This is a genomic window from Shouchella tritolerans (assembly GCF_025770735.1).
Taxonomy (GTDB): domain Bacteria; phylum Bacillota; class Bacilli; order Bacillales; family Bacillaceae_D; genus Shouchella; species Shouchella tritolerans.
In genome coordinates, this window is the sequence record NZ_JAODPB010000005.1 from 1 (window position 1) to 112,845 (window position 112,845).

The window sequence follows — 112,845 nt, forward strand, 5'->3', positions numbered from 1 at the left end:
AATTGATACCCCAGGTATCCTTCTACATATTCTTTAATGATTTTCAGTTTAAATTCGTCACTATATTTTGCCACAGAAAAACACCCCAAATGCTAGATTTTTACTCTAACATTTGGGGTGCAGCACCCCATGGCAAGGGGTTAAAAGATGACCCGTACTGGGCTCGAACCAGTGACCTCTACCCTGTCAAGGTAGCGCTCTCCCAACTGAGCTAACGGATCCAATCAGTATGTATAAGCAATGCATCTCTTGGACATTTATAACTATAACCGATTTTTTCATAGAAGTCAACTGTTAAATTACTTGCCGAAGAGCGTGCAAGTAGGTGACGTTCATGCTAAAATATGAAAAAAAGCATAAAGAGAGAGATGGTGACCACTGGTGGACAGTGAAAGTCGTTTTGAAACCCCTCGCTTGGTTTTGCGTAAACTTTTAGAAGGTGATGCAGAAGCGTTGTTTCCTTATTGGTCTGACGTGCGCGTGACAAGGTATATGAAAATTGACACACTCCGGACGATCGATGAAGCGCGTTCGCTGATCCGCACGATTGTTAAAGAAATGGCAGAAGGAAAAGCTTCGCGGTACGTAATCAAACTAAAGGACACGGGTCACATTATTGGCACATGCGGGTTTGAAACCTTTCAAACAGAACACCATAGTGCGAAAATTAGCTATGAACTTGGGAAACCTTATTGGGGCAAAGGCTATGCGTCCGAAGCATTGCGTTGTATTTTAGCGGATGGCTTTCGGACACGCCGTCTACATCGAGTTGAGGCTTATATCGAACCGGATAATGACCGTTCCATTCATGCTTTACATAAACTTGGATTCATGCAGGAAGGCAGGTTGCGCGGAGCGTTATATAAAAGCAACCGATACGTTGACCAACTCGTCTTTTCTCTCCTTCGGGAGGAAATGGAATAAAAAAACCGCAGCTTGTCCGCTGCGGTTTTTTTTCGCCTTCGGGAGCGGACGGCCAACCTAATTGACCTCGTACCCCTGGTCTTTGATTTCTGCCTTGATTTTGTCCTCAGCAATCGCTGTTTCATCGTAAGAAACGGCTACTTCATTTTTGTCGAGAGATACATTGACTTCTTTTACGCCGTTTAGTTCGCCAACCGCTGTTTGGATCGCTGTTACACAATGGTTGCACGACATTCCTGACACAGAAAGGGTTATTGATGCCATCCTACTCACTCCTTTTCGTTGTTCTATTAGCATACCATAATACCCCCGTTAGGTATATAGGGTACACAAAAAATCAGCTGCTTATTTTGAAAAGCGGCTGATGATATCCATTAACTCTGAAATGGCTTCGTCGCCGTCGCCCTTTTTTATTGCATCTGCCACGCAATGTTTTGAATGGTCTTCAAGCATATGCATGCTTACTTTTTTAAGTGCGGCTTGGATTGCGGAAAGTTGCACAAGGACATCGACGCAATAGCGGTCTTCTTCAATCATCTTTTGAACGCCGCGCACTTGGCCTTCAATCCGTTTTAAGCGGTTTTGCAATTTTGCTTTATCTGTTGTATGGCGATGTCTCGTCCGCTCTGTGACTTGCTCTTCCAACCTTTTCACCTCATACCCGTTTTCTTGTTAGTATACATGCCTTGAGGGCAGAAGTAAAAAGTTATCGATCCGTCTGCTCATCAATTTCAATTGTTTCAATTCGCTTTACCGTATTTGTATTGACATACGTTCCTTGGATATTAACCCAACCTGTTTGTTGTTTTGTCCATTCGCTAATTTTCAAATTGGGGTTTTCTTCAAAGCGCCACTCATCCATCGTCCCGTCAATAAAACTGAGCACGACTTTGTAAGCTGGCATACGAATCACTCCTTTTATTATCATCTTACCCGCCAGCGGCGGCCATTAATCCCCTGTATCACATTTGACAGTCAAAAATGAGTAATGTATTGTTTTCATTGACAGAGTGAAGGAGGAATCGATCGGATGGAGAGAGCAACTATTTTTTTTGATATTGACGGTACGTTGCTAGACGAAGAGAAGCGACTACCGCAATCAACAAAGCAAGCGATAGCTGCTTTAAAAGAAAAAGGACATGATGTGGCGATTGCCACAGGGCGCGCTCCTTACTTTTTTAAGGAATTGCGCGAAGAACTAGAGATCGATTCGTATATTTGCTTTAACGGTCAATACGTCGTCTTTAAAGGGGAATTGATTTACGAAAATACGCTTGATATGGACGCATTTACAGAGATGGAGCGTTATGCCTCTTCACAGGAGCACCCTCTTGTGTTTATGGGTTCAGAAAAGTTTACCTCTAATCGTGAAGACCACCCCTACGTGGTTAAAAGCATCAAGACATTGAAAATTGACTTGCCCCAATACAATCCTGATTTATATAACGAGCAACCACTCCACCAAGCGTTGCTCTTTTGTGAGGAAGGCGAAGAAAAAGACTATCAAACTCGCTTTCCAGCGCTTCGCTTCGTCCGCTGGCATCCACTGTCTGTAGATGTACTGCCTCGCGAAGGCTCAAAAGCAAATGGCATTGCCAAATTTATTGAGCGTGCAAACATAGACCTGGCTAATGTTTATGCTTTCGGCGATCAATTAAATGACCTAGAAATGCTTTCATTTGTCGAGCATGGAGTAGCAATGGGCAATGCGCCTGAAAAAGTAAAAGCGCAAGCCCGCTATGTAACAAAGCCTGTGCACGAAAACGGCATTGATTATGGCTTGAGAATGGTTGGATTACTCTAAATAGATTATGCCCATTCAAAAGGGAGAATGGGCTTTTTGTTTGCTTTGGTGGCGTCGGTTTGCAAAATAAAAAACACATCGACGATGTGTTTTTTAACAGACGCGCCTAGCAGGATTCGAACCCACAACGCGAGAACCGGAATCTCGTGTGATATCCCATTTCACCATAGGCGCCTATAAGTATTTTAACGACATGTATAAGTATACTTGATTGAGAGGGAGCTGTCAACAATCCATTTCTCCCTCTTTTTTATTATGACGACTTGGCCGCTTCTTCTCCTTCGGCGAACATTTGCTGGAAACGTTCATTAATATCTTCTTCTGTATAGCCAGCTTCGCCTAGTCGTACGCCAAAATTTTTCGCATAGAGCTGCAAGCGCTGGGACATTTTGCTGTATTTTTTTGCTTCTGTTCCCTTTGTTTCTTTAGCGCGCCCGTCAGCATTGGAAATAATATTTTCAACGACAAATAGCGCTTTCCACAATGTTGCCTCGTCCATTCCTTGGTGGATTTTGCTTAATTCATTGATCACTTCTTTGTAGAAGTCTTGGAATTCTTTAAATGAAATTTCCTCATCCATATTTAAATATTGTTGGATTCGTTCATACTGTGCTTGCACTAGAAACACCCCTTTACACTTTGCCATTATAGCATATGCACTGCCTGCTTGCCATCTTAAGTTCATATTCGCCAAGCGTCATTTGAAGCGTGGCACAACAGCAAAAATAGTGGCCTTCCCTAGTAAGGAAAGGCCATATGCACGCCATTACAGCGTACTCGCTTATGACTTCTGAATAAGCGTTTTTGCTCGATGTCTGACTATGCCAGAACGGCTTATTTGCAGTACGTGTCGACCGCCTGTTCTAGCTTCTGCACGACTTTAATTGGCTCATGTCCTTCAATTTCATGGCGCTCCACCATTGTTTGGATTTGGCCGTCTTTTAGCAATGCAAATGAAGGCGAAGATGGGCCATATCCTGTAAAGAACTCACGCGCCCGTGCCGTCGCTTCTTTATCTTGGCCAGCAAATACGGTTACAAAACGATCGGGTTGTGTTTCGTAATTTTTCATATAAGCTGCCGCTGGGCGAGCAATGCCGCCTGCGCACCCGCATACGGAATTGACCATCACGAGCGTTGTTCCTTTTTGCGATAATACCTCGTCGACTTCTTCAGCGGTTTTTAGCTCCGTATAGCCAGCGTGAACCATATCATTGCGCGCCTCTTGGACGACGTCATTCATGAAAAAATTAAACTGCTGCATGTTTCGCCCTCCTTTGTGTTCTGACCTTATTGTAAGCTGCTCGCTTTTAAATCACAAGCAATGAGTTTGCGTGATCGCGATTTTGTTGACTCAAGCGAAAGCAGGAACAGAGGCTCTGCTAGATTAATAAATCGATGTCGAATCCTCGTTCATTTGTTCTAACCGACGTTTCAGCGATGTTAAGAACCGGCCGCAAATGAGGCCGTCTAACACACGGTGGTCCAGCGACAAGCACAGGTTGACCATATGGCGAATCGCAATGACGTCGCCTTCTTCCGTTTCACGCACGACGGGGCGCTTGACAATCGATTCGACTGAAAGGATTGCTGCTTGGGGGCTGTTTACAATTGGCTGTGACAAGATTGAACCAAACGAACCTGTATTGTTGATCGTAAACGTCCCTCCTTGCATGTCGGCTCCAGTCAGTTTTCCAGTACGTGCTTTTTTCGCCAATTCATCGGCTTTTTTGGCCAACCCTTTTATTGTTAACTCATCGGCCTGATGGATAACAGGAACGTACAAAGCATCATCCGTTGCCACCGCTAAAGAGAGATTGATGTCTTTTTTGCGGACAATGGTTGTGCCGTTCCATTGGGAATTGATTTCCGGAAATTCTTTTAGCGTTTCGATGCATGCTTTCATGAAAAAGGGCAAATACGTTAGCGAAATCCCCTCTTGTTCTTTAAATGCAGCCTTTTTCTTATCACGGAGCTTGACAAGATTGGTCACGTCCACTTCAACCATTGTCCAAGCATGAGGCACTTCCGTTTTACTTCTAACCATGTTTTCAGCAATCGCTTTGCGTACACCTGCGACTGGGATTTCTTGGTCGTCGGCAGCTATTGCCTGAGAAGGTGTACTGCGAACTGGTTCCTGTTGCTTTGCCTGCGCTGGGGGTTGTTGCGGCTCCGGTTTATGGTTGCCAGCGACATAGGTTTCAACGTCTTTCCTTGTAATGCGTCCGCCTCTGCCACTTCCGGGAATGGTTGTAAGATCGAGCCCATGTTCTTGCGCCAATCGGACAACAGCTGGTGAATAACGGCTTTTTTGGCTAGGTTCCGCTTTTGTTTGCTCTTTTGTAGCGGGATTAGGCTTTTGTTCCGTTTTGATTTCTTCGTTGCTTTCCTTGGCCTCGCTGCCCCCTTCTTCTACAATGGTGCAAATGTCAGCGCCGACAGCAACCGTTTCATTTTCGTCAACAAGCAACTGTTCAATCGTACCTGTATAGGAGGAAGGAATTTCTGCGCTCACTTTATCCGTTAACACTTCAGCGATCGGCTCATACTTTTGGACAGTGTCGCCTGGTCCAACTAGCCACCTGCTGATTGTCCCTTCCGTCACGCTTTCGCCTAATTGGGGCATCGTCATTTTTGTCGCCACGGTTCTACCTCCTTAAAACTCAGCGAGTTTGCGGATCGCACGCTCCACTTTATCAGGGTTAATCATAAATTCTTTTTCTAGCGTAGGCGCATAAGGCATGGCTGGGATGTCAGGCCCGGCCAGACGCTCGATTGGCGCATCTAAATCAAATAGGCAATGTTCCGCAATAATAGCGGCTACTTCACTAAGGACACTGCCTTCTTTATTGTCTTCTGTAACAAGCAAGACTTTCCCCGTTTTGCTTGCTGCTTCTTTAATCGCTTCCTGATCAAGAGGATAAACGGTGCGCAAATCGAGAATATGCGTCGAAATTCCTTCTTTCTCTAGTCTCTCGGCTGCTTGCAAGGCGAAATGGACAGCCAATCCATAGGTTATGACCGTCACATCGTCCCCTTCCCGTTTTACGTCAGCTTTGCCAATTGGCAATGTGTACTCCTCTTCAGGCACTTCGCCTTTAATTAATCGATACGCCCGTTTATGCTCTAAAAACAATACTGGATCATCGAGTTGAATCGATGCTTTCAACAGGCCTTTGACATCGTAAGGAGTCGAAGGCATCACCACTTTCAGCCCTGGTGTACTTGAAAACAGCGCTTCAATGCTTTGCGAATGGTAAAGGGCGCCGTGAATGCCGCCACCATAAGGAGCACGAATTGTCACCGGACATGACCAATCATTGTTGGAGCGGTAACGAATTTTAGCTGCTTCAGAAATAATTTGGTTAAAGGCTGGCATAATAAAATCAGCAAACTGCATTTCCGCGACTGGACGCATGCCGTACATGGCTGCGCCAATTGCCACACCAGCGATCGCTGATTCCGCAAGGGGCGTGTCAATGACGCGTTCTTCGCCGAAGCGTTCGTATAACCCTTTCGTCGCCCGGAAAACGCCGCCGCGTTTGCCGACATCTTCCCCAAGGACGAATACCCGTTTATCTTTTTCCATTTCCTCTTCAAGCGCTCTTGTGACAGCTTCTATATAGGACATTACGGCCATTAGTTTGCCTCCTCGCTATACACATGCAAATAAGCGGTTTCTGGGGCAGCATAGGCAGCCTTTTCCGCATCATCAGTTGCTTCGTCGACGATTTGTTTTACTTCCTCTTCTAACAATTCCATTGCATGGTCATCGATTGTTCCTGACTCTAGTAAATAGGCTGCATACGTGGCAATCGGGTCTTTTTCTTTTGCTTTTGCTACTTCTTCCCGTGAGCGGTAAGCGCGGTCATCATCATCGCTTGAATGAGGTGTCAAGCGATAAGAAACGGTTTCAATCAAAGAAGGGCCTTCACCACGCCGTGCCCTGTCCGCTGCTGCTTTTACTGCTTCATATACGGCAAGAGGGTCGTTGCCGTCCACCGTTACCCCTGGCATCCCGTAGCCTACTGCCCGGTCTGCGACATGCTCGCATGCTAATTGCTTTTCAATTGGGACGCTAATGGCGTATTTGTTGTTTTCACACATGAAAATGACGGGAAGCTTATGGACGCCGGCAAAGTTGGCCCCTTCATGAAAGTCACCTTGGTTAGACGAACCTTCGCCAAACGTTGTTAATGTGACGAAATTTTTGCCCTCAAGCCTGCCTGCAAGTGAAATCCCGACCGCATGGGGGACTTGTGTGGTCACTGGAGAAGAACCCGTAACGATCCGGTTTTTCTTTTGACCGAAATGCCCTGGCATTTGCCGGCCGCCGGAACTCGGATCTTCCGCTTTCGCAAAGCCTGAAAGCATTAAATCTCTCGCTGACATGCCAAAAGCCAGCACAACGCCCATGTCTCGGTAGTATGGGAGAACGTAATCAACATCACGGTTTAGGGCAAAGGCTGCGCCGACTTGGGCAGCTTCTTGGCCTTGGCAGGAAATGACGAATGGAATTTTACCGGCCCTGTTTAAAAGCCACATCCGCTCATCAATTCGTCTTGCAAGCAACATCGTCTTATACATTTCCACTACTTCAGCATCGCTTAATCCAAGCGTTTCATGTTTTTTGTTCGTCATCTTCCCATCCCCTCTACTTATGGATTGCATGCCCATCAACTGCGAGTGCCGCTTCACCGATCGCTTCTGCTAATGTCGGGTGCGGGTGTATCGTTTCTGCTAGCTCAAAATCAGCTGCATCAAGGAATTTTGCAAGCGCCGCTTCACTAATTAAATCTGTTGCGTGCGTGCCAATGATATGGACGCCTAATAAGTCGCTTGTGTCTTTATCGGCAATCACTTTGACAAAACCGCCTGCCTCGCCATGAATAAGGGCTTTGCCGTTCATCGCAAACGGAAATGTGCCGACTTTCACAGCATGGCCTGCTTCTTTCGCCTGTATTTCTGTCATCCCCACTTGTGCAACTTCTGGGAAACTGTACACACATGAAGGAACAGCAAGTGGATCAACTGGTTCAGCCTGTTTTCCAATTATATGGGAGACAGCAACAATGCCTTCATGAGCAGCGACATGGGCAAGCTGCAAACCGCCGACACAGTCGCCAACGGCATAAATGTGTGATTCCTTTGTTTGCCCATATTCATTTACAGCAATGCAGCCATGGGCCAAGGCGATGTCCGTATTGTCAATGCCAATGTCAGAGACATTGGCGATACGGCCAATGGCGACGAGCATTTTTTCTGCTTCAAGGATATGTTCTTCTTGATTTTGGCGCACTGTCGCCTTTATGCCTGAACTCGTCGTGGCCACCGTTTGTTCGTCTAATTGGGCGTTCGTATAAAACACGACTCCTCGCGCTTTCAGCTGTTTTTCCATTTCCGCCGCTACTGCTTGGTCTGCTGTTGGCAAGATCGTTTCACTTGCTTCAACAACGGTTACGCTGACGCCAAAGTCAACAAGCATCGAAGCCCATTCAATCCCAATAACACCGCCGCCGACAATCATCATCGACGCAGGCAGCTCTTTTAGCTGCAAAACGTCGTCTGAGCTTAAAATTTGTTTTCCATCAAAGGGTGTATGCGCAAGTGGTCTTGGTACCGACCCTGTTGCCAAAATGACATTTTTGCCAATAAGCATTTGATTGTCGCCATCAGCCAAATCAACCGATATTGTGCCTGGGTTCGGCGAAAAAATCGATGGTCCGAGCATGCGCCCTCTTCCTTCGTAAACATCGATTTTCCCTTTTGTCATTAACGCCTTTACGCCTTGAGCCAAACGATCAACAATCTCTTGTTTCCGTTTTTGCGCACCCTCAAAATCAAATGCGACTGGTCCAGTTGCGACGCCAAACACGCTTGCTTCTTTGGCGGTGCGCAGCACTTCCGCGCTTCTTAGCAAGGCTTTACTTGGAATGCAACCTTTATGCAGGCATGTGCCTCCTAGCAATGCTTGTTCAACGAGCGCTGTTTTTAACCCTTCTTGGGCGGCGCGAATTGCGCTTACATAGCCGCCAATGCCGCCGCCGACAATGACAAGGTCGTAGTTTTCCGCCATTTAGCCCACCTCTTCCTGCTTACTTTTTCCTCGAAAGGATGTGATGCTCATTTTGCAAAAACGTCCCTCTTGCATAACGGACCCGCTCAATCCGCTGCTCGGCCATACGGTCAGCTGCTTGAAACGTAGGGATATTTTCCTCCTTGGCAATTTCAAACACACGGGCGACGTTATCATAAATGCCCTCGACTTTTTTAAATGCCCTGTCACGGTTATAGCCGTTTAACTCATCCGCTACATTGATGACGCCACCAGCATTAATAACGTAATCAGGAGCATATACGATCCCCATTTCTTGCAGGCGAACACCATGCTTTTCTTCTTTAAGCTGGTTGTTAGCAGCACCGGCAATGACCGATGCCTTCAACTTGGCAAGAGAATCATCGTTAATCACGCCTCCAAGGGCACATGGCGCGAAAATATCGCATTTGATGCTGTAAATTTCAGCTGGATCAACGGCGGTAGCGCCAAAATCGGCAACAGCTCTATCCACAGACGGTTTATGAATATCGGTTACAATCAGCTCAGCTCCGTCTTTATGGAGGTATTTGCAAAGATTGTAAGCAACATTGCCTACCCCTTGGACCGCTATCGTTTTCCCAGCTAAGTCCTCAGAACCAAACCCTTCTTTCGCCGCGGCTTTCATCCCCACATAAACGCCATAAGCGGTCACTGGAGAAGGATTGCCCGAAGCGCCAAATGCCGGCGAAATCCCGGTCACGTAGTCTGTTTCCTGGTGGATGATATCCATATCTTCAACGGTCGTACCCACATCCTCAGCCGTAATATAACGGCCATTAAGTCCTTGGATATAACGGCCAAACGCCCGGAACATTTCCTCGTTTTTATCTAGGCGCGAATCGCCAATGATAACGGCCTTTCCTCCGCCCAAATTCAGACCAGCGGCAGCGTTTTTATACGTCATCCCTCTGGCCAGACGGAGCACATCTTCAATCGCTTCCTCTTCCGTGTCGTAGTTCCACATTCTTGTTCCCCCTAACGCAGGCCCAAGTGTGGTGTCATGAATCGCAATGATTGCTTTTAATCCTGACGTTTTATCTTGGCACACGACTACTTGTTCGTAGTCGCGCTCTACCATCTTTGCAAATAATTCCATGTTGTTGCGCCCCCTTAACTCAAGCTATGGCTCTATTGCCGCTTGTTCCGTAAACAAACATGCAAAAGATATGCCAATCCTTTAGGCATAAAAACGCCTAACATTGGCTGCTATTTCCTGCATGTTTTTGCAGGCGTGCATATTTTTGCAGGCAAAATTATGCGAGGTTGTATTTTTCAAGCTTGTAATAGAGCGAGCGAATAGAGATCCCAAGTAGTTTCGCCGCTTCTGTCTTTACACCATCTACTTCAGCAAGCGTCCGTTGCAAATGTTCCTTCTCTTTTTCAGCTAAAAACGCCTGAAGTTGTTTTGGAGCAGCAGCATCGCTTTTTTCCCTTTTGCCTAACTGGCCAAATTCCTGGGGCAACGAGACGTCTGTTAATTCTGTTGCGCCAAGGTCCATGTAAATCATCGAACGGGCGAGGACATTTTCAAGTTCGCGAACATTCCCCGGCCAATAATACCCTTCAAAACGGGAAAGAACAAGTTTTGAAATCGACTGGATGTTATGGCCATAATCTAAATTTAACTTTCTAAGAAGATGGTCAATTAACGCAGGCAAATCACTTAGCCGCTCACGCAAGGGCGGGATGCGGATTGGCAATTTATTCAGCCGGTAATACAAATCTTCTCGAAATCGTCTTTCACGAATTGCTCCCTCTAAATCGACATTTGTTGCAGCGATGACGCGGACATGGATGGGAATTGGCTTTGTGCCACCGACCCGGACGATTTCCTGTTCTTGTAAAACACGCAGCAGTTTGGCTTGTGTATTAGGAGACATTTCTCCAATTTCGTCTAAAAAAATACTGCCATGCTCTGCTTCTTCAAACAACCCTTTCTTCCCAGACTTTAATGCTCCTGAGAAAGCACCTTGTTCATAGCCAAACAGCTCTGATTCAAGCAGCGTCTCAGTCAATGCTGCACAATTTACGCGGACAAATGGCTGCCCTTTCCGTTCGCTTTCGTTATGTATAGCATGGGCAAACAATTCTTTCCCTGTACCTGTTTCCCCTAACAGCAAAATGGGAAACGACGTTTTTGCGCCGCGCTTTGCTTGTTCGATCGCAAATGCCATTTCTTTCGAAGTGCCGACAATTTCGGAAAAGGAATAGGTCGCCTCCAGTGTTGCCAGCCGTTTTTGTGCATGCTGTAGCTGAGACGAAAGCCGATTCAATTCGGACACATCATGGATGACACCGACGCTTCCTTTCAGTTCGCCATCAACAACTACAGGGGCAACATTAACAATGACATCTTTTTTATGGGGCCCTAATTTCAATCGTGCCCCACGGACAGGTTTTTTCGTCCGCAACACTTGCATATGGATGCTTTCTCCTTCAGAAATGTCAGCTGTTGCCGGTTGACCGATTATTTGATCGCTGTCAAGCCCAGTTAGCTTCGTATAAGCAGGATTGACCATTAAGCCTGTCCCGTTCTCATCAACGACTGAAATCGCATCGTTGGATGAATTTATGATTGCTTCGAGCATCGTTTGAATGCTACGCAAGTCCGTGACTTGTTCGGCCAATTGCGTCGCTTCCGTCACATCTTTAAAAACTGCAATTGCGCCGCTGCACGCGCCGCCAAAAATGAGTGGGACACGGGTCGTAACAATAACCGTGCCATTATCAAATTCATGCAATTGATTATACTCCGGTTGTTGTGTTTCGATCACCCGCGGCAAGCCGCTCGAAGGCAATAGTGTTTGAATCGGCTTGCCAATTGCTCTGGCAAGTTCAACACCAGCCATATGTGCTGCGGCTTCATTCATAAATTGAACTTGGGCAAAGCGATTGACGACAATCATCCCATCTTGAATCGCATGAATTGCCTTTTTCATCAGCAAGTCGTCTTTAATAGCTTCCAGCACTTTTTTCCACGCCATTTGGAACGTCCATCTTTTCAAACAGAATGAATCCCAGCGCGGGTCATCGCTAATAGCTACGTCGGCTGTTTGTATCCCTTCTTGTTCATCAGGGTAACAAGGCAGTCGATGCTTTTTGGCTAGCGTTTGAATCGGGGCGTCGTTTGATATTACTGCGATTGACGTAAACAATTCTAATTGCAAAAGCACGGCTAGTAACTGTTTTGATTCATGGCCAGAGCCTACAAAAATTGCGCTGTTCACTCTATCACCCCAAAATTAGGACTTGGTCATATGCGCTGCTATTAGTTCTTTAAGTATCGTACAATTGCGCCCAGGATGCAACTAATACATGTACTTTTTTGGCAAACTCCTTTACAATAGAGAAAGAATACTCCAGAAATAAAGCGACTTTTTGAAAGTTGGGATATCATGGGTAGAGTGATCGCTTTATGCATATTGCTTATTCCGATTATCGGTGCTGGCTATGGAATCAAGCTAATGCGCGACGCCTTTTTCTTTATTCAACAACATCCTTATCCGGCCATTTGGGTTCAGTTTTTAGCAGGATTGCTCTTTTTTGCATTAGGCATGTGGTTTTTGGCCGGTTTCATTTTTCACCGTGATAAAAAACGAGGAAAAGTCACTCGTTCATTTACACGAAAAAAAGCATAGCGGGCCCGTTATGCTTTTTATTCATGCTTGTTTATTCCTAATTCGCCAATCCAGCGAAGAACGCCTATTCCACTAGGCGATCGCACCAACCGCATATAGGCCAAAAACACGGCCACGCCTAAACAAGCAAATTGCAGCGTCAAAGAATGTGTAGATATGGCCCAAATCGCCGCCAAGCTCCCGAGCAATAACGCCCCGCTTGTACCGAAACAAGCTTCACGTTCTCCCTCCAATACAAAAGCAATATAAAACACCGTGACAACGTATAATACGTCGGCAAATTGAGGCGTCTCAATGACGAAGAAGACCACAACAAGAAAACAAAAGCTGGCTTTCCATAAAAATAGTGGATATTTGTTGATCTTTTGTCCAGTGTAAGGAAGCATCAACAACAAAGCGATCGCGATGAGCCAATGCCAGAAGCTAGCAGTGCTCGTCATCTGCCAAGCGAACAACATAGCAGCTAAAACTCCAATGAGAATAAGCGGATCATTCCAAGCGAAAACGTTTCTCGTGACATCGGTGCTCCTGCGCCAATCAAAATAAAAACCAATTGCCCAAACAAGCGTGGCGTACGCTAACGGCAAATAAGAAAAAAAGGCAACCGATCCCGCAAATTGGCCGCATAAAGCTGCATAGCTGTATAATATAAAAGCCCCTAGGCTAAATGGCATTTTCCTTTTGCCACCGTTCTCTGATAATGCCCATCCAGCATCAGTAAAGCCGACATTAAGAGCAATGGAAATGAGCGGCAGCAATAAAAACAATGTAATCATCTAGGATCGACACGCTTTAACGGACGAACTTCTCCAACACACAACCATTGATTGCCCGATAAAACAGCTGGGCCTGCCTGTGTCCTGAATAAGTTCTTTCTAGTTGTCCTTCCCGACAAAGGAGGAAAGAACATTTTCCTTCTTGTAAGTGCCATAGCCACCACCTCTTGTTTAGTATGGGCCCATTGTTTCTTTTTACGCAAAAAAACCAAGACACTTTGACGTAAGCGCTTGGTTTCTTGCCTATTCGAGTTTCAGCTGACCTTATGTTCAATCCGGAGCTTGTCAGCGACCATTGCAATAAATTCAGAGTTGGTTGGTTTTGCTTTTGACTGGCTCACTGTATAGCCAAATAAATTTGAAATGGAGTCAATGTTTCCTCTGCTCCAGGCGACTTCAATTGCATGACGAATTGCCCGTTCGACCCGGCTCGCCGTCGTGTTGAATTTCTTTGCGATGTCCGGATAAAGCACTTTTGTGATCGAGCCGAGAAGTTCAATGTCTTTATAAACCATCGTAATTGCTTCGCGCAAATACATATACCCTTTTATATGCGCTGGGACGCCAATTTCATGAATGATACTTGTAATGCTCGCATCCAAGTTGACTTGCCTGTCTTCTGGGCGCGGAGCAGTATGAAAAGCTAAAGAGGATGTTCTTGTACGCTTCGCTTTTTTGCTGCCGCCTATCTCTCTGATCTTCTCCATTAACGCATCCATATCAAACGGTTTTAATACATAATAGGAAGCGCCAAAATCGACGGCTCTTTTCGTTACATCTTCCTGGCCAAAAGCTGTCAACATGATAATTTGTGGCTTTTTCTCTCGTTGACTTAATCGTTCCAGCACAGCAAGCCCATCCAAATGGGGCATAATGATGTCAAGCAGTAGCACATCTGGCATTTTTTCTTCTACAACCGTTAAACATTCTTGCCCGTTAAAGGCTGTTCCGATTACTTCCATATCTGGTTGAGCACCTACATATTCACTCAATAAATGGACTAATTCGCGGTTATCATCTGCAATGCAGACTGTTACGTTGCTCATCTCGTTTTCCCCCAATTCCTTTTGGTGTATGTAATCGATTCGACAAGGATGGCTGCAATCCTTTAAATAATTTAAAATAGACCGTATTCTCCTAAAATCCCATTTGTTCGACATAAATTGTCCAGTTCCATTGTATCAAAGAATGGCGCACAAAAAATAGGAATAAAAGGATTTTACACGAAAGAAGCTAAAACGAGTGATTAACTCGCTTTAGCTTCAAGCAATCCTGTGTGGATGCCGGCTTCTTCAAGCATCCAACCAATATGGCAGCCATAACCGCTTGTTGGGTCATTGACAAATACATGCGTCACTGCACCAATCAATTTGCCATCTTGTATAATCGGGCTACCGCTCATCCCTTGGACGATGCCGCCTGTCTCTTGCAACAATTTTTTATCAGTCACTTTAATGACCATTCCTTTTGTGGCAGGCCCATTTTGGGCAACGCTGCTGACTATTTCAACGTCAAACTGTTCGACTTCTTCACCTTCGAGAACGGTTAGGATTTTCGCAGGCCCTTCTTTCACTTCATCCGCTGTTGTAATCGCCATCGGTTCGTCATACAAGCCATTTTTCATATTCGCTTTTTGGTCCAGTTGCCCAAATACGCCAAAAGAACTGTTTTTGCTAATGGAGCCAAGAATGTCTTGGTCTTTCGCAATGCTTGCCAACTTTTCACCAGGTTCCCCATGTAGCCCTTTTGAAATCGATGTTACAGAAGAGCGCATGATTTGCCCATCGTGAACAGAAATCGGCTTACGAGTGTCTACATCAGAAATAACATGGCCAAGCGCCCCATATTTCATGCTCTGTGGTTCATAAAAGGTCATTGTACCAACACCCGCTGCAGAATCACGAATGTAGAGGCCTAAACGGTACAAATGGTCGCCTTTTGCTCTTTCTGGTTTTAGAACCGTTTTGATTGGTTTTTCATTGCGAAGTACTTCTATTGTCAGTTCCTTGTTTGCTTCCCCAGCATCTTGAACAAGCTTAGCCACTTCATTCATTGAGTGCATTTTGATGCCGTTGATTTTTGTGATCCGGTCGCCAACTTCAATTCCAGCAAATTCCCCAGGTGATTTTTGTCCCTTTGCCGTTTCAATCAAATGGTGGCCAACGACTAAGACGCCTTCCGTATTCAATTTGACGCCAATCGACTGACCGCCAGGAATGACTTTTATGCTAGGTAAAACAGAAACGTCAATCGCTTTGACTGGCCAAGGACCAGCTTTAACAAGAACTTCTTCGCTGCCAGGCGATTTGCCATGCAAATAAGTGCGGTTATCTCGTTCCTTAATAACAACATGGCCTTTAGCAGTTGTGTCGGCCATTTCAATAACAGCATTGCTTCCTTCAAATATGGTCAGGTCAACAGGCGTATTGACAAATTGTCTTACTTGTGGTGAAAAACCTAGCCCTACCACACATAAAAAAAGCAAGACGCCAATTACATATCGTACACCCTCTTTTCTCAAACGTTTCACTCCTCGCTCCCAACCCACACCTCCATGCTGGCTGTACTATTAATGTTGCCTCCTGCGGCCATATTTATAACCGTGCTAAAGAGAAAAAAGCCACCCAAAATGGGTAGCTTTTCTACATTTTTTTTGTTTGTGCAAGCGCGAGCAATTCTTCGGCATTTTTCCTGGTCAAATCTGTCACTTCGACGCCAGAAAGCATCCGTGCCAGTTCGTCCACTTTTTCGTTTTCATCTAAAACCTTGACGCTCGTGAACACACGGTTATCTGTTTCAGTTTTGGAGATATACAAATGGTGGTCAGCTAATGCCGCCACTTGTGGTAAATGAGAAATACAGAGTACTTGTGAGCCTGCTGATATTCGTTGGATTTTTTCACCTATCGCCTGGGCGACTCTGCCGCTCACGCCTGTATCAACTTCATCAAAGATGACTGAGGTGATTCCTTCTTTTGCAGAGAAAACGGACTTTAGCGCAAGCATGATCCGCGACAATTCCCCGCCAGAAGCAACTTTCGCAAGGGGTTTCAACGGTTCTCCGGGATTAGCTGAAATCATAAATTCGATTCTGTCTTGGCCTAACCGTTTTAAACTCGAGAGATCTCCTTTATTTGAATAAGGCTCGATTGCTACTTGAAACTGCGCTTTTTCCATATACAGGTCCTGCAACTGTTTCTCAATTGCTTCCATTAATTCCGCCGCTGCCGCCTTGCGCAAATCAGTCAAAGCTTCCGCTTCAAGAAGCAAGTCTTCTACAAGGGCGTCGTGTTTTTCTGTTAAAGTCGCTAACCGGTCATCCTTATGTTCAATCGCTTCCAGCTCTTCTTCTATTGTGGCTGCATATTCCAATATCGCTTCAACTGAGTCACCATATTTGCGTTTCAACTTGTCGATTTCAGCAAGCCTCGTTTCAATAAACGCGAGCGTTTCCGGGTCAAAATCAATCGCCTCAATCGCTTCCCGAATCGCATAGGTCCCTTCTTCAAGCATATAGTAGCTCGATGACATTTGTTCATATAAAGGGGCTAATTCCTCGTCAATGGAGGCAGCGGTCTCTAAGTGGGAAAGCATGCCGCTAATGTAATCAAGGCCTCGTTCTTCACTGTACATATGTTCATAACTACGGGTCAAAGCCTCATAAAGCTTCTCACTATTGGCCAGTTTATGCCGTTTTGCCAGTAACTGTTCGTCTTCCCCTGGCGTTAGCTTCGCTTGTTCGATTTCTTGTAGTTGATAAGCATACAAATCGGCTTTCCTTGCCATTTCTTGCGAATTTTGGTTTAAATTGTTGATTCGGTCCGTTATTTTTTGGACTTCATTAAACAACCTTGTATATTCAGCACGCGTTTTTTTTAAGGCCTCGCCGCCGAAACTATCTAATAGTTCCACATGTTCTTCTATGCGCATTAATGACTGGTGCTCATGCTGGCCGTGCATGTCAATTAATGTCTGTCCAACTTCCCGCAACATGCCAATCGTTGTCAACTTGCCATTTATCCGGCAAACACTTTTTCCAGCATCTGTAATATCACGCCGAAGAATGAGCATGCCTTCTTCGCATTCAACACCGACTGGCTCGAGTTTTTTTAGGGCAGGATGGCCCTCGCCAATCGCAAACAAGCCTTCAATTTCTGCTCGTTTTTCGCCAAAACGGACAAACTCGGCTGACCCTCTCCCGCCTAACAATAATGCGATTGCATCGATGATAATGGACTTGCCTGCGCCCGTTTCCCCAGTCAACACGGTCAACCCTTTTTCAAAAGGGACTGTTAAAGAGCGGATAATGGCAAAATTTTTTATCGACAGTTCCATTAACATCCTCTCGCCACCTTCCTCAAAGCATATTCAAGAACCGTTCTGTTACAACTTGTCCATCTAGCTCGGTACGGCAAATAATTAAAATCGTGTCGTCTCCGCAAATCGTCCCCATCAATTCTTTCCAATCAAGGTTATCAATCAGAACAGCGATGGCGTTCGCATTACCTGGCATCGCCTTCATGACGACAAGATTGCCTGTTCGATCAATACTAATAAAACTGTCGGTTAATATTCGCTTCAGCTTTTGCTGTGGGTTAAATTTTTGGTCTGCAGGCAGGCTATATTTGTAGCGCCCGTCTTGCAACGGCACTTTTACTAAATGAAGCTCTTTGATATCACGAGAAACCGTTGCTTGCGTGACGTTGTAGCCATCGCTTTTTAGCCGATCCACTAAATCGTCCTGTGTTTCAATTTCATAATTGGTAATAATTTCCCGTATTTTAATATGGCGTTGCCCCTTATTCATGCCATCACCTTACCTCAAATTAAATTCAATTTTTGCAACGAACAACGTCTTTTTTATATTATCTACGGTTTGCCCGCTTTCGGCAAGATTGATACACTGCCTGCCTACAAAAAAAGAAGGCCGCATGCCCGCTGCCTTCTTCCAAGATATCCAGCAATGGCGGCCGGTTGGCAAGCTTGCCCGTTTTGCTGCCTGCTTGGCTTTCCTTTGTTTTTTAATGGTTTTTTAAACGTTGGGATGATTCGACAACTTGGCGAATGACGTCCTCTTGTATATGCATGCGCCCACCGCCTTTTTGCAAATGGATTAAAAATTCAATATTGCCTTCACCGCCAGTAATCGGCGAATAGCTTAAATCGACAACATCAAATCCAATCGAACAGCTAAAAGCGGCAATGCTTTCAATCACTTGTTCATGAATAGCCGGGTCGCGAACAATCCCTTTTTTTCCAACTTGGTCCTTTCCTGCCTCAAACTGCGGCTTAATAAGCGCGCATACATCACCATCCGTAGCGAGGATTGCAAAAAGTGGTGGCAACATTAAGCGCAAAGAAATAAAGGACACATCGATTGTCGCAAACTGGGGAATGCCATTGGCAAAATCACCAGGTACAGCGTGGCGGAAATTCATCCTTTCCATCACCGTCACACGTTCATCCTGGCGAATTTTCCAAGCAAGCTGGTTATAGCCAACATCAACGGCATACATATGCTTCGCCCCATGCTGCAAGGCGCAGTCGGTAAAGCCGCCAGTGGACGCGCCAATGTCAAGGCCAATTTTCCCAGCAATCGGAAAATCGAACGTCTGCAACGCTTTTTCCAGCTTTAACCCGCCTCGGCTCACGTAAGGCATTTGTTCTCCTTTAATACGCAACGGCAAATCAACGGCTACTTTCATGCCGGGCTTGTCAAGCCTCTCAGAGTCACTATAGACAAGCCCGGCCATGATCGTTCGTTTTGCTTTTTCCCTTGTCTCACACAGTCCCCTTTCAACGAGGAGAACATCAAGGCGTTCTTTTACTGTCATCCGCTTAGGCCCTCTTCCGCTTCTGCGGCAACATGCTGATAAGCGTGTCGGCAATCCGTTCTGGCGTTAAGCCAACTTCTTGATAGAGCTCGTTTACGCTCCCATGCTCAACAAAATAATCAGGAATGCCCATACGCTTCAATTCCACGTGCATGCCTTTTTCATTGTAAAACTCAAGGACAGCACTGCCAAACCCGCCTTGAAGGACAGATTCCTCAATGGTCAGCAGCGGCAACTCCTCTTCAGCAAGCGCTTCAAGCAATTCCTCGTCAAGCGGTTTAACGGAGTTCGCATTAATGAGACGAATGCTATAGCCAGCTTGTTTCAATTGCGCCAGCGCTTTTTCTGCCACTGGAATCATCGTGCCGAAAGTGAGAATAGCCGCATCTGTGCCTTCCTGGAGTACATTCCATTTGCCAATTGGTAGCCTTGAAAGGGCGGCGTCCATTTTCACGCCTGTGCCATTCCCCCGGGGATAGCGGATCGCAATTGGGCCGTCGTCGTAGCAAATGCCTGTATAGAGCATATGCTGGAACTCGTTTTCATCTTTTGGGTTTAAAATCGTTATATTTGGCAACGACCGTAAAAACGCAATATCGAATACACCTTGGTGCGTTTCCCCGTCAGCGCCAACAAGGCCAGCGCGGTCAATCGCAATAAGCACGTTTAAGTTTTGCCGGCATATATCATGGACGACTTGGTCATATCCACGTTGCAAAAAGGTTGAGTACACAGCATAAACAGGCTTCATTCCTTGTGTCGCAAGGCCAGCTGACATCGTGGCTGCATGTTGCTCAGCAATGCCGACATCAAACATGCGATCAGGAAACTCCTCAGCAAACAAGTCGAGCTTTGAGCCTCCTGGCATGGCTGGTGTAATCGCTACAACCCGATCATCTTCGCGAGCAATTCGCTTTAACGTGTTTGCAAAAACGCTTGGGTAGCTTGGCGGTCCCGGTTTTTTCACCATTTCACCGCTCTCAATCTTGTACGGCCCTGTCCCGTGCCAAGCTCCTGTCGCATCTTCTTCTGCTGGTTTATAGCCTTTGCCTTTTTTCGTCAGGACGTGTACCAATACTGGTCCTGATGTTTTTTTCGCATAGCTTAGCTGATGTTTTAAGTCGTCTAAATCATGCCCGTCTACAGGTCCTAAATAAGTGAATCCCATTTCCTCAAAAAACATGCCAGATACCATTAAGTACTTTAAGCTGTCCTTTAATCGTTCTGCTGTATCTGCAAGTTTCCCACCAAAGGCTGGGATTTTGCGGATAATCGTTTCAACGTCCTCTTTTGCTTTTTGGTATTTCCCAGCCGTACGTAAGCGGCCAAGAATGCTGTGCAAAGCGCCGACATTGGGTGCAATTGACATTTCATTGTCATTCAAGACGACAATTAAATGTTTCTGTTCATGACCAATATGGTTCAATGCTTCCAAGGCCATGCCCCCTGTAAGCGCACCATCGCCTATAATCGCCACAATGTTTTCATTGGTCCCTTTTAAATCCCTGGCTGTTGCCATTCCCATTGCCCCTGACAAAGAAGTGGAGCTATGTCCCGTCTCCCAGACATCATGCTCACTCTCCGTACGCTTTGGAAATCCGCATAAACCTTTGTATTGACGGAGTGTGTCGAATTGAGGTGCGCGCCCAGTCAATATTTTATGCACATATGCTTGGTGGCCCACGTCCCATAGCAATTTATCTTTCGGGCTATCAAAGAGCTGGTGGAGCACAAGTGTCAACTCGACCACTCCTAAGTTCGGGCCAATATGGCCGCCTGTCGCCGAAAGCTTTTCGATCAAAAAACGACGTATGTCCGCGGCAATCTCTTCCAATTGTTTATTCGAATAGTTCTTTAAAAAGCTCGGGTCTTGGATTTCTTCAAGGTTCATCGCTGAAACCCCCATTTTCTGTTCTGCTTCTCTCCTGCAAATCAATCGCTGTTACCGGAGAATTAGTCTTGTCTTTGTTTAGGCAATTATAACAAAAAGATGGACGGAAAGAACAGCAATAACCTACCGTCGCTGTTCATAAAAAAAACCAACCGGCTCCAGGTTGGTTCAGACTGCAGACAAACGCTCCCATACGTCGTCGTTTGTCTCGTTTTATAGGCCGTTCTTTCCCCATCTTCCCTCCGGTTTTATCTCTTCGCCTGACAAACCGTTTGATCTAGTCTGTTTGGTGTTTAATGGTCACGCGTAACGATGTAATTCGCCAAGTCCTCGAGCAACGTCCCTCGCAATTGAAGCTCATCGAGCACTTGTAAAGCCCGGTCATAATGAGTGTTTAGCATCTTTTTCGCTCCATCAAGGCCAAGAAGTCCTGGATAGGTGCTTTTATTATTGACAGCGTCGCTACCGACAGGCTTTCCGATTGCGATTGAATCGCCTTCTACATCAAGAATGTCGTCCTTGATTTGGAATAATAGCCCAATCTCCTGCCCGAATTCGCTCAGTTTGCTCCGTTCCTCGTTTGACACCCCGGCAATAAGGGCTCCTGCCTCGATTGAAAAAGCCAACAATTCGCCCGTTTTGCGCTTATGAACGTTGGCAAGCTGTTCCACTGTAAGCTGTTTTCCTTCCGCAAACATGTCAGCAAGCTGACCGCCTACCATGCCGGAGGCGCCAGCAGCTTTGGAGAGGGCGGTAATGATCGCTACTTTTGTTTCTGCCGAAAGAGGGGCGTCAGCATTAGCAATCAAGGCAAAACTTTGTGTCAACAGGGCATCGCCAGCGAGAATCGCTGTTGCTTCACCGAATACTTTATGATTCGTTGGTTGACCCCGGCGCAAGTCATCGTCATCCATCGCTGGCAAATCGTCGTGAACGAGAGAATACGTGTGGACCATTTCAATTGCGCACGCTGCATCAAGGCCGTGTAAAATCGGTTGGTCATATGCCTCCAACACAGCCAACAACAACACGGGGCGTACCCGTTTGCCGCCTGCTTCGAGTGAGTAAAGCATTGCTTCCTTTAAGCGGTGTTCAGCCTCTAACTCCCGCACGTATTCAGGCAACTTTTTGTCCACAAGCTGCCTAGCCTCTTCTAAAAACGTATGAAACCATGCACTCACTCGTTTGCCTCCTCTTCTAAATTCGCTTCAACCAATTCCCCGTCTTCATGCATAATTTGGTCAAGCTGTTTCTCCACTTTCAGTAATTTTTCATGACAGCTTTGCGATAAGTCCATTCCTTCCTTAAACATGTCAATTGCTTGTTCGAGAGGGACATTGCCTTCCTCTAGTTTTTCCACGAGCCATTCCAACTGCCTCATGGCCTCCTCAAACGGCAAATCCTTTGTTTCAGCCATTTGATTCACCTCCACTTTTTATTTCTCGTTTCCCCACTACATGGCATTGTACGTTTCCGTCTGCCAGTTTCACTACGATATCATCATCTATGTCCACGTCTTTTGCCGTTTTTACTAACGCATCTTCTTTATAAACGAGCGAATAGCCCCTGTCCATTACTGCTAGCGGGCTTAAGAGCTGAAGTTGTTGGATTAAGGCAGACAGGCTTTGCCGCTTCCTTTGCGTTTCTGCCGCCATAGCTCGAACGAGACGTTCATGGTTTTGCCGTCGTTCTTTTTGTAATTGACTAATCCGGGTAGCTGGATGCTGACGGAGAATGGCTTGGTGCATATGTTTAAACGCCAGTGTCTTTTGCTCGAATTTTATTTGCATAGCCCGGTTCAACCGTTCCATTAGCCCGTCAAGTTGCTGTTCCTTTTGGTGGACGAGCTGGACAGGGTAACGAAACGCATAGGAGCGTTTCAACCGCTCTAGCTCTGTCCGTCTTGTTTTCACTTGCTCTAAAAGCGAACGCTCTAGCCGCTTTTTCAAATGGCCGATATGCTCCATTAGTTCACGGGCATCGGGCACAGCAAATTCTGCCGCCGCCGTAGGAGTCGGAGCCCGTCTGTCGGCTGCAAAATCGCTGATCGTAAAGTCTGTTTCATGGCCAACGGCCGAAATGACAGGAACAGCGGACTCTGCAATCGCCCGTGCTACCACTTCTTCGTTGAAAGCCCATAACTCTTCAATCGAGCCGCCGCCCCTTGCGACAATGACGACATCAAAAATATTGGCCATGCTTGCCTGTTCCAGCGCGCGGCTAATGGAAAGCGGTGCTCCTTCTCCTTGGACGAGTACAGGAAAAAGCGTTACGCGTATTTGCGGATAGCGCCGTTTTAATGTCGTCATCATATCACGGATCACAGCACCTGTTGGCGACGTAATAATCCCAATATGTGTTGGAAAACGGGGAATCGGACGCTTACGTTCCTCGGCAAATAGCCCTTCCGCCTCAAGCGCTTTCTTTAAGCGCTCATACTCGGCAAACAAACTGCCAATGCCGTCAGGCTGCATTTCTTTTGCGTAAAATTGGTACTGCCCATATGGCTCGTACACATTAATTTCGCCGCGAATGAGCACATTCATGCCATTCTCAGGCTTAAAGCGGAGGAAGCGGTTATAGCCAGCAAACATGACAGCTTGCATCCTCGATCCTTCATCCTTGATTGTAAAATACATATGGCCCCGCGTATGCTGTTTAAAATTGGAAAGTTCACCGCGGATCCATATTTCAGGCAAATGGGGATCGTCTTCTAACAATTGCTTAATATAACGTGTCGCTTCGCTTACTGTCCAAGCTTCAGCGACACCAGCATTTCCAGCCATCCCACAAGCCTCCTAATTTATTTGTTTTTCATTGCCGTGTCATATGAATTCGACAATACCCCATTGATAAAACGACCTGCATCAGTTCCGCCAAATGCTTTCGCAAGCTCGATTGATTCATTCAACGTTACATTTACAGGGATATCGTCTAAATACAGCATTTCATACAGCCCCATGCGTGCGATTGCCCGGTCCACGTGGCCCAGTCGGTCAAGCGTGTACCCTTTTAAATTTTCGCTTAAATACCCGTCAATTTCAGCTTGGTGTTCAAGCGTTCCATAGACAAGCGTTTTGTAAAATTCGCTCGGTTCTTCTTCATCATTTAGCGTATTTTCGATCGCTTTGTCCACGCTGATATCAATTAAAGTCAGCTGGTAGAGCGTTTGCACAGCTCGCAGCCTTGCTATACGTCGGTTCATAATTAACTCCTTTAAGATTTGTCTTGTTTAGTATAGCGCAAATCAGCGGCGACGTAAAAACAGAAAAAACCGGCAGTAGCCGGTTTTTTCAGACTGTAGACAAACGCTCACATACGTCATCGTTTGATAAGCGTTTTCTCTCAGCCTGATCAGGTTTTCGAATCCAGACAGTTTCTTTTAAGACGCTTATTCGTAGTCGCTATCCACTGAGTTTTGTGCTTCTGGGGACTCGAAGTAAACGCCAACGACATGGACATTGATTTCATTTAAGCGAATAGCCGTCATCGTTTCCAGCGCTTGTTGAATATTAAGCTGGATTAATTTGGCCACTTCCGGCACAGCCGCGCCATAGGAAATAATAATGGAAACGTCGACAATAATGCCTTCTTCCGTTAGTTCAACTTTAACGCCTTTTCCGTGGTTCTTCCTCCCGAGGCGTTCAGCTACATCAGCAGCAAAGTTGCCTCTTAGTGCAGCCACACCTTCCACTTCCTGTGTCGCGATTCCGGCAATTACTTCAATGACTTCTGGAGAGATTTCAACTTTCCCAAGCCCGCCTTTTTGCTCGTCAAGTTCTAACAGTTGGTGGTCTTCCATGTTTAAACGCCCCTTTGCTTATTTTTTTACTGGCATCACATCATGTTCTTCAACAAACTTCGTATTAAAATCGCCAGAAACAAACACATCATGGTTTAAAAGCTGGAGGTGGAACGGAATCGTTGTATCAACGCCGCTAATTTCAAATTCAGACAACGCCCGTCTCATCCGGGCAATCGCCTCCTCCCGTGTAGCGCCATGCACAATCACTTTAGCGATCATCGAGTCATAAAACGGCGAGATGACGCAGCCTGGATAAGCAGCTGAATCGACACGGACGCCAAGCCCACCAGGAGCAAGATAGTCAACGATTTTTCCTGCAGAGGGCATAAAGTTCTTTTCTGGATTTTCAGCGTTAATGCGGCATTCGATTGACCACCCGCTAAACGTGACATCTTCTTGCGTTAACGACAGCTTTTCATTGTCTGCGATGCGGATTTGTTCTTTAATCAAATCAACACCAGTGACCATCTCCGTCACAGGGTGCTCAACTTGGATGCGCGTATTCATTTCCATGAAATAGAAATCGCCAGTATTGTGGTCATAAATAAATTCAACTGTACCAGCTCCAGAGTAATGAACGGCTCTCGCTGCTTCTACCGCCGCACGCCCCATTTCTTGACGCTTTTCCTCTGTAATAGCAGGAGAAGGGCTTTCTTCAAGCAATTTTTGCAAACGGCGCTGAATCGAACAATCTCGCTCGCCTAAATGGATGACATTGCCGTGGTTATCGGCCAGCACTTGGATTTCAACATGCCTGAAATCCTCAATATACTTTTCTAAATAAACGCCAGGATTGCCAAACGCCGTCTCCGCTTCTTGCTGCGTCACTTTAATGCCCGATTCTAATTCTTTCTCATTGCGGGCGACACGGATCCCTTTACCGCCACCGCCGGCCGTTGCTTTAATAATAACAGGGTATCCAATATCGCGGGCAATATGTTTTGCATCTTCAATTGTTTCTACAATTCCGTTTGAACCAGGAACGATTGGTACACCGGCTTTCGCCATTGTTTCCCTGGCAACATCTTTCGTCCCCATCCGGCTTATTGCTGTCGGGCTTGGGCCAATAAAGGTAATGTTACAGTCCGCGCAAATTTCCGCGAAGTCGGCGTTTTCTGCTAGAAAGCCATAACCAGGATGAATCGCGTCCGTTTCCGTTAATGTCGCCACACTCATTAAGTTTGTGAAATTCAAGTAGCTTTTGGCAGATTCCGTTGGCCCAATGCAAAATGCTTGGTCTGCAAGTTGGACGTGTAATGAATCGGCATCTGCTTCAGAATAAACGGCCACTGTTTCAATGCCGAGCTCCTTACACGCACGAATGACTCGAACGGCAATTTCGCCGCGGTTGGCTATTAAAATTCGTTTGATCATCGTTATCGCCCCTACTTATTCCGTTCAACAACCATCAACGGCTGTCCGTACTCAACAAGTTCACCGTTTTCTGCCACAATCTCAACAATTTTCCCTTTTGTATCAGCTACAATCGGGTTCATTAGTTTCATTGCTTCAACAATGCAGACAACCGTGTCTTCCTCAACGCTATCGCCTGTGCGCACATACGGATCGGCATCAGGCGATGGCGCTGCATAAAACGTCCCTACCATCGGCGACGTAACCGTAAACAAATCGCGGCCATCAGCATTAGCCTCTGGCTCCTTGCTTTCAACTTTTTCCTCCGGTTGCGCCGCTGGTGCTGGCGCGGCAGCAGGCGCTTTTTGTACAGCGACTGTCGGCTGCTCTAACGGCACTGCGACCTGGCCATTGTTTTTCTTTAATACAAGTTTGCCATTTTCTTGTTCCAGTTCAAGTTCCTCAAGAGAAGAGGAATCAAGTGCTTCTATTAGACTTTTAATTTCTTCAACGTTAAACATCATGTAACAGCTCCTTTTCAATTGCTTCGTCTAGTGGTCATACCACTTCAGCGCCACCCGTCCCATAGATCATGTACTAACGTTCGGGGTTGGCGAGGAAAAATCCTTTATTATGTAATAAAATTGCAGGCGTAAGAGGGAGTGCTCCCCCTTACTCTTGTTCTTCTGTCGTCTGTGCGTCTTTTTTATATTGCCGAAACACAGGAAATTCCGAGAGGTTGTCCGGTATTTTGCCATTTTCCAGCAAAATGATTTTAACAATATTTTTATTGCGTGCCATATGGTATTTTTCCCCATATTCATTTTCCTGGGTATAACGCTTTAAGTTTTCATAGTCTTCCTCTTGGATCGACACGCTTACACGGTCGCCATCTTCATCTTCGATTTCCTCAGAAAAGCCAACTTCAAATTCGACGATTTGAATATGGTCATTTTTTATATTGCGTGTCTGCTCGAGGACAGCTTTCGCTCCCTCCGTTAAATCAGACCATTCCATCTGCAATCTCTCCTTACTTCATTATACATTGCTGTATTATACCATGTGTAGAAGAGGAATGCATGCCGCAAAAAAAGCGGCTTGAGCGAAGGCTGCATCAAGCCGCTTAAAAACCGGTATTATTCTGCTATTTGGTCCAAGTGGACAGAAATGTCTGCTGTTGTTTGCAAATGCTCTTTGGCAAGCTGCATAATTGAGTTGGCTTCTGCTTTTGAAAGACTTTCAGCTTGGACCATGATTTGTACGCTGTCTGCTTCAGACATGACGAGCGCATCGTTATACCCCTCTGCACGCAAGAGCGATTCGAGCATTTGCTCGTTGTCCCCTACGGCAAGAATTTCAATCGATTTGTCGTTCGCAGCTACTGCGTCCTCAGCTGAGCTATCTTCAGCAGACGCTTCGCGCGTATACTGTTCTGCTTCTTTATGGCGCGCTTCATTCAATTTCATACGCGCCTCCGTGTAATTGTCGTTACCAGAGAGGCTTGCGATCATCTCATCATCAACCGTTCCGTCTTCATTCACTTCGACTTCCACCCCTGCTTCTTCTGAAGCAATTGGGTCTGTGCCTTCATCCCCAGCGTTTTGATTACCTGGATAGGCATAGTACACGCCAAGAACCAACATTAAACTTAACATTGTCAATAGCCAAACCGTTTGCTTTTTAAGAACCATTTTTATTCCTCCTTCATTTTCTTCGGCATAACAGAAACGCGATGGGGCGCTACATCTAACACACGGCTCACCGCTTCTACCACCCAAGCCTTTACTTGTACATTTTCGACTCCTTCCGCAACAACAAGCACACCTGCTACCGCTGGTTTTTCTTTTGAGCTGACAAGCGGCTCTTCTTGATCGCCGTTGCGGGTAATCACGACATTTTCTTCTTCCTGAGTATCTTCTACTTTTCTGCTGCCGCCTTCACGGTCTGTCTCATTTGTCTCTTGACGCCCGCGTTTTACATTTTTCTCATAGACCTGCTTTTCACTTTCCGCGAGATTGACAACGATTGAGACATTATTGACACCGACTATCTCTTGCAGCGCCTCACGCAATTGATTTTCATAGCGCATTTCATAGTCAGCCATTGAATTTTCTTCGACTTTTCGACCAAACACAGGGGCTGTGTCCTCCCCGCCGTCTTCATTCGAGTCTGCCTCATTTGTAGCTGGCATCGCGTCATCATTGTCCGGTTGCAAAAATTGACTCAAAAGCATCAGCACTACACCGAGACAGCCTAGCAGTAAGATGTATTTGGGCGAAAAGCTGCGTTTTTTTTTATCTGGCTGTTTTGGCAGCCACTTTTTAAACCAATCGTCAGCTTTTTCTTTGTCATTCATTCACCCACCCCTCCTTCTCTTACCAATGTGATTGCGGACTCTGGAACACTCCATTCGTCGGCCAAAAACAGAGCAAGCTCGTCATTGTTTTCAACCGGCTTTTGCTGGCTAGGCTCGGCGGTTGTGTCGATTTCGATGGAAACAGGTTCGATTGGCTTCCCTGCACTTAAGCTGGATTCTGCTTTTTCCGACGAACCTACATGGACTTCAATCGCCACTCCAGGTTCCTCTGCTGTCTCCGCCACGGCGATGTGCGTAATGGACATTTGATGACGACTCGCCAACTCTTCCTCAACTTGGTCTTTTAGTTGGACAGCCACTTGTTCAGATGTATATGCATCAAAGAACTGATCTATCTCTTTTTTTTGTGAATTTATTTTTTCCTCAATGTCAATGGCTTGTTCTTGTTGAGATGCCTGCTCTACCAGGCTGGAGAGCCATTTTTCAGGGTCTTGGTGAAACAGGGAAAGCACAGGTTGGAGCATCATGACAAGCAGCATCAAACTAACAACCAGTTTGACATAGTTTTTTAACGCTGTATTTGGCAAAAGCAACTCAAGGACGACCGCGAGCAAAATCAACAGCACAATTGACGTTACCCACCCATTAATAAATTCGATTTTGCACGCCTCCTCACCTCATCAAAAAAGCGATGTTGCTGGCCGCAACCATTAATGTGATTGCTAAAAAAAACATGAAGCCGACGAGTGCAAGCGCCGCAAACACATATAGGACGGCTTTGCCGATGATTCCTAAACAATCAATGATCGCCCCGTCGCCAAGTGGCTGGAGAACAGCAGCCGAAACCTGAAAAATAAACGCAATCGACAACACTTTAATCGCAGGAAATGCGCATATGGCCAAGAGAATGACAAGCCCACTCATCCCTATCGTATTTTTTAAAAGCAATGAAGCGCTCGCAACGGTATCCGTTGCATCTGTAAACATTCGCCCTACTACTGGAACAAAATTGCTCGCAATAAACTTTGCGGTCCGCAACGTTAATCCGTCGACAGCGGCAGTCGTCGTTCCTTGGACTGAAACGACCCCTAGGAAAACAGTCATACAAATGCCAAGCAGCCCAACTGCTCCAGTTCGGAATAAATTCGCTAGTCGTGTCACTTTATAATGGTCACTGAATGTACTGACTATGCCAAGTACAGCCGAAATGAACAAAAGCGGCAAAACGACAGCATTGACAAGCAATCCACTCGTATGGACTAAAAAAATAATAATTGGATGAAACAATGCTGAAGTCGATGCGCCGCCAATGGAAGCCATCATTGCCAACAACAGCGGCAGCAACGCAATCGTAAAGTGAACCATCGAATTGATCGCTTCTGTCGCATATGTAATGGCTGTATGAAAACCATTCATTGCAATCATCGCTAATACTAACAACGTGACCGCATAAGCTGTTTTGCTTACTGTCTGGTGTTCGAACGCGGTTTGAAACGATTGAAGGATATAAGAAAAAATCGTCAACAACAGCAGCATTCCCATTAATTTCCCATTAACGATCAATTCGTGGAACAAGTATTTCACGAGGCCGACGCCCCACTCCTTTAAATCAAACTGCTTGTCTCCTTTTAAAAAATCGGTTAAATTCCCCTTTTGGCTTTCAGGAAGATAGCCCCCATACTCTTCTGAGACAGACTCCCAGTAGTCTTGGATTTCATCAAGCTTTAATAAGTTTAACTGCTCGCTTACGAGCTCTTCGGCTGGCGGTTGGACGTTATCTTCTTCTGCAAGCGCGCTCTCGCTTTGAACGCAAAAGCACCAAATGATGCAGAAAAGCAAGGAAACGGCGATTTTTTTGCTTCCCATTACGCTTGTCCTCCTTATCCCGACATGGGCAAAAGCGACAAAATCATTTCAATGACAGCCTTGATGATAGGGATTGCCAGCACAAGAATAAAAATTTTTCCTGCCAGTTCAATTTTTGAAGCGATTGAGCTTTGACCGGCATCCTTGGCAATTTGCGCGCCAAATTCCGTAATATAAGCAATGCCAATGATTTTTAAAATCGTTTGCAAATAAACCATATGGATGTTTGCACTTTCGGCAAGCTGGCTGATCATCTCAATCATGACGGCAATTTCGTCAATCAAAAATAGAAAAATAAAGGCGCCAACGAACATTGTCAGCAAAAAAGCAAATGCCGGTTTCTGCTCTTTTACGACAAGTGCTAGAAATGTTGCAATCAGCCCTAATCCAACTAGTTGGACGATTTCAATCGCAGCTCACCTCCTTGGCTACGCCTGGAACAAAAACACGCTGCGGATTTTCTGGAACAAGTCGTCAATGATTGTGGCAACCATATATAAAACAACGACAAAGCCGATTAGCGTTACCCAGTGGGCCCAATCTTCCTTGCCCATTTGCTTAAGCACGGTATGCATCATCGCAACGATAATGCCAATTCCGGCAATTTGGAATATCGTATTCACATCATATGCCACCTGCTCATCCTCCCTGCTTTCGCTTTTTATACAAATAAAATGACGAGTAACAGCCCTGCAAGCACGCCTAGCGTTTTCGCCATTTTTTCATAGCGAAGCTGTGTCTCTTTCGCTTCAAGCTCCTCCCGCTCCAAATGGGTTTGGGCGAGCTTTAGCTGCTTTTGTTGCTGGCTGCGGTCCATCGTTCCAAGCGTAGCGCCAAATTGATGCAACACTTCTCGTTCTCCGCTTTTTAATGCCGTTTCCTCCCACACGGCTTCAAGCGCTTCCCTCCAGGCGTCCATTGCCGTTTGCTTACGCTCACGAAGCTTCGCAGCGAAACAGGCAAACATGTCTCCGACTGCGCCTTCTAGTTGCTTGGCAATGTTTTCGCTAGCTTGGGCGAGAGGCGTTTGCCCGTAGAGCATTTCTGCTTCAAGCGCCTGTAATGCCACACGAAGCTGACGAATTTGCTGGGGCCTATCTCTTAGCTTTTTCGCCTGCTCTAGCCCGTAAAGAGTGGAGCATAAAAGAATGAGCGCAGCACCGAGCCATTTCATCGCCTTATCCTCGTTTGCTGCGGGCGTCTTACTCGCTTAATGCTGCCAGGGCGCGGGCTTTTCCCTAACTCGATGACACAAGTGAACACCTCTTGTTCAAACAGTCCTTTAAAAACGGGGCGCTTTGCTACTTCTTCAAATGTATGGCCGTGGGCGGTGGCAATAAGGCTAACGCCTGCATGGCGTGCTTCTAGAATCGCTTTGGCATCTTCTTCTCTGCCAATTTCATCAACGATTAGGACATCAGGAGACATGGAGCGGATTAACATCATCATTCCTTCTGCCTTTGGACAGCCGTCGAGAACATCGACTCGTACCCCAAGTTCATGCTGTGGCACGCCAGCCACACAGCCAGCAATTTCTGAACGTTCATCGACAATGCCGACTTTGCAAGAGGGGATGTGGTCTTTTTTGCTTCCTGAACTAACGATCCGGGCTACATCGCGCAACACGGTTGTTTTCCCAGTTTGCGGCGGTCCAATGAGCAAAGCATTCTGCCAACTACTTGTTTGTCGATCATAAAGTTTGTCAATTACCTTTTCCGCAGCGCCTATTTTTTGGCGGGCAATCCGGACATTAAAAGAGCTGACCGGACGAATGGTTTGGACCGAGCCGTTTTCCAAAACGGTTTTCCCAGCAAGGCCGACTCGGTGCCCGCCAGCCACGGTGATATACCCTTTTTGCAGTTCTTCTTCAAACGCGTAGAGCGAATATTGGCTAAGCTGGTTTAAAACATAGCTAGCGTCAGCAACGGAAAATCGGTATAGTGGATTGGTCGAATAAACGGAACGGGAGGCAAACAAACATTCAACCGGTTGGCCTACCCTTAACCGGATTTCTTCAAGCTCCTCCAATTCTGCCGTGCGAAAGCCTTCTATAAAGGATTGAACCGGCTGAGGAAACAGCCGTAGTAAGTCACGAAGCATAAGCGATCCTCCTATTTGCGGATGCCAATTAAAATGAGGGCAACGCCTGTGGCGATAAACAATAACTTGCTTGGCGACAGTTTGTCAGCAATGCTGATCAAGCCAATGGCAATCGATAATAAAAAAATCGAAGGACCGACGATGGCAAGGACAGCATTGATCGCTACGGCTCGTTCAATGCTGTTGTATTTGAGCATTAGCAACGCAGCGCTAATTTCTATCAAGCCAGAGAGCAGCCTCAACCCCACCATGACAAGAAGCGCCCATTTAATGGCAACAAACATATTCAATTTGCCGGTCACCCCATTTCGATCTTTTCGAAAGACAAGCTACTTTGTACACTCTATGAATGGCAAGGACCGTTTTAGAACAGGATAAAACGATAAAAAACGTCAACAAAATGAATCGGACAGATAGAAAACGCTTGTGAGACGAGGAGTGCAGGTGAGAGGAGGTGCGAATAGAACGGGGGGTTCATGAGCACGGTTTTCTTGCGCATGAAACGAAAGTTTAAAAAGCATATAACCGAGGCATACGACGACGTATGCGAGCGTTTGTCTACAGTCTTAAAAGCAGCTTCCTGTAATGAATTAGGAAGCTGCTTTGATCGATTTTCCCTTTCGAAAATGGGTTGCCAGCGTTCGTAGCTTTTTCTCTACTTTTCGATTGAATCGTAATTCCCTATTCGCATTTATATGCAAAAGTTCATCTGGAAAATTAATTCCGTATAATGTAAATGCTTCTTCAAAGAAAGGGCGGATTCCCGAAGCGATGATAGCCTGATGGGCTTCGTCTCCTTCCGTGGTCAGGCAGATGACGTGTTTAATAGCAGGTATAACGAACACAATAGTGGCGTCGTTTGCCACATGTATGGGCGTCTCACTAACGTTTTCGTTTATGTCCAAGCGTGTAATTTCTCCAAAAAGAGTCGCTTCTACCACTGTAGCGAGAGCAGCCGCTTTTACTGAATTGCCGACAACAAGAACGGTTTGAGCCATATTCCCCCTCCTAAAACACATTAATTCCATCGGATTAATAAAATTTTAACGGATGTTCTCCTTATATGCAAGCCTATCATGCCGTTTTCGAATAACTGGCACAAACCTTCCCCACGCTGTTGTTTTTTTGCTATACTAAAAGCAAATTGATTGTAAAAGAGAGTGCCATTCTATGAGAACAGAAGTGCCTTTAATTGAAAAAAACATCGTTTTAGTCGGGTTTATGGGCGTCGGCAAAACAAGTATCGGTCAAGCGCTGGCCAAAAAAATGTACCGTGATTTTATCGATATTGACGCCGAGATCGAAGCAAAGTTAAACATGAGCATTCCAACGATTTTTGAAAAACACGGGGAAGCTTTTTTTCGTCAACATGAAAAAGAAGCCGTTTTTTCTGCTTGCAAGGAAAAATTGAAAATTATTTCCCTTGGCGGTGGCGCCTTTACACAGGAAGCAATCCGCCAGCGCTGCCTTGCCGACTGCATTGTCATTCATTTGGATCTTTCATTTGAGTCTTGGAAAGATCGTGTCCACATGCTGATTGACAACCGCCCCATTCTCCAAGGAAAATCGATGCCTGAATTAAAACAACTTTACACGGTAAGACGCAAGGCTTATGAAAATTATCACTCCCGCTTTTCGACAGATGCATTCAATGTCGATGAAGCGGCGGAGTATTTAAAAGAATCACTCCACCTCGCTTATGAAATCGAAGGCTAAGCCCATTCGTAAAAAAAGCGGCTTCTCCTTGCTAGTCAAGGAAAAGCCGCTTTCATTATGCTCTTGATACGTAAGAAGCCGATCTTGTGTCAATCACAAGCTTATCGCCCTGGTTTACGAAAAAAGGCACCTGAACAGTCAAACCTGTTTCTAGTGTTGCTGGCTTCGTACCGCCTGATGCTGTATCGCCTTTAATTCCAGGCTCGGTTTCTACCACTTCTAATATGACCGTATTCGGCACTTCTACGCCCAGTGTTTCGCTTTCATACGAAATCACATGCACTTCCATGTTCTCTTTTAAAAATTTTAGCTCGTACTCAATTTGCGCAGTTTGCAGTTCAAGCTGTTCATACGTTTCGTTATCCATAAATGTGTGTGTGTCGCCGCTTGCATACAAGTATTGCATACGACGATTTTCAATATGCGCTTTTGCGACTTTCTCGCCAGCGCGAAACGTTTTCTCTTGAATCGCGCCTGTCCTCAAGTTACGCAGTTTTGAACGGACAAACGCTGCTCCTTTTCCTGGTTTAACATGTTGGAACTCCATCACTTGCCAAATGCCATTATCGACTTCAATGGTTAAGCCCGTTTTAAAATCATTCACTGAGATCATTTCGTTTCCTCCATTTGCACGATTTGCCTTGTTTACTATACCACAGCTTTCGCTCTGTGTCTTTATACACCGACATGAATGAGCGTCCGCGGCGAATGAGTCAGCGTTGAGTTTCCGTCTTCTGTAATGACAACGTCGTCTTCAATACGCGTACCACCTACGCCAGGTATATAAACACCAGGCTCAACCGTCACGACCATTCCTGGCTGCAAAACAATGTCCGATTTTGTTGATAAACTTGGTCCTTCATGTACTTCCATGCCAAGCCCATGACCTGTTGAATGGCCAAAGTATTGGCCGTATCCTTTTTCGGCAATGTAATCCCGTGCAAGGGCATCGCCTTCCTTGCCAGTTATGCCTGCTTTAATGCCCTCAACAGCTTGCTTTTGAGCAACCCGTACCGTTTCATAAATAGCTAGCAGTTCATCCGATACATCACCTACTGCCAGCGTCCGCGTGATGTCTGAACAATACCCGTTATAATAAGCGCCATAATCGAGCGTGACCAATTCACCATGCTCAATCGTTTTTTCTGAAGCAACCCCATGAGGCAAGGCAGAACGAACGCCAGAAGCGACAATAATATCAAATGAAGAAGATACCGCTCCTTTTTTGCGCATAAAAAACTCAAGTTCATTGGAAACGTCTATTTCTCTTACGCCAGGTTTAATATATCCTTGAATATGGGCAAACGCTTCATCTGCAATGGCTGCCGCTTTTTGCATAATCGCGATCTCTTCCTGTGTTTTAATGAGACGAAGCGATTCAACCACTTGCGAAACGGGGATCAATTTTGTATTGTCCAGCAAGTGCTGGTATGTTTCAAATTCTGCATATGTAAGCTGTGTTTTCTCAAAACCAAGGCGCTTTATGTGGAGTCGTTCCACTTGCGCGGCAACTTCCTGTGGAAGCGTGCCTTTTTGTTCAATTACAGAACAATCAATGACTTGTTTCATTGCTTGTTCGGTATAACGAAAATCTGTCAGAAACAGTGCGTCTGTTTCAGTAAGTAAAACAGCGCCAGCCGTTCCGGTAAACCCACTGACATAGCGGCGGTTAATGTTGCTGGAAATGAGCAAACCGTCCAATTCATAATCGCTTAGCTTTGCTTGCAATGTTTTTACAATCGACATGGCTATCCCTCGCTTCTTCCTCGAATAAGCAAATTGTAGCACAATTTTTGCCACTGGGAAACGGGGCTCTAATTAATGGCGAGCTTCGTTTTGTTCTGCATACTCATAAGCAATCGAATAGCCGATAAACAGACCGTAAAGGATAAATAGGCATAATGTTGTTACCAGTGTATTGACTGTGTACGATTGAACTGGTTTTAATTGTGGGATAAAAGGATTAAGAATGTAAAAAACAATCACCCATGTCAATACGCCAAAACCGACTCCAGGCCAGATGCTATTCACTTTTTGCAGCATCCACTTGTACAAAAACGCAATCCCAATCGAGCAAATCGCAATCACGCCAACGCCAACAACCTGGCCGATGTGGCCGGTTTTCCACTCTCCTAAAGCCCATGGTAACAAGACAAAGGAAGGCCCTACTTGTGTAAAATTGAAATAATAAGAGAAATAGCCAATCAACGACCAAATAAGCCCGCCAAAAAAGCCGATCAACGCCGTTTTAGTAGCAAAGCTCATTTGTTTTTCTTCTTGTATTTGCCGATGCAACTCTTTTCTTCTTGACATGCTTGCACACCTCCATTTGCTAGCATGCCCTAAATAAAAAAAAACTTGTACGCTTGTTCGTTTTTGCTAAAAAAAGGTATAAACAAGGATTTGCCGTACATACTTTTAAAAACCAATCTTCGTCAATTTGCCTTGCCCGCTGTTCATAGACGTTTTATACTTTACTTATAAATGAATGAACGATAAAATCAGGACTTCGTTTTCCCCGTCTTGCATGTTCACGATCTTGTGCATGTGTCTTCCTCATTTGGCCGAATGTCCATGGAACCGCTTTAGACGATGGACGCTATTTTTGCGAACGTGTTTACGCAAGCTTAAGCTTTTATTTAGAAAGGGGACATGGACGTGAATAACCCAATGAAAACCATTTTTGTTGTCTTGTTCGCACTAGCAGCAATTGGTATTTTCAGCAACATTGGCAGCTTCTTTTCAATGATTGGCAAAGCAGTGATCGCCATTGCTGCCATTTACTTTATCTACCGGCTCGTAATCGCAAAACGGTATGGCACGAGCATTTTTCCAAAACGCAAAGACGGGCCGACCCGTGCCCAGATAAAAAAAGCGCAGCGAACAAGCTCTGCAAACAAGCAGGAACAAAAACGAGGATTTAAACAAAACGCAGCCAAACCAGCTGCAAAGGCAAAAAGCACATTAAAAAAAGGAGCAAAGCGCCGGTCAGGGCCGCAGTTGACTGTCATTGAGGGCAAAGGGGCGAAACCAAAACGGAAGAAAAAAGCGTAATCCGACTCAATCGGTGTGTGATTTGGAACGGGTAAACTACAAGAATACGAGCGCAGGAGGCTCTTTGACGAAAGAGCCTCCTGTTTTTAAGGTGTCCATGTCGATAGAAATGCAGTTGTTTTTTCACGACCGAGTTGAACCATATGCTGTTTTTCTTCTTCCGTTAGCGAAAAGTCGGTTGATTTGATGTCCTCGACAGGGATAAAGACGACATTTTTCGCATGCTTTTCACTAATATAGCGAACATCATGGGCGCTTGTCATCGTTTCGAACAGCGCTTTGTACATGTCAACAGCATTGTTGATCACCGCTGGCGGCCGCTCGTCAATCCGTGGCGCTAATTGAAAGCCAATCACCGGGCGCCTCCAACCTCCTTGGCTGCCGTCTTTAAAAAGCCACATCGGAAAATTGCTTAGCAACCCACCATCGACCATATAAAACGGCTTTTTTTTCACGGATCGGTCATTTAGCTTTACCGGCTCAAAAAAAAACGGAATGCTGCAGCTCATGCGAATAGCCTTTGCTACACTAAAGAGGCCGGGGTCATATTTATATTTAGGCAAATCATCTGGGAGCACAACCATCCGTCCTTGTGTAATGTCGGAAACAATAACCCGCAATGAGCCGCTCGGAAGGTCAGCAAAACGCCGGATTCCTTTTTCCGCCAAAACGTCTTTAAGCCATGCTTCCAACTGATCGCCTTTATATAAACCGAGGCGAAAGTAAAGATTGATCCACTTGGCAACAGGTAAAGGCAAAAACGACATCCGTTCATCTTTCATTTTCACGACATCAAGCTCATCTAACAGCCGATGCAGCTCTTTACTCGTATAGCCAGCCACAAGCAGCGCTGCTATAATCGCGCCTGCGCTTGTACCGGCAATCCGTGTAAAGGAAAGCTTGCGTTCTTCCGCTGCTTCAACTGCGCCTACAAAGGCAAACGCTTTAACGCCGCCTCCCGCAAACACGGCATCTACATTCACTTTCGTCACCCCCTTATCACCTATATGTGAAAAAAGAAGGATGGTTTCCTTCTTTTTACGGGGGTGCTATAAATCCATCTATAAATCGTGACCGTTACTCGTCTTCGGGAAAGTCGTTGCGCTTTTGAATTTCCCGCAACTCGGCGATTCTCGTTTGGTTTTCTTGGAAGTATTGGACAAGGTCGCCAATCCGGTCGATCGCATCCCAGCTGATATGATGTTCTATCCCTTCGACATCTTTATAAATATGGGTATCGTCCACGCCAATGATCTTCATAAAATCCTCGAGCAATTCGTGGCGATAAACGAGCCTTTTGCCGATTTTATTGCCCTTTGCCGTCAAAACCAAACCCCTATAACGCTCATACACCAAATACTCGCTCTTATCCAGTTTTTGAACCATTTTCGTCACCGACGATGGATGGACTTCAAGCGCTTCGGCAATGTCCGATACCCTTGCATATCCCTTTTCTTCAATTAACATATAAATCCGCTCTAAATAATCTTCCATGCTTGGTGTTGGCATGAAATCCCTCCAATCAAACAGGCGAAAGCCGTCACTTCTTATCTTACTATAAAATGGAGATAAGAGACAGGGGGATCACGTAAAGTACTCGATTTTTGCACTCGGAAAGTATTTGTCAATATAGCCAGTAAGGGTGTCGCGCAACTCGGCCGCCCGTTCATCTTTGTAAACATACTTCCCACGCCCATAACGGCCCCATTTGTATTTACGCTCCTTTTCCTCCATTTCCAACTTTGATTTCGGATAACGCTTGTTTATGACTCGTTTCGCCGTTTGGGTAAAACGGTGCTGGATCATTTCAAATGTCAAGTCTTTCTTCGCATAGGAAGGCAAACTTGCCTCTAAACGTTCAAACAATTCAAGATAACCTTCTTCCCAGCCTTCATGCCAAATAATCGGTGCAATGACAAAGCCGAGTGGGTAGTCCGCTTTAGCAACTTTTTCAGCAGCTTCGATCCGCTCTAAAAAGTTTGACGTTCCCGGCTCAAAATACTTAATAACATGTGCTGCATTCACACTAAAACGGAAACGCGTGTTGCCGTTATGTTTGGCATCAAGGAGATGATCAACATGATGGTACTTTGTGACAAAGCGAAGCCGGCCATGTTCACGCTCCCCGATAAATTCAATTGCTTTCTTTAATGAATGCGTTAAATGATCGATGCCGACAATATCGGATGTACACGCCGCTTCAAAACGGGTTATTTCTGGCGCACGCTCTTTTATATAATCATCGGCTGCCGAAAAAATATCATCGAGGTTTACATACGTTCGGATGTACGGTTTATCTCCAAGCGTTGTTTGCAAATAGCAGTAGTGGCAATGGCCCATACATCCCGTAGCCAATGGAATAGCGTACTCTGCCGATGGCTTGGACGTGTCGAATTTTAATGTTTTTCGGACACCGACTACCAATGTCGATTTGGCATTTCGGTATTTTTGATTTTCATTACTCCCTGGGATGTTTCGTACCTGGTTGTGTGACGTTGTCTCCCGAATTTCTACATCTGCGTTTTTAAACTTCTCGTATAATTCCTTCCCAAGTGGATAATCAAGCGCTTGTGGTTCAAAGTACACAAGTTGGGGGTAAAATGGCCTCATCAAAACTCTCCTTTTTATTTTCCTATAGAATGCGTATCTAGAGCGAATTTCATTACTCCCATTGACAAACAAGCGTTCTTTTTGGAAAATAGAAGAGACGTCAAGAAGAAAATATAGGAAACGAGGGCTAGAAATGAACCATATTATCGTGAATGACTCCATCGTCCCTGAAACAGAGGCCCATGTTTCATACAATGACCGCGGGTACCATTTCGGAGATGGCATTTATGAAGTTGTACGCATTTATGAAGGAAGTTATTTTGCGCTCGATGCTCATTTAGACCGGTTGTATGCCAGCGCAGAAAAAGTCGACATGCGCATCCCTTATCAAAAAGAAACGTTGGCAACCCGCCTAATCGATTACAAGAACACCGAAAAAATCGAAAACGGCTCTGTTTACGTCCAACTTACAAGGGGGGCAGGCGCTCGCAACCATTTGTATACCCGTGAAGAAACGCCTGTTTTAACTGGCTTTGCACTCCCTGATAAGCCGATGCACACAAGCAAGGAAAAGGGTGTTTCCGTTTATGTAACGCCTGATATCCGTTGGCTCCGCTGCGACATAAAAAGCATCAACTTGCTAGGCAATGTCCTCGCCAAACGAAAAGCAAGCGACCACGATTGTGCAGAGGCGGTGCTATACCGGGAAGATGCGGTCACAGAAGGGTCTTCATCTAACCTATTTCTTGTCAACAATGAGACTTTATACACACACCCGGCAAACAATCTGATTTTAAATGGGATTACTCGCCAAGAAATCGTCTCGATTGCTAAGAACTTGGGGATCGATGTTGTCGAAGAGCCATTTCCAAAAGAAGTGCTTGCCCATGCGGAAGAAGCGTTCATTACTAGCACATCGATTGAAATTACGCCTATCCATACGTTCAAAGGCGATGTAACTGCTACTTTGTCCGTCGGCCCCGTAACAAGAAAACTGCAACAAGCACTTGCAGAGCATATTAAAACCCAAACAAGCGCCTCCGTTTAGCGCTTGTTTGGGTTTGTCGACTATGTCGACAAACCCTTCAGACTGGTAGAAAACGCTTGTCAGACGAGGAGTGCAGGCGAGGGAAGATGTGAATAGAACAAGCGTTCATGAACATATGACCGAGACAATCGACGACGTATGCGAGCGTTTGTCTACAGGCTGAAACAAGCGCCTCCGTTTAGGAGAGCGCTTGTTTTTCTTCATAGAGGTGGGACGGGATTGGCTTCAGCCATGGTGACCATTCTCCCGCGGCAAAGACGGTTAAGTGGTCCATCGCCCGCGTGCATGCTGTGTAAAGGTGGTACCGTTCTTGGGAAGTGGCATAATGGCTTGCAGACGCATCAAATACGCCGACTGCATCAAATTCAATCCCTTTCGCCAAGTAAACAGGCAAAACGACTGCCCCCTCTTTGTATTCATGATGGTCTTTGGCCACGAGCTGAATGTCGAGCCATTCACTCAGTTGGGCATGGACATCGGTTGCTTCTTTCGCCGTTTTGACGATTACAGCAACCGACCTATAGCCTTTCTCCCCCATTTGTTCCACCCATTCTTTAACAGGCTTTATTAAAGCTTGGCGGCTTGTTCCCTTCACCAAGACAGGAACATCACCAGGCCGTTCAAATGGGATAATCTCTTCTGGATTCGGCAGCATCTCCCGAGCAAACCGAATAATGGCTTCAGTAGAACGGTAGCTTTTATAGAACGCCATGTATTTGACATTAGCCTCATCGCCACCGATTAAGCCCGTTTCGCTCGGCCCGTGGAAATAAAGGGTCTGGCTGATGTCGCCGACAATTGTAAAATGGGCGGCTGGATAGAGCATTTGCATATAGACGAGCTGAAAATGAGTGTAATCCTGTGCTTCATCAATGAAAACATGTTTAATGGACCGGTCTACCTGCAACCCTTTAATACGGTCCTGTAAATAGAGAAACGGCGTTGCGTCTTCATAAGGCATCCGCTTTTTACTAATTTCGCTGCTAGACCATAAGGCAACCGCAGCAAACCCTTCCGTATCCCGATGGCAATCATCAAACAAAAACTGTTCGTATAGCGTTTCAACATCAATAAAAGCCAGCGCTTTTATCCGCTTTTTCAACGGTTGAAACGCGTCGCGCGCCAGTTGTTTAGCAAGGAGTTGTTCCTGCCTTTCCTGGGCACCGAACCCATCTTCGTTCGCATTGGTCTTTTCTACTTCCCAGTGCGTTCGCAGCAGTGTTTCATTGTCTAACAGCTCGCGGGCTTTTTCGACCCATGCTTCAGAACGTTCTTTCCCTTCTTGTTTAGCGATCTCTTTTAACAGCCATTCCCCCGTGAGCCTAAGCCGATTTTGCAAAGGAATGCCATGGTCCAAGCAATAGAAATACGTTTCAATATCTTCTTTTGATATCAGTATCTTTTTGCGAAAACGGATGTCTTTAAAACATAGTCCGCCTTCTTTCAACTTTTCAATAAAAGCATCCAGCTTTTCTTTAAATGCACGTCCTGATTTAACAGCGATGCTTCTCATCCGCGTTCGGTATAACTCGCCTTTATTTGCGCCCAATACATATTCAAGCTGGGCAAATCCATCTTCCACTTCATACACACGCCCAAGTCGCTTATAAAGGTAACCGCGAAACGTCAATTGCTTCATATTTTCTTCGCCTAACTCAGGAAGAACAGTCGACACATAGCTGGAAAACAACTCATTCGGCGAAAACAAAACGAGTTGGCTTGCTTCGATGTGAGAACGATGGCGGAAAAGCAAATAAGCAGCACGCTGCATCGCTACAGACGTTTTTCCGCTTCCTGCTACTCCTTGTATAACCAAATAACGGCTTTTTTCATCACGTATGGCTTGGTTTTGTTCTTTTTGAATCGTGGACACAATCGTTTTCATATAACGAGAAGCGCCTTCGCCAAGAGATTCCTTTAAACGTTCATCGCCAATCGCAAGCGATGTATCAAACATGGCTTTTAACTCGCCACGGCGAAACACATATTGCCGTTTGTTCTCTAATACCCCTTTGACCGTACCGGCTGGCGCCATATACATAACAGGGCCAATTTCCGAGTCATAATAAACGCTGGAAATCGGGGCACGCCAGTCATAAATGAGAAAATCGCTATCGTTTTCATCCATTAATGAGGCGATGCCAATATAAATCGGTTCCGCCTGGTCTTCTCCCTCGATCTTTAAATCAATTCGGCCAAAGTAAGGTGAATCAGCTAAGCGCCGCAACGTCCGCATTTGTTTTTTAATTAGTGCGCCACTACGTTCCCGTTCATTTAAAAGTTCTGCTTGTTGTTTAATGCTGGAGATCGTCTCTTGAATCTCGTGGCTATTGGAAAAGTTGACGGTAACATGATCCCAAAACGTTTCCTTCAATTCCATTTCATCGCCCGCTACGCCTTCCAATTGTTCACGGAGCATTGCTTGTTTTGTCCTTATAAATGCGTGTATATAAGCGGCGCGTTCTTTTTCGTATTGCAAAGCAACACGTCCTTTCCACCAGGCTTTCAAAAGAGTCAACGTTTATCTTAGCATAGCCCAATTCGGCCATTCAAGTAGCGAACTAACGGCGGAAGTTCCATTCATCGCTCTCATAACGGCTTTTCGCTAACGATTGGACTTCCTTTTCTTCCGATTCACTTAACTGATAAGGGACCAATTGAATGCCTAGTCCTTTCTCGAACCCTTGTTTAAACGCCCGGCTTGCTTCGTCTAATGTGACAGGCTCTTTTCTAAGGGCATTAATCGCAACGGCTTTTTGCGAAAAAGCGCGCTGCATCCGCTCCCTCAACCGGTCGCTTCGATACTGGAATAAATCAAACAATTTATCTTCGTCTATATCTAGAAGAATCGAGCCATGCTGCAAAATCACGCCTTTTTGCCGCGTTTGCGCACTCCCGGCTATTTTTTTCCCCTCCACGACTAATTCATAATAGGATGGGGCGTCAAAACAAACCGCAGACCTTGGCTTCTTTAATGCCTCCCTCTCTTTTTCGCTGTCAGGAACAGCAAAGTAAGCATTGAGACCCAATGCTTTAAATCCTTCAAGCAACCCTGTAGAAATGACGCGGTATGCTTCCGTAACCGTTTTTGGCATAGCAGGGTGGGCTTCTGACACAATCACGCTATACGTTAATTCATGTTCATGCAACACGCCGCGCCCTCCCGTAGGGCGACGGACAAAGCCGAGCTGTTTTTCTCTAACAGCTTCCATTCGAATTTCTTTGGCGACACGCTGAAAATAACCAATTGACAGCGTTGCTGGCTCCCAGCCATAAAAACGAATAGTCGGGGGGATTTTTCCTTTGCTGTGCCAATTCAGCAGCGCCTCGTCAAGGGCCATATTATAAGCGGGCCCTTGTTTTTTTGAATCGATAAAGCGCCATATTTCACTCATAGAATCGCTTCCTTTTCCTAGTGTCTTCTACATTCCTCTATTAGTTTACCAAACTGAGGATTTCTCTGTAAGCGTCAAAGCCATTTCTGCTACTGCTACAATCATTGAAAAAAATGAGGCCCACGCTTATAATAATAATAGTTGATATTGCAAAAGGAGAATCTAGCCTCATATTATGGATGCACAAACAATCATTCTTATTGTCCTCACAGTTGTGCTCATCGTTTTTATTGCATCTCGCTTTTACAAACCGAAGTATTTGAAGACATTGAGCCAAGATGAATTTATTAAAGGCTACCGCAAAGCGCAGCTAATTGACGTACGAGAAACACGTGAATATGAGGGTGGCCATATTTTAGGAGCGCGTAATATTCCGCTTTCACAAATACGCCAGCGGTTAAACGAAATCCGCCAAGACCAGCCTGTCTATCTGTATTGCCAATCGGGCACACGAAGCAAACAAGCGGCAAAATTGCTGCGGAAAAAGCGGGGCGTCCAAGACATTTCTTATTTAAAAGGCGGCTTCCGCAACTGGACAGGCAAAGTCAAAAAGAAATAATTGAAAAAAGCAGCCGGGCGCCTTGCGCCTCGGCTGCTTTCTCATTTTAGACCGTTTCTTTTTTCTTTTCATAACGCAAAATCGGTTTGCGCGCTGCAAGTGTTTCATCTAAGCGCTTAATGACCGTATGGTGTGGCGCTTCTTGGACAATTTCCGGCGATTCCTCTGCCTCTTTGGCAATTTGGATCATCGCTTCAATGAACTCATCCAGCGTCTCTTTTGATTCCGTTTCAGTCGGCTCAATCATCATACATTCTTCGACGTTAATCGGAAAATAGATGGTAGGCGGATGGTAGCCAAAATCAAGAAGTCGTTTCGCTATATCAAGCGTCCGTACACCAAGTTTTTTCTGGCGTTTGCCCGATAGGACAAATTCATGCTTACAATGTTGCGTATACGGCAAATCATAATAGGGCTCTAGCCGGCGCATCATGTAGTTGGCATTTAACACAGCATTTTCAGAGACTTGCCGCAATCCGTCTGGACCCATTGTGCGAATATACGTGTAGGCGCGCAAGTTAATGCCATAATTCCCATAATACGGTTTTACGCGGCCAATCGATTGTGGTCGATCGGCATCGAAGCGGAAAAAGCCGCCGTCGTTGACTAACACTGGCTTAGGCAAAAAGGGAACCAGTTCTTTTTTGACGCCGACTGGTCCTGAGCCTGGACCACCGCCGCCATGTGGGCCTGTAAATGTCTTATGCAAATTCAAATGAACTACATCAAAACCCATATCCCCTGGTCTAGCGATGCCTAGTATCGCATTGGAGTTGGCGCCATCATAATATAGTTTTCCTCCCGCACGATGAATGATATCGGCCATTTCCTGTATGTCTGCTTCAAATAAACCGAGCGTATTCGGATTGGTCAGCATAAGAGCGGCCGTTTCCTCATTGACTACTTCACGTAAATGGTCTAAATCGACAAGTCCCGCTTCATTGGTACGCACTGTCACTGATTCAAAACCAGCCACAGTCGCCGAAGCTGGGTTCGTCCCATGAGCTGAATCGGGAACGACCACTTTCGTACGCTTCTTATCGCCATTCGCCTCATGATAAGCGCGGATCATCATTAACCCTGTCCATTCACCATGGGCTCCTGCAGCGGGCTGCAATGTCACTTCATCCATGCCTGTAATTTCCGCAAGTGCTGTTTGCAACGAATACAGCATGCTTAGCGACCCTTGTACTTGCTCTTCCGGCTGGTAAGGATGGACATGCACCAAACCAGGCAAGCGGGCAATGTCTTCATTAATTTTCGGATTGTACTTCATTGTGCACGAACCAAGTGGGTAAAAACCAGAGTCAACCCCATGGTTCCGTTTTGATAAAGCGGTGTAATGGCGCATAATTTGCAACTCCGACACTTCCGGGAGCTCAGGCTCTTCCTCACGTACATAAGCTTCAGGAAGCAGTGATTCAAGCGGCTGCTCTTCAATATCCAAGTCAGGCAAACTATGGCCAACGCGTCCTTGTTTGCTTAATTCAAAAATCAATGCAACGTCTTTTGCTTGTGTCATAGAAGCGCCCCCATTTCGTTCGCGAAGAGATCCAACTCTTCTTTTGTGCGCAGTTCTGTCACGCAAACGAGCATTTGCCCGTTCCGTTCTGGCTCGACACTGCCGAGATCAAAACCACCGATCATGCCTTTTTCCAGCAATTTGCGATTTACGTCTTTGACAGGCTGTCCGCAGTTGATGACAAATTCATTAAATGTTGGCCCGTCACCGACTACGTCAACGCCTGCAAGAGCAAGCTGCTTTTTTAAATAAGCGCTTTTTTGGATATTTTGTTTTGCCATTTCTTTGACACCTTGCTTGCCAAGGGCAGTCATCGCAACAGATGCAGCCAATGCATTAAGCGCCTGGTTCGAACAAATATTAGAGGTTGCTTTCTCACGGCGAATATGCTGTTCACGCGCTTGTAACGTCAGAACAAAACCTCTCCGCCCTTCTTCGTCGACGGTTTGCCCTACGAGCCTTCCAGGGATTTTACGCATTAATTTTTTCGTTGTCGCAAAATAGCCGCAATGAGGTCCCCCAAACTGAACCGGAATCCCAAACGGTTGTGCATCGCCAACCACGATGTCCGCCCCAAAGTCGCCAGGAGGCTTTAGGACGCCAAGGGCAAGCGGGTTGCTGGAAACAACAAATTGAGCTTTGCCTTGGTGGACAATTTCCTCGATTTCAGCAAGAGGTTCAAGGCTGCCATAAAAGTTAGGGTGTTGGACAATGACACAAGCAACCTCTTCATTGTAAGCCGCCTTTAATGACTCGATATCAGTCACATTCGCATCAGCGTCAATTTCAATGACATTCAAACGTTGCCCGTACGCATTCGTTTGCAAAACCGCACGTGCCTCTGGATGGACAGCTTTTGAAACAAGAATCGTCTTCTTTTTTGTATGCCCACACGATAACATCGCTGCTTCAGCAAGCGCAGTAGGCCCATCGTACATGGAAGAGTTGGCAATATCCATGCCTGTTAGTTCGCAAATCATTGTTTGAAATTCAAAAATGGCTTGCAACTCACCTTGGGAAATTTCCGGTTGATACGGCGTATATGCTGTGTAAAATTCAGACCTAGAAATCACATGGTCAACAATTGACGGGACATAATGCTCGTAAACTCCTGCCCCTAAAAAGGAAGTGTACGCTTTAATCGATTGGTTTTCATCAGCAAGCTTTTGAAAATGAGCGATTAATTCTGGCTCTTTCAACGCTGCCTCTATAGCAAGTTTGCCTTTAAAACGGGTCGACTCTGGAATATCGGCAAACAACGCCTCAATCGAATCAACGCCGATTGTAGCAAGCATTTCTTTTTTATCTTCCTCTGTCATCGGCAAATAGCGGTGTGTATTCACAGTTCCCCCTCCTAATTCGTACGCTTGTAAAACGGCGTTTTTACGACTCGAGCACGGAGGCGTTTGCCTCGTACTTCTACTTCAAGTTCAGTATCAATAGCCGCTGCATCGGCTTTGGCAAGTACGAGGCCGACATTTTTGCCAAGCGTTGGCGATTGCGTACCGCTCGTGACAAAGCCGACGTCCTGCCCTTGATAAAAGACACGGTAACCAGTCCTTGGAATTCCCCGATCCACCATTTCAATTCCGACTAGCTTGCGGCTCGGCCCTTGTTCTTTTTGCTTTTTAAGCGCTTGTTGGCCAATGAAAGCAGCCTGTTTATCAGTCTTAACGGCGAAACCGATGCCAGCCTCAATTGGGCTAATGTCTTTTGTCAGCTCCTGCCCGTATAATGGCAACCGCGCTTCAAATCGCAACGTATCACGGGCTCCTAACCCACATGGCAGAAGGCCAAACGGTTCGCCGGCTGCTAAAATCGCGCGCCAAAGTTCAGCCGCATCGTCTGCCTTTACGTAAAGCTCGAAGCCATCTTCGCCTGTGTAGCCTGTCCTGGAAGCTAACACAGGTATCGATGCGAACATAACGTTCTCTTTAAAGCGAAACGGGCGTATCTCAGACAGAGGCTCATCCGTCAACGTCTGCAAAACCGCTATTGCTTTCGGGCCTTGGACCGCTAGCAAAGCCGTTTCATTTGAAATGTCGGTAAGGGTCACTTGCTCCGAGACATGGGCGCGAATCCATTCAATATCTGATTGAATGTTGGCAGCATTGAGCACAAGCAAATACGCATTTTGATTGCGGCGGTAAACAATTAAATCATCAACTGTTCCCCCTGATTCCGTGCACATTGCATTGTATTGGGCTTGGTTATCTTGCAATTTCGACAAGTCGTTCGTTACTAGTGCTTGCAAACTGTTTAACGCATCAGGCCCTTCCACAAGCAATTCTCCCATATGGGAAACATCAAAAAGCCCAGCAGCGTTCCGGACGGCGTGATGCTCTTTTTTAATTCCTGAAAAGGAAACGGGCAATTCCCAGCCTCCAAAATCAACCGTTTTGGCTCCTGCCTGATCGTAAAGTTCATAAAGCGGTGTTCGCAACAGCTTATTCTCCATAAAGAACCCTCCTCGATTTTTAATCCATGCCATTGAGTCTCGCCATATAAGGGTACGTTTGTTGCTGGCAGTTCTCAGACTGTAGACAGTCGCTCGCAAACGTGTCGTTGGCTTCTGACATATTATTCGAAACGATGTTTCACGGGCCGCTGCTCATGAACGACTCTCTCCCTCGCCTGACAAGCGTGTAAGTCCCCTCAATGGACGAAAAAAGGACACGGCAAACACAAACTGTGTATGCCCTGTCCTTGAACCAGAAAGTTTCCCTCGGCCAAAAGCCGAATTGTCTTCGTAGGTGGCTTATAAAAAGCGCTCTCCAGAGATGCGTCAAGTAAAAGTCTTCTTTGCCTGAGAGATTCGCAAAATGCTTGCTCCTTCGGCGCTGGGCGTTAATGCCCAGTCTCTCCCTTTACCATCATCCGCTTTATTCAGTTGCGTTTGCCGAATCAAATGATTGGAATATGTACATACTAAACAGACGACATGTTCACTTCTTATCCTATCAACGGATCGTCCGTTTCGCAACAGATTTTTTGAAAAATACAGCGGCAATTTCCAAGAAATAAAGGATGTGACCGACTTGGATATTAACATTAACTTCGACGACAGTTGGAATATTCGGTTCTTACAACGTTTGGCCGACGACGGGCCATGGTCTAACTTTGAAACGTTCAAACTCGCATATGAAGCAGAGCAACACGAGCAAATCCCTGACTTTCAAGGATTGCTTGCGCCCCGTTATTTGCCTGCTTTACAACCTTATGAGCACCAGCTTGAAGCCGCGCAAACCGTGATCGAAAAAATGAATGGCAAAGCGATTCTCGCAGACGAAGTCGGATTAGGGAAAACGATTGAAGCTGGTCTTATTTTAAAAGAGTATATGATTCGCGGCCTTGTCAAAAAAGCGCTTATTTTAGTTCCAGCTTCACTCGTGTCACAATGGGCGATCGAGCTAAACAGCAAATTTTACATTCCTGCGATTCCGCAAAAAAAAGCATATGTATGGGAGCAATGTGATGTTGTTGTCGCCTCGATTGACACAGCAAAACGCCAGCCGCACCGTGAAATTGTGCTCGCCCAGCCATATGATATGGTCATTATCGACGAAGCCCATAAACTAAAAAACCCAAAAACAAAAAACTACGAGTTTATCCGTTTGTTGAAAAAGAAGTTTTGCCTGCTGTTAACAGCAACGCCTGTGCAAAACAAGCTTGAGGAAATTTTTAATTTAGTGTCTTTACTAAAGCCCGGCCACCTTGGCAATATCGAGAGCTTTAAACAGCAATACCGCGCCAATAACCGTTCCGCTAAAAATGATGAACAGCTCCGTGCACTCATGCAAAAAGTAATGGTTCGCAACCGCCGGGAGGAAACAGGGATTGAATGGACCAAACGAGTGGTTAATACGGTGCCGATTACATTTAGCCAAAGTGAACGGAACTTTTATGAAAAGCTTGAATCGTTAAACGGCACGATCAACCATTTTACATTGCTGACGTTAAAGCGAGAGTTGTGCTCTAGCCGCGAAGCTGTATTTGTTACGCTGAAAAACATGATCGACAAATACGAACAAGATGGGAAAGAGACAGGGGCACTTGTCGAACTGCTCAACGAAGCGACAGCGGTTGAAGGCCACGCCAAGGCCGAAAAAGCACTCGAATTGATTCAAACAATCGATGACAAAGTCATCATATTTACCGAATACCGCGCCACCCAACTGTACTTGCAATGGTTTCTAAAACAACACGGCATTACAAGCGTGCCCTTTCGCGGTGGGTTCAAACGTGGCAAAAAAGACTGGATGCGGGAGCTATTCCAAAAACATGCTCAAGTGCTGATCGCTACTGAGGCAGGGGGAGAAGGAATCAACCTTCAATTTTGCCACCATATTATCAACTATGACTTGCCTTGGAATCCTATGCGTGTCGAACAACGGATCGGCCGCTTGCATCGCCTAGGTCAAGAGCATGATGTACGCATTTACAATTTTGCTGTCCAACATACAGTTGAACAACATATTCTTGAACTTCTCTACGAAAAAATCCATTTGTTTGAATCCGTGATCGGTGAATTAGATGACATTTTAGCAAGAATTGATCTACCTGAAATAGAAGAGTACGTTCAATCCGTCATGGCTCAGTCTACTTCAGACGGTGAAATGAAAATTAAATTTGATCACTTAGCTGCCATTATGACGGATGCACAAGCCGAAATCCGCGCTGAAAAAGGAAAGGAGGACGACGACCATGAGACCGCCTGATATCCATCAATACTTGCGCCGCTACTTTCTTGCAAATGACAGTCCGATTCTAGAAGAATCACCAAGTCACCTGAAAGTCCAGCTCTCAGTTGAGCTGGATAAAGAGCTGATGAACCGTCCTTTTTACTGGCATTATTTAGAAAAGACAGGTGGCGTACCAAATCCGATGACGTTAACGCTCATTACCGACAACAACCGCTGTCCAGAAGGCATTAAAGGCGAACCGGTTCATTTTGGTTCAGTCCGGTTAGCACAAATTTTCCAGTCGGCCAAAAAACTTGGTGCATTCGTCCGTATGTATGAACAAAAACAGCCTGTAGGACAAAGCTCCCATCCTTTGCATCCGTGGCTTTGCATGAATGCCAACGTGGCGTTTCAATGCGACCGCAAAAAAGATGTCTTGCTTTCGCTTGGCTTAAACCTCATCCATGGACAAATTGTGCCACAGTTTTTTGAAAGGCTTGAGTCTTTAGCGCTCACGCCCAAGATCCCAGATTATTGTTTTACATTGTCACCAATGATTCGCGTCGAGTCAGGAATGAAGCGCCTGCAAAAAATGATTCGTACGTTTGCTGAGCAAGAACCAAAAGATTGGGCGAAATCGGCAATGGAGCGTTGGGAAAGCGATGATGCATTGCTTGAAGCTTTTTATGAGCAAGAGGAAGACAAACCTGAAAGTTATGCCGCTGAGAAACAAGCATTAAAAGAACTATATGAACCGAGAATCAACGTTTCTCTCGTCAATGGCGGCATTTTTTATTTACATCAACAAATGTTCCATTAATCACGTCCATGCTAGAAGCCCATTTCCGAATAGGACGGAAATGGGCTTCTGTTTTGTACGTTCTTATTCGAGAGGTACGCCAGTGCCTTGAAAAATAATCGCGTACAATGTTGCAATTGAAAAAAATCCAAATACGATAACAGCCACGCCACTAAAGCCAGCAGCAAAGAAATTTTTCCTTTTTACGCTCACAATTCCGCCAAAGACAGACAGAATGGCGATTAAGAGAAACAAGATGGCTAAAACCATAGCGAAAGCCTCCATTTACTAGTATGTATGGTCGTTTTTATTGTACCCGTTTTCATGCCATTTGTCGAGTCGCCTTCCTTGCAGAATCACGTTTTTACCATGTATCGTAGAACCATAAAGAAAATGCTAGGAGGCAGACATGTATACACAAATTCCCCTTGGCCCTTTACAAACAAATGCCTATGTCCTCTACAACGAAGAGAAAGAGGCCGTTCTGTTTGACCCAGGCGGCGACGGAGCTGCATTCGTCAACTGGTTACGTGAACAAAAGTTAACACCACAGGCGATTTTGCTTACACATGCCCATTTTGACCACATTGGCGCACTAGAAGAAGTCAGACAAGCATTTGCCTGTCCTGTCTATCTTCATGAAGCAGAAAAGCAATGGCTTTTAGATCCTGTGAAAAATGGTTCAGCACGAATGGGAAGGGTACCCATTAAAACAACGCCTGCGGATCACCTGCTCAAGAACGACGGCGCTCTGGAAGTCGGCTCTTTTTCTTTCAAGCTTTTTCATACGCCTGGCCATTCTCCAGGGAGCGTGTCTTACTATTTTGCCGATGAAAAGATTGTCTTTTCTGGCGATGCCCTCTTTCAACAAGGAATTGGCCGAACCGACCTTTACGGCGGCGACCACGAATTATTATTGCAAAGCATACACAACAAACTGCTGACACTTCCAGAAGAAACCATCGTCGCTTCTGGACATGGGCCGCTGACAACGATTGGGCAAGAAATGGACCACAACCCGTTTCTGAACGGCTATTAAAAACAGCTGCTTTACAATTGTAAAGCAGCTGTTTTTGCATATGTAGGTTAATGTCCGAAACTTGGAACAAGGATAAACACGGAATAATACGTAAAACCAACAAAAAACAACGTGCAATAGCCTGCAAAAATATAAACATACACCCTCTCAGACAGCCCTAAATAGCCTAGCGCAATCAAAATGACGGTTTGCGCAAAAAACAGCAAAGCCATTTCATTCATATGCCCAATATAAAATAATACCGCGAATATGCCCGTCCAAAATCCTAAAACCCGAAACATGCGATCCATGCTCTTTGCCCTCCTTCTTTAAGCAATCATCTCTTTCATTATATACGCTAAGCCGATTTTTTGTAAATGCTTTCTTAGAAGGAAGCACGCTAACCGCGCCTCAGACTGTAGACAAACGCTCGCATCCTTCGTTGCTCCCCTCGTTCAGATGCTCATGAACCTTTATTCTATTCGCATCGTCACTCAGTTTCGCGCCTCGGCTGACAAGCGTTTTCTATCAGTCTGAGAGTGATTTTTGTCAACTTTGTCGACAACCTCAGGCGCTAACCGCGCCTCCCTTCTTTCAAACGACGCCTAGCGATTGAAACGGCCATCGGCAAGACACCAAATGCCCAATTAGAAAGCGGTTGTTTTTCCGCCTTTCGTTTGCTGCGCTCTTCTTGCCGTATGGCTTTCGGCTTTTCCATTCGCTTCACCGCTTCCTGTGTCGCATACTTCAACAAATCCTGGAATGTCACCTTGCTTCACCTCACTCTTAGTGTAACCAGTTTGCACGTCATTCAGACAAATTTAAAACCCTTCTTCATATGCAACCATTTCCCTATCAGCATTGACAGCCAAACGCGCTTTTCTTGAAGCGCCGTTCTTCAAAGTGGCTTCAAGATCGTAAACGTTCTTGTCCTCCATAGCCTGCTGCCCAACCGACACCGTCCCCATCGGATAGTGCTTGTCTCCTGTTTCATTCCCCTCGCTTGCAAGAATATCCAAAACCGCCAATTGCAGTGCATTTTCCAATTCCAGCAAATGGAGCTGTTGTTCATAAAAGAGCCGCTCCCGTTCATAATGGAACAATTGATAAGAAAAATAACCGCCAAGTGCAAGCAATGTCAACAATGTTAGTGGCAAAATAGCGCCTCGCTCATTTTTGATGAAAATAGAAAGCCACATCCTTTGCCGTCCAAAACGAACGTGTAATCATTTTCCCATTTTCAAAAGTAATCGAACAGCTTAAGCCATAGCCGGCTTTCTCGCAATCAAACCGTTCAACTGCTTCTGCCATAATGACCACTCCCTTGCCATCTCGAAACCGTTGTATTCGTTTTTGTTGCCGCCACTCATAACTCACAGCTGCCCCATCCTTATAAATATATAAGGCGTCGTCCTTCCAAGTGATTTGTTCAGCTTCTTTGGCTTCTTTAGCCACATGGTTTAAAAAAGGCTGTGCATCAAACGGTTCACCGGAATCGCTGTAACCAGCTAGCTGCAATAGCGATGGCAAGCAGAATACAACAACCGACAGCACAAGCAAGCCAATTAAATGCTCGATAATCGTAAAACCGCCCTCATTTTTTAAGCGCATATACACACAGCTGGCCGTTTGCCTTCACCACACTTTCCTCACAATACACCAAAATATCGTCATAGGCCGTACCTTGCCAGTCTTGGCTACCCTTTTGGAAATAGTAAGCATGGCGCTTTTCCTCAAGAGCGGTGAGCATCGTCATCTCATCAGCTAAATCTTTTCGTGCATCGTAGATCCACGCATAAAGAGGCACCAAAAACGCAGTGGCCGTTGCCAATAACCCTAAGCCAATTAACGATTCCATTAACACAAAGCCCTTACAATTCCCGATAAGACACACGCCCCTTTCCGATCTGAAGGCTGAACCTAGCTGTAACATTTGAAGTCGCTACATTCCAAGAACCCGACCTTTGCGGATGGCCATTTTCCAAGAAAACGACGTCGTTAATAGACATTGTCACCGCTTCTATTTCAAGCACTAGTGGATAATGGAACGTGCTATGCTCTTTTTGGCCAGCAAATACCACTAACTGGTCTTCTTCAAATGATACTGTTACTTTTTTTCCTTCCGTCATCGCAATATGCTGAGCGAGAACAAGGTCTTCCCGGAGTTTAGCCATGGCTGCTTTTTCTTCATTGATCGGTTGGTTTTGGGAAATATAAAACGTAGGTAGGAGAAGCAATACAGAGAGAAGCAATACAGTGAGGAGTAATTCAATAAACGTAAAGCCATCATCAGCCCGAAACGATAATAACATTTTTTCCTTCTAAGCGGAGTGTTTTTCCTGAGGCACAAGTTACTTGGTCAACATACCCTTCTTGAACAAGAGTATCAAGGGAGCGAGGCAATTGCCCATGTTCGACTTCATAAGCTGACACTTGTGTCTGGACGAGTTTTCGTGTAGCATCACAGCTTTTGTCGCCAGCCAAGTCGGTATTTTTTGTCATATTCGGCAAGGCAATTAAAAGGAGTACAGATATAATCATCAACACAACAAGCATTTCAATCAGCGTAAACCCTTTTTCATCTTTAAGCCTTTTTATCATCACTCACACCTCTCCATTAGGAATTTGCCAATAAACGCGCCCCTCCTTTCGCTTCCAGTTATCGATACAATTAGACACATTCAGTAAAAATCCTGCATCACGAAACGACTAAATTTTTGTCCACTGCCAATCGCTGTTTCTGCCCACTATTTTTTGCTATACTTTAAGTATATAGAATGAAAGGAAGTTACAAATGCGCAAGCTCCTCATTCAAATCATCCGTCTGTATCAACGGTTTATTTCACCGCTTACCCCGCCATCCTGCCGCTTCTATCCAACTTGCTCTGCCTATGGAATTGAAGCAATCGAAACACACGGGGCCATTAAAGGGAGCTACCTTGCCATTAAACGAATTTTGAAATGCCATCCTTTTCATCCAGGTGGCGTTGATCCCGTCCCTGAGTGTCAACATGCTAAACATAAAAAAACGCCTTAAGTAGATACTTAAGGCGTTTTTGAAATGCGGGTGAAGGGACTTGAACCCCCACGTCCGTTAAGACACTAGAGCCTGATTCTAGCGCGTCTGCCAATTCCGCCACACCCGCAATATCAAAGCTCAATTGTAGTATAAATGGCGGAGAAGGAGGGATTTGAACCCTCGCGCCGCTTACGCGACCTACTCCCTTAGCAGGGGAGCCCCTTCAGCCACTTGGGTACTTCTCCTATTGAAAGCGCCCAACCCATTTCCGTAAGGTGATGGGCCTGAGTGGACTTGAACCACCGACCTCACGCTTATCAGGCGTGCGCTCTAACCAGCTGAGCTACAGGCCCTTACTAAACAGGAAAAGCGGGTGATGAGAATCGAACTCACATCATCAGCTTGGAAGGCTGAGGTTTTACCACTAAACTACACCCGCATATTTACTAATTACTATCCTCATTTTTGGAGCACCGAACAACATGCCTCTTCCTCTGCTTGCTTATTCAGCGATGTTGATGCGTCGAGGCAACTCGGAGATTACTCACGGATGTTTCGCTCGTGGCTGAGGTTTTACCACTAAACTACACCCGCATATTTACTAATTACTATCCTCATTTTTGGAGCACCGAACAACATGCCTCTTCCTCTGCTTGCTTATTCAGCGATGTTGATGCGTCGAGGCAACTTTGGAGATTACTCACGGATGTTTCGCTCGTGGCTGAGGTTTTACCACTAAACTACACCCGCATATCATTTCTTTTCCAATAAAAAAAGCGGAAGACGGGATTCGAACCCGCGACCCCCACCTTGGCAAGGTGATGTTCTACCACTGAACTACTTCCGCATATGGCTGGGCTACCTGGATTCGAACCAGGGAATCACGGAATCAAAATCCGTTGCCTTACCGCTTGGCTATAGCCCATTATTTGGTTGCGGGGGACGGATTTGAACCGCCGACCTTCGGGTTATGAGCCCGACGAGCTACCAGACTGCTCCACCCCGCGTCGCTACTAATAAATATGGGATTTACTGTGCTATTGTTTGAAAGAGATTAACTGTCTCTTCCTCTGCTTGCCTATTCGGGGATGATTGTTTGCGTCGAGACAACTCGCTGCGCTCGTTGCTCCACCCCGCGTCGCTACTAATAAATATGGGATTTACTGTGCTATTGTTTGAAAGAGATTAACTGTCTCTTCCTCTGCTAGCATATTCAAAACAACATAACTTTTAATGGCGGAGGAAGAGGGATTCGAACCCCCGCGCGGTGTGACCCGCCTGTCGGTTTTCAAGACCGATCCCTTCAGCCGGACTTGGGTATTCCTCCGTAAAAGTGGAGCCTAGCGGGATCGAACCGCTGACCTCCTGCGTGCAAAGCAGGCGCTCTCCCAGCTGAGCTAAGGCCCCGAAAATGAAAGAGTATGTAATGCCGCTTGTCTATCACCTCAGCGACATTTAATAATATACCATAGGAGCAGATATTGCGCAAGGACTTTTTTAAAAAAAGTTTTTCCAAATCGTTTTTTTGCTTGTTCTTTTTCTATATTACCGATTCTCATAGGGATAGGTCAAGTCTTACTCAAGCGAACCGATCATTTCAAACATCGGCAACATGACTACTAAAAACAGACCAAATACAAACGCGCCAATTGCCAATAGCAATACCGGCTGCAACCAAACAACGCCTTTTTGCAAGCGATCATCCATTTCTTGATAAAGCCATTCACTGTATTGCTGCAAATCACTAGCTATTGTGCCGGTACGCATGCCGTTTTCGACAACAGCAGCTAGTTCATCTAAATAATAAGGCTTTTGCTTAATGTAAGCAATAAATGACTCCCCTCTTTCTAGCTCATTGTTCATCCACCGCGCTTCTTCTTTAAAAAAACGCAAATAATCTTGTCCTTCAAACACGGTTAGCGCTTGTTGCAACGACATTCCCGTTTCGAGGAGCCTTCCTAGTTGCAAAGAGAAGTAATAGGAAATCGCTTGTTGGGCGGTTGCTTTTATTGGCTTTATTTTTAGAAAGAGCACTATTTGGTCGTGTGGAGAGCGTTTTTTGTACTGCTTCCATATGAGCATACTTGTTACAAACCCAACAATAACAAGCCCAATTAGTATATAGGGGATATAAGTAAGGAACTGGAAAAAGAACTGTGTTAGCCATGGAGGCGATGTTTCCATTGTCGCATACAACGATTTAAAGTGTGGAACAACAAATTGGTTTAATACGATTAGAACAACAGCAGCGCCCCAAAGTAAAAAAACAGGGTAACGCAGCAGCTTTTGCAGCTGTTTTTTCGTATAAGCTCTTTTTTCAGCTAACTGAGCAGCAGACACGAGCCCTTCTGCAAGCTCACCTTGCTCTTCAAAGAAATAGACAAATGATTGTGCTTCTCCAGGTAAAGAGAATGGCTCGATGCTTTGCCACAATGTCTTACCTTCCCTTAAATCTTTTTTTAAACCTGTAATTTTCACCTGCAACTCCCTTGAGGCGTGGACAGCCAAGAACGACAATGCTTGGTCGATTTCGTACCCTCTATTCAACAATTCACCGAGACGCTTCAAAAATTGTACTTGTTCCGCTTTTTGCTTTTCACTAACGGTACCCACTTTCCACCTCCGTCATCCCTTTGTCTGTTAGCAAGTTAAATGTGTGCCGATCAATCGCTCCAATTGCCCACGCCTTGCGAATCGCTCTAAGCGCTTCTGTTTCACCTGATAGGTCATGAACATCATCTTCTTTTGATAGCGAATCCTTTAGCAACCATTCAAAAAAAGCCACACGTTTGTTTTTGCTTACGACTTTCGCTAATTTTTGGTGAATGACTGCCCGGACGCATTCAACACGTACATTCACGCCTAACTCCGTTAGACGGGCAAAGGCAAGGGAAGCACTCGCAGCGTGTAAGCTGGCGATTACAAGATGGCCCGTTGTCGCTGCCTGCATAGCAAGTTCCGCTGTGTGGCGATCACGGATTTCCCCAATGACAATCACGTCAGGATCGTGGCGCAACACGGCTTTTAAAGCTGTTGTAAAAGTGATGCCTGCTTTTTCATTTGTTTCAATTTGAACCATGCCGTCAATCGGCCTTTCAATCGGGTCTTCAATTGTTACAATCATTTTTGTGCTCGATTGCTGTACGTAATCAAGCAATGCATAAACGCTCGTCGTTTTGCCCGACCCTGTCGCTCCTGTAAAGAGGACAAGACCGTTCTGGCAATGGGCAAGCTGCGTGAACTTTCGCGTATCAGAAGCAAATAAGGAAAGAGATTGGAGTGTGTAAGGAGTCGTGCTTGGGGAAATGCGTATAGCCAAACTTTCACTCGGTTTGGCAGGCAATGTCGAGAAGCGAAGTGTGTAACCATTGCCTTGCCAGTCGTAGGAGATCGCTTTGCTTTGTGGTTTTCTTCGTTCGCCAATATCCATACCGCAAGCGTACTTAAAATAGCTTACGATTCTGAAGCCGTCCTCAGCCTTTAACGTTTCCCCAGCATGAATTTCGCCAAGTGCCCGGTAATGAACCCGATACCCATCTGAAGTAGGAAGAAAATGAATGTCGCTCGCTTCAGACTGAAAAGCTTCATAAAGGATGGCCGTGCTTTTTGCTTCAATGTCAGCCATTTGTTACCTCCTTTACGTTTTCTAGTTTTTTCGCCACATATCAGCAATTCCCTGCATCTTTTTTGTTTTTTCATGTAGTATTTTGTTATGAGCTTTACTCTAAACGAATAATCAATCAATTGCGTGACTGCTGTTCCTTTTGATACGATAACGGTTGCACCCGAAAGGAGTTAGTATGAACACGGCACTTTATTTAAATGAACCTTTGTATTTGCCAGAACTTGATCGTGGGGAATGGCACAAATTTTACCGGCTTAGCAAAAAAGGGCTGCTCCATTGCATTCACTGCGGCGCCCCTTTATCCATGTCCTTCTCCATCCACCAAATGCCCTCATTTGTTCACCCTCCTAGCGACGCCAACCGTTGCAGGGAGCAAGTAGAAGCTTTTGAACAAGCAAGGCAAGCAGAAGGACAAACAGCTGCTACGACCGTACATGGGTTTCGTTTGCCTCAACGAAGAGCGGTTTTAAAAACCATCTCAGAATGGAAAGCGCCTCTTGTCTTGTCAAACGTTGCGCCGTTTACAGAACCAGCCTCTGCTAAACAATTGGCCCTTGAAGGCTACCGCCAACAACTGACAAAAGCAGGCCTCATACTCAACAATGCGCAATGGAAAGCTGTCAAGCATATCGATGGACCGCTGCTCCTTTTAGCTGGCGCAGGTTGTGGAAAAACACGTGTCCTTACAGCACGGGCTGCCTATATGATAAGCGAAGCAAACATTCATCCTAACAAGATGGCGCTCGTTACATTTACAGCAAAAGCTGCGCGGGAAATGCGGGATCGAATGGCTGAATACCCGGGGATTGAGCCAACGTTCGCCCAGTCGTTGCTGATTCGCACATTCCACAGTTTGTTCTATACGATGCTTGTCCATGCTGATCCTAGTAAATGGCATGGGTCAAAATTAATAAAATCAGGGCAAGAACTATTAAAAATACAAGGCAGAGCGCTAGATTTAGATGAGAGCGAGTTTCCTTATGATCAAGCGGCGACGCAAATTAGCTGGTGGAAAAACCATATGATTGCGCCTGAACACGTGAAGGCAACAGATCCGTTTGAAGAGAAAGCGGCACTTCTTTACAAACACTATGAAAAAGGCTTACGGGAAACAGGGCGTTTTGATTTCGACGACATGCAGCTCGGCTGCCTATACCTGCTTCAGGAGAACGGCCAGCTTTTGCAGCGCTATCAAGAACGATTTGCCTACTTGTTAATCGATGAATTCCAGGACATTAACCCTGTGCAATTTGAAATTGTCAAATTGTTAGCAATGCCTCAGCGCAATATATGTGTTGTTGGCGATGATGACCAATCGATTTATCGGTTTAGGGGGAGCGACCCTCGTTTCATTCGCAGTTTTGCCTCTCACTATCCAGAAGCGAAAAAGATTCATTTAGTCGAAAATTATCGTTCATCACACCCGATTATTGCCAGTGCCAATCGAGTGATTGCAGAAAATCGGACGAGACTGGAAAAAACGCTCGTCGCCCAGCACACATCTGATCAATTGCCTTATGTGTTCTTTCCCTACAACGAGGAGGAGGAAGCAACGATGATTGTGGAAGAAATCAAGAGGCTAATCGGAAAGGGCACTTGTCCAAGCGAAATCGCTGTGCTTTACCGTACGTCTACAAGCGCGAGAGCCCTCGTGGACCGTTTGATGGATACGACGCTCCCATTCTCGCTTGAACAAGGATTTGCCTGTTTCTACGAACGGCCATTTGTACGCCGTGCTCTCTCCTTTTTGCGGATTGGCAGGAACGAAGAAAGTCAGTTTGTAATGGCAGAACTGTTAAAAGCTTTATTTATAAAGCAAGAGCATCTCGATCAGTTGCTACGCATCCAGAAAACGGAACGGTGCAGCCTTCTTGAAGCCATCCCTTTTTTAACAGAGTTGCCCGCCTTTCAAGCAAAAAAACTAAAAACATTACCTGCTGATTGCCGCCGCATGCAAAAGATGAATCCATCCGAAGCGCTTGCTTTTGCCGAAGCACGTTTAGGATTTAATGAAACGATCAAAAAACAAGGTCAGGAAGGGAATAAATTCGAAAAAGGCAGCGACGACTTCAATCAACTTAAAGTGGCAGCCACACAATTTGATACGGTCGAAGCGTTTTTGACCCATATCGACCATGTAATAGCCAAACAACAGGAGTGCCATTCGCTTCAGACTCGCCAGCCAAAAAGCGTTCAATTATTGACGGTTCATCGTTCAAAAGGGCTCGAATTTAGCCATGTCTTTATTGCAGGAGCAGTCGAGGGCAGCCTCCCCCATGACTATGCGCTTGACGCTTGGCGAGAAGGCGATGATGGCCCCTTGCAAGAGGAAAGGCGACTGATGTATGTGGCGATGACACGTGCCAAAAAGGAATTGGCGATTTCGGCCCCTGTGCATTATCGGGGAAAACGAGCCCACCCAACCCGATTTGTCCGCGGCTTAATGAACAGCAGCCAAAACTAGGACGAATCCCCCTCTTCCCTCATCCATTTCATAGGCATCCATTTCGCCCATTACGCCGGAAATGGATGCCGCGATCTCGGTGGTAGCTCCTGTTTACTCATCAATTAGCCTGTCATTGAGGAATATAACAGTTGGAATTGACGTAAAACAACAGGCAGCATACTCTCCACTTTTTCGCGATTTTCCCTTTCACACCAACCACAGCCAATTTCAATTCATGTTTTTGTTTTGCTTTCATACATTTAAAATAAGCGATTATTAAGCTGAAAGGACTGATGAGAGTGAATCGATCTCCAATGCGTCTAACAGCTGCCCAACTGCATCAACGCTTAATCCACGCCCAAGCAGAAGCGGCTAAATTGAGAATAGAGCTGAAACGCTATAAAAATGATTATCATTACAACATGATCGACCAACTACAGGCGGAGAACAAACAACTGCAGGAACAGCTTGAGCAGGCGCTAAATGAGAAACACAAATTATCAGAAGAACTGGTGGAAGCAAAAGCCCAGTCTTCTGACAACCCACCGCCACCAAAAGAAGCTGTCCCTCCCGCTAAGCATGAGGAAGAGGTACAAGAAGAAGAGCACTCGTCTCAAAAAGAGAAATTACACGAGTCCACTTTTTACGTATCTCATCGTACAAGTAAACATGAAACGAATAGCGAAATGTCGCCAAACTGGTTCTCTCGCAACCTTTTAGATCGAGATCGGTCAAAGAAAGAATAACTACAAAACACAATAGACAAACAGCGAAAACAAAATACCAAAAAAAGCTGCCAAACTTGACAGCTTTCCATGTGGATTATAGAATATCCAATTCGACGATAATGGCCAAGAGAATCGCGATTTGGATTTGAATGTTGACCGCCACTTGCGTATCCGTCGTTGACACTTGAACATTTCTGGAATTGTCGACAATCGTTTTTTGGCGAGTGATTTGCTTTGTCTTTGAGGCCTGAAGAATTTCTTGTGTAATGTCTTCGACATTGTCGTTTCCAGCTAAAGAGATGCGGATAATCAAGGCAATGGCAGCTTGAATGGCTACTTGTATACCAATTGCTGCTTTCGTGTCGGTCGATTCTATCTCTACGTCGCAAGAATCTTTAACATAAATGAGCTCTTCAGAAACTTGGATCTCTTTCTTTACCTGCGCTGCATCTTGCTCTATATCGCCAAAACCCATTGGATGGCACGCGTCTGGGTCTAATGCAGACCACTTTTTGTGGTCGTCTTTTTTGTCTGAATGACAATGTTTATCAGAATGACAGTTTGAATCGTGTCCACCATGTGAACAGCTGTGGCAAGAACAGCTATCGCATGAAGATGAATGATGGCGCGGTTTATCTAAAAACCGTGTAAATTCTTCACTCATGATTTCCCCTCCAATTTAGAATCTAATTTAAACTATGCTCATTCGACTATTTTGCCTGTGCGTATGTCCCTGATACAGTTGCCTAATTTCAGCTAAGGCCCTTGTTACTCTGTTTTTTTCCGCTTTTCCGCTTTCCGTTTTAGGATTTCACTAAACGGATCGCTTTTCCCCTGCGATTCATTGCCTTTATCGTTCTTTGCTTCCTCATTTGTTTTGGTTTGTTTTTCTTTCAAAAACTCTTCCACTTGTTGCTGTAAACCTAAAGCCGTGTTGCGGATTTTTTCTTTTTCTTCATCTGACAAATTTTTTGCCGGCGAGACGTTATGCTTTTTTAAGATTTGGCGAACAAGGACTTCCATCAACTGCTGATATTGGTTATGCATGCATAAACCTCCTCATCGTTTTTTATTGGACACTAATACCATATGAGTTTGGCTCGTCTTAAGTGAGTGATACGCGCGGAAAAATCAGCTCATTTACCGGCTAAATCCGCCCATTTCATTTATTTAAGCGGGTTTCCTTAGCATTTCTTTGCTGACGAGGAGCTTCCATTTAAATGAGGGGAAACGACCTGACTCCGACTTGTTCACTTTCAGACGACGAAAGATGCAAGCGCTCGCCTACAGCTTAAGGCATGCCACGTAGAGATGGCATGCCTTCCTTTTATAATTGAATGAACATACAGGCCCGAGTCTTTTTTTAATTCTGCTCTAGATGATCCGTTTATTTGCTTTTTTTCTTACCGCCGCAGCAGTTAGGCTTTGGTTTGTACCCTGTCTTCGGTCTCTTTTTGTTTGTTATTTTTTTGATAAATGCTTGAGGCTGATTGCTTTTTTGATTCATCCGCTTTTTCCTCCTCTTTCTATTTATCGTATTTACTATCTTATGTTGCCATCACTAGAAGGTACGGATAGTAGCCCGAAAATAATTTATATCAGGCTGCACATTTTTACTGGCCATTCATACTATACAGTAGCCTGAACACCTAGTTAAGGGCACAAAGAGAGAAAACCACGCTAGGAAATCATAAGGAGGTTTATGCATGAGCACAGATCACGAAAAGCATAATGTATGCATTAGTGTCCCTAAAGTGTTCGACTGGGTCACACGCCAAGTCGATTTGCCAACGGCATGCTACCATGAAGGAAATAAATCCGGCAGTGATTTGTCCGAACTGTTTAAATGCAGGGACAGCGAGGCAGAATCGTTTACAGAGTTTATTAAACAATTCCCGAAATGTGAAGCCGTCTGCCGGGTGATTGAGTCCGAGATTTACACGAAGGAAGTGACTGATCCGCATCACAGAACGCAAGTAGAAGTTTGCATGCCAAATGGCGATGAGGTTACGCTTGAGAAAGTGAAAATTCTCATTAAGGTTTGCGTCGATGTAGACCTGTACGACGAAGCTGGCAACCATATTTGTACGTCATGCGAGCCATTTGAATTTACAAAAGTCGAAACGTTCTACTTATGCGCGCCAGAAGGCACTGAAGTGTGCGCTTTCGTCACAGCAGGCCAATGTGATGCTGAACTTATATTTGACGGCTCTTATATGCAGCTGGACCTTTCTTTCTCCTTCTGCCTAGATGTCCATGTATTAGCTGACGTTTTGTTGGAAATTGAAGCGGCATATTGCAAACCTCGGCTGGAATTTCCTATCAGCGATGTTCTATGCAAAGAAACGAAATTCCCACCACAATGCCCTACTCTATTTCCTGGTAAGAAAAGCAAAAGCCATTCAAAATCCGCTTCCTAATCTCCCCTTTTGCCACCGAGCCGTTTCGCGACGGCTCGGATTTTCTCTTCTCAAATCAATCAGCCATACATACAATAACTAGATGCCGCGTAGTCTGTATTACCAGACTCGTTTTCTATGTCCGACTTTTTAAGGAGGCGTCTATGTCTTATAACCAGAAAACAAACGTTCATAAAGAACATATTCAATTAAAGCAACGATTATTGCACTATCGTTCTGAAACGGTGAAAAATGAACGGCTGCTACGTCAGCAGGAGAAGAAGCTGCTTGAACAAAAACGAATTATCGATGGATTGACCGATCGGCTGGAAGAATTGGCGCTACAAGCTGAAAAAAACAGCGGCGCGAACGGCTACGAGCAAAGTCCTACTAAGCAAGCGATCATCGTCCCTTATTTTTCGTATTCCATCCTATCGCCTTCCACTTTCGAAGAAGATGAAACAGTGCTTGTAAAGGGTCATTTTGTTATTGAAAATAAAGGCACGGCTCCACTGTCTACCCCTATCATTTGCCTTGCCTTTAATAAACCGGAATTGGCAAATTTGACTGGGAAAATCAATCGCCCTCGTGCTCCTAAAGACCACGTTGCCCAAATGAATGAAAGTGATGGCTGGTCTTTTTTAGAAGAAAGTGGCGATGCACAAGCAAAAGAAACGGGCCAGTATTGGCTGAAGCCAAAAGCAGCGGAAATTCCTGCCTTATCAACCGTTATGTTTTCTAATTTTGAAATCCAATTGCCTATTGCGGCAACAAGCTCTGTGGCGATGCAAGTGAACGGGTTTGTATACGGCGACGAACATCCACAAGGAATCCCCGCTTTGAATGCGATTGCTTTCACCCTTGTATAGTTGCTTTTTGGTAACGAACTAGGCTTAAAAAAGCCTGGTTTTTCTTTTGTTTTTAACCGTTTCCACCTTCCGCGATTGCACACTCTTTTAATTCCAAGCATATAACTATGTTTACTAGGAGGTGTAGAGTGATGACTGATTTTTTCTTTCAAAAGGAAGTTGCTGAAAAATACGAAGCCTATAATGATATTTTAGAGCAACTATTAGGATATCAATTCGTATTTTCCCATTTTCACAAAGACGAGCGCCAGACCATTCTTGACTTTGGCTGCGGACCAGGTAAAATCGCAACACGCTTTGCTGAGTTGTTTTCAGCGACCGTTATTGCAGTCGACCAATCGGCGAAAATGATTCAGCTTGCTTCCAAGAAACACAATCATACAAAGGTGCATTACCGTTTAGTGAAAGGTCCCAAACTCGCTTTTCTAGACGACAACTCCATTGACGGTGCTTTTTCGTGTTTCGTTTTCATTACAATCGGGGATGAAGCAGTACTAAACAACATTTTGCGCGAAGTATCCCGTGTATTAAAACCAGGCGCTCCATTTGTGCTGTTAGACACCAATCCCAATTCCACAGGTCATGTTTTTTCCACATGCCGTATCGGCGAAAAAGGCAAAACCTACAAACGGGGCGATATCATTCAAAAAGAATTGCATTGGGGAGGAAACCAGTTGCTAATTGAAGATTACCATTGGCCAGAGAAAACTTATGAAACATTACTCGTTAACAATGGCTTTGTTGAAATCGAAACACAGCAACCGACTTTACAAAACGTAACCGACGAGGCGATTCGAAATGTTGAAGACAAGTACGGCCTAAAATGGAAAGATGAAAAAACCGTTCCTCCCTTTATTCTTTTTAAGGGACTTAAAGGATAAATGTTGCTTACAGCAAAAGTTCTCATACCCATTAAAGCGGTAAGCAGCAATCATTGCGCTATCCATTCGACTTCTGTAGCCTCAACAGATTGGCAGCCTATTGTACGCGTTTTTAGTGAATGCAAAATCATCTTATGCCAAGCTCGCTTCTATGTGTGGCCATTTATCCTCTCTATACGCAAAAAAGGGGTGTTGCCTACTGTGGCACTCCCCTATTATTCCAACTTTCTCGTCATTGTTTCCAAAATTGCTGCCACAGCAGCAATGGAAAAAAGAACACTAAGTGGCCAAAACAAGAGTGGAAAAAAAAGATATCCGCCATAAAAGAACAGTGCAACCCAGACACCTGTACACCAATAACAGGATAGCAGGCTTCCTACCCATTTGCGCAACCCACGCCCCTTGCCTTCTAAATACAAAACCTTTTCCCCGTTTTCTTCTAATATCTCTGTTTCTTTGATAAATGGGCGCCTAAGCCATGCCGTAATATCATCCCAAACGAGCAAACGCGTAAAGCGACAAGTCGCGAAAGCAAGCACGATCCATTCAAATGGTGAGATCATTGATTACGAAATCCTTTCTCCTCATAATAGACATGATTATGAACGTGTGCTGTGCCTTATGTATAAATCGCAAATGAACAGAAAAAAGCAGCGCTAAGCATCAATGATTAGCGCTGCTTTTTTAACATTAAGCAAGTGAAAGAATATTATAGCCACTGTCTACATGAAGAATTTCTCCGGTAATGCCTCGTGCTAAATCACTTGCAAGAAATAGAGCGGCATCGCCTACTTCTTCTTGGGTAGTCGTTTTCCGCAATGGTGCCCGCTCTTCAATTTCCTTAAGAACATTATTAAAACCGCCAATTCCTTTCGCTGCTAATGTCCGGATTGGTCCAGCCGAAATGGCATTGACACGAATGCCGTCTTTCCCTAAATCGTTTGCTAAATACTTTACGCTGGCGTCCAAAGCGGCTTTGGCTACACCCATCACGTTATAATTGCGGACCACTTTCTCGCCGCCTAAGTACGTCATCGTAATAATGCTTCCGCCTTCACTCATCAGCGGACGAGCCGCTTTGGCTACAGCGGTCAATGAATAGGCACTGACATTTTGAGCAAGCAAGTAGCCATCACGTGTGACATTTAGATATTCGCCTTCAAGCTCCTCCTTGTTGGCAAAAGCAATACAATGGGCAAGTCCGTGAATCACGCCAGCTTTCTCTTTAATCTCATTAAATGTTTTGTCAATCTCTTCGTCGTTCGTAATATCGCATGGCAAGACAAGATGCTCCCCTTCAAGCGTTTCAGCAAGAGAACGGACATTTTTTTCCAACCTTTCCCCAGCGTAAGTAAACACCAAGTTTGCTCCTGCTCCTGCTAGCGCTTGAGCAATCGCCCAAGCAATACTGCGTTTATTCGCGACACCCATCACTACGTATGTACGGTTTGACAAATCAATTGCCTTCAATTGTTATCACTCCCATTTTATTATCAGGTACTAATAGTTTATCACAATGTCTAACAAGGTACTATGCAAAATTCGCGTTTCCTGTCTTGATTCCTGCTTGCAAAGGAAAATCATCAACCAATGGGATGCATGCACTCAACGAATGGACGCCATTCCTTCGGCAAGCTTTTTTCGACATAAAGTACTTCGTCTGTAAACGGATGCGTAAATGCCACATGATCGCAATGCAGCGCTTGGTGGGGCAACCCCTCGTCATTATCTCCATATAGCCCATCGCCGACAAGTGGGTGGCCTAAGTAAGCAAAATGGACGCGGATTTGGTGTGTCCTGCCCGTTTCAAGCTGCAAAGACAATAAGCTGTGTGTGTTTGATTCTGCTTCCACTTTGTAGTGGGTTATGGCTGATTTACCACCTAGCCGTACTTCCCGTTCAATGATGCTTCCAGGCTTCCTGTCGATTGGAGCGTCAATAATGCCTGCTTTTTCTGAAAGAACCCCTTTTACAAGCGCTTTATAGCAACGCTTCAAGCCCCCTTGCTGCTGCAATCGAGACAGCAAATCATGGGCGTAGCTATGCTTGGCTACAATCAGCAGTCCACTTGTGCCGCGGTCAAGGCGGTTGACAGCATGAAACGTTGCCTGCAGTTGTTGCTGCTTGTAATAGTGAAGCACTCCATTGGCAAGGGAACCTCCTGGTGTGTCTCGAGAAGGGATCGTCGCCATATGTCCTGGTTTATCGGCAACGAGCATATGCTCATCTTCATAAGGGATGCCAAATAAAAGCGGCTCAGGTTGTAAACTTGGGCTCGGCAACTCAGGCGGAAGCACCATTGTCACTAGATCCCCTGTTTTAACAACATGGCGCACCGTTGCTTCCATCTCGTTTACCCGCAAAAGCCCGCCTTTGAATTTTACAGCTGCTAAAAGCCGCTTCGATACTTGTTTTTTTTCACGTAAAAACGTCCGTAATAGCAGGGGCGCGCCTTCATCGACGCGCCATGAAAAAGTCGGGTTATTCACTAATAAAGGCCTCCTTCACCCGCTTCCAAAAAGGAAATGGCCGAAAACGGGCGAAACGAACTTTCTCTTCTGCGACACGGACTTGGATCGTATCGACATTTTCTGCAAACACCGGTACATTAAAATGATCGATGGTAACTTGGACGGACACATCATTTAACAGTTTCAACAAACAGGTATGATGCTGAGGCAACACTAGAGGGGATCCGAGCGTCCGATAAATACGGTTGTTAATCGAAGCCATTTCCGATAGCTGGATCGAAGCAAGGGACGGATGCAATATTGCCCCCCCTAACGCCTTGTTGTAAGCCGTACTCCCCGAAGGCGTGGACATGCACAAGCCATCTCCCCGAAATGTCTCAAAAGCCTCTCCCTTAATCTCAACTGTGCAAACAAGTGACCCTTCGGTGCTTTTAATCGTGCTTTCGTTAAGGGCTAAATGCCGCCTCGGCTCCCTTTGGCCGCCACGATAGCGGATGACCACTTCAAGCAAAGGGTATTCGACAATTTGAAACGGCGTCTTGATTATATGGGTAATCAAATGCTCTGTTTCTTCAGGAACCCAATCAGCATAAAAACCTAAATGGCCAGTGTGGATGCCTACAAAAGCGGTTTCCTCTAGCCGGTGTGCATAAGAATGGAATGCCTCTAAAAACGTTCCATCCCCTCCCACCGTAATGACGATATCCGGTGTTTCGCTATCATGTGCCAAATCGGCAGCAAGAAGCCGTGTTTTTATCGTATCGCATAATTCATCTGAGAGTGTATCCCCTCGTGAGGCAACCGTAAACTTCAAAATTGTTTCACTCCTTGCTATCAGCGGCTTTGCTGTTGTTTTGCAGTTATAATTCGCTGAGCTTCTTGTACTTCATCACGGATGATCGACATCTCTTCATCGAGCCAAAAGGCAGCTTCTGCAGCCCGCTGCAAACGCATATTGATGTCGTCAGGTATTTCACCGCTATATTTATAGCGCAATGAATGTTCAATCGTGGCCCAAAAATTCATCGACAGTGTGCGGATTTGCAATTCAACAAGGACTTTCTTTTCCCCTTCAATCATCTGAACAGGATAGCGAAGAATTAAGTGGTATGACCGGTACCCACTCGGTTTCTTCTTTTGTATGTAGTCTCGTTCCGAAATGATTTCAAAATCAGAGCGGGCACGCATGAGCTCAATGACTTTGTCTATATCCTCGACAAATTGAGTGACGATGCGAACGCCAGCCAAATCTTGCATCTTATCAGCCAGCTGCTCGAGGGGAATTTGCTTGCGCGCCGCTTTGTTTAATATGCTCGATACCGGCTTCACACGCCCCGTTACAAATTCAATAGGTGTATGCAGCGACGTTTTCTGGTACTGTTCCCTCGTCCCTTTAAATTTCACTTTCAACTCTTCAACAGCCTGTTTATACGGTGTTAAAAAAGCATCCCAGTCCAAAAGCTCCACCTCTTAAAAAAACTAAAATGCGTCGTTCACTGCTTGTTCAAAGGCCTCTCCATAATTCCCATTGCCACGAATGTTCTCTAGAAGAAATGCCAGCTCTTCCTCCATATCAACGAGTGCAAGGCGAGTATGTTCATTAAGCTTTACATAATAACTCGTTTTTAACTTATGCGCTTTATTTAATGCTGGCCAAACGTTCTTTTCAAAACGGATAGCGTAAAACGCTTCCTCATCTTCAAGAATGTAAATAAAGGCAAACTGATCAGAATCGACGAGCACGCGCTTTCCTGGTTTTAATCGTGCCGCCAATTGTGCGTCTATTTCCTCTTCAAGTTCCACAGTGCTCGCTTCTTCGTCCACTTCAATAGCCGATACTTTATACTGTTTCATCCTTATCCCCCAAAGCTGCTTTTTCCGTAATCAGTGTAACACAAAACGTCCTGAAAACCCACGTTTTGCAGAAGGACGCCAATCTACGTATAATAAGGAACGAGAATCGCAGAAATGGGGAACGACCATGGTTAAAGAAATCGAGTATGAAGCAAAATCGATGCTTAGTGAGGCTGCCTATCGCCAGTTAACCGAAAAATTCGGCACAAAAGCGGAAAAACAGCAAAATGATTACTATGATACGGCTGACTTTAAATTGAAGAATGCAGGCGCAGCCCTACGTGTCCGCAAAAAAAAGGGCTCGTCCGTCTTTACATTAAAAGCCCCAGCAAAGGGCGGACTGTTAGAAACACACCAGTCCCTCACCAGAAGCGAAGAACAATTGCTCCTAACTGGAACGCTTCCTGAAGGGGAAGTTCAATTAGCCATTAAAGGGCTCATTGGGACTATTCCCGCCGTTCGCCACTTTGGCTCGTTAACGACCTATAGAATGGAGGTGCCTTATAAAGGGGGGGTGCTATGCTTAGACCATAGCCTATACGCAGGGACTGAAGATTTTGAAATCGAATATGAGGGACAGTCACTTGCACACGCTGAATCCATCCTTACCCAACTCCTCGCAGAAGCTGACGTGCCATTCGTACCAGCGAAAAACAAAGTTGCCCGTTTTTACGAGCAAGCAACTCAATAGAACAAGAGGCAAGAGCAATCCTTTCCCCTACAAAGGATGTGGAGAAGAGAAACAAGAAGTCCGTTCAGTCACTCACTTCCTTACCCATCTCGCCAATCAACATTTTTATTGACAACCTCCCTCAGACTGATAGAAAAGGTTTGTCAAATATTTTTACAGTTGACGTGCAGCCAAAAAGGCTGCACGTTTATGCGTAACTGCGGTATGTATTAAGCACTTTCGGAACATAATTCTGTGTTTCTTTAAAGGGTGGGACACCGCCATACTTATCGACATTTCCTGGGCCGGCGTTATAAGCGGCAAGCGCTAGTGCTTCATTGCCATTGTAACGGTCTAGCATTTGCTTTAAGTATTTGACTCCACCACGGATGTTTTCAGCAGGGTCAAAAATCGATTTAACGCCAAGCGCTCTCGCCGTGGAAGGCATCAATTGCATGAGCCCACTAGCTCCTACTGGGCTTACGGCTCTTTCATTGAAGTTTGACTCGTGTTGAATAACCGCCTTAACAAGTTTAGCGTCGACCCCAAATTCCCCGGCAATACGCTCAATAAGCGGTCCATAGGATCCCGCTTTGCTTGTTGACGCTGCTGATGCCTTGGTTTGTTCAACCTCTTGCTCTATTTTGCCGTAGCCTTCTCCTGTTGTTTTCGTTTGTAAAGTAGAAACGTCTTCATATGTATTCTTTTCATCTAAAAACAGCGGCTGCTGCAACATCGGCAGCAAAAACGGCAACTGTAATGGTGGAGCGCTTATTTGCGTGCTTTTGTCCCATTCAGATTGGAGCATTTTCGCAAATGAAGTCGTTTCATCTGTTTGCGATGCTTGTGGTGAAACCCGTTCGCTTGTGTATGCCTGTGGCCAAAACGAAATTTCCATATTTCCCCTCCATGCAGTTTTCTTCTTCCATTATAACAAAGTTTGCGAAAAATCGACAGAAAGGATTTCCTCTTTTTAACTCTAAAAACACATTATTTGCTGAACGGAACAATGGTTGCTACAATGGATCTAGGCAAACGAAAAGGAGAGACCATTTGTGCCTGATCAACGAAATGAACAAAGCCCGTTTGAGGCTTTAGGTGGAGAAGAAAAAATAAGCGAACTTGTCGATGCTTTTTATCGCTACATCGCGGCCCATGAAGACGTTCGCCACCTTTTTCCTGAAGACCTGACTCATACAGCATACAAACAAAAGCGGTTTTTAACGCAATTTTTCGGCGGTCCACCGCTCTATACAGAAGAGTTTGGGCACCCGAGACTTAGAGCGCGGCATATGCCGTTTGTCATCTCTCCTGTCCAAGCTGAAGCTTGGCTTTCCTGTATGGAGCGTGCCATGGACGACGTGCATTTATCAGGCGACATTCGTGATTATATGATGCATCGGCTTAGGCTTACTGCACATCATATGGTTAATCACCCAACGCCGGGATAAAAGAAAGGAGTTGGCCCATGAACGCCAAACATCGCGTGACTAGCCATTGTGACCATGAACTCGGGATTTGTGGCATTTCTCCCGAGGCAAATGAAGCGCTGCCTGCCAAAAAACCATTGGAGATTTACACCTTTATTGATCCGCTGTGCGCTCAATGCTGGTCGATGGAGCCGATTCTAAAGAAGCTCAAAGTCGAATATGGTCATTATTTCCGAATACGGGTCCTGCTTGCTGGAAAGTTGAATGTGTGGAATGCGTGCGAAGCAGGCAAAGCCAAACATACACGCCCGCCGGTATGGGTGAAAGGTGTATCATCCTCAAATATGCCTTACGCCGGGGATATAGAACTTGGTGATTTTCATCCATATAAAGCTTCACTTGCGATAAAAGCAGCAGAACTACAAGGACCAAAGGCTGGCCACCGCTTTTTGCGCAAGCTTCGAGAAACGTTGTTTTTACAAAAACAGAACATTACCAATGAAGACGTGTTAAAGACATGCGCCGCCGATGCAGGGCTGGACGTTGATGCTTTTATAGCCGACTTCCATTCACCGAGCGCCGCCAAAGCGCTTCAGTGTGACGTGCAAACGACAAACGAGATGGACGTTGATACCGTTCCAACTTTCGTTTTTTTTAACGATAATTCGGAAGAAGCGGGCATTAAAATTTCTGGCCAGTATCCATTCTCGATATATGTCCAGTTATTGGAAGATATGCTCGGCTTCGTACCAGCAAAAGCGACTCCACCGACTCTCGAGGGATTGTTACAAACATATGGTTTTTTAGCAACTGCTGAAGTAGCGATGGTTCTGGATTTGAGTTGTGAAGAAGCCGAAAAGAAGCTAAAGACACTCATGTTACAGCAAAAAGTAGAAGCTGTCCCTTATGAATATGGAACTTTTTGGAAATGGTTAACGTAAGGATCCAGCCTATGCAGGGTCCTTTCTTTTTCGTCCAAAAAACCAAAAGGCTGCCTGCTTATAAAGCAGACAGCCTTCCTTTCAATCGAAGAGAATGTGAGTTGCAACACTTCTATTCTACTGAAAAAAACAAGGAGAAGCAACAAGAAATTTAATTAACCAAGTTTGTACAATGAACCACACATAGTTTCCTTTCCCAGGCATATGTTATACAAACACGCTGCTGGCCTATACGGAAACATCGTTATCGCCGTATCCTATTTTGTGAAAAAAGGGTGTGGAGCTCTGAAAATGAAACGGAAAATTTTGCTTCGCCTTGCTCTTGTGCTTGTTGCGTTTTATTTGTATATTCTTGGACTGCTGCACCTTTTTCCAATTTGGGTGGCCGTTCCGCTATTATTCATCGCGCTTTTTTGCTTATTCCGGCCATTAAAAAAGAAGCCGCGCTTTAAAGGATACCGTCCCCATTAACTAAAAAAATGCTTAGACAACCGAATGACTTTCTCCCAACACTGAAAACATTTTTGTCCATGCATGCTCCTATATGCCGGCCCCTTCTCCTTGCTTGGTTTCGCTTTCACCAGCATGCCTATTTTTTGATAACAACGATTCATGCCAGCAATGGAGAAAGTGCTGCTCTTTTTCCTCTCCTCTGTAAGAAAGGATTTCCCCGCCGCTTTTTATAAAAGCGGCAGGAGCTACCTTTTTCAACAGCCCGAATGCTTCAAGCAAAGCTAGGTATTCTCGCGCTAGTTGGGAAGTGATTTTTTTCGGGTCGCAATAAGGTTTGAAAGGATGGCGGAACTGCCGTAAACAAGACGATAATAACACATCGATTTGGGTAAGAGTTAGTGGAGAGCCTTTAAAAGCATGACACAAATAAGCATGGATAAACGATGTCTGCCATAGAAACGGGGAAATTTGGATATAGCGTTGAGCCGGCAAGGGCCAGCCAGCAGTGATCGGAATATTGGTCAATTGCAGCGTTGCAAGTAAATGCGCTAACGATCGATTGCGGTGGAGGTTGTTTTTGACTTGCCGACGATAGGCAGACAAGCTGTCTGTATAACAAATTGACAGCGACGGGGGCTGGAGCAAATCGCTTAATGTTAACTGTTCGAGAGCAATAAACGAAGGGGTAGCAAGTGCTAAGGAAGGGAGAACAGCGATTACATAGCGGAGCAAACATACCATTTCAGTATGTGCGTCTAAATAAATAAAAAATGGTTCCCTTTGGGCATGTTGGAGGCCATACCATTCAAATTGTTGAATTTGAAACATTTGGCGGCGCTTCCGCTTTAAACGGTTTCCCCCAAAAATCCAAACTGGGGAAATGCCTTGGCGTGCGTACAAGATATTGCGTTCATATAGCGTTTTGGCGGAAAGGGTCGCACATTGGAATTCCAGCGCAAGCGGCGACGAAGCATGAATGTAGACATCAGGTCGTTGCTTTGACTTCCTTAAATATTTTTCCAATTGTGTCGCTTTGTTCTGCTTGGCCGCCCACTGAAAAAGCAATTGTTTTCCGCGTACGTGTTCATCCGACTCCCCTTCCCCTCCAGAAGGGCACGCCTCACTTTTTTGGTGGGCAAAATGCCAACGTATTTTTGTTCCAAGTCGCATCCTTACTTGTTGGTTGCAGATTGGACAACGAAAGCGCCCTGATTTTTGTAAGTACCGCCATTCTGAATGGCTACGTTTATCTGTAAAACTGATAAGACGATCGTTTTCATCTAAAGCTTGAAGCAATGGCCACACTCCTTTCTTCCTTTTTTATTCAAACCAACCTCGCGTTTATCCTTTTTTTACGCAACAAAAAAAGAGCCTATCATGGCTCTTATAGACTGTAACAAACGCTCGCTTACACGTTGGTATAGATCTGTGCTTTGGAATTGTGGTTACACATGTAGAAGAAAACCACCGCTTATGAACATCTGTTCGATTCGCGTCTTCCCTTGCCTTCACTCCCTCGATCTACAAGCGTTTTCTATGATTTTAGGAAAAAGTTGAATATAGCTTCGCTAGAGCGGTCTCTGGAATAATGACTTTGCCATATTCCTGGAGCCTGTGAATCGTCAATTCGGATTCATAGCCATACTCAAGCATCCTGCTCAACAAATTGTCTTGTTCATCTTCTGTATAAAGATCGTTCGTGAATTGGACATGCAAGAAATAACGGCCTTCGTAGTGGTAAAGTGTATTAAGCACTCCCTCAGGGCGAACTGCTTTGCTTAAAGATATTATATCTTCGAGCTCTTTAAAACCAATAATCAGCTCGAGACTGTCTAGCTCGTTCTCTTCGAACGTGCGGACTGGAACATCTTCCTGCTCCTCTGTTTCCATGTCCTCTTTAACGGGAATTTCTAATTTTACATTGCCATCTGACAATTGCCCACGTGTAACAAGAATTTCCAAGCCTTTATCGTGGGCATGAACTTGAATCCAGAGCGGGCCATCTAGTTCAAATTCGTCCCTGTCGCTTGCTTCATGCATCATATCATAAAAAAGTTCTTCACCACGTTCACGGTTATACCAAATTTCTTCACGCTCAAATCCACGTGCTTCAATATCCTTATACGTGATGAAAAACCGAATGGTTGAGTCATTTACTCGTTCGATTTCCATACTCGCTCCCCCTCCTGTAATCTTAACATTAGGTAGCCTTTATCAAGGAAACAGTGAGCTTGCCTTCCTTGTTCCTATTGTATGATAACTAGCCGAAAAATGGAATCCATCTGCTTTCTGACGGGTGCAAACGTATTTTGTTAGTTCTTTATTCTCTCGCATGCTGTGGTTAATGTCAAGAAAAATAAAACCTTCTACAGAGGTTTCTGTAGAAGGTTCGTATTAATTTACTAAGCGCTGTGCTTCCTGCAATTGGAATGTCCGCACTTTTCTTGGTAGAAAACGGCGAATTTCAGCGTCGTTGTATCCAACTTGTAAACGTTTTTCATCGAAGATAATCGGACGACGAAGCAGACCAGGATTGTCGCTAATGATCGTAAACAATTTTTGTAAAGGCAATGATTCAAGTTCTACGTCCAGTTCTTGAAAAACTTTAGAACGTGTGGAAATGATTTCATCTGTGCCATCTTCTGTCATGCGCACAACCTGTTTTACTTCTTCAACAGAGAGTGGAGATGCAAAGATATTACGCTCTTCAAAAGGAATATCATGCTCTTCCAACCATGCTTTCGCTTTTCTACAAGATGTACAACTAGGGGATGTAAGTAGTGTGACCATCTTATTGAACCTCTCCTTTAATCAAAGTGTGACAAGAGTATCCGTTATCGTTCGCTTCATCACCATTTTATTATACAAGTTTGTTCAACTGTTGTATAGAGTCGTTGCGAAAAACTTATACAAAGATTGAACAAAAACTATGGGAAATCCTCTTATAAATGCTCACTTCCCGACATTGCCTGACCATAAACCTATTTCCAGAAAAAAACCGCCTGTACGGCGTACGGCGGATTATGCAATGCTTTTTTTCGATTGGGGATAAGGATATTCCTGCGGACGACGGTTTTTCAAGTTGTCTAGCTGCTTTTTAAAAGCATCTTTCCACGCTAGGCGCTTTCGTTTTTGTTTGGCTTTCTTTTTTTGTTTCATAGCGCTTCGCCCTCCCGTTTCTTTTTGTCAGGAGCCTATAGTCCACCGTCTTACTCTTTCAATGTTAATACTTCATCAACTGCTTCGTATGATTCTCCATACAACGCTTTGTCTTTATACGTATGGATGTTCTCATACGTGTGCTTCATTTTCTCATATATACTATTCTCATCTTCATTCTCTGGTGACCAATAAAGGATTTCTAATTCCGTCACTTTATTTGTCGCAAGAGAACGACGACGATAACCAATTGATTTGGCGTGTTTAAACCCTTCACGACTATAAAAGCGCTGACGCTTTTGTGTATCCGTGTCTTTATAATCGATAGGCTCCACTTCAAGTATAATTGGTTTTTGCTTTTTTTTCAATTGCTGTAACAGCTTTTTCCCTAGCCCTTCTCCCCTAGCCTGCTTTGCCACAAACAAATAATCGACAAAAATAAAGTCATCCGTCTCCACATACATCATCACATGGTTATCGCTCTCTTCCTTATGGTAGATGTCTCCCTTTTCTTTTAACAACAGTTCCATATGCTGTTTTGACTTCATTTCCTCAACTGGAAAATAGTCAGCAAGCTTCTCATACCAAGTCGGCATTTTTCATTCCTCCCATTCTTTGTTTAACACATACTCATTTATATAGCCATTTTCTTTTTTGTCCTAAACCCGTCATTTAGTTAGTTTGCCCTATTTGCTCAAAAAAAAAGCAGCTGAAGCTGCTTTTACGGATTGTCGTAATCGACCCCTTCTGTGTAAGTGTTGGCCGCATTCCATAGTAAAAATTCGTTAATGTCATTTTCATACAAGGCACGGATTTGCGCTTCTACTTCGTCTTTTCCGTACTGTAAGTAATTTCCTGATCCTAAATAGCTAGCAGTAAAGTCTTGAATCCACGGCCGCGACACCGGCTTCTTCTCCTCTAGCTGCTCTAAAAGCTCGTTTTCCAATTTGGCATAGCCATCGGTTAACTCATAAGGATACAAGTCAGGCTTGTCCAATCCTTCAAAAGACGTCCAATGGCTCGGATAAATCATCGAAGAAATGACATCGACGTTCTCTGATATTTTCAAGAAGTTTTGTCCAATTCCTGGCGCTTCAGGCACGGTTGCCGCATAGCCGAAAATATCAACGGATACATCTACATCATAGACGCTTAATGTTTCCCGGGCATACGCGACAAAATCGGTGACTGCATTTACACGGCGTTGCACATTGTCAATTTCGTCATCCCCGTATTTTCCTGTTTCATATTCAAGTGTTTCATCGCGTTTCTCAAATCCTTCTGGAAAGCGGACATAATCAAACTGGATTTCTCGGAACCCCATTTGTGCTGCTTCCTCGGCAATGCCGACGTTATACTCCCATACTTCCTCCAAAAATGGATTGACAAATGCTTCTTTCCTGCCATTTTTCCAGACAGAGCCATTTTCTTTAAAGGAAAGCTCCGGTTTCATTTCAGCTAAGGTCGTATCTTTAAAAACAACAATTCGGGCAATTGGATAAATCCCGTTTTCTTCAAGAGCTTTCATCATTTCCTCAGGGTCGTTTATGTATTTCTTCGCAATGTTGTAATAAGGTGAGCTCTCATCAGGCATATATGTAATATTGCCATGATCATCTTTAATGTCTATGACCATCGCGTTAAGCCCTGTTTCATTGACGAAATCAACAAGTGAATGAAAACGTTCTCCTCCAGCGGAGTGTCCAGACACATAAATCCCCCTCACTCCCTCGTCTGGATAATCGAACGTGTACCCTGACTGGTTCGCAAAGCGTGTTGAAAGTTTTGGGGTTTCATACAGCGTTTGACCAACAAGCTTGTGGCCATGTACAAGCATCGCATTACCCGCTGCAGCTTTAACGCTCCCACCGTTAACACCAACTAGCAATGAAGCAGATAACAGAGCTGAGCAGCCGATTTTCATCAATTTACACACACATACACTCCCTTTCATCCTTTAATCCTCATCATGGGCATCCCAATCATCTGGAATTAGCTCTTCTTCTTCTTTTACATACTGTTTTTGCCTTTTCTCAAGCTGTTCTTTAAGCTTTTCAAACTGCGTTTTGTTAAAAAGCCACATTTCTCCGTCATAAACGCCACGTATATTTCCAAGACGAGCTTGTTCCATTAAATAAGACTGAGTAACGCCAAGATAAGAAGCCAATTCTTGCAGCGAAATATACACAGCCTCTCTCCCTCCCTCGCCCAATAAAGTATAACATGGTTCAGACTGTAGACTCTTCCCCTATTGGAAACGGTCCCTTTTGCTTGCTACCATACCCCGTTTACTCGAAGAAAAAACAATCTGGTCAAATGCCCAGATCGTTTTTAAATGCCTACTGGCAAAATAAATAAAAATACAAGAAAGAAATGTGAGACAGAGCCTGCCAACACAAACAAATGCCAAATCGCATGATGATACAAAAATCCACGCCAGACATAAAAAATCGTCCCAGCGGTATAAAAAATCCCACCAAGCACCAACAGCCATATACCACCACTAGGAAGGGTTGACATAATCGGACCGATTGCAAACACAGCAATCCAGCCCATTGCTACATACATGACCGTCGACAGCACCAAAAACTTTTTTACGTAAAAGACTTTAAAGATAATGCCGACAGCAGCAATGCCCCAGACAATCCCAAATAATGTCCAGCCTAGTGCCCCACCGACTAAAATAAATAAAATCGGCGTGTACGTACCTGCGATAAACAAGTAAATAGCGGCATGATCGAAAATTTCAAATAAGTCTTTTGCCTTGCCTGGCTTAAAACTATGGACAAGTGTCGAAGATAAATATAGGAGCACCATACTTGTGCCATAAACCGTAAAACTAACGATATGCCAAGCTGTACCGTGCATGCTCGAGTAAACAATTAAAAGCACGAGCGCCAAGATGCTCAAAAGCGCACCGAAACCATGTGTGAGCGCATTGACCAGTTCTTCACGTCTCGAGAAAACGTGGGTATTTGCCAAATAACTTCCCCCTTTACAACGGTTGGCATTCATTATAGCATAGATAATTAAAAAATGTGTGGATGGAAGGAGAATGATGATGAGAGAAGTGACGCTAGTTGCTCTTTACGACCACCACATTGCCCAAAAGTATTTGCAACGCTCTGGCATGGCTCATGCAATTCGCTGTGCTTACCACGCTTGTGCATTAGCGGTTAATGAAAACGTCAACCCCGACTTGGCAGCAAAGGCAGCTTTTTTGCACGACATCGGGCATTATACTTGGTACAAAAACGGCAAATGGGACTACTCGCTTTATAAAGCCTACGATATTCATGCCATTAAGGGCGCTGAACGTGCCCATAAATTATTAATTCGCCTTGGGGAACACCCCCGTCATGCGAAAGAAATCGCACTGGCAATTCTGTTGCATACAGACTCCTACTTGCCCAATGGGGAGCTTGCCCTCAGCCCATTGCAATCGGTGGTCGCAAAAGCGGATGCACTCGATGAAGAGCCAAAAGGCAGTCATCACTACCGGACCATTGAGGCAAAAACGGCACGGCAGTTGCTGACGGAACTTGATAGCCAAATTGACGGCTTGTTACAGGCTGGCGCCGGCAACAGAAAAGGGCGGTAACTCAGTTAGCATCCCTTCATCCATCGCCCCGTTGATTCGCCGGACAATTCTTCCTTCCCTATCGACAACAAGCGTCGTTGGTATACCGAAAATTTGATACTGTTCTTGGATGTCCCCCTCTTTATCTAACAGGGGGTCAAACGGCGCGTTAAAATGAGTTAAAAATGCCTTGACTTCTTGTATGCCTTTCTCTTCGCTCGTCAAATTGACGGCGACAAAATGATCGCCTTGCTGACTCAGTCGCTTTTCCGCTTCCACGATCAATGGCATTTCCTCTTGGCATGGATAACACCATGTCGCAAAAAAGTGGACCATTGTATACCGATGCGCTCCCTTTTTTGGATTAAATTCCCCAATGCCGCCAGATAAAGTCGGCAACGCAAAGGTAGGGGCCGCCTTCCCTTCTTGAACCCCTTCTTCCATTGCATGTACAATCGCTTCCACGTGCCGGAAAATCGATTCTGTTTTAAAATGGAACCATCCTACTGCCAGAATCGCTGCTACTAGGATTAAAAACAAGATCGACCGTCTGATAGAACGGATCATGCCAAAAAAACGCCCTTTCTTGGAGGATGATAGGAGTGTCTTTCGATGAACATGTATCAACTTTGCCAAGCCGTTGCCTGCCTCGCTTTATTGCTATTCGTATTTTTTTTGCAAGACGTCCCTTTTTCACTTTTATGGTTTAGCTTGCTTGTGGCACTCAACCTCGGCTTGCTACTATATAAACGTTTTCAAAATCGAACCCATTAACCGACCTGCCTCTGTAAAAAATAGGGTTCCCTCTAGTGTATGTCCCTCTTCCCTCTCTTTATGCATCGCCTTTACGTTGTTTAGATGGAAGAGTTGTGTTTGCTTGCATTTTGATTTACGATGGAGAAGAGTGACAAAACAGGAGTTGAACGTATGCAAACCGTTTTTTCTGGAATTCAGCCGAGCGGCACATTGACGCTTGGCAACTACTTAGGGGCATTGAAACACTTTGCCGACATGCAAAATGACTACGATTGCTACTTTTGTATTGTGGACCAGCATGCGATAACGGTACCACAAGAGCGTTTGAAACTGCGTGAAAACATCCGCAGCCTCGCCGCCCTTTACATCGCATCAGGGATTGATCCAAACAAGTCGACATTGTTTATCCAGTCGGAAGTTCCAGCCCATGCCCAGCTCGGCTGGATGATGCAGTGTGTTTCCTATATTGGCGAATTGGAACGCATGACCCAATTTAAAGACAAATCAAGCGGTAAAGAGGCCGTTTCAGCTGCGCTGTTAACGTATCCGCCGCTAATGGCCGCAGACATTCTGCTTTATCAAACGGACATTGTGCCCGTTGGCGAAGACCAAAAGCAGCATTTGGAATTAACCCGCAATTTGGCGGAGCGCTTTAACGCCAAGTACAATGATATTTTTACTGTTCCTGAGGTGCGCATCCCGAAAGTCGGCGCAAGAATCATGTCTTTAAATGACCCTCATAAAAAAATGAGCAAATCGAATCCCAATACGAAAAGCTATATTTCGATGCTTGACGAGCCAAAGACGATTGCAAAGAAAATTAAAAGCGCCGTCACCGATTCAGAAGGGACAATTCGCTTCGATCGCGAAGAAAAGCCGGCGGTCTCCAACTTGCTATCGATTTATTCGCTTTGCTCTGGCAAATCGGTCACTGAGCTCGAACAGCTGTATAAAGGCTCTGGCTACGGCCCTTTTAAAGCCGACCTTGCCGACGCAGTCATTGAAGCGCTGCAACCAGTGCAAACACGTTACTATGAACTGATCGAGTCAGACGAACTTGATGCGATATTGGACAAAGGTGCAGACAAAGCGAACCGAAAAGCACAAAAAACGCTCGCAAAAGCAGAGCGTGCGATGGGCTTAGGCAGAAAGACAAGATAACCCTATTCGGCATAAAACATGAAGCATTTCATGGCATGAACGTAAAAACGACGTAGCCGTGTGCTACGTCGTATCAGTCTAAGTGATTTTTCGTGTCTTAATAGCCATTCGTTTTCTTGTACACTTTCCCAACAAAAAAGGAAAGTCCGAGCGTGCCGACTAACAAAACAACCGTTAAAATTTTCATAATTAAGTACGCAAATGAGTCCATTGTCTCCATCAATCCGTGCCTCCTTTTGTCGCTTCCATTATAAAAGAAAGCGCATACGATGTAAATAGAAAAACAACGCGTTAAAGCAGGCCCCTTGCTTTAACGCGTTTTCCTTACTTTACCCGCTCTGGATGCTCCAACTCCCATAGTTTCTCGAAAAAGGAATGGCCTTTAACCATCGCTTCACATAATTTGTAATGGCGGTTGCTCCAACCTGCACGAACGCCGTTCAACAATTGTTCCCACACTTCTGCACGGCCTTTTTGCCGAAGTTTTTTGTATGTCAGAGGGTCCCACTCTGTACACCAATATTTTATTTCCGCATCTGAGCCTGTTGTCTGCAATTGATCTAGCACCATCAACAACAGTTGCTTCAGTTGCCTTTCCCTGCGGGTCAATCCCGCTAACTCGGCAGGACTCGGGGAAAGCAAATGGTATTCTTTTGCAGGCAGAGGGATTTCTAACTGGAAATAAGGGACATCTTGTTCAGTTAATGTCTCAAACACCAGTTGTTCTTGGCGTGGCGTTAACCGGCTCTTTCTAATTGGCGTTTTGTATCCCATTGTATCTACTGCAATAATCCGTTTCCCATCAGTGGCAATAAAACAATAATCGAGTTGGATGCGTGACATGTTTTTGCGCAAATAGCTCTTTTGAAACACTTCTTTGAGCAATTCCATTGGCAAATCAAGAAGCTGGTCCTCTATGTAATCCATTAGCTTCTCGTCCACTTTCAACAATTTTACTTGATCAAGCACTTCTATGCGGTCTTCACTTCTCCACTCATGGAACGGGCACACATTGTATCCATTCTCCTCGCCTTCAAACCAGTTTACCCATATATCTCTCATCATGACCATCTGAATCGATCCTCCTCACTAGTATGCTCTTTGGAGTCAGTATGGTCACGAGGGGCAAATCTTAAACACCATTTTCATGTTTCCCTTCCATTGCGCAGTACCGACTCAGCATCCTCATCTAGAAAGGCTAACGTGTCTTTGCTAGAACGTTCAGCTGCTGCTTTGCAAAGCTTGAAACCGTAATAATAGCCTAGCATAGCCGGAATGCCTGCCCGGTCGTCGCCATAGAGATAAGGCTTGTAATTGCTTCTTCCTTTTCTCAACAAATTCGGCTTCAAATAGCGGACAAACCATTCTTCTTGCCAATGACGATCATATTTTTTTGTCCACGGCGCCACATATGCTTCACCGACCTCTTCTATTACAGCTAATTCAGCAAGTCCTTCCATCACCATCGATTCTAATAACGAAATGGACGATTCTGTTTCCTGTGTGCGCCATAATCGGCAAACATGATGGTATTCATGGGTGACTAATGCTTTTAAGTCATTTTCCTCAATGTCGCTTGAAATAAAAAGGACGATGCCATCAGGAAAGCCAAGCCCCATTTTCCCTCCTAGTTCTGCCTGGAGCCGTTTATGTTCTTCATTTGCTGGCAACAAGAAAACGGGCACATTTGGCCCCTGCCATTTATGTTTCAAAGCGGTAAACTGTTCGCCAGCTACAGTCCAACAATCTGAGTGCAAAAATCGCCTCAAGCGGCTTTTCCTCGTTTTGGGCAAAAATAAACCGACTTTCTGCAAATAAGTAGCCAGTTGCTGATCAGTCGAATAAGCGAAAAGCGATTGAAGTGGCTGGATAAACAGTTGCCTATACCTTGTTTGGACAGATTGCTCCTCGTAATGGTCCACATATAGCTCAATCCATCTGTTTGTCTTGACGATTCCCACACTCTCACATCCTTCAAAACAGAGTTACACTTGACTTTGCTTAGTGCCAAATCCAAAATGAAAGGCAGAGGTGACCGACAATGAATGATCCTTTGCTTACTTTCGAAAAAGCAAAACAGCTAAAACAACAATTAACGGAATTTATGATGATGTATAAATTTGCTTTAGACGAAATGGAAACAAGAATTTCCATTTTGCAAGAAGAATTCGAATTAATGCATGATTACAGTCCAATTGAACATGTGAAAACGCGCTTGAAATCGCCGGAGAGCATTTTTGAAAAAGCGAGGCGTAAAAATATCCCTTTCCATTTGCATGTCTTAAAAAATTCCATCCAAGACATTGCTGGCATCCGCATTACTTGTTCGTTTCTCTCTGATATTTACCGGCTCGAAGAAATGTTAAGAAAACAAAGCGACATGCATGTAGTCACAGTGAAAGACTATATTAAAAAGCCTAAGGAAAACGGCTACCGTAGCCTCCATATGATTGTGAAAGTGCCTGTCTATACATCCGCGCGCAAAGAAGAAGTGTTTGTAGAAATCCAAATCCGTACCATTGCTATGGATTTCTGGGCCAGCCTCGAACATAAGATCTTTTATAAATACAATCAAAATGTACCTAAACAACTCATTTCAGAGTTAACTGAAGCCGCCCATTCAGCTGCTGCACTTGATGAAAAAATGGAACATCTCCATCACGAAATGAGTGCGGTCAAGCAGAAGCAAGCGACACAGCCAGGCGATAGCGAACAATTGCAATTAAACAGCCACACATTCGCAATTCCTCGAAAATTGCTAGAAAGCCTGCAAAACTTACCTGATGATTTGTAAGGCGTGTGAACAAATCTTTTCCTACATGTATACGTTCGCTCAAGTGTTCTATTCTTGATTATCCGTTTCAGCCGTGCTACGCTTCATCTATTGAAGTAAGCTCAACCCGCAAAGGAGATCCTTATGACAACGGATGAATTAACAAAAAGCTTAGAGGCTTTTACTCACTTCACTCGTGCAGAATGGGCACAGCTAAACGACGGGCTTAGCGCTCCTCTCACGGAAAAAGAGCGGAAAAACCTCGAAGGTATTTATGAAACGATATCTGAGGCAGAAGTGAATGATGTATACATGCCTTTATCTGAATTACTTTATAAACGAATGATCCATAATGTGAGGCTTCATGACGATTTAAACCGCTTTTTAAAAAGGGAACGGAAGCGCGTGCCATTTATCATTGGCATAGCTGGGAGCGTTGCAGTCGGAAAAAGCACAACCGCAAGGCTGATTCAAGCATTGGCTTCAAGATGGCCTGGCTCTCCGAAGGTGGAGCTTGTCACAACAGACGGCTTTCTATATCCAAATGAAGTGCTGGAAGAACGAGGTCTAATGAAACGGAAGGGCTTTCCTGAAAGTTACGATATCCGCAGCCTGCTTACTTTTTTGACAGACTTAAAAGCAGGCACGCCTGTCGTAAAAGCACCTATGTATTCCCACTTGACTTACAACATTGAAAAAGACCGTATCCAAACGTTGATAAAACCGGATGTCGTCATTGTCGAAGGTATTAATGTCCTACAAGTAAACCGAAAAGGCAAGCGCATGCCCCATGTGTTTGTCTCTGATTTTTTTGATTTCAGCATTTATGTCGATGCAGACGAAAAAGACATATTATCTTGGTATATCGAGCGCTTTCAACTGCTCCGTAACACAGCATTCCAAAAGCCCGAGTCGTATTTTCACCGCTACCGCGACTTAACTGATGAAGAAGCGGTTGCAATGGCGGAATCGATTTGGCATACCATTAATGGCGTTAATTTAGAAAAGAACATTAAGCCAACACGCCTTCGCGCCGATTTGATCTTAACAAAAGGCGCCCATCATCGCGTTGAGCAAGTCCAATTGCGGAAATAAACATCTTATACCTGACTTGCAGAAACAAAAAAACTCCGCTGCTTTTAGCTGCGGAGTTTTTTTTGGCGTGTTACCCTTTAAACAATTGCACGAACATTTTGCCGTAAGGACCGCCGTCAACTACGCCAATGCCTACTTCCGTGTAGTTGCTGTTCAAAATGTTTTCACGGTGTCCTTGTGAATTCATAAGGGCGTTATGTGCTGCTTCTACTGTTTGGTTTCCAGCCAAGTTTTCGCCAGCTGTATTATAAGAAATACCAAACTGCTTCATCATGTCAAATGGAGAACCATACGTAGGTGAATTGTGGTCAAAATAGTTGTTGTCGATCATGTCTTGTGCTTTGACACGAGCTACCTCTGTTAGCTTTTGATCGACTTTTAGAGGTTGAAGCCCTGCTTTTTGGCGCTCTTGGTTAACAAGGTCAACCATTTGCTGTTCTTCTTGAGTCACATCACCAGATGCATCGCTTTCCTCTTGTTGTGGCTCTTCCTCTACCGTTTCCTGTTCTTCAGGTGTGTTTGTTGGCTCGCCTGCTTCTACTTCTGGTGCCTCAGGTTGTACTTCTTCCTCAGGAGTTGGCGCTGGCGCTTCTTCCTTATTGATGAGATCAGTAACAAAATCTAAATCTTCCAAATTCACATTCGACCAATCGATGTTGCCAAATTGCTCTTTTAGCTCATTCAGATCGACTTTCACGCAATCACCGCTAGCTGTGTAGACGTAAGGCCCTTTCACTTGAACTTTATATTGGCCAGCAGCATCGGCTTGGTTAGAAAAGCCTGCTCCTACGATGGCAGCAGCAGCTAATGTAGAGATAACTAATTTCTTCATGAATATCCTCCTAATCGTTGCGTACTGTGTATTCGTATCCCTGTTCGCCAGATACACACACATCCTAGCATACAAAAAGAATCGGATTCTATGGTAAAAGATTCATATAGTGGCATCTTGAAACGTTTTGTAATAGAACAATTGGCTCGGCCATTAACGGCTTGATCGCCGCTATATTCCAAAAAAGCAACTGGAAATTCTCCTCAACTGTTACACAACTGTAAAACGAGGCTCTAATTGTAACCATTGCGTAACAAATTGGCTTCAGCGTTGCTATGAACACATCGGCTGCCTTCTATGCGAAGCTTGGAAAACATTTTCAGCTCTTTTTTTATGAGAATCTGTTACAGTGTTAACGTGCGATTTTTGTGCACACTAGATTCACTGATGATAGGAGTTGCATAGGGTTATGATCAAAAAACTTATATTCCTCATTTTTGGCTCAATTGGATTGTCTTTTGCTGCGCTTGAACCAGCCGATGCAAAACAACTTACACACCCAGTTCAGCCAGGCGAGACCATATATACACTAAGTCAACGGTATGGCGTCCCAGAAGCAGCGATTATGAAAGTCAACGATCTTTCCGATTCTGCGATTGAAGCTGGCGAGACGCTAACGATTCCTGCAGCTGTTTCCGCTGCGGAGAGAGAGCTTTTAGCTAAACTAGTCAGCGCTGAGGCAAAAGGCGAACCGTATGCAGGGAAAGTCGCGGTAGCTACTGTTGTGCTAAATCGAGTTGACAATGAAAATTATCCAGATACTGTGCACGATGTTATTTATGAAGTAACACCATCTGGCCATTATGCCTTTTCCCCTGTCCTGGATGGCGCCATTAACAATAAGCCTGATGACGAGTCAAGACGAGCTGTGACAGAAGCCCTAGCGTTCCGGGGCCAAGGTCAACAATCGCTTTATTTCTATAACCCGAAAACAGCAACAAGCGGTTGGGTAGCCACACGGGAGCAGACACTCGTTATCGGCGACCATATTTTTGCCAAGTAACGCCTAGACAATAAACGAATAAATGAAACTTGCACAAGTATAGGTTTCTTTTAAACAAATTCAGACTGATAGAAAGTGCTTGTCAGCCGAGTCGAACAACGAAGGATGCGAGCGTTTGTCTATAGTCTGAAAGCTCATGCCATTTGTGGTGGTATGGGCTTTTTTGCGCTTGCTGTGCTATTGTTGATTCAAACGGCGTATAACAGGGAATAACGGTTATTGAGGAGGGGTCTGTATGGAAAAAGGGCTTCGACTGGAACGTGTGACGGCTCTTGACATAAACAGAGGCGTCCAGCCAAACTACGTAGCAGTGGTGTCACCGCTTGAGCGGATCGTATCGACTAAAAAAACAACAAGCGATACGTCTGCTAATAGCCTGCTCGCTTACGGCCATGCTCTACGTCATACAAAAGCACCCAAAATGGGACACGTAACGAAACAAGGGGCAGAGCGCCTGAGCGACTGGGTATTCTCCCTATCTTGCCATTTTAAAACCGCTCATTTTTATCAACGTCTAAACGATCAGTTAAGCAAACACGGGCTGCTCACGAAAACAGCATCAACTGGCAGACCGTTTCTTAACGCTGACGAGGCGGCCATTTTAGCTGACGCTTTCAAACAAGCTTCCCCACCAACAAGCATGAGCCTAATTGCTGGCGGAGAAGGGTTGGCCATGGACTGCTACTGTTAAAAGCAGCGTCTTATGCCGCTGCTTTTTTGGTATACTACTAGAGAAGAAAAATAAGCAAAAGGAGGCGGCTTATATGAAAGCGATTGTCAGCCTCAACAATCTTGATTTTCATGGCCTTGCTATTCTTGCCGCGGCCAAAAAAATTCATTCGGGTAGCATTGCTGTGCTTCCGCCGATTTACCAACATGCTGTCAAACGATTTTTGGATGACTATAAAACGGATTTTTCCTTTCAGCACGATGGCGAGCTTTCATGGAACGAGGTAGATGAGCTTCTATTTGTCGATTGGGAAGATGAAAGGCAGGGAAGCCTTTATCGCTCGTTGCCCGCTTCAGCTACTGAGACGAATTTATGGCGAACGATCAAAGCGACTAAAAGAGGAGTGCCAATCACTTCCCTCATTTATGAGATGAAGCGAAAACAAATTCCGGTAACGCCTATAGAAGCCACGCTTTTTGCTCTAGGTTTATATAGCAGCACCAATCATTTAACGCTTCCTTCAACAACGGCTAGTGATGCCGATGCCTGTGCCTACTTACTTGAAAAAGGCGCTGATTTGCGCGTAGTCAACGACTATTTGCAACAGACGCCACTGTCTGAAAAAGTCGCTTCTGTAATGAGTAAGCCTGTTGTAACTGTACAAGCATCCCAATTCGTTGATGAAGTGTGGCAAACGCTGCTTAGTTCGGGACATAGCGGTTTTCCCGTTGTCGATGAGACTGGGGCACTAGCAGGCGTTATTACGCGTATGGACCTCGCCAAAGCACGCCAGTTTGGCATGGGAGAAGTACAAGTCACCGAAGTGATGAGTGCGCCTATCACCACGCTTCGGGCAAACGATTCGATTGATGCTGCTTGCGCGCATCTAGCTTCTACTGAGGTCGGCCGTCTCCCTGTTGTTGGCAACAACAATGAACCGGTTGGCATCGTAACACGAACAGACATCGTCCGTTTGCTTTATCCGAATAAGGAGGCCATTGCCCCTTCTGAGCTCGCGTCTTATTTTGGTGAGCAAACATTCTCTTTTTTGCAAAAGATTGGCGCTTTTGCTGACGAACTCCAAGTACCTGTCTTTTTAGTTGGCGGCCTTGTACGCGACTTTTTCTTAAAACGCCCACACAAAGATATTGACTTGGTCGTTGAAGGGGATGGAATTGCCTTTGCCAAGCGGCTGGCAACTGCGTTTGGCGGAAGCGTGCGTAGCCATGAGTCGTTTGGCACCGCCACTTGGGTAAACGAACAGGAAATAGATATTGTGACGTGTAGAAAAGAATTTTACTTGCAAAAAGGGGCATTGCCTACCGTCCGTCCTGCTTCGATTTTCGAAGACCTGGCAAGGCGGGATTTCTCTATAAATGCGATGGCGATTCAAATCAATCGATCCTCGTTCGGAAATGTGCTTGATGTGTTTCAGGGAAAACAGGCACTTATGCATAACCAAATCCGCATTCTTCATCCGCTCAGTTTTGTAGAAGATCCGACTAGGCTTTTCCGCGCTGTTCGTTTTGGCCTGCGCCTAAACTTCAGCCTCTCCCCCGAGACGCTACGCCAGGCAACCAAAACAGGTGCTGCTCTGCATCACATTAGTGCTAAACGCTTGCGGCAGGAACTTGAATGGCTGGCTAATGAAGGCGTTCTTCTTGAAGGCTTTCGCCAATTGGCAGACCTCCATGTATGGACAACCTTGTTTGGTGCCCCTTTCTCCAAGCGAGCCTGGCAGCATATGGCCAATTTAGAACAGCATGGTTTGAATGATGGCATGTTGTTTTTACTAGCTGGCGCTGTCGATTGCAAACGTCTCGATGTTGCAAGCCATTACGCCCTTACAAAGCAAGAAAAACGCTTAGCTGAAGAAGCAGGCTTGCCAGTTTGGCAACGACTTTCGTCAACAGCCTCAATCGGGGAAGCGCATCGCGACTTAGCGCAAATTTCAAGCGAAATCGTTCGCTTTTATAGCGAGGCCGAACTTCCGCTCAGCCCGCTCTTACGTCGTTATGCCGAAAAACGTAGACAGCTTGAGCCACTTTTGACAGGGGCTGATTTGCTTAAAGTTGGTTACCAACCAGGGCCTGCATTTTCACAATGGTTGCTCGAAATCGAATGCCTACAACTTGACGAACGTATTGCTACGAAAGACCAAGCGCTTGCTTGGATTGCTGAGAAACATAAATAAAGAGGCTGGTGATGTCCAGCCTCTTTTAGACTATAGACAGACGCTCCCATACGTCGTCGTTTGCCTCACTCATATAATCATTCTCAGCTTACTCGTCTAACAAGCGTTTTCTATCAGTCTAATTGGTGTGTTTTATTCAACCCATTTTTTAAATACGAGAGAGGCGTTGTGGCCGCCAAAGCCGAGTGAGTTGCTTAAAGCAACATGAACAGGTGCTTGTCTCGCTTCGTTTGGTACATAATCTAAGTCGCACTCTGGGTCTGGCGTTTCCAAGTTAATCGTCGGCGGGATGATCTCTTCATCAATTGCTTTCACCGAGAAAATGGCTTCCACTGCTCCAGCCGCTCCAAGCAAGTGCCCTGTCATTGATTTTGTTGAACTTATTGCCAGTTTATAGGCGTGCTCGCCAAACACGGTTTTAATCGCCTTTGTTTCGTAAGGATCATTTAACTCCGTACTTGTTCCATGGGCATTAATGTAGCTAACTTCTTCAGGAGCTAGTCCAGCGTCGTCAATTGCTGCTTGCATGCTGCGCGCTCCTCCTTCTCCTTCGGGAGCAGGGCTGGTGACGTGGAAGGCGTCCCCTGTTGAGCCATAGCCGACAATTTCCGCATAAATATGGGCGCCTCGCGCTTTTGCAGACTCTAAGCTTTCCAGAATTAATATCCCTGCTCCTTCGCCCATGACAAAACCGCTACGGTTGGCATCAAATGGCCTCGAAGCCGTTGTCGGGTCATCGCTTGTTGTAATGGCTTTTGCTGATGAGAAACCAGCCACAGCCATATTGGTAATAGGGGCTTCACTTCCGCCTGTAATCATGATGTCAGCATTGCCTCGCTGTATCACTTTAAAGGCGTCCCCGATTGAATTTGTCCCTGATGCGCACGCCGTTACCGAGCACGAATTCGGGCCTTTTGCTCCTGTAAAGATCGACACTTGCCCACTTGCCATATCTGGAATCATCATCGGCACGAAAAATGGGCTAACGCGGCGTTGACCCTTTTCTAAAAAGATGCGGAATTGATTTTCATACGTTTCCATCCCGCCAATACCTGAGCCAATCCAAACGCCAACACGATCAGCATTTTCAGCTGTAATTTCTAACCCGGCGTCCGCTAATGCTTCTTTGGCTGAAACAACCGCAAACTGGGTAAAGCGATCCATTTTCCGAACTTCTTTACGATCAATCGCAACAGTCGGGTCAAAGTCAGCAATTTCTGCCGCCACTTTCATTGGAAAAGCATTAGCATCGATGCGGGTCAAATAGCCAATGCCCGACTTTCCTGCTTTTGCCTGCTTCCAAGATGTTTTTGCATTGAGCCCGAGCGGTGTAACCGCCCCAAGGCCTGTTACAACTACACGTCGTTTTTCCACTTTGTATCGCTCCTTTTCTTCTTCCTACTTTTCCATCATCAGCCTTTCGTTATCGGCCCCAGCGAATAGCCAACGAGCCCCACACTAGGCCTGCGCCAAAGCCGACGAGCACAATGACGTCTCCGTCTTTAATTTTTCCTTGTTCAACCTCTTCCACTAGCGCAATCGGGATCGAAGCAGCCGAAGTGTTTCCATATTTGTTTACATTTACGGACATTTTCTCACGGGGAAGTTCCAAACGTTCACGAGAGGCTTCCATTATACGAATATTCGCTTGATGGGGGACAAGAAAGTCGACATCTTCTTTTCCTAGGCCTGCTTTGCTTAATACGCGCAAAGAAGCATCTCCCATTTGCCGAACGGCGAATTTAAACACTTCTCGGCCATTCATTTCAATAAAAGGGCCTTTTTTGTTAATGTGCATGCCACCTGAACCGTCTGCGCCAAGATCAAAAGCGAGAATGCCTTTATCCTCTGCTACCGGCCCAACGATCGCGGCTCCAGCCCCATCGCCAAACAAGACGGCGGTATTACGGTCTTCCATATTCACAAATTTTGTAAGTTTTTCAACACCGACGACAAGCACATGCTTATAGGCGCCTGTTTCAATAAATTGTTGAGCGGTAGCCACGCCATAAATAAAGCCTGCACAAGCTGCGCTAATATCCATTGCTGCTGCTTGCTTTGCACCAAGGCGGTCTTGGATCATTGTCGAAACCGTTGGAAAAACCATGTCAGGCGTTACGGTCGCCACCAAAATTAAATCAATCTCTTCTGCTGAAAGCCTTGCAGCTTTTAAGGCGCTAAGCGCCGATTCATAAGCCATTTCAGATGTTTCCACACCTTCAGCAAAGCGCCTTTCTTCAATCCCAGTACGGCTTTTAATCCATTCGTCAGATGTATCTAAAAACTTTTCTAGATCATGGTTTGTGACACGTTTCTCCGGCACATAACGACCGAGCCCTAAAATTCCTGCCTTTGGCATACGCCTACCCCTTCCTACTTTTAAAAAAGACGAGTTTTTAAAATTAGTACCTGATCCTAATATTAGCAACCATTTTTGTTGCTGTCCAGAACGTTTTTGTCTAAATGATGGCGAGAACGGGCGCATGCCGTTTCACGATTACGGCGAATGGCTATACACTAATAAAAAACGAAAGGAACAGAAGGAGGCGTAAATATGCGCAATAGCGAGCAAGACTTCTTCTCAACAATGATGTTTGGCCCAAGGCCGCCAAGACAAAGCGAACCAATTAAACAAGAAGCAGAACCAGCGCCAGAAGCGACAGATGAAGTAGACAACACAAGCCAGCTCGTTCAAATTATTGCCCTAATCCAAGCAATTTCCCCTATTATTGAACAAGTCAAACCTGTCATTGGCGCGGCTAAAGAATTTTGGCAGAGCAAAAAAGAAACGAAAGAGAGCGAATAGCTCGTGTCCATTTTATCCATCAATGCGTAAACCATTGGTGGATCATTTCTTCCTTCCATACTTTCGTTCTGTCTCTGTTTCATCATAGGGGTGACAGCAAGCGCACACATCCTTTGTATCAGCCTGCTTTAGCACTTCGCTCTGTAATGCTTGTACAAACCCGTGTACTAGTTTGCGCTTACCGGTTATACTTTATCATTCCTGCTCGTTTAACCCAAGTTCATACGCTTTATTCATGGCATTAAGCAACAATGCAAGCAGCGGCTGCAATTCATCCATTGTTACTTCTATGCCTTTGCCTTCTAGCAATTTTCGCGCTTCAGGTACGTGCTTCATGGCGATTTCCATAAATTTTAAATTTCTTTCGTGCTGTTCCATTTAAATAACCCCTTTTTATGTATTCTCTTTTAAGATAACTGAACGGTTGCTCGATGGCAAGGACTGAACGATTTGCTTTTCGAAGATGAAAGCAGGGCTGTTTCTTGCTATAATGGAAAAATCGATTTGGAAATGAGGTTGATTCATGAACCCAGCATTAAAAGAAGAAATTTTAGCGAGGCGTACCTTTGCGATTATCTCCCACCCCGATGCCGGAAAAACAACATTAACCGAAAAGTTGCTTCTTTTTGGCGGCGCTATTCGTGAAGCAGGGACAGTTAAAGGGCGCAAAAATAGCAAACATGCAATGAGTGATTGGATGGAAATTGAAAAACAGCGTGGCATCTCGGTTACAAGCTCTGTGCTTGAATTCCAATACAATGGCTTTCATGTCAATATTCTGGATACGCCTGGCCACGAAGATTTTTCGGAGGATACGTATCGCACATTGACTGCAGCCGATTCTGCCGCGATGTTAATTGACGCTGCCAAAGGAGTCGAAGCACAGACGAAAAAGCTTTTTAAAGTCTGCCGCCTCCGCAATATTCCGATTTTCACGTTCATTAACAAACTTGACCGTCAAGGGCGTGACCCATTTGAATTAATGGAGGAACTAGAAAATCTCCTTGGCATTCGTTCATACCCAATGGGCTGGCCCATTGGCATGGGCCAATCATTTAAAGCTGTTTATGACCGTCACCAGCAAAAACTAGAATTATACAATCCTGCCAATCCTAAGGCGATCGATACGATTCAACTAAGCGGGCCAAACGATCCGAAGCTGGATGAGGCAATCGGCGATGAACAACTTGTCCGTCAGTTCCGGGAAGAGCTAGAACTCCTTGACGTCGCTGGCGATGAATATGACAAAGAACGGATTGACAAAGGCGAACTGACGCCGGTGTTTTTCGGTTCGGCGATTTCAAGTTTTGGCGTACAAACGTTTCTTGATCATTTTTTGAAGCTTTCTCCAGCGCCAGCCTCGCGTGAGAGCTCCATCGGGACGATAGATCCCCTTTCACGGGATTCTTTTTCCGGTTTTATTTTTAAAGTGCAAGCCAATATGAATGCTAAGCACCGGGACCGCGTCGCTTTTTTGCGGATCACTTCTGGTACATTTAAACGGGGAATGAACGTTAAGCATGTCCGTACCAACAAACCACTAAAACTCTCACAACCAACACAATTTTTAGCACAAAACCGTAGCATTGTTGACGAGGCATATGCTGGCGACATTATCGGTTTATTTGACCCAGGCACATTCCGAATCGGCGACACCCTTGTCGTCGGCGAACCGTTTGAGTTTAATGAAATGCCTCATTTCTCACCAGAGCACTTCGCAAGCATTACGGTTAAAGAAGCATTAAAACACAAATCATATGAAAAAGGCTTGCAACAATTAACGGAAGAGGGAGCGATCCAGTTATTTAAAACCTATAATAAGTACGTTGAACAACAAATTGTCGGCGTGGTCGGCGTGCTCCAATTCGAAGTGCTGGAGCACCGCCTCCATGCTGAATACAATGTGGATATCCAAATGGAGCGGTTGCCGTTTTCCTTTGCCCGTTGGATCAGTGGTGGTGAGGAAGATATGAAACGATTGAAAGAGAAACAGCGCAACCTTGTCACCGACAGAGAAGGCCGGATTGTTGCTTTGTTTGAAAATGAATTCCAAATGAGGACAGCACAAGAAAAATATCCAGGCCTCCATTTCTACGAAAACTCCTTTTACCAGGACAGTATTAACGAGTAAATAGAAAGAACGGCAGTTGCCTTTTTCTCAACTGCCGTTTTTCTATTATTATCGTCAATGATTTGTGTTTGGATGCTTAACTGCCATGCTCTTTGTTTCATCGTACATCGCTGTAAGTTTTTTTTGTCTTTGCCATTTTTCGTTGGCGAGTTGGTATTTTTTAATGCCCTCTGCTAAAGAAGTCCGTGGAAAAAAGCCTAGTAGTTCATGGGCTTTTTGATAATCAAGGCAATTGCTATCCCCTGTCTGGTCAAACGGATTGAATGTGCCGCTACCTAAATGAATCGTATGGTGTCCGCTGTCAATCGCCATCGCTGCAGCTAAAGCGTTTGTCACATCGTCAATATAGAGAAGATCATGCATGGATTCCGTTTTGCCTGTTCCATCCTCATAAGAAACGAACTGTCTACCGAATTTTAAGTCGTAAGGTTGATGCAGTCCGTAAACAGTCGGCAAACGGATAATCACAGCGGCAAACCCTGTTTTTGTACAAGCCGCGCGAATTTTCTCTTCTTGCGCCAACATCACTTCCCCATATTCAGTCACTGGCTGTATCCGCCATTCACCGCTATTCTCGTAAACATCCGTCGTTGACAAAAACACAAATAAACAGTCAGACTGGCACTGGCGTAAAACCGCTTCTAAAGCATCCCGATTTTCATTATTGGCTGCATAAACCACCACATCCGCATCACCAAAATCAGCCTGTTCAATCTGTGTTTGCAAAAAGGTGAAGTGGGCATTGCGGCCAAGCTCCATTTCCAACGTAAGTTTCAACTCGCTACGCTTTTCTAATGAATCAACAGCCGTTACGAAACAGCCTTCATCAAGCAACTTCCGCGCCAAATGGAAGCCAATAAACCCAAGCCCTCCCGCAATTTTGACATGCTTCACCGTCCTTGTCTCCCCTTTCCTAATCGATCTCGTCATCTTCAAACTTTCAATGGAAAGAAGCAAAAAAGGAAGCCATTTGCTTGCTTAACTCAACTGGGTTTTGTAAAGAAGCTAAAAAGTAATGGTCTGCATATTGGGCGCTTGATAGGTTGGTCGGTTGCGCAGTTGCTTCAGAAAATAATTGATAAATACGCGTTGCTGCAAGTGGGCGGTTGCTATCTATTAAGCGCTGCTGCTGGTCAATAGCCCGCAAGTATGCGACATCGATTTGTCCGTTTATCTTGTATGCTGCTTTGACTTCCTTTAAAAAGCGTTTGCCAGCTAATTCGTCTTTTTTGATCGCTTGAAAGGCCGCTTCTAATGACAACACTGGCTTGATAAAAGCAGCAGCCCTCACTTCAAGTGTTGCATCCGCTAATAGTTGTTTGGCAATTAGTGCACTCGCCCCTTCAGCACAAATAAAAATCCGTTTATTCACTGTTTCTTGTTTTAAAAAAAGGGAAATGACCTGTCTAGCATGAGCAACCGCTTTTGGCGAACCCCAATGTGCTTTTAGGCGAAAGGCTGTTAATACTGTGTAACCTTTCTCTATCAGGCTGTTTGCAAGCACACGTGCCTTTTCTTTATAAGGAGAGTCGTCGTCCGCCATCACAAACACCGCATACCCATTTGGACGCTCTGGCAAGCTATAACTGTACGTATATCCACTAAGGTCAATATAGCGAACATAGACGGGCATTCTGTATCTCTCCTGCTTTTATTCGTCGTTATTCTATTCTATGTGCAAGATGGAAAAAAAGAGCAGGCTGAAAACAAGAAAACACCTTTTCTTATTCCAAAGCATGTGCGATTAACGGATAAGGGCGGTCAAAATCGCTTTCTGCACATGAAGGCGGTTTTCTGCTTGGTCATAAATAGCTGAATGTGGGCCATCAATAACGTCAGCGGTTACTTCTTCGCCTCGATGGGCAGGCAAGCAATGCAAGAAAAGATAATTGTCTTTCGCTCCCTTTGCCAACTTATGATTGACTTGGTAAGGAGCTAGCGCTTCTGCTCTGCTCGTTTGCTCTTGCTCGTAGCCCATGCTTGCCCATACGTCCGTATAAAGAACGTCAGCGTCTGCCACGGCTGCTTCGGGGTCATTTGTGCTCACCAGCTTGGCACCTGTTTGCAAAGCCGCTTCTTTCGCTTTAGCAAAAATCGCTTGATCAACTTCATAACCTTTCGGGGTAGCTACTGTGACATCCAAGCCCGTTTTGGCGCCTACAGCAAGAAGGGAATGAGCAACATTGTTGCCGTCGCCAATATAGACAAGTTTTTTTCCAGCTAGTGTACCTTTATGTTCAATGATGGTCAATGCGTCTGCCAGCGCCTGACAAGGATGGAAAGCATCTGTTAAGGCGTTAATAACCGGTACAGAAGAATGCTTTGCAAATTCAGCCACTTTCTTATGGGAGTTCGTGCGGATCATGATCGCATCTACATAACGAGAAAGTACATTGGCCGTGTCTTTCACAGGTTCTCCTCTGCCTATTTGCAAATCGCGACTGCTAAGAAAGAGGGCATGGCCGCCTAATTGCGTCATTCCAACTTCAAAGGAAACGCGTGTACGCGTCGATGCATTTTCAAAAATCATCCCAAGTGATTTGCCAGCAAGAAGAGCGTGAGCCTCCCCCTTTTTCAAGGCTGCTTTTAACGCTTTAGCCTCTTCTAACAGCTGGGCTACTTCCGTTGGCGTAAAGTCAAGTAGCGTAAGCAAGTGTTTCCCCGTCAACTTTGTTTTTACTGTCTCCATGTTAATTCGTCTCCCCTGCCATTTCCGTTTTTCGCAAGCGATGCCATTCTTGGATTGGCTTGCAGCTTTTTTTCGATTGCTCAAAATAAGCAAGCATTGCTGTGGCTGTCTCTTTTGCTGAGATCACGGTCAATTGTTTGGCCAGTGCTGCCATTCGCATATTTGCTCCGTCACGCTTGCCAAGAGGCGGCACGCTGATTAGCGCACACGCATGGGGGCTTTCTACCCACTTGGTAAAATCGTCTTCTACTAACTTACACCCTACTTCTTCTAGTTTCTGCAAAATCTCAGAAAAATCGTGCTTATGCTCATCGGCAAGGGCCACAAAAACCGATTTTTCTGTCCTTGGTTTATACAAAGAGATTGGTTCTTCAAAGGGAGCAAACACTTTGGCAAACGCTTCTTCTACACTTTCACCTATCATGAGCAGCTCTCCAGTCGACTTCATTTCCGCACCAAGAAGTGGATCGAGCCCTGCTAATTTGCTGTATGAAAACACCGGTGCTTTTACGGCAACAAAATCGCCTTGTTTTTTCGGGGGAGCTAGCTCATTGATGGAACAGCCTAGCATGAGCTTCACTGCTTGTTCGACAAATGGCTCTCCGTAAATTTTGGCAAGCAGCGGTACTGTCCGTGATGCCCGAGGATTGACTTCAATCACATAATAGCGGTCGCCGGCAACAACAAACTGAATATTAAAGAGGCCACGAAAGTGAACGCCAGTCGCTATTTTTTTCGCCGCTTCTTCCAATTGTGTCAACATATCTGCCGATAAAGTATGGGGCGGTGTAACGGCCGTACTGTCGCCTGAATGGACACCCGCTTTTTCGACATGTTCAAACATGCCAGCTATCCGGATTGATTTGCCGTCTGTTAATACATCGACATCGACTTCGATTCCTTCAATGAAATGGTCAATCAATAATGGAAACAAACCGCTGTACTCATGGTTTTGTAAATAAGAAGTCAGCTCCCTTTCACTAGAAACAAGCGCCATCCCTTGCCCGCCAATAACATAAGAAGGGCGGAGAAGTACTGGATAGCCCGTTGCCTTAGCACGGCAGCAGGCGTCTTCCAAATCATTGGCTGTTTCGCCAGGAATATGGGGGACGCCAATGTTGTTCATAAATGCATAAAAACGTTCTCTGTCTTCAAGCATGTCAATCGTATCAGCAGATACGCCAAGAACAGGGAGGCCAGCTTCCTCGAGCTCCTGCACTAATTTAATTCCTGTTTGCCCGCCTAATGTAACAATGACGCCTTCTGGCTGTTCCAACGCGCAAACGGCGTATACGTCTTCAAAAGAGAGTGGCTCAAAGTATAGTCTATCTGCGGTGGCATAATCGGTGCTTACTGTTTCAGGATTGTTGTTCATAATGATTGCTTCATAGCCTTGTTTGCGAACCGCTTTAGCGCCATGGACTGAACAATAATCAAACTCAATCCCTTGGCCGATGCGGATTGGTCCTGAGCCAATAATGAGCACTTTTTTCTGCCCACTCGGCATGGCTTCGTTTTCTCCGCAATAACTCGAATAAAAGTAAGGAGTTGCCGCTTCAAATTCAGCAGCGCATGTGTCAACCATTTTATAGGCTGGCTTTATTCCCCAATCGATCCGTTTGGCTGTCACTTTTTCCTTTGGCGCCCCTAAGTAACAGGCGATTGTTTCATCCGAGAAACCAGCCATTTTTAACCGGTGCAGCGTTTCTTTTGAAAGGGATTCGAGCGATAGCTGCTTTGTTTCTTTTTCTAAGTGCACCAGCTTTTCGAACTTCTTCAAGAAAAACATATCGATGTTTGTTTTCTCATGGAGGTTGGCACATGTTTCACCACGGCGCAAAAGCTCAAATAGCGCAAACAACCTAGCGTCGTCCGCTTGGAGGACGTGCTGCCAGAGCTCCTTTTCCCCGCTGCCGGTGAGCACCGGCATTTCCAAGCCGGCTACATCAATTTCCAAGGAGCGAATCGCTTTTTGGACAGCTGCTTCAAACGAACGTTCAATCGCCATCACTTCACCAGTTGCTTTCATTTGCGTACCAAGCTTGCGGTTAGCTGTAAAAAATTTATCAAATGGCCAGCGCGGGAATTTGACAATGCAATAATCTAAGCTAGGCTCGAAACTGGCATATGTATAGCCAGTCACGGGATTTTTTAATTCATGCAAATAGTAGCCAATCGATAGTTTTGCCGCCATTCGGGCAATCGGATAGCCTGTTGCTTTTGAAGCAAGGGCCGACGACCTGCTGACACGAGGGTTGACTTCAATTAAATAGTAACGGTCGCTGTTCGGGTCAAGGGCAAATTGAATGTTGCAGCCGCCAATGATCCCTAAAGCGCGGATAATTTTTAAAGACGCGGCACGCAGCATTTGGTAGTCTTTGTCGGTAAGGGTTTGCGATGGCGCTACGACAATGGAATCGCCTGTATGAATGCCGACAGGATCAATGTTTTCCATGTTACAAACTGTAATGCACGTGTCGTTTTCATCACGCATGACTTCATATTCAATTTCTTTAAAGCCAGCGATGCTTTTTTCAATCAAACATTGGCTTATCGGGCTTTGGGCAAGCCCATTTTCTACGATTGCTTTTAACTCTTTTTCACAATCGGCGATCCCGCCCCCTGCACCACCAAGCGTATAAGCTGGACGGACAATGATCGGATAGCCAGCTTGTTCAGCAAAGCGAAGCGCTTCAGACGCACTATGGACAATTTCACTATCAGGCACCGGCTCGTTTAATTGATGCATTAAAGCACGAAATTGCTCACGGTCTTCCCCTTTTTGGATCGATTCAATCGGCGTGCCAAGCAGTTCGACGCCATAGGCGGCGAGCAAACCTTGCTCATGAAGCTTCAAGGCGAGATTTAAACCTGTTTGCCCGCCTAGCGTCGCCAACAGCCCATCAGGTTTCTCCCTTTCAAAAATGTTGACAACCGTCTCCACCGACAACGGCTCAAAATAAACCGTATCCGCACATGAATCATCGGTCATAACCGTTGCTGGGTTGGGATTTAACAGCACAACACGGATGCCTTCTTCTTTTAACGCTAAGCAACCTTGCGTGCCGGAATAATCAAATTCTGCTGCCTGGCCGATGACAATTGGCCCTGAACCAATGACAAGGACCGTCTTGATGTGTGGTTTACGCATATTGGTGATCTCTCCCTTTGCTTAAAAGCGGCGCCAAAAACGCATCAAAGATTTCAGTCGAATCGACTGGACCTGGGCTTGCTTCCGGATGAAACTGGATGCTCATTACTGGCCGTTTCGGATGAACAAGGCCTTCTATCGATCGATCATTAATGTTGTAAAAACGAGGCTCAAGGATCGATGAAGCGAGCGATTCTTCCGTCACTACATAACTATGGTTTTGCGAAGTCATACACACACGTCCTGTGCAGCTGTCAAGCACTGGCTGGTTTGCACCGCGATGGCCGAATCGGAGCTTTTGTGTATCGCCTCCATAGGCCAATGCCAGCAACTGGTGGCCTAAGCAAATGCCTAACGTTGGAAACGTTTCCGCCACCTTTTTAATGCCTGGCAACAAAGCCTGCAACTGCTTCGGATTTCCAGGTCCATTTGAGAGGAGCACGCCGTCCGGTTTAAGTGCTTCGAGCACAGCAAAATCTGTGTTGTATGGAAGCTGGGTCACTTTCACGCCTTTCTTAACAAGTGAACGGATGATTGATTGTTTACAGCCATAGTCTAGTACGGCAATATGGGTTGTGCCTGTGGCGTTGTAAACGACAGGATCTGTAACGCTCACCTCGGCAACAACAAACTTATCAGACAAAAGCCTCGTCTCCTGGACATTGGCATTTCGGGAATCAGTCGTTAATACTGCACGCATATCTCCATGTTGGCGAATTCGTTTCACAATTGCCCGTGTATCTACCCCTGACATATAAGGAATGCGGTGTTCACTTAAATAGTCAACAACGCTTTTTTTCATTTTCCAATGTGATGGGTCACTGGCAGCTTCGCAAACAATGACGCCTTCGACTTGCGGCTTGCTGCTTTCAAAATCACTTTCATTAACGCCATAATTTCCGATCAACGGGTACGTAAACACGACAATTTGTCCTTTAAATGACGGATCGGTTATCACTTCTTGATAACCTGTCATGCCAGTAAAAAAGACAATTTCGCCTTCGACTTGCTTAGGTTCACCATGCCAGTTACCTACAAATGTTTCTCCCGTTTCCAATACGATCGAGCCTTTCATCCGCTCACCACCCCAAAATTCATATTTATTCTATATAAGTTATAAAAATTCATTTATGTGCGCAGCAATCCCTCTTTTTTTAAGAGGAAAAGCTGTTCTCTCGTTCATAGATCGTTGCTGCTTGTTTGATGATCGCCACAGCTTGACGCCATTCGCTTTCAGATACGGTAAGCGGCGGCAACAGCCGTGTCACATGGCTGCCTGCCGGAAGCAGCAGCAAACCTTGTTGCTCACACGCTGCTATTAAATCAAGTGCCGGTATCGCTGTTTCAATGCCAATCAAAAACCCTTTGTGGCGTATGTCTTTAACGATTGCAATGCCACTTAGCTCCCCTTTTAAGTAAGCGACAAAACGCTCCGCCTTCTCTTCCACTTCTGGCAAGAAGCCGTCTGCGCTTAATTCGGCTAAGACCGCTATTGCCGTTGCAGCTGCTAAAGGGTTGCCGCCAAACGTAGAACCGTGGCTGCCTATGCCAAACGCTTCTTTTAAAGACGCTTTTCCAAGCATCGCACCAATTGGAAAGCCGTTGCCTAGCCCTTTCGCAACAGTCACGATATCTGGCTCAAGGGCGTAATGTTCATAGGCAAACAGTTTGCCGGTACGTCCCATGCCCGTTTGAATCTCATCGACAATGAGCAGCAATTTCTGTTCCTTGCAAAGGGCCACAATTGCTTCGGCAAAAGACGCTGTCATGACATGGACGCCTCCTTCGCCTTGAACGATTTCGATCATAATCGCTGCTGTGTCTTCGGTTACCGCTTCATGCAAGGAAGCCATATCGTTAAACTGAGCATACGAAAAGGACGGCAGCATTGGCCCAAAACCGCTTTTAATCCCGTCTTGCCCTGTCGCGGCCATGCTTCCAAGTGTCCGGCCATGGAAAGACTGTTTCATCGATACAATATGATTTTTTCCAGTCGCTTTGCGAGCTAGCTTAATCGCCGCTTCGTTCGCTTCTGTGCCGCTGTTTGTGAAAAACACATAATCACATACACTTGCCTGTACCAACTGTTTGGCCGCTTCTTCCTGCACCTCATAGTGGAAAAGATTCGATGCGTGCCAAAGGCGGTCAACTTGCTGATGGAGCGCCGCTACGACTGTAGGGTGGCGGTGCCCCAAATTGCAAACGGCAATGCCGGCCATAAAATCAAGATAGTCTTTTCCGTCCTCTGTTTGCAGCCATGCCCCTCGTCCTTCTTTAATACGGAGGCTTTTTTTAGAATAGGTTGGGAATAAATAGCTCACCATTGCTCTTCCTTTCTTTAAGCGCCCGATGTAAGGACGTTACTTGGTTTGACAATTGCCGTCCCTGCGGAAGGGTGATACGCCTTTTTGCCGCTGACAATCCGTGCTTTCGTCAATGCCCCGCTTAAACTATCTAAACATGCGTTCACTTTTGGCACCATTCCTCCATAGATAACGCCCTCTTCTATATAACGCTTGGCCAAAACCTCATCCATTTCCTCAATGACTTTCCCGTCTTTTTGGACACCGTTGACATCAGTGACGAATACGAGCTCCTCCGCTTTGCTCGCTTTAGCGACCGCAGCAGCGGCCGTGTCTGCATTAATGTTGTATGATTGATAGTTTGCATCCATACCAATCGGCGCAATAACCGGTATGTAGCCAGCTTTAGCAACATTGAAAAGCAAGTCAACGTTCACGGACTCGACCGCTCCGACAAACCCTAGTTTGTCTGTGTCAATTGGAATAGTTTTTAACAGATGTCCGTCACTGCCAGATAAGCCAACGGCTTTCCCTCCTACCCGATAAAGAGAGCGGACGAGCTGTTTGTTGATTTGCCCGGATAAGGCTGCTTCTGCTGCTGTTAACACCCCCGCCGTTGTTTTGCGCAAGCCATTTACAAACTGTGATTCTACCGCCATTGCTTGTAAGAGATTGTTAATCGCTGGCCCGCCCCCGTGAACAATCATGATCTTGTCGCCTTGGCTAGCCCGTTTGACAACACCCTCATAAAATTCTTCCTCTAACGCTTCAAGGGTGCTTCCCCCTATTTTGATCACCACTGTTGCCATAGGCGCCTCCTTATGTCCGGTATCCTGCATTGATGCGGACGTAATCGTATGTTAAGTCACAGCCCCATGCTTTGCCGACACCTTGCCCTTGATGGAGATCGGCTTTGATGACAATGGTTTCGGCTTCCATATACTTGCTAATCGCGGCATCGTCTACAACAACAGGTTCACTTTGCACAAGCGTCTCGTAAGGGCCAATCGCGATGTCGATTGTGTCAGGGTTAAGAGCGCAACCGCTATAGCCAATGGCACAAATGATTCTGCCCCAGTTGCCGTCTTTGCCGTAAGCAGCCGTTTTCACTAGGTCAGATCCAACAATCGCCTTAGCAACTTTGCCTGCTTCTTCATCGCTAACAGCCCCAGTTACTTGAACTTCGATTAATTTTGTCGCTCCTTCTCCGTCTTTGGCAATTTTTTTGGCCAAACTTTCTGCGCATGCAGACAAAGCGCCATAAAAATCAGCCCATTCAGGGTGCGTTTCGTCTAAAGGTTGGTTTTCGGCAAGACCAGAAGCGAGCACAAGAACCATGTCATTTGTTGACGTGTCCCCGTCCACTGTAATACGGTTGAACGTCTCATCCGTTGCCTTGGCTAGCGCCCGTTTTAATGCAGTAGGATCGACATTCGCATCGGTTGTAATAAAACCAAGCATTGTCGCCATATTTGGATGAATCATCCCTGATCCTTTGGCAACACCGGCGATCCGTATTGTCTTTTGATCAATCACCACTTCAACGCATACTTCTTTCGTTCCAGTATCCGTTGTCAAAATCGCTTCTGCAAACGGAGTCGACTCCTTGGACAGGACCAGATCATCAATCCCAGAGCGCACTTTTTCCATCGGCATTTTTTCCCCGATCACACCTGTAGAAGTAACAGCAACCGTCTCTTCTGGAACCGCAAATTTTGCTGCTGCCAGTGCCCGCATTTCATAGGCATCCATGAGGCCTGACGATCCTGTGCATGCATTGGCGTTTCCACTGTTGACAAGCACTGCTTGCAGTTTGCCGTTACCAACAGCAAGGCTATCCTTCGTTACTTTAAGCGGAGCTGCCTGAATTTGGTTTAATGTAAATACACCAGCAGCATTGGCTGGCACGTCACAGAAAATCGCGCCAATGTCTAATCGTTTTCTCTTTAGCCCGCAATGGGCCCCTGCTGCCGAGAACCCTTTTACATCGGTAATCGACCCTTTGATTTGCTTCCATGATTGCCCTGCTGTCTGTTTGGTTAACATCTCGCCACTCCCCATTATGGATACATTGGCACGGCCTCAAGCCCTGCTGTTTCGTTAAATCCTTGCATTAAATTAAAATTTTGAACCGCCTGGCCAGCGGCTCCTTTCATGAGATTATCAATGACAGAAGCAACAATGACACGTCCTGTTCTTCCGTCATAACAAAAGCCAATATCGCAATAATTGCTGCCAAAGACATGTTTTGTTGCCGGAAACGTTCCATTTTCCTTCACTCGTACGAAAGGAGCATTTTCATAAGCGCTGTTATAGCAGTCGGCTAACCACTCATTGCTGAGAGGCTTTGCCGCCTTGGCATAAATGGTCGCCATAATCCCCCTTACCATTGGAACGAGATGAGGCTGAAAAGACAGCGGTGGCTGCGCTCCCCATTTTGCCAATTGCTGCTCAATCTCTGGCGTATGTTTATGAGATGCAACTTGATAGATCTTAAAATTCTCATTTGTTTCACTAAAATGCGTCATCGAAGTAGGCGATTTGCCGGCTCCCGACGTCCCTGACTTTGCATCAATAACAATGGAATCACGCTCAATTGCCCCAGCTTGAATAAGCGGTATGAGCGCCAAAAGCGCCGCTGTTGGAAAACAGCCAGGATTGGCAATCAATTTCGCGGTTTCAATTGCTGATTTGTTCCACTCGCTTAAACCGTAAATGGCCTCCTCTATAAGCCCTTCCTTTGCAGATGGGCGCTTATACCATTTCTCATATATGCTCCGGTCAGTCAAACGCAGATCGCCACTTAAGTCAATAACAGACAGCCCAGCCTCAAGCAACGGACCACTCCACTCTGCGGACACACCTGGAGGAGTCGCCAAAAACATTACATCAATTTCAGCAGAAATCTTGTTTAAGTCGATTCCTTTTAACGGTTTCCATTCATCGTTTTGTAAATGAGGATAAAGGCGACTGATCGTTTCCCCACTTTGTGAAGATGAATACAGCATAATGTTTGTTACTTGAGGATGGTTTTTTAACAGACGAATCAACTCAAGACCGCTATAGCCTGTCGCGCCTATAATGCCAACTTCCATTGTCTCACTCCCTTTAGCCAGTTCCGTTCTTTTATATGGATGTGTTTCATTATATGATTGAATAAAAATAAATTCAACTGTATTTTTATTTTATTTTACTAAAAAGAAAAAAACAGCCGTTAAGCTGTTTTATGAATGAGGCACATCGCTAATTGTTAATTCGCCGTCTTGCAATTTCTCTTTTTTCAGCCACTGTTTAAACACATAGCCAATTGCGATTCCGTAAACGATCTCTTGAAAAATTTTCATCAACACACCAGCAAGCTGTTGGTCAATACGCGCTTCAAAAATAGAAAGGGATTCAGGGCTTCCAAATGCCGACAACAATAGCTCTGGCCCTGCCCCGCCAGGCAAACAATAAGCCATTACATTTGCCCACACGAGAGGGTCTGTGTATGTTGCATACATAGCGGACGGAGCAAAAATGATCAATGCACAAGCCGGTGTGATCAATAAGCCGTTTGCAAAAATGTAAAAAATCCTCCGCAAATCAGGGAGCTTGTACGAGCTTGGCAACGGCGATAAGATAAACCACCACATCAGGGCAGCAGTGAAAAGCAGTACCCATTCATACAAGCTATGCAGCACTGGTGACTGCATGAGCATATCAAACATTGCTGGAACGTGGTAAAATGAAAACAATCCATTAAACAATAGCAGTGCACAAATCGGATTCCAAACCAGTCGGAGCGGCTTAAAAGCAAGTTTCGAGCGAATCGCCTCGTACCACGCTTGTGGAATGCCTAGCAACAGAAGCGGGACGGCGATAAAGTAAGCAAATACCATTTGTAACATATGCAGTGTCATCATCACATGCCCCGTTACATAAAGAGGACTGCCCCATCCTAAGTAAAGCGCTGCCAATCCGAGGAAAAAGAAGAGTGGCTTTCGTTTTGGTCCAGCGTTTGTCCTCCTGAAAAACCAGCTATATATAAAAGCAACGCCGATGAGAGCAATAATCAGCTCAGGTGTCCATAAAGCGCGGAATCCAAGTTCCGTCAACAGCATTTCCATACAAAGCGTTCTCCTTTCGCAATTGTTCGCTTCTATAACTATAGCATACGTGACGGGCTGCCGCACTGGGATGAGGACCGCTTTTTGTGACCATTTGTAGAAAGGACTTCAATATGGCTAAAAGACATTTAATCGCTCTTGATTTAGACGGCACATTGCTGCTTAAAAACCAAGAGATTTCGCCACGGACAAAAACAGCGCTTATGAAAGCAAAAAAGAAGGGTCATGTGATCGCGATTGCGACCGGCCGCCCTTACCGGGCCAGCAAACGTTATTATCAAGAACTACAGCTAACGACGCCGATCATCAATTTTAATGGCGCTTCGGTCCACCACCCCTTAGACGCTCATTATCCAAGGATACTAGAATCAATCCCACTTGCTTATAGCAAGGAGTTGATCAAACGATGTGAAACAATAGGCGTCTTTAATATGATGGTGGAAATCGGCGACACGTTTTATATGAAAAAACAAGCTGGCTTTTTTGCAGAGTTTCTGACCGACGGCATTGAACCTGCCGGGACAGGAGAACTACATGTACTCGTAAAAGAAGCACCAACTGCTATTCTTATCGAACCAAAGCCCGAAAAGGTCAATGTCCTTCACGACACCTTGCAACAGACAGGAACGGAAACAACACTGCAACGCTGGTGGAAAGGCGAAACGCGCATCTTAGAAATCGCCCCACGCAATGTGACGAAAGCAACCGCTCTCGAAAAAATCGCTAACGATTACGGAATTGACCAAGGAAACGTCATTGCCTTTGGCGACGAAGAGAATGACTACGAAATGATTGAATATGCTGGCCACGGCGTCGCAATGGGCAATGCCATCAACGAAATAAAAGCGGTTGCTGACTACGTGACTGAGACAAACGAAAACGACGGCATCGCCTACTATTTGGAAAAGGTGCTCCATTTATAAACTTGTTGCCGGGAGGGGATGAGGCATGATCGAAATTTTAGAATTGACTTCAGACACAACAACAGAAACAACGAAGCGGGAGTTGACTAGCCTGTTTGAAAAACAGCTCCATGCGATTGCCGGTAAACAAGCATTGTCACAAATTGAAAAAATTTTGGAGGAAGCGCTGCAACCCGACTCACACGTCTATTTTTTTATCGCCAGACTAGAAGGGAAAGCAGTAGCATTTGCCTTTTTTAACACGTTGACAAGCTTTCAAAAAGGCGGAAAGTACATTTGGTTGAATGAATTGTATGTAGAAGAAGCCTACCGGAACCAAGGTATTGCTAAAAAACTATTGCTGCGCATCATTTATTGGGCGGAGCAACACAAAATTAAAGGCATTGAACTAGAAACTGGCATGAATAATGAAGCGACCAAAGCATTATACAACTCCCTTGGCTTTTACGATGTTGTATCGAAGCGCTACAGCTTTCGCTTCTAAAGGATCGCAAAACGCCTATTTTTTTCGAACCTAGGCGTTTTGCTTCTTTTTTTTCGCTTTTTTACATAGGATAAAGCAATCTCGAAAAGTTGCCCTCAGGTCGAAAAAGGAGTGCTTGAATCATGCGTGATTCCTTTACGCCGATCGAATTTCAAGAACTTTCAATCAATCTGTCCAAAACGGCCCTCCATCAATTTATTAAACGCATGATGGGCCAGCACTATGCACTTTTTTGGCGCTATGATGCCAAAACGATTTATTTGACAGTAGAGCTTGGGGAATTGACACACGAACTTCCCTTCATCCGCAATGACGACTTTTTAACGATGCAAGCAAAAGTGTTGTATGTGTATGATGATGTGCTTTCAGACGCCTTGGAAAGCCTGTTGCAATCAGAAAAAGGAAATGGGATTGTCAAACGAACCAGCAAAGGACCACTCTATATTACGTCTTATAACGGCGGGGATGTTGAATCCATGATTGAAATTGACGGGAGTGAGAAAATCATGATGAATAAAAACGGTTCGATGGTTCAATACAAAGATGATGGCAAAGCGCTTGGCCCGCGTACGCTTTATAATATGCTAAACTTGGAAATTGACTATGTGTTGATGGAGTTGTTTGAAGCGATAGAAGCAAAAGATGCTCCTCGTATTTCCACCCACAAACAGCGGTTAAAAAAACTCGTAAACCGTCGAACGCAAATTGAGCAGCTCTTAAACAAGTAGCCGCTTTTTGCAAGCACCAACCAACGTGCTTGCTTTTTTACGGGGACAAAATTGAACGTGGACAAGCTTTTTTTCTTGCCTCTTCCCCCACCCATTTGCAGCACCACTTTTTTTTCTCCGCCAAAAGAAGTAAAATAAAGGGATACTGTTTTTGTGAATGAGGTGACAGCGTGAATCAACATCTTCAAGATTCACTTGCTTTGCAACTTAGCCCTACGCTTTCAACAACATACCGAAAGCTTGTTTCTTCGAGGTATTTTTCACCTGCCCATTTAGAAGTGCTTGCCCTTGAAGCAAAGCGAAGCATTGAAGCAACAGTTGAACCGCCTTGGCGCGGCTACATGTTGTTTATCAAGACGATCTATGCCGAGGCGCAAACGGAAGGGCGCTTGCAAGCGTGCGAACGGCGCTTAAACCACTTTTTCGAATCCATTCACGGTTATCTGCTCACCTACTTGAAACAACTGAGCGCCACCAAAGAAGAACGTCTATATGCGAAAGAAATCGTCAAACAACTTAAAGCTAGCTTGAACGATGATCAGTCCCCTTGGCCAAAACTGTTGCGAACCAGTTTGCCTGTTTTTTCTGCTGCTTCCCTTGAAGCAATTGAGCAGTCTTTTGGAAAAGCATCTTTTGGCGAAGCAGCAAAAGAAGCTCGCTTAGCGGCCAGCTATTTTTATTTGTTTGTTGGCAAGGAATTGCAAGCATTGCAGTTTTTAGTGGCGACAGAAAACCTCGCTACTTACGATGTGGAAGACCACTTTATGCTGCTAGCCAAACGGGAGCGCCATCGGCAAATTCAACATTGGCTAAGCCAATTATTCCCGGATCAGAAAAGCCACCTTGGTTCGCTTCAGCGTTATGCGGATGAATCTGAAACCGCTCTGCAGCCGGCTACTTCCGTTCATTACGGTACATGGGACCGCTGGCTTCAGGCTCCGATGTTTACGCGGTTTGAACAGCTTGTAACAGCAATGGGACAAGAGCAAGTGTCGTCTGTGCTTGCGTATCTATTGCCTAAGCTAGAAGAACGCCTTTATAACGAGGCAGCGCGGATCGTTTACGTACAGCTTTTAAATCGTTATCGCTATTTTGATAAAGCGCGGGAGTATTTTTTGTTGTTCGAAAAAAACCCCCTGTCATTGCAACCGCCAAAAATCGAGCTCCTTGAGACGCTCGCAGCGAACCGTCCAGACCTAGCTCTTCCTGTTTATCACCAATTTGTCGTCAGGCTGGTGGAAAAACGGTCTAGAAAGCATTATGTGGCAGCAGCTGAATATGTCATTCGCTTAAAAGAATTGTATCGGGCGCTTGGCCAGCATGTGCGTTACACGGAGTATATCGAGAAATTGAAAAGAGTGTACAAAACGTACAGGGCATTCATTGAGGAGTTGAATCAACTTGAAAAGCAGTAGCATTTGGATCCATGGAGGCTGGATCGACAGTCGTTTTTTTCTATGGGGCGAACAGCCGCAAGGAAAAGGAACTGGACAAAATGGGTTTATTTATCCCTTTTTGGTTCCCCCATTTGAGTTGAAACTGCTTCTTTTTCAAGAAGATCCTGATTCCTTTTACGGCACATTTATTGAAACAGATCGTGCTTTACTGGACGCCCCACTCCACAATCGCCTGTTTCAGTCACCAGCGGGAGAGGCAACCATTTACCAAGCCAATGAAGGTTGGGATGCCTATCCATTTCCAGTTGAAGGAATCACGTTATCCATAAAACAATTTATCGCTTATTTCCCTCTTTTTCAGACATGGAA

Annotated in this window: 127 protein-coding genes, 11 tRNA genes and 1 riboswitch (1 of these 139 only partly in view); of the genes, 35 read left to right on the top strand and 103 right to left on the bottom strand. The window is 45.2% G+C overall.

Annotated features, from left to right (window positions below):
* Positions 1–148 precede the first annotated feature (148 nt).
* Positions 149–221: transfer RNA gene (locus N6H06_RS16065), tRNA-Val, on the bottom strand.
* A 160-nt stretch (positions 222–381) separates the two neighbouring features.
* Here N6H06_RS16065 and N6H06_RS16070 point away from each other — a divergent pair.
* Entirely contained in the window at positions 382–924 is a 543-nt protein-coding gene (locus N6H06_RS16070) for a GNAT family N-acetyltransferase (protein ID WP_035201637.1), read from the top strand.
* 57 nt (positions 925–981) lie between these two features.
* Here N6H06_RS16070 and copZ read toward each other — a convergent pair whose 3' ends face one another.
* The 3 genes from copZ to N6H06_RS16085 form a co-directional block, all read right to left on the bottom strand.
* A complete protein-coding gene (gene copZ / locus N6H06_RS16075) occupies positions 982–1,188 on the bottom strand; it encodes a copper chaperone CopZ (protein ID WP_263707525.1) in 207 nt (68 codons plus the stop codon).
* A gap of 81 nt (positions 1,189–1,269) precedes the next feature.
* Complete coding sequence (locus N6H06_RS16080; protein ID WP_062749312.1) at positions 1,270–1,569, bottom strand: metal-sensing transcriptional repressor; 300 nt, start codon at positions 1,567–1,569, stop codon at positions 1,270–1,272.
* A 61-nt stretch (positions 1,570–1,630) separates the two neighbouring features.
* Positions 1,631–1,828, bottom strand: coding sequence for a hypothetical protein (locus N6H06_RS16085; protein ID WP_263707526.1), 198 nt, complete (start codon positions 1,826–1,828; stop codon positions 1,631–1,633).
* Positions 1,829–1,954: 126 nt separating this feature from the next.
* On the opposite strand from N6H06_RS16085, the gene N6H06_RS16090 reads away from it, so the two are divergent.
* Positions 1,955–2,728, top strand: a complete 774-nt coding sequence (locus N6H06_RS16090; protein ID WP_263707527.1) for a Cof-type HAD-IIB family hydrolase — start codon at positions 1,955–1,957, stop codon at positions 2,726–2,728.
* Between the two features lie 101 nt (positions 2,729–2,829).
* On the opposite strand, the gene N6H06_RS16095 is transcribed toward N6H06_RS16090, so the two are convergent.
* The 9 genes from N6H06_RS16095 to N6H06_RS16135 form a co-directional block, all read right to left on the bottom strand.
* Positions 2,830–2,902: transfer RNA gene (locus N6H06_RS16095), tRNA-Arg, on the bottom strand.
* 79 nt (positions 2,903–2,981) lie between these two features.
* Positions 2,982–3,347: a hypothetical protein gene (locus tag N6H06_RS16100; RefSeq protein ID WP_062749318.1), complete on the bottom strand. Its 366-nt coding sequence runs from the start codon at positions 3,345–3,347 to the stop codon at positions 2,982–2,984.
* A 215-nt stretch (positions 3,348–3,562) separates the two neighbouring features.
* Complete coding sequence (locus N6H06_RS16105; protein WP_263707528.1) at positions 3,563–3,991, bottom strand: BrxA/BrxB family bacilliredoxin; 429 nt, start codon at positions 3,989–3,991, stop codon at positions 3,563–3,565.
* Positions 3,992–4,114: 123 nt separating this feature from the next.
* The gene (locus N6H06_RS16110; RefSeq protein ID WP_263707628.1) at positions 4,115–5,359 is read right to left on the bottom strand and encodes a dihydrolipoamide acetyltransferase family protein; all 1,245 of its coding nucleotides are present in this window, start codon (positions 5,357–5,359) and stop codon (positions 4,115–4,117) included.
* Positions 5,360–5,383: 24 nt separating this feature from the next.
* Positions 5,384–6,367, bottom strand: coding sequence for an alpha-ketoacid dehydrogenase subunit beta (locus tag N6H06_RS16115; RefSeq protein ID WP_062749322.1), 984 nt, complete (start codon positions 6,365–6,367; stop codon positions 5,384–5,386).
* Positions 6,367–7,368, bottom strand: coding sequence for a thiamine pyrophosphate-dependent dehydrogenase E1 component subunit alpha (locus N6H06_RS16120; RefSeq protein ID WP_263707529.1), 1,002 nt, complete (start codon positions 7,366–7,368; stop codon positions 6,367–6,369). The genes N6H06_RS16115 and N6H06_RS16120 overlap by 1 nt, the downstream gene beginning before the upstream one ends.
* Before the next feature lie 13 nt (positions 7,369–7,381).
* Positions 7,382–8,803 carry a dihydrolipoyl dehydrogenase gene (gene lpdA / locus N6H06_RS16125; RefSeq protein ID WP_062749325.1) on the bottom strand — a complete coding sequence of 474 codons (1,422 nt, stop codon included), beginning with the start codon at positions 8,801–8,803 and terminating at the stop codon, positions 7,382–7,384.
* Between the two features lie 19 nt (positions 8,804–8,822).
* Positions 8,823–9,920, bottom strand: coding sequence for a Glu/Leu/Phe/Val family dehydrogenase (locus N6H06_RS16130; protein ID WP_062749327.1), 1,098 nt, complete (start codon positions 9,918–9,920; stop codon positions 8,823–8,825).
* Between the two features lie 157 nt (positions 9,921–10,077).
* Positions 10,078–12,051, bottom strand: a complete 1,974-nt coding sequence (locus N6H06_RS16135; protein WP_263707530.1) for a sigma-54 interaction domain-containing protein — start codon at positions 12,049–12,051, stop codon at positions 10,078–10,080.
* A gap of 168 nt (positions 12,052–12,219) precedes the next feature.
* Between N6H06_RS16135 and N6H06_RS16140 the strand changes: the two genes are divergently transcribed.
* Positions 12,220–12,462, top strand: coding sequence for a DUF2627 domain-containing protein (locus N6H06_RS16140; protein ID WP_062749331.1), 243 nt, complete (start codon positions 12,220–12,222; stop codon positions 12,460–12,462).
* Positions 12,463–12,479: 17 nt separating this feature from the next.
* Here the strand turns inward: N6H06_RS16140 and N6H06_RS16145 are convergent, their stop codons facing one another.
* From N6H06_RS16145 to N6H06_RS16265, 25 genes are all read right to left on the bottom strand, one after another.
* Positions 12,480–13,238, bottom strand: coding sequence for a hypothetical protein (locus N6H06_RS16145; RefSeq protein ID WP_062749333.1), 759 nt, complete (start codon positions 13,236–13,238; stop codon positions 12,480–12,482).
* 254 nt (positions 13,239–13,492) lie between these two features.
* Positions 13,493–14,284: a sporulation transcription factor Spo0A gene (gene spo0A, locus N6H06_RS16150; protein WP_062749335.1), complete on the bottom strand. Its 792-nt coding sequence runs from the start codon at positions 14,282–14,284 to the stop codon at positions 13,493–13,495.
* A 200-nt stretch (positions 14,285–14,484) separates the two neighbouring features.
* Entirely contained in the window at positions 14,485–15,759 is a 1,275-nt protein-coding gene (spoIVB, locus tag N6H06_RS16155; RefSeq protein WP_062749920.1) for a SpoIVB peptidase, read from the bottom strand.
* Between the two features lie 121 nt (positions 15,760–15,880).
* Positions 15,881–17,578, bottom strand: coding sequence for a DNA repair protein RecN (recN, locus tag N6H06_RS16160; RefSeq protein ID WP_263707531.1), 1,698 nt, complete (start codon positions 17,576–17,578; stop codon positions 15,881–15,883).
* A gap of 16 nt (positions 17,579–17,594) precedes the next feature.
* Complete coding sequence (ahrC, locus tag N6H06_RS16165; RefSeq protein ID WP_062749339.1) at positions 17,595–18,044, bottom strand: transcriptional regulator AhrC/ArgR; 450 nt, start codon at positions 18,042–18,044, stop codon at positions 17,595–17,597.
* A gap of 214 nt (positions 18,045–18,258) precedes the next feature.
* Entirely contained in the window at positions 18,259–19,071 is an 813-nt protein-coding gene (locus N6H06_RS16170) for a TlyA family RNA methyltransferase (RefSeq protein ID WP_263707532.1), read from the bottom strand.
* 4 nt (positions 19,072–19,075) lie between these two features.
* Positions 19,076–20,962 (bottom strand): 1-deoxy-D-xylulose-5-phosphate synthase, encoded by a 1,887-nt coding sequence (gene dxs / locus N6H06_RS16175; protein ID WP_263707533.1) that lies wholly within the window; start codon positions 20,960–20,962, stop codon positions 19,076–19,078.
* A 293-nt stretch (positions 20,963–21,255) separates the two neighbouring features.
* Positions 21,256–22,143, bottom strand: coding sequence for a polyprenyl synthetase family protein (locus tag N6H06_RS16180; RefSeq protein ID WP_062749345.1), 888 nt, complete (start codon positions 22,141–22,143; stop codon positions 21,256–21,258).
* Entirely contained in the window at positions 22,140–22,379 is a 240-nt protein-coding gene (gene xseB, locus N6H06_RS16185; RefSeq protein WP_011247307.1) for an exodeoxyribonuclease VII small subunit, read from the bottom strand. The genes N6H06_RS16180 and xseB overlap by 4 nt, the downstream gene beginning before the upstream one ends.
* On the bottom strand, positions 22,372–23,748 hold the full coding sequence (xseA, locus tag N6H06_RS16190) for an exodeoxyribonuclease VII large subunit (RefSeq protein ID WP_263707534.1): 1,377 nt from the start codon (positions 23,746–23,748) through the stop codon (positions 22,372–22,374). The genes xseB and xseA overlap by 8 nt, the downstream gene beginning before the upstream one ends.
* A gap of 17 nt (positions 23,749–23,765) precedes the next feature.
* The gene (gene nusB, locus N6H06_RS16195) at positions 23,766–24,167 is read right to left on the bottom strand and encodes a transcription antitermination factor NusB (RefSeq protein WP_062749347.1); all 402 of its coding nucleotides are present in this window, start codon (positions 24,165–24,167) and stop codon (positions 23,766–23,768) included.
* 186 nt (positions 24,168–24,353) lie between these two features.
* Complete coding sequence (locus N6H06_RS16200; RefSeq protein WP_062749349.1) at positions 24,354–24,764, bottom strand: Asp23/Gls24 family envelope stress response protein; 411 nt, start codon at positions 24,762–24,764, stop codon at positions 24,354–24,356.
* An 18-nt stretch (positions 24,765–24,782) separates the two neighbouring features.
* The gene (gene accC, locus N6H06_RS16205; RefSeq protein ID WP_062749351.1) at positions 24,783–26,141 is read right to left on the bottom strand and encodes an acetyl-CoA carboxylase biotin carboxylase subunit; all 1,359 of its coding nucleotides are present in this window, start codon (positions 26,139–26,141) and stop codon (positions 24,783–24,785) included.
* Between the two features lie 11 nt (positions 26,142–26,152).
* Positions 26,153–26,641, bottom strand: a complete 489-nt coding sequence (accB, locus tag N6H06_RS16210; protein ID WP_062749921.1) for an acetyl-CoA carboxylase biotin carboxyl carrier protein — start codon at positions 26,639–26,641, stop codon at positions 26,153–26,155.
* Between the two features lie 151 nt (positions 26,642–26,792).
* Positions 26,793–27,137, bottom strand: a complete 345-nt coding sequence (locus N6H06_RS16215) for a hypothetical protein (RefSeq protein ID WP_011247313.1) — start codon at positions 27,135–27,137, stop codon at positions 26,793–26,795.
* Positions 27,138–27,256: 119 nt separating this feature from the next.
* Positions 27,257–27,811 (bottom strand): SpoIIIAH-like family protein, encoded by a 555-nt coding sequence (locus N6H06_RS16220; RefSeq protein ID WP_062749353.1) that lies wholly within the window; start codon positions 27,809–27,811, stop codon positions 27,257–27,259.
* Between the two features lie 2 nt (positions 27,812–27,813).
* On the bottom strand, positions 27,814–28,476 hold the full coding sequence (gene spoIIIAG / locus N6H06_RS16225) for a stage III sporulation protein AG (RefSeq protein WP_062749355.1): 663 nt from the start codon (positions 28,474–28,476) through the stop codon (positions 27,814–27,816).
* On the bottom strand, positions 28,473–29,096 hold the full coding sequence (gene spoIIIAF, locus N6H06_RS16230; RefSeq protein ID WP_318527585.1) for a stage III sporulation protein AF: 624 nt from the start codon (positions 29,094–29,096) through the stop codon (positions 28,473–28,475). Before spoIIIAF ends, spoIIIAG begins: the two co-directional genes overlap by 4 nt.
* Positions 29,097–29,109: 13 nt before the next feature.
* Complete coding sequence (gene spoIIIAE, locus N6H06_RS16235) at positions 29,110–30,303, bottom strand: stage III sporulation protein AE (protein WP_062749359.1); 1,194 nt, start codon at positions 30,301–30,303, stop codon at positions 29,110–29,112.
* Between the two features lie 14 nt (positions 30,304–30,317).
* Positions 30,318–30,713, bottom strand: coding sequence for a stage III sporulation protein AD (gene spoIIIAD, locus N6H06_RS16240; RefSeq protein WP_073304298.1), 396 nt, complete (start codon positions 30,711–30,713; stop codon positions 30,318–30,320).
* Positions 30,714–30,731: 18 nt separating this feature from the next.
* A complete protein-coding gene (gene spoIIIAC, locus N6H06_RS16245) occupies positions 30,732–30,938 on the bottom strand; it encodes a stage III sporulation protein AC (RefSeq protein WP_011247319.1) in 207 nt (68 codons plus the stop codon).
* A 26-nt stretch (positions 30,939–30,964) separates the two neighbouring features.
* On the bottom strand, positions 30,965–31,477 hold the full coding sequence (spoIIIAB, locus tag N6H06_RS16250) for a stage III sporulation protein SpoIIIAB (RefSeq protein WP_062749362.1): 513 nt from the start codon (positions 31,475–31,477) through the stop codon (positions 30,965–30,967).
* A complete protein-coding gene (spoIIIAA, locus tag N6H06_RS16255; protein WP_212953955.1) occupies positions 31,474–32,403 on the bottom strand; it encodes a stage III sporulation protein AA in 930 nt (309 codons plus the stop codon). Before spoIIIAA ends, spoIIIAB begins: the two co-directional genes overlap by 4 nt.
* A gap of 11 nt (positions 32,404–32,414) precedes the next feature.
* The gene (locus N6H06_RS16260) at positions 32,415–32,687 is read right to left on the bottom strand and encodes a YqhV family protein (protein WP_062749922.1); all 273 of its coding nucleotides are present in this window, start codon (positions 32,685–32,687) and stop codon (positions 32,415–32,417) included.
* A 306-nt stretch (positions 32,688–32,993) separates the two neighbouring features.
* Positions 32,994–33,401, bottom strand: a complete 408-nt coding sequence (locus N6H06_RS16265) for a hypothetical protein (RefSeq protein WP_263707535.1) — start codon at positions 33,399–33,401, stop codon at positions 32,994–32,996.
* 172 nt (positions 33,402–33,573) lie between these two features.
* Between N6H06_RS16265 and N6H06_RS16270 the strand changes: the two genes are divergently transcribed.
* Complete coding sequence (locus N6H06_RS16270) at positions 33,574–34,119, top strand: shikimate kinase (protein WP_062749367.1); 546 nt, start codon at positions 33,574–33,576, stop codon at positions 34,117–34,119.
* A gap of 55 nt (positions 34,120–34,174) precedes the next feature.
* Here N6H06_RS16270 and efp read toward each other — a convergent pair whose 3' ends face one another.
* The 3 genes from efp to N6H06_RS16285 all read right to left on the bottom strand — a co-directional run bounded on the left by efp (position 34,175) and on the right by N6H06_RS16285 (position 36,432).
* The gene (efp, locus tag N6H06_RS16275) at positions 34,175–34,732 is read right to left on the bottom strand and encodes an elongation factor P (RefSeq protein ID WP_011247325.1); all 558 of its coding nucleotides are present in this window, start codon (positions 34,730–34,732) and stop codon (positions 34,175–34,177) included.
* A gap of 62 nt (positions 34,733–34,794) precedes the next feature.
* Positions 34,795–35,865 carry a M24 family metallopeptidase gene (locus N6H06_RS16280; RefSeq protein WP_062749369.1) on the bottom strand — a complete coding sequence of 357 codons (1,071 nt, stop codon included), beginning with the start codon at positions 35,863–35,865 and terminating at the stop codon, positions 34,795–34,797.
* Positions 35,866–35,937: 72 nt separating this feature from the next.
* Positions 35,938–36,432: a YqhR family membrane protein gene (locus N6H06_RS16285; protein WP_062749371.1), complete on the bottom strand. Its 495-nt coding sequence runs from the start codon at positions 36,430–36,432 to the stop codon at positions 35,938–35,940.
* Between the two features lie 345 nt (positions 36,433–36,777).
* On the opposite strand from N6H06_RS16285, the gene N6H06_RS16290 reads away from it, so the two are divergent.
* The gene (locus tag N6H06_RS16290; protein ID WP_062749373.1) at positions 36,778–37,173 is read left to right on the top strand and encodes a hypothetical protein; all 396 of its coding nucleotides are present in this window, start codon (positions 36,778–36,780) and stop codon (positions 37,171–37,173) included.
* A gap of 86 nt (positions 37,174–37,259) precedes the next feature.
* Here N6H06_RS16290 and N6H06_RS16295 read toward each other — a convergent pair whose 3' ends face one another.
* From N6H06_RS16295 to splB, 3 genes are all read right to left on the bottom strand, one after another.
* The gene (locus N6H06_RS16295; protein ID WP_062749375.1) at positions 37,260–38,156 is read right to left on the bottom strand and encodes a patatin-like phospholipase family protein; all 897 of its coding nucleotides are present in this window, start codon (positions 38,154–38,156) and stop codon (positions 37,260–37,262) included.
* Positions 38,157–38,250: 94 nt separating this feature from the next.
* Positions 38,251–38,682 (bottom strand): transcriptional regulator MntR, encoded by a 432-nt coding sequence (mntR, locus tag N6H06_RS16300; RefSeq protein ID WP_062749377.1) that lies wholly within the window; start codon positions 38,680–38,682, stop codon positions 38,251–38,253.
* Positions 38,683–38,757: 75 nt separating this feature from the next.
* Complete coding sequence (gene splB, locus N6H06_RS16305) at positions 38,758–39,783, bottom strand: spore photoproduct lyase (RefSeq protein WP_062749379.1); 1,026 nt, start codon at positions 39,781–39,783, stop codon at positions 38,758–38,760.
* Positions 39,784–39,916: 133 nt separating this feature from the next.
* Here splB and dat point away from each other — a divergent pair, with 133 nt between their 5' ends.
* Positions 39,917–40,771, top strand: a complete 855-nt coding sequence (gene dat / locus N6H06_RS16310; RefSeq protein WP_062749381.1) for a D-amino-acid transaminase — start codon at positions 39,917–39,919, stop codon at positions 40,769–40,771.
* A gap of 178 nt (positions 40,772–40,949) precedes the next feature.
* On the opposite strand, the gene helD is transcribed toward dat, so the two are convergent.
* Both helD and N6H06_RS16320 read right to left on the bottom strand, forming a co-directional pair.
* Entirely contained in the window at positions 40,950–43,250 is a 2,301-nt protein-coding gene (helD, locus tag N6H06_RS16315) for an RNA polymerase recycling motor HelD (protein WP_263707536.1), read from the bottom strand.
* Positions 43,251–43,332: 82 nt separating this feature from the next.
* Complete coding sequence (locus N6H06_RS16320) at positions 43,333–44,166, bottom strand: lipoate--protein ligase family protein (RefSeq protein WP_062749384.1); 834 nt, start codon at positions 44,164–44,166, stop codon at positions 43,333–43,335.
* A gap of 175 nt (positions 44,167–44,341) precedes the next feature.
* Here N6H06_RS16320 and N6H06_RS16325 point away from each other — a divergent pair, with 175 nt between their 5' ends.
* Positions 44,342–44,725 (top strand): rhodanese-like domain-containing protein, encoded by a 384-nt coding sequence (locus tag N6H06_RS16325; protein ID WP_062749385.1) that lies wholly within the window; start codon positions 44,342–44,344, stop codon positions 44,723–44,725.
* A gap of 46 nt (positions 44,726–44,771) precedes the next feature.
* Here the strand turns inward: N6H06_RS16325 and gcvPB are convergent, their stop codons facing one another.
* Genes gcvPB through gcvT form a run of 3 tightly spaced genes read right to left on the bottom strand, consistent with a single transcriptional unit; the run spans position 44,772 to position 48,705 of the window.
* Positions 44,772–46,247: an aminomethyl-transferring glycine dehydrogenase subunit GcvPB gene (gene gcvPB, locus N6H06_RS16330; protein WP_263707537.1), complete on the bottom strand. Its 1,476-nt coding sequence runs from the start codon at positions 46,245–46,247 to the stop codon at positions 44,772–44,774.
* Positions 46,244–47,590: an aminomethyl-transferring glycine dehydrogenase subunit GcvPA gene (gene gcvPA / locus N6H06_RS16335; RefSeq protein WP_263707538.1), complete on the bottom strand. Its 1,347-nt coding sequence runs from the start codon at positions 47,588–47,590 to the stop codon at positions 46,244–46,246. Before gcvPA ends, gcvPB begins: the two co-directional genes overlap by 4 nt.
* A gap of 11 nt (positions 47,591–47,601) precedes the next feature.
* Entirely contained in the window at positions 47,602–48,705 is a 1,104-nt protein-coding gene (gcvT, locus tag N6H06_RS16340; protein ID WP_263707540.1) for a glycine cleavage system aminomethyltransferase GcvT, read from the bottom strand.
* 325 nt (positions 48,706–49,030) lie between these two features.
* Positions 49,031–49,124: riboswitch (glycine riboswitch) on the bottom strand.
* A 161-nt stretch (positions 49,125–49,285) separates the two neighbouring features.
* On the opposite strand from gcvT, the gene N6H06_RS16345 reads away from it, so the two are divergent.
* Together N6H06_RS16345 and N6H06_RS16350 are read left to right on the top strand one after the other, a co-directional pair.
* A complete protein-coding gene (locus N6H06_RS16345; protein WP_263707541.1) occupies positions 49,286–50,965 on the top strand; it encodes a DEAD/DEAH box helicase in 1,680 nt (559 codons plus the stop codon).
* Complete coding sequence (locus N6H06_RS16350; RefSeq protein WP_062749393.1) at positions 50,952–51,749, top strand: YqhG family protein; 798 nt, start codon at positions 50,952–50,954, stop codon at positions 51,747–51,749. The genes N6H06_RS16345 and N6H06_RS16350 overlap by 14 nt, the downstream gene beginning before the upstream one ends.
* Positions 51,750–51,812: 63 nt before the next feature.
* On the opposite strand, the gene N6H06_RS16355 is transcribed toward N6H06_RS16350, so the two are convergent.
* Positions 51,813–51,998, bottom strand: coding sequence for a DUF2759 family protein (locus N6H06_RS16355; RefSeq protein WP_011247341.1), 186 nt, complete (start codon positions 51,996–51,998; stop codon positions 51,813–51,815).
* Between the two features lie 139 nt (positions 51,999–52,137).
* On the opposite strand from N6H06_RS16355, the gene N6H06_RS16360 reads away from it, so the two are divergent.
* On the top strand, positions 52,138–52,767 hold the full coding sequence (locus N6H06_RS16360; RefSeq protein ID WP_212953965.1) for an MBL fold metallo-hydrolase: 630 nt from the start codon (positions 52,138–52,140) through the stop codon (positions 52,765–52,767).
* 47 nt (positions 52,768–52,814) lie between these two features.
* Here N6H06_RS16360 and N6H06_RS16365 read toward each other — a convergent pair whose 3' ends face one another.
* The 7 genes from N6H06_RS16365 to comGC all read right to left on the bottom strand — a co-directional run bounded on the left by N6H06_RS16365 (position 52,815) and on the right by comGC (position 55,347).
* The gene (locus N6H06_RS16365) at positions 52,815–53,057 is read right to left on the bottom strand and encodes a DUF2626 domain-containing protein (protein WP_011247343.1); all 243 of its coding nucleotides are present in this window, start codon (positions 53,055–53,057) and stop codon (positions 52,815–52,817) included.
* A 263-nt stretch (positions 53,058–53,320) separates the two neighbouring features.
* Positions 53,321–53,515: a YqzE family protein gene (locus N6H06_RS16370; RefSeq protein ID WP_062749397.1), complete on the bottom strand. Its 195-nt coding sequence runs from the start codon at positions 53,513–53,515 to the stop codon at positions 53,321–53,323.
* A gap of 52 nt (positions 53,516–53,567) precedes the next feature.
* Complete coding sequence (locus N6H06_RS16375) at positions 53,568–53,945, bottom strand: competence type IV pilus minor pilin ComGG (protein WP_263707542.1); 378 nt, start codon at positions 53,943–53,945, stop codon at positions 53,568–53,570.
* Positions 53,917–54,357 carry a competence type IV pilus minor pilin ComGF gene (locus N6H06_RS16380; protein ID WP_263707543.1) on the bottom strand — a complete coding sequence of 147 codons (441 nt, stop codon included), beginning with the start codon at positions 54,355–54,357 and terminating at the stop codon, positions 53,917–53,919. The genes N6H06_RS16375 and N6H06_RS16380 overlap by 29 nt, the downstream gene beginning before the upstream one ends.
* Positions 54,341–54,604, bottom strand: a complete 264-nt coding sequence (locus N6H06_RS16385) for a hypothetical protein (RefSeq protein WP_062749403.1) — start codon at positions 54,602–54,604, stop codon at positions 54,341–54,343. Before N6H06_RS16385 ends, N6H06_RS16380 begins: the two co-directional genes overlap by 17 nt.
* Before the next feature lie 13 nt (positions 54,605–54,617).
* A complete protein-coding gene (gene comGD, locus N6H06_RS16390) occupies positions 54,618–55,058 on the bottom strand; it encodes a competence type IV pilus minor pilin ComGD (protein ID WP_062749405.1) in 441 nt (146 codons plus the stop codon).
* Positions 55,036–55,347 carry a competence type IV pilus major pilin ComGC gene (gene comGC / locus N6H06_RS16395; protein ID WP_213028919.1) on the bottom strand — a complete coding sequence of 104 codons (312 nt, stop codon included), beginning with the start codon at positions 55,345–55,347 and terminating at the stop codon, positions 55,036–55,038. The genes comGD and comGC overlap by 23 nt, the downstream gene beginning before the upstream one ends.
* A gap of 193 nt (positions 55,348–55,540) precedes the next feature.
* Here comGC and yidD point away from each other — a divergent pair, with 193 nt between their 5' ends.
* Complete coding sequence (gene yidD / locus N6H06_RS16400; protein WP_062749409.1) at positions 55,541–55,783, top strand: membrane protein insertion efficiency factor YidD; 243 nt, start codon at positions 55,541–55,543, stop codon at positions 55,781–55,783.
* Positions 55,784–55,808: 25 nt separating this feature from the next.
* Here yidD and N6H06_RS16405 read toward each other — a convergent pair.
* The 11 genes from N6H06_RS16405 to N6H06_RS16455 form a co-directional block, all read right to left on the bottom strand.
* Positions 55,809–55,892, bottom strand: a tRNA-Leu gene (locus N6H06_RS16405).
* A 27-nt stretch (positions 55,893–55,919) separates the two neighbouring features.
* Positions 55,920–56,010 (bottom strand) — tRNA-Ser (locus N6H06_RS16410).
* Between the two features lie 34 nt (positions 56,011–56,044).
* Positions 56,045–56,118 (bottom strand) — tRNA-Ile (locus tag N6H06_RS16415).
* Between the two features lie 15 nt (positions 56,119–56,133).
* Positions 56,134–56,204 (bottom strand) — tRNA-Gly (locus tag N6H06_RS16420).
* A 336-nt stretch (positions 56,205–56,540) separates the two neighbouring features.
* A tRNA-Gly gene (locus N6H06_RS16425) sits at positions 56,541–56,612 on the bottom strand.
* A 3-nt stretch (positions 56,613–56,615) separates the two neighbouring features.
* A tRNA-Gln gene (locus N6H06_RS16430) sits at positions 56,616–56,690 on the bottom strand.
* Between the two features lie 5 nt (positions 56,691–56,695).
* Positions 56,696–56,772 (bottom strand) — tRNA-Met (locus tag N6H06_RS16435).
* 227 nt (positions 56,773–56,999) lie between these two features.
* A tRNA-Ser gene (locus N6H06_RS16440) sits at positions 57,000–57,092 on the bottom strand.
* A 7-nt stretch (positions 57,093–57,099) separates the two neighbouring features.
* Positions 57,100–57,172: transfer RNA gene (locus N6H06_RS16445), tRNA-Ala, on the bottom strand.
* 168 nt (positions 57,173–57,340) lie between these two features.
* Positions 57,341–58,378, bottom strand: coding sequence for a competence type IV pilus assembly protein ComGB (gene comGB, locus N6H06_RS16450; protein ID WP_263707544.1), 1,038 nt, complete (start codon positions 58,376–58,378; stop codon positions 57,341–57,343).
* A complete protein-coding gene (locus N6H06_RS16455; RefSeq protein WP_263707545.1) occupies positions 58,365–59,390 on the bottom strand; it encodes an ATPase, T2SS/T4P/T4SS family in 1,026 nt (341 codons plus the stop codon). Before N6H06_RS16455 ends, comGB begins: the two co-directional genes overlap by 14 nt.
* Positions 59,391–59,565: 175 nt before the next feature.
* Here N6H06_RS16455 and N6H06_RS16460 point away from each other — a divergent pair, with 175 nt between their 5' ends.
* Together N6H06_RS16460 and N6H06_RS16465 are read left to right on the top strand one after the other, a co-directional pair.
* A complete protein-coding gene (locus tag N6H06_RS16460) occupies positions 59,566–61,854 on the top strand; it encodes an ATP-dependent helicase (RefSeq protein WP_263707546.1) in 2,289 nt (762 codons plus the stop codon).
* Positions 61,855–62,135: 281 nt separating this feature from the next.
* Entirely contained in the window at positions 62,136–62,582 is a 447-nt protein-coding gene (locus tag N6H06_RS16465; RefSeq protein WP_263707547.1) for an efflux RND transporter periplasmic adaptor subunit, read from the top strand.
* Between the two features lie 76 nt (positions 62,583–62,658).
* Here N6H06_RS16465 and N6H06_RS16470 read toward each other — a convergent pair whose 3' ends face one another.
* Together N6H06_RS16470 and N6H06_RS16475 are read right to left on the bottom strand one after the other, a co-directional pair.
* Complete coding sequence (locus tag N6H06_RS16470; RefSeq protein WP_062749418.1) at positions 62,659–63,228, bottom strand: spore coat protein; 570 nt, start codon at positions 63,226–63,228, stop codon at positions 62,659–62,661.
* A gap of 104 nt (positions 63,229–63,332) precedes the next feature.
* A complete protein-coding gene (locus N6H06_RS16475; RefSeq protein ID WP_062749420.1) occupies positions 63,333–63,611 on the bottom strand; it encodes a hypothetical protein in 279 nt (92 codons plus the stop codon).
* Positions 63,612–64,270: 659 nt separating this feature from the next.
* On the opposite strand from N6H06_RS16475, the gene N6H06_RS16480 reads away from it, so the two are divergent.
* The 3 genes from N6H06_RS16480 to N6H06_RS16490 all read left to right on the top strand — a co-directional run bounded on the left by N6H06_RS16480 (position 64,271) and on the right by N6H06_RS16490 (position 66,713).
* Entirely contained in the window at positions 64,271–64,984 is a 714-nt protein-coding gene (locus N6H06_RS16480) for a BMQ_0737 family morphogenetic spore coat protein (RefSeq protein WP_062749421.1), read from the top strand.
* Between the two features lie 143 nt (positions 64,985–65,127).
* Positions 65,128–65,832: a hypothetical protein gene (locus tag N6H06_RS16485; RefSeq protein WP_062749423.1), complete on the top strand. Its 705-nt coding sequence runs from the start codon at positions 65,128–65,130 to the stop codon at positions 65,830–65,832.
* Positions 65,833–65,963: 131 nt separating this feature from the next.
* Positions 65,964–66,713: a class I SAM-dependent methyltransferase gene (locus tag N6H06_RS16490; RefSeq protein WP_263707630.1), complete on the top strand. Its 750-nt coding sequence runs from the start codon at positions 65,964–65,966 to the stop codon at positions 66,711–66,713.
* A gap of 215 nt (positions 66,714–66,928) precedes the next feature.
* Here the strand turns inward: N6H06_RS16490 and N6H06_RS16495 are convergent, their stop codons facing one another.
* The 6 genes from N6H06_RS16495 to N6H06_RS16520 form a co-directional block, all read right to left on the bottom strand.
* Positions 66,929–67,276, bottom strand: coding sequence for a DUF1360 domain-containing protein (locus tag N6H06_RS16495; protein WP_062749427.1), 348 nt, complete (start codon positions 67,274–67,276; stop codon positions 66,929–66,931).
* 127 nt (positions 67,277–67,403) lie between these two features.
* Complete coding sequence (gene fabI / locus N6H06_RS16500) at positions 67,404–68,183, bottom strand: enoyl-ACP reductase FabI (protein ID WP_082808380.1); 780 nt, start codon at positions 68,181–68,183, stop codon at positions 67,404–67,406.
* A gap of 113 nt (positions 68,184–68,296) precedes the next feature.
* A complete protein-coding gene (locus tag N6H06_RS16505) occupies positions 68,297–69,202 on the bottom strand; it encodes an RluA family pseudouridine synthase (RefSeq protein ID WP_263707548.1) in 906 nt (301 codons plus the stop codon).
* Complete coding sequence (locus tag N6H06_RS16510; protein ID WP_062749430.1) at positions 69,195–69,998, bottom strand: NAD kinase; 804 nt, start codon at positions 69,996–69,998, stop codon at positions 69,195–69,197. Before N6H06_RS16510 ends, N6H06_RS16505 begins: the two co-directional genes overlap by 8 nt.
* Before the next feature lie 20 nt (positions 69,999–70,018).
* Positions 70,019–70,642 carry a GTP pyrophosphokinase gene (locus N6H06_RS16515; RefSeq protein ID WP_062749432.1) on the bottom strand — a complete coding sequence of 208 codons (624 nt, stop codon included), beginning with the start codon at positions 70,640–70,642 and terminating at the stop codon, positions 70,019–70,021.
* Positions 70,643–70,663: 21 nt separating this feature from the next.
* The gene (locus N6H06_RS16520; protein WP_062749433.1) at positions 70,664–71,038 is read right to left on the bottom strand and encodes a UPF0738 family protein; all 375 of its coding nucleotides are present in this window, start codon (positions 71,036–71,038) and stop codon (positions 70,664–70,666) included.
* Positions 71,039–71,165: 127 nt separating this feature from the next.
* On the opposite strand from N6H06_RS16520, the gene N6H06_RS16525 reads away from it, so the two are divergent.
* A complete protein-coding gene (locus N6H06_RS16525; RefSeq protein WP_212953972.1) occupies positions 71,166–71,729 on the top strand; it encodes a CYTH domain-containing protein in 564 nt (187 codons plus the stop codon).
* A 187-nt stretch (positions 71,730–71,916) separates the two neighbouring features.
* Here the strand turns inward: N6H06_RS16525 and N6H06_RS16530 are convergent, their stop codons facing one another.
* Positions 71,917–72,606, bottom strand: coding sequence for a lytic transglycosylase domain-containing protein (locus N6H06_RS16530; RefSeq protein WP_263707549.1), 690 nt, complete (start codon positions 72,604–72,606; stop codon positions 71,917–71,919).
* A gap of 157 nt (positions 72,607–72,763) precedes the next feature.
* Here N6H06_RS16530 and N6H06_RS16535 point away from each other — a divergent pair, with 157 nt between their 5' ends.
* The 3 genes from N6H06_RS16535 (at position 72,764) to N6H06_RS16545 (ending at position 74,550) form a co-directional block, all read left to right on the top strand.
* Entirely contained in the window at positions 72,764–73,159 is a 396-nt protein-coding gene (locus N6H06_RS16535; protein WP_011247367.1) for a globin domain-containing protein, read from the top strand.
* Positions 73,160–73,176: 17 nt separating this feature from the next.
* Positions 73,177–74,079 (top strand): ClpXP adapter SpxH family protein, encoded by a 903-nt coding sequence (locus tag N6H06_RS16540; RefSeq protein WP_062749439.1) that lies wholly within the window; start codon positions 73,177–73,179, stop codon positions 74,077–74,079.
* Positions 74,080–74,370: 291 nt separating this feature from the next.
* Positions 74,371–74,550, top strand: a complete 180-nt coding sequence (locus tag N6H06_RS16545; RefSeq protein ID WP_062749441.1) for a hypothetical protein — start codon at positions 74,371–74,373, stop codon at positions 74,548–74,550.
* A gap of 69 nt (positions 74,551–74,619) precedes the next feature.
* Here the strand turns inward: N6H06_RS16545 and N6H06_RS16550 are convergent, their stop codons facing one another.
* From N6H06_RS16550 to trhA, 8 genes are all read right to left on the bottom strand, one after another.
* Complete coding sequence (locus tag N6H06_RS16550) at positions 74,620–75,828, bottom strand: competence protein CoiA (RefSeq protein ID WP_263707550.1); 1,209 nt, start codon at positions 75,826–75,828, stop codon at positions 74,620–74,622.
* 246 nt (positions 75,829–76,074) lie between these two features.
* Positions 76,075–76,704: an adaptor protein MecA gene (mecA, locus tag N6H06_RS16555; RefSeq protein ID WP_062749445.1), complete on the bottom strand. Its 630-nt coding sequence runs from the start codon at positions 76,702–76,704 to the stop codon at positions 76,075–76,077.
* A gap of 222 nt (positions 76,705–76,926) precedes the next feature.
* Positions 76,927–77,322 carry a transcriptional regulator SpxA gene (gene spxA / locus N6H06_RS16560; RefSeq protein WP_011247371.1) on the bottom strand — a complete coding sequence of 132 codons (396 nt, stop codon included), beginning with the start codon at positions 77,320–77,322 and terminating at the stop codon, positions 76,927–76,929.
* 231 nt (positions 77,323–77,553) lie between these two features.
* On the bottom strand, positions 77,554–77,691 hold the full coding sequence (locus N6H06_RS16565) for a hypothetical protein (RefSeq protein WP_156323127.1): 138 nt from the start codon (positions 77,689–77,691) through the stop codon (positions 77,554–77,556).
* A gap of 50 nt (positions 77,692–77,741) precedes the next feature.
* Entirely contained in the window at positions 77,742–78,287 is a 546-nt protein-coding gene (locus tag N6H06_RS16570) for a GNAT family N-acetyltransferase (RefSeq protein WP_062749447.1), read from the bottom strand.
* A gap of 125 nt (positions 78,288–78,412) precedes the next feature.
* Complete coding sequence (locus tag N6H06_RS16575; RefSeq protein ID WP_082808403.1) at positions 78,413–79,627, bottom strand: putative glycoside hydrolase; 1,215 nt, start codon at positions 79,625–79,627, stop codon at positions 78,413–78,415.
* Positions 79,628–79,648: 21 nt separating this feature from the next.
* The gene (locus tag N6H06_RS16580; RefSeq protein WP_062749450.1) at positions 79,649–79,879 is read right to left on the bottom strand and encodes an excisionase family DNA-binding protein; all 231 of its coding nucleotides are present in this window, start codon (positions 79,877–79,879) and stop codon (positions 79,649–79,651) included.
* A gap of 143 nt (positions 79,880–80,022) precedes the next feature.
* The gene (gene trhA / locus N6H06_RS16585; protein WP_062749452.1) at positions 80,023–80,673 is read right to left on the bottom strand and encodes a PAQR family membrane homeostasis protein TrhA; all 651 of its coding nucleotides are present in this window, start codon (positions 80,671–80,673) and stop codon (positions 80,023–80,025) included.
* 79 nt (positions 80,674–80,752) lie between these two features.
* Between trhA and N6H06_RS16590 the strand changes: the two genes are divergently transcribed.
* On the top strand, positions 80,753–81,292 hold the full coding sequence (locus N6H06_RS16590) for an HD domain-containing protein (RefSeq protein WP_062749454.1): 540 nt from the start codon (positions 80,753–80,755) through the stop codon (positions 81,290–81,292).
* Here N6H06_RS16590 and N6H06_RS16595 read toward each other — a convergent pair.
* Positions 81,257–81,838, bottom strand: coding sequence for a TlpA family protein disulfide reductase (locus N6H06_RS16595; RefSeq protein ID WP_062749456.1), 582 nt, complete (start codon positions 81,836–81,838; stop codon positions 81,257–81,259). The two genes, N6H06_RS16590 and N6H06_RS16595, sit on opposite strands and share 36 nt — an antisense overlap.
* Before the next feature lie 45 nt (positions 81,839–81,883).
* Between N6H06_RS16595 and N6H06_RS16600 the strand changes: the two genes are divergently transcribed.
* Both N6H06_RS16600 and trpS read left to right on the top strand, forming a co-directional pair.
* A complete protein-coding gene (locus N6H06_RS16600) occupies positions 81,884–82,045 on the top strand; it encodes a hypothetical protein (RefSeq protein ID WP_179290385.1) in 162 nt (53 codons plus the stop codon).
* Between the two features lie 153 nt (positions 82,046–82,198).
* A complete protein-coding gene (trpS, locus tag N6H06_RS16605) occupies positions 82,199–83,188 on the top strand; it encodes a tryptophan--tRNA ligase (protein WP_062749458.1) in 990 nt (329 codons plus the stop codon).
* A 97-nt stretch (positions 83,189–83,285) separates the two neighbouring features.
* On the opposite strand, the gene N6H06_RS16610 is transcribed toward trpS, so the two are convergent.
* From N6H06_RS16610 to N6H06_RS16620, 3 genes are all read right to left on the bottom strand, one after another.
* On the bottom strand, positions 83,286–83,408 hold the full coding sequence (locus N6H06_RS16610; RefSeq protein ID WP_255222685.1) for a hypothetical protein: 123 nt from the start codon (positions 83,406–83,408) through the stop codon (positions 83,286–83,288).
* A 104-nt stretch (positions 83,409–83,512) separates the two neighbouring features.
* The gene (locus N6H06_RS16615) at positions 83,513–84,259 is read right to left on the bottom strand and encodes a YjbA family protein (RefSeq protein WP_263707551.1); all 747 of its coding nucleotides are present in this window, start codon (positions 84,257–84,259) and stop codon (positions 83,513–83,515) included.
* Between the two features lie 74 nt (positions 84,260–84,333).
* Positions 84,334–85,149 carry a DUF2268 domain-containing protein gene (locus N6H06_RS16620; RefSeq protein ID WP_062749462.1) on the bottom strand — a complete coding sequence of 272 codons (816 nt, stop codon included), beginning with the start codon at positions 85,147–85,149 and terminating at the stop codon, positions 84,334–84,336.
* Positions 85,150–85,229: 80 nt separating this feature from the next.
* On the opposite strand from N6H06_RS16620, the gene N6H06_RS16625 reads away from it, so the two are divergent.
* Positions 85,230–85,982: a GTP pyrophosphokinase gene (locus tag N6H06_RS16625; RefSeq protein ID WP_062749464.1), complete on the top strand. Its 753-nt coding sequence runs from the start codon at positions 85,230–85,232 to the stop codon at positions 85,980–85,982.
* A gap of 123 nt (positions 85,983–86,105) precedes the next feature.
* Complete coding sequence (gene coaA, locus N6H06_RS16630; RefSeq protein WP_062749466.1) at positions 86,106–87,056, top strand: type I pantothenate kinase; 951 nt, start codon at positions 86,106–86,108, stop codon at positions 87,054–87,056.
* A 70-nt stretch (positions 87,057–87,126) separates the two neighbouring features.
* On the opposite strand, the gene N6H06_RS16635 is transcribed toward coaA, so the two are convergent.
* Positions 87,127–87,888 carry a CAP domain-containing protein gene (locus N6H06_RS16635; RefSeq protein WP_062749468.1) on the bottom strand — a complete coding sequence of 254 codons (762 nt, stop codon included), beginning with the start codon at positions 87,886–87,888 and terminating at the stop codon, positions 87,127–87,129.
* Between the two features lie 409 nt (positions 87,889–88,297).
* Here N6H06_RS16635 and N6H06_RS16640 point away from each other — a divergent pair, with 409 nt between their 5' ends.
* The 3 genes from N6H06_RS16640 (at position 88,298) to N6H06_RS16650 (ending at position 91,755) form a co-directional block, all read left to right on the top strand.
* The gene (locus N6H06_RS16640) at positions 88,298–88,891 is read left to right on the top strand and encodes a cell wall hydrolase (protein ID WP_062749470.1); all 594 of its coding nucleotides are present in this window, start codon (positions 88,298–88,300) and stop codon (positions 88,889–88,891) included.
* A gap of 235 nt (positions 88,892–89,126) precedes the next feature.
* Positions 89,127–89,582: a hypothetical protein gene (locus N6H06_RS16645; protein ID WP_263707552.1), complete on the top strand. Its 456-nt coding sequence runs from the start codon at positions 89,127–89,129 to the stop codon at positions 89,580–89,582.
* Positions 89,583–89,655: 73 nt separating this feature from the next.
* Entirely contained in the window at positions 89,656–91,755 is a 2,100-nt protein-coding gene (locus N6H06_RS16650) for a CBS domain-containing protein (protein WP_263707553.1), read from the top strand.
* A 132-nt stretch (positions 91,756–91,887) separates the two neighbouring features.
* Here the strand turns inward: N6H06_RS16650 and fabF are convergent, their stop codons facing one another.
* Both fabF and N6H06_RS16660 read right to left on the bottom strand, forming a co-directional pair.
* A complete protein-coding gene (gene fabF, locus N6H06_RS16655; protein WP_062749476.1) occupies positions 91,888–93,129 on the bottom strand; it encodes a beta-ketoacyl-ACP synthase II in 1,242 nt (413 codons plus the stop codon).
* Positions 93,130–93,178: 49 nt separating this feature from the next.
* The gene (locus N6H06_RS16660; protein WP_095305935.1) at positions 93,179–94,114 is read right to left on the bottom strand and encodes a beta-ketoacyl-ACP synthase III; all 936 of its coding nucleotides are present in this window, start codon (positions 94,112–94,114) and stop codon (positions 93,179–93,181) included.
* A 195-nt stretch (positions 94,115–94,309) separates the two neighbouring features.
* Here N6H06_RS16660 and N6H06_RS16665 point away from each other — a divergent pair, with 195 nt between their 5' ends.
* Positions 94,310–94,561 (top strand): hypothetical protein, encoded by a 252-nt coding sequence (locus N6H06_RS16665; RefSeq protein ID WP_263707554.1) that lies wholly within the window; start codon positions 94,310–94,312, stop codon positions 94,559–94,561.
* A 195-nt stretch (positions 94,562–94,756) separates the two neighbouring features.
* On the opposite strand, the gene N6H06_RS16670 is transcribed toward N6H06_RS16665, so the two are convergent.
* Positions 94,757–94,939 (bottom strand): ComZ family protein, encoded by a 183-nt coding sequence (locus N6H06_RS16670; protein ID WP_095305936.1) that lies wholly within the window; start codon positions 94,937–94,939, stop codon positions 94,757–94,759.
* Between the two features lie 145 nt (positions 94,940–95,084).
* Here N6H06_RS16670 and N6H06_RS16675 point away from each other — a divergent pair, with 145 nt between their 5' ends.
* Positions 95,085–96,692: a peptide chain release factor 3 gene (locus N6H06_RS16675; RefSeq protein WP_062749483.1), complete on the top strand. Its 1,608-nt coding sequence runs from the start codon at positions 95,085–95,087 to the stop codon at positions 96,690–96,692.
* A 54-nt stretch (positions 96,693–96,746) separates the two neighbouring features.
* Here the strand turns inward: N6H06_RS16675 and N6H06_RS16680 are convergent, their stop codons facing one another.
* From N6H06_RS16680 to ctaG, 10 genes are all read right to left on the bottom strand, one after another.
* Positions 96,747–97,586, bottom strand: a complete 840-nt coding sequence (locus N6H06_RS16680) for an NAD-dependent epimerase/dehydratase family protein (protein ID WP_263707555.1) — start codon at positions 97,584–97,586, stop codon at positions 96,747–96,749.
* A 46-nt stretch (positions 97,587–97,632) separates the two neighbouring features.
* A complete protein-coding gene (locus tag N6H06_RS16685) occupies positions 97,633–98,325 on the bottom strand; it encodes a hypothetical protein (RefSeq protein ID WP_095305938.1) in 693 nt (230 codons plus the stop codon).
* Positions 98,326–98,436: 111 nt separating this feature from the next.
* Positions 98,437–99,381, bottom strand: a complete 945-nt coding sequence (argF, locus tag N6H06_RS16690; RefSeq protein ID WP_062749490.1) for an ornithine carbamoyltransferase — start codon at positions 99,379–99,381, stop codon at positions 98,437–98,439.
* A gap of 1 nt (position 99,382) precedes the next feature.
* Entirely contained in the window at positions 99,383–102,532 is a 3,150-nt protein-coding gene (locus N6H06_RS16695; RefSeq protein WP_212953983.1) for a carbamoyl phosphate synthase large subunit, read from the bottom strand.
* Positions 102,525–103,607 carry a carbamoyl phosphate synthase small subunit gene (locus tag N6H06_RS16700; RefSeq protein ID WP_062749494.1) on the bottom strand — a complete coding sequence of 361 codons (1,083 nt, stop codon included), beginning with the start codon at positions 103,605–103,607 and terminating at the stop codon, positions 102,525–102,527. Before N6H06_RS16700 ends, N6H06_RS16695 begins: the two co-directional genes overlap by 8 nt.
* A 79-nt stretch (positions 103,608–103,686) precedes the next feature.
* A complete protein-coding gene (locus N6H06_RS16705; protein ID WP_153020554.1) occupies positions 103,687–104,853 on the bottom strand; it encodes an acetylornithine transaminase in 1,167 nt (388 codons plus the stop codon).
* Between the two features lie 17 nt (positions 104,854–104,870).
* Positions 104,871–105,644 carry an acetylglutamate kinase gene (gene argB, locus N6H06_RS16710; RefSeq protein ID WP_263707556.1) on the bottom strand — a complete coding sequence of 258 codons (774 nt, stop codon included), beginning with the start codon at positions 105,642–105,644 and terminating at the stop codon, positions 104,871–104,873.
* A gap of 10 nt (positions 105,645–105,654) precedes the next feature.
* Positions 105,655–106,881, bottom strand: coding sequence for a bifunctional glutamate N-acetyltransferase/amino-acid acetyltransferase ArgJ (gene argJ, locus N6H06_RS16715; RefSeq protein WP_062749498.1), 1,227 nt, complete (start codon positions 106,879–106,881; stop codon positions 105,655–105,657).
* 14 nt (positions 106,882–106,895) lie between these two features.
* Positions 106,896–107,930, bottom strand: a complete 1,035-nt coding sequence (argC, locus tag N6H06_RS16720; RefSeq protein WP_263707557.1) for an N-acetyl-gamma-glutamyl-phosphate reductase — start codon at positions 107,928–107,930, stop codon at positions 106,896–106,898.
* A gap of 129 nt (positions 107,931–108,059) precedes the next feature.
* Entirely contained in the window at positions 108,060–108,944 is an 885-nt protein-coding gene (gene ctaG, locus N6H06_RS16725; RefSeq protein ID WP_062749502.1) for a cytochrome c oxidase assembly factor CtaG, read from the bottom strand.
* 113 nt (positions 108,945–109,057) lie between these two features.
* Between ctaG and N6H06_RS16730 the strand changes: the two genes are divergently transcribed.
* From N6H06_RS16730 to N6H06_RS16750, 5 genes are all read left to right on the top strand, one after another.
* Positions 109,058–109,867 carry a Cof-type HAD-IIB family hydrolase gene (locus N6H06_RS16730; protein ID WP_263707558.1) on the top strand — a complete coding sequence of 270 codons (810 nt, stop codon included), beginning with the start codon at positions 109,058–109,060 and terminating at the stop codon, positions 109,865–109,867.
* A gap of 25 nt (positions 109,868–109,892) precedes the next feature.
* Positions 109,893–110,351, top strand: a complete 459-nt coding sequence (locus N6H06_RS16735) for a GNAT family N-acetyltransferase (RefSeq protein ID WP_062749506.1) — start codon at positions 109,893–109,895, stop codon at positions 110,349–110,351.
* 122 nt (positions 110,352–110,473) lie between these two features.
* Positions 110,474–111,079, top strand: a complete 606-nt coding sequence (locus tag N6H06_RS16740; RefSeq protein ID WP_062749508.1) for a hypothetical protein — start codon at positions 110,474–110,476, stop codon at positions 111,077–111,079.
* Positions 111,080–111,249: 170 nt separating this feature from the next.
* The gene (locus N6H06_RS16745) at positions 111,250–112,494 is read left to right on the top strand and encodes a hypothetical protein (protein WP_212953990.1); all 1,245 of its coding nucleotides are present in this window, start codon (positions 111,250–111,252) and stop codon (positions 112,492–112,494) included.
* Positions 112,481–112,845, top strand: the beginning of a protein-coding gene (locus N6H06_RS16750; RefSeq protein WP_263707559.1) for a DEAD/DEAH box helicase. Its footprint extends 2,629 nt past the window's final position; the window shows 365 of its 2,994 coding nt (coding positions 1–365); it begins with the start codon at positions 112,481–112,483; its stop codon lies beyond the right edge, outside the window. The genes N6H06_RS16745 and N6H06_RS16750 overlap by 14 nt, the downstream gene beginning before the upstream one ends.

Bases quoted from the DNA above. Each gene is read 5' to 3' on its own strand.
- N6H06_RS16375 (WP_263707542.1), bottom strand. From the start codon at position 53,945: ATGTGGCTTTCTATTTTCATCAAAAATGAGCGAGGCGCTATTTTGCCA.
- copZ (WP_263707525.1), bottom strand. From the start codon at position 1,188: ATGGCATCAATAACCCTTTCTGTGTCAGGAATGTCGTGCAACCATTGT.
- N6H06_RS16085 (WP_263707526.1), bottom strand. From the start codon at position 1,828: ATGCCAGCTTACAAAGTCGTGCTCAGTTTTATTGACGGGACGATGGAT.
- N6H06_RS16145 (WP_062749333.1), bottom strand. From the start codon at position 13,238: ATGATTACATTGTTTTTATTGCTGCCGCTCATTTCCATTGCTCTTAAT.
- N6H06_RS16615 (WP_263707551.1), bottom strand. From the start codon at position 84,259: ATGGTCATGATGAGAGATATATGGGTAAACTGGTTTGAAGGCGAGGAG.
- xseB (WP_011247307.1), bottom strand. From the start codon at position 22,379: ATGGCTGAAACAAAGGATTTGCCGTTTGAGGAGGCCATGAGGCAGTTG.
- N6H06_RS16685 (WP_095305938.1), bottom strand. From the start codon at position 98,325: ATGCCCGTCTATGTTCGCTATATTGACCTTAGTGGATATACGTACAGT.
- lpdA (WP_062749325.1), bottom strand. From the start codon at position 8,803: ATGGCGGAAAACTACGACCTTGTCATTGTCGGCGGCGGCATTGGCGGC.
- argB (WP_263707556.1), bottom strand. From the start codon at position 105,644: ATGGCAACAGTGGTGATCAAAATAGGGGGAAGCACCCTTGAAGCGTTA.
- N6H06_RS16545 (WP_062749441.1), top strand. From the start codon at position 74,371: ATGAAACGGAAAATTTTGCTTCGCCTTGCTCTTGTGCTTGTTGCGTTT.
- N6H06_RS16540 (WP_062749439.1), top strand. From the start codon at position 73,177: ATGAACGCCAAACATCGCGTGACTAGCCATTGTGACCATGAACTCGGG.
- N6H06_RS16140 (WP_062749331.1), top strand. From the start codon at position 12,220: ATGGGTAGAGTGATCGCTTTATGCATATTGCTTATTCCGATTATCGGT.
- N6H06_RS16380 (WP_263707543.1), bottom strand. From the start codon at position 54,357: ATGCGCTTAAAAAATGAGGGCGGTTTTACGATTATCGAGCATTTAATT.
- accC (WP_062749351.1), bottom strand. From the start codon at position 26,141: ATGATCAAACGAATTTTAATAGCCAACCGCGGCGAAATTGCCGTTCGA.
- gcvPB (WP_263707537.1), bottom strand. From the start codon at position 46,247: ATGACACAAGCAAAAGACGTTGCATTGATTTTTGAATTAAGCAAACAA.
- N6H06_RS16565 (WP_156323127.1), bottom strand. From the start codon at position 77,691: ATGAAACAAAAAAAGAAAGCCAAACAAAAACGAAAGCGCCTAGCGTGG.
- N6H06_RS16115 (WP_062749322.1), bottom strand. From the start codon at position 6,367: ATGGCCGTAATGTCCTATATAGAAGCTGTCACAAGAGCGCTTGAAGAG.
- ctaG (WP_062749502.1), bottom strand. From the start codon at position 108,944: ATGGAAATGCTGTTGACGGAACTTGGATTCCGCGCTTTATGGACACCT.
- N6H06_RS16455 (WP_263707545.1), bottom strand. From the start codon at position 59,390: ATGGCTGACATTGAAGCAAAAAGCACGGCCATCCTTTATGAAGCTTTT.
- N6H06_RS16355 (WP_011247341.1), bottom strand. From the start codon at position 51,998: ATGGTTTTAGCCATCTTGTTTCTCTTAATCGCCATTCTGTCTGTCTTT.
- N6H06_RS16735 (WP_062749506.1), top strand. From the start codon at position 109,893: ATGATCGAAATTTTAGAATTGACTTCAGACACAACAACAGAAACAACG.
- spo0A (WP_062749335.1), bottom strand. From the start codon at position 14,284: ATGAGCAACGTAACAGTCTGCATTGCAGATGATAACCGCGAATTAGTC.
- ahrC (WP_062749339.1), bottom strand. From the start codon at position 18,044: ATGAATAAGGGGCAACGCCATATTAAAATACGGGAAATTATTACCAAT.
- N6H06_RS16610 (WP_255222685.1), bottom strand. From the start codon at position 83,408: ATGGAGACAATGGACTCATTTGCGTACTTAATTATGAAAATTTTAACG.
- N6H06_RS16365 (WP_011247343.1), bottom strand. From the start codon at position 53,057: ATGGATCGCATGTTTCGGGTTTTAGGATTTTGGACGGGCATATTCGCG.
- comGC (WP_213028919.1), bottom strand. From the start codon at position 55,347: ATGATAAAAAGGCTTAAAGATGAAAAAGGGTTTACGCTGATTGAAATG.
- N6H06_RS16645 (WP_263707552.1), top strand. From the start codon at position 89,127: ATGGAAAAAGGGCTTCGACTGGAACGTGTGACGGCTCTTGACATAAAC.
- N6H06_RS16635 (WP_062749468.1), bottom strand. From the start codon at position 87,888: ATGAAGAAATTAGTTATCTCTACATTAGCTGCTGCTGCCATCGTAGGA.
- N6H06_RS16525 (WP_212953972.1), top strand. From the start codon at position 71,166: ATGGTTAAAGAAATCGAGTATGAAGCAAAATCGATGCTTAGTGAGGCT.
- N6H06_RS16520 (WP_062749433.1), bottom strand. From the start codon at position 71,038: ATGAAACAGTATAAAGTATCGGCTATTGAAGTGGACGAAGAAGCGAGC.
- mntR (WP_062749377.1), bottom strand. From the start codon at position 38,682: ATGCCAACACCAAGCATGGAAGATTATTTAGAGCGGATTTATATGTTA.
- coaA (WP_062749466.1), top strand. From the start codon at position 86,106: ATGACAACGGATGAATTAACAAAAAGCTTAGAGGCTTTTACTCACTTC.
- N6H06_RS16320 (WP_062749384.1), bottom strand. From the start codon at position 44,166: ATGAGTGAAATATGGCGCTTTATCGATTCAAAAAAACAAGGGCCCGCT.
- spoIIIAG (WP_062749355.1), bottom strand. From the start codon at position 28,476: ATGAATGACAAAGAAAAAGCTGACGATTGGTTTAAAAAGTGGCTGCCA.
- xseA (WP_263707534.1), bottom strand. From the start codon at position 23,748: ATGGCTGGAAATGCTGGTGTCGCTGAAGCTTGGACAGTAAGCGAAGCG.
- N6H06_RS16360 (WP_212953965.1), top strand. From the start codon at position 52,138: ATGTATACACAAATTCCCCTTGGCCCTTTACAAACAAATGCCTATGTC.
- N6H06_RS16285 (WP_062749371.1), bottom strand. From the start codon at position 36,432: ATGTCAAGAAGAAAAGAGTTGCATCGGCAAATACAAGAAGAAAAACAA.
- spoIIIAE (WP_062749359.1), bottom strand. From the start codon at position 30,303: ATGGGAAGCAAAAAAATCGCCGTTTCCTTGCTTTTCTGCATCATTTGG.
- N6H06_RS16220 (WP_062749353.1), bottom strand. From the start codon at position 27,811: ATGGTTCTTAAAAAGCAAACGGTTTGGCTATTGACAATGTTAAGTTTA.
- spxA (WP_011247371.1), bottom strand. From the start codon at position 77,322: ATGGTCACACTACTTACATCCCCTAGTTGTACATCTTGTAGAAAAGCG.
- argC (WP_263707557.1), bottom strand. From the start codon at position 107,930: ATGGAAGTTGGCATTATAGGCGCGACAGGCTATAGCGGTCTTGAGTTG.
- dat (WP_062749381.1), top strand. From the start codon at position 39,917: ATGAACCATATTATCGTGAATGACTCCATCGTCCCTGAAACAGAGGCC.
- dxs (WP_263707533.1), bottom strand. From the start codon at position 20,962: ATGAACCTTGAAGAAATCCAAGACCCGAGCTTTTTAAAGAACTATTCG.
- N6H06_RS16600 (WP_179290385.1), top strand. From the start codon at position 81,884: ATGAACATGTATCAACTTTGCCAAGCCGTTGCCTGCCTCGCTTTATTG.
- N6H06_RS16485 (WP_062749423.1), top strand. From the start codon at position 65,128: ATGTCTTATAACCAGAAAACAAACGTTCATAAAGAACATATTCAATTA.
- N6H06_RS16090 (WP_263707527.1), top strand. From the start codon at position 1,955: ATGGAGAGAGCAACTATTTTTTTTGATATTGACGGTACGTTGCTAGAC.
- N6H06_RS16660 (WP_095305935.1), bottom strand. From the start codon at position 94,114: ATGCCAAAGGCAGGAATTTTAGGGCTCGGTCGTTATGTGCCGGAGAAA.
- N6H06_RS16490 (WP_263707630.1), top strand. From the start codon at position 65,964: ATGACTGATTTTTTCTTTCAAAAGGAAGTTGCTGAAAAATACGAAGCC.
- efp (WP_011247325.1), bottom strand. From the start codon at position 34,732: ATGATCTCAGTGAATGATTTTAAAACGGGCTTAACCATTGAAGTCGAT.
- N6H06_RS16460 (WP_263707546.1), top strand. From the start codon at position 59,566: ATGAACACGGCACTTTATTTAAATGAACCTTTGTATTTGCCAGAACTT.
- N6H06_RS16130 (WP_062749327.1), bottom strand. From the start codon at position 9,920: ATGGAATTATTTGCAAAGATGGTAGAGCGCGACTACGAACAAGTAGTC.
- N6H06_RS16105 (WP_263707528.1), bottom strand. From the start codon at position 3,991: ATGCAGCAGTTTAATTTTTTCATGAATGACGTCGTCCAAGAGGCGCGC.
- splB (WP_062749379.1), bottom strand. From the start codon at position 39,783: ATGAGGCCATTTTACCCCCAACTTGTGTACTTTGAACCACAAGCGCTT.
- N6H06_RS16530 (WP_263707549.1), bottom strand. From the start codon at position 72,606: ATGGAAATTTCGTTTTGGCCACAGGCATACACAAGCGAACGGGTTTCA.
- accB (WP_062749921.1), bottom strand. From the start codon at position 26,641: ATGTTTAACGTTGAAGAAATTAAAAGTCTAATAGAAGCACTTGATTCC.
- N6H06_RS16265 (WP_263707535.1), bottom strand. From the start codon at position 33,401: ATGGCTCAAACCGTTCTTGTTGTCGGCAATTCAGTAAAAGCGGCTGCT.
- N6H06_RS16665 (WP_263707554.1), top strand. From the start codon at position 94,310: ATGCGCAATAGCGAGCAAGACTTCTTCTCAACAATGATGTTTGGCCCA.
- N6H06_RS16270 (WP_062749367.1), top strand. From the start codon at position 33,574: ATGAGAACAGAAGTGCCTTTAATTGAAAAAAACATCGTTTTAGTCGGG.
- gcvT (WP_263707540.1), bottom strand. From the start codon at position 48,705: ATGGAGAATAAGCTGTTGCGAACACCGCTTTATGAACTTTACGATCAG.
- N6H06_RS16480 (WP_062749421.1), top strand. From the start codon at position 64,271: ATGAGCACAGATCACGAAAAGCATAATGTATGCATTAGTGTCCCTAAA.
- spoIIIAA (WP_212953955.1), bottom strand. From the start codon at position 32,403: ATGCTTCGTGACTTACTACGGCTGTTTCCTCAGCCGGTTCAATCCTTT.
- N6H06_RS16215 (WP_011247313.1), bottom strand. From the start codon at position 27,137: ATGGAATGGTCTGATTTAACGGAGGGAGCGAAAGCTGTCCTCGAGCAG.
- N6H06_RS16590 (WP_062749454.1), top strand. From the start codon at position 80,753: ATGAGAGAAGTGACGCTAGTTGCTCTTTACGACCACCACATTGCCCAA.
- N6H06_RS16695 (WP_212953983.1), bottom strand. From the start codon at position 102,532: ATGCGTAAACCACACATCAAGACGGTCCTTGTCATTGGTTCAGGGCCA.
- N6H06_RS16110 (WP_263707628.1), bottom strand. From the start codon at position 5,359: ATGACGATGCCCCAATTAGGCGAAAGCGTGACGGAAGGGACAATCAGC.
- recN (WP_263707531.1), bottom strand. From the start codon at position 17,578: ATGTTAATGGAACTGTCGATAAAAAATTTTGCCATTATCCGCTCTTTA.
- N6H06_RS16260 (WP_062749922.1), bottom strand. From the start codon at position 32,687: ATGTTTGTTGCCATTAAATGGGCGCTTCTTGTCATGGTGGGGTTGAGG.
- N6H06_RS16595 (WP_062749456.1), bottom strand. From the start codon at position 81,838: ATGATCCGTTCTATCAGACGGTCGATCTTGTTTTTAATCCTAGTAGCA.
- N6H06_RS16385 (WP_062749403.1), bottom strand. From the start codon at position 54,604: ATGGAATCGTTAATTGGCTTAGGGTTATTGGCAACGGCCACTGCGTTT.
- N6H06_RS16170 (WP_263707532.1), bottom strand. From the start codon at position 19,071: ATGACAGTAAAAGAACGCCTTGATGTTCTCCTCGTTGAAAGGGGACTG.
- N6H06_RS16640 (WP_062749470.1), top strand. From the start codon at position 88,298: ATGATCAAAAAACTTATATTCCTCATTTTTGGCTCAATTGGATTGTCT.
- N6H06_RS16625 (WP_062749464.1), top strand. From the start codon at position 85,230: ATGAATGATCCTTTGCTTACTTTCGAAAAAGCAAAACAGCTAAAACAA.
- N6H06_RS16670 (WP_095305936.1), bottom strand. From the start codon at position 94,939: ATGGAACAGCACGAAAGAAATTTAAAATTTATGGAAATCGCCATGAAG.
- N6H06_RS16495 (WP_062749427.1), bottom strand. From the start codon at position 67,276: ATGATCTCACCATTTGAATGGATCGTGCTTGCTTTCGCGACTTGTCGC.
- N6H06_RS16475 (WP_062749420.1), bottom strand. From the start codon at position 63,611: ATGCATAACCAATATCAGCAGTTGATGGAAGTCCTTGTTCGCCAAATC.
- mecA (WP_062749445.1), bottom strand. From the start codon at position 76,704: ATGGAAATCGAACGAGTAAATGACTCAACCATTCGGTTTTTCATCACG.
- trpS (WP_062749458.1), top strand. From the start codon at position 82,199: ATGCAAACCGTTTTTTCTGGAATTCAGCCGAGCGGCACATTGACGCTT.
- N6H06_RS16280 (WP_062749369.1), bottom strand. From the start codon at position 35,865: ATGTCGATTGTAAAAACATTGCAAGCAAAGCTAAGCGATTATGAATTG.
- argJ (WP_062749498.1), bottom strand. From the start codon at position 106,881: ATGTTAACCAAACAGACAGCAGGGCAATCATGGAAGCAAATCAAAGGG.
- N6H06_RS16650 (WP_263707553.1), top strand. From the start codon at position 89,656: ATGAAAGCGATTGTCAGCCTCAACAATCTTGATTTTCATGGCCTTGCT.
- N6H06_RS16120 (WP_263707529.1), bottom strand. From the start codon at position 7,368: ATGACGAACAAAAAACATGAAACGCTTGGATTAAGCGATGCTGAAGTA.
- N6H06_RS16570 (WP_062749447.1), bottom strand. From the start codon at position 78,287: ATGCCGACTTGGTATGAGAAGCTTGCTGACTATTTTCCAGTTGAGGAA.
- N6H06_RS16675 (WP_062749483.1), top strand. From the start codon at position 95,085: ATGAACCCAGCATTAAAAGAAGAAATTTTAGCGAGGCGTACCTTTGCG.
- nusB (WP_062749347.1), bottom strand. From the start codon at position 24,167: ATGAACCGACGTATAGCAAGGCTGCGAGCTGTGCAAACGCTCTACCAG.
- N6H06_RS16740 (WP_062749508.1), top strand. From the start codon at position 110,474: ATGCGTGATTCCTTTACGCCGATCGAATTTCAAGAACTTTCAATCAAT.
- spoIIIAB (WP_062749362.1), bottom strand. From the start codon at position 31,477: ATGAAATGGCTCGGTGCTGCGCTCATTCTTTTATGCTCCACTCTTTAC.
- comGD (WP_062749405.1), bottom strand. From the start codon at position 55,058: ATGTTATTATCGTTTCGGGCTGATGATGGCTTTACGTTTATTGAATTA.
- N6H06_RS16700 (WP_062749494.1), bottom strand. From the start codon at position 103,607: ATGAAAGGCTCGATCGTATTGGAAACGGGAGAAACATTTGTAGGTAAC.
- argF (WP_062749490.1), bottom strand. From the start codon at position 99,381: ATGGAGACAGTAAAAACAAAGTTGACGGGGAAACACTTGCTTACGCTA.
- N6H06_RS16470 (WP_062749418.1), bottom strand. From the start codon at position 63,228: ATGAGTGAAGAATTTACACGGTTTTTAGATAAACCGCGCCATCATTCA.
- yidD (WP_062749409.1), top strand. From the start codon at position 55,541: ATGCGCAAGCTCCTCATTCAAATCATCCGTCTGTATCAACGGTTTATT.
- N6H06_RS16350 (WP_062749393.1), top strand. From the start codon at position 50,952: ATGAGACCGCCTGATATCCATCAATACTTGCGCCGCTACTTTCTTGCA.
- N6H06_RS16200 (WP_062749349.1), bottom strand. From the start codon at position 24,764: ATGGAAGACCACCAACTGTTAGAACTTGACGAGCAAAAAGGCGGGCTT.
- N6H06_RS16730 (WP_263707558.1), top strand. From the start codon at position 109,058: ATGGCTAAAAGACATTTAATCGCTCTTGATTTAGACGGCACATTGCTG.
- N6H06_RS16325 (WP_062749385.1), top strand. From the start codon at position 44,342: ATGGATGCACAAACAATCATTCTTATTGTCCTCACAGTTGTGCTCATC.